Below are 114,683 nucleotides of genomic sequence, written 5' to 3' on the forward strand. Positions count from 1 at the left end.
GCTGACCCAGTCGCTCGCCGCGCTGCATCAAAAAGATTTTGGTGACCTGCTGGGCGCTGACGATGTGCGTTACCACGTGGTGGGCACCGAGGCGCTTGCACCGGGCGAGGTGGAGGTCAAGTTCGGACACGCGGTGTACCTGCCCACGCCGGGCGAACGGACGCTGTACCAGGTCAGCGCGTCGCGCGACGGCGAAGCATGGCAAGCGGTATGCCCGGTGTACCTGAACCAGCGCCTGGCACTGATCGGACAGGATGCCCACAGCGCCAGCTACGAGGTTCCCGGCTGGCCCTTCGGCGCGTCCGGCGCCGTCCTGCTGGTGAACGACGGGCCAGACGCGCCGATCGAAGTGCAGGTGCGGCCCAAAGGTGCCTTTAACTGCGCACCGGGGCCGGGCGGCGTCTACACCATTGCCCGGCCGGGCGCAGTGGACGCCGACGGCACGCCCCTGCAGCTGGAGATCAAGGTCGAGCGCCTCGTGCCAAAGCCGGCGGCTGCAGCGCCGCACAGCAACGTATGGAAGGCGCGCGCCCCGGTGCCGGTGAGCGACCTGACGGCGGTACCTGTCAGCCACCGTCCGGCGGCCCAGACCGACGCCACCTTTGCCCCGCTGGCGCAGCAGCGCGTGCGCCTGGTGGCGCTGGCGTTGCCGCGTCTGTCGCGCTATCGCGACACGGGCGCCGTTGGCCTGGACATCGGGTTCGATACCGGCCTGCAGCTGGCCGGCGAAGACAGCGAACGCGCCATTACCTTCTCGGTCGATGCAGCGGACCAGCTGTGCGTTTCCATGGATGGCGTGCGCCAGGTGGTCACGGCGCCCGCCACCTTCACACCGGCTGGCCGGGGCCAGGTGGTGGTCGCGGCGGTCGTCCCCGCGATGGCGGACCGTTACTGCGCCCTGCTGCAGCTGCCGCATGCGCCCGCGGCCGCGGTCACCGGCGGGGCCCGCCTGGTGTTTGGCCGCAGCACGCCGGTGCTGTCGGCCCTGCGGGTGCTGGACTCGCCGCGCTTTCTGCAGCATGCCGACGGCGTCGGCAGCGCCAGCGCCGACCGCATCGGCCTGTCGCGCAGCGCCTTCAGCTTCGAGGCGGGGGCCGGCGGCTACCTGATCGTGCGCGCCAGCACCAGCCAGGCCCTGTACCACCTTGACGACAAGCTGCACTTCGTTGCCCGGATCGACCACGCCGAGGCCGAACAGCCCTACCTGCTGCCCTTCGGCCATCATCTGGTGGCCGGTCACTATGTACTGCGTTTCGACGCTTGAGAGGCCCATCATGCTCGACTTTCCTTACAGCGGCGTAGCGGCGTTTGCCTTCGGACTGGTCGCCACCCTGGTGCTGGCGGCATGGCTGACACCGGCGCGCTGGTGGCGTCGCCTCAATGCGGGCGCCGTCGCCATTGTCGTACTGGGGACCTGGGGCCTGGGCAGCCTGGCCCTGTGGCTGATGACCCCGGACGCCAAACAGACGCTGGTGGCAGCGGCGCCCGCTCTGCCGCCGGCGGCCGTGCCGGCACGCGGCGAAGTCAGCTTCCGTGTACACGAAGCGCTCAACCTGCGCGCGGCCAGGGGAACCGGCGCGGCGCGGATCGCAGTGGTGCCCGCCGGGAGCCTGGTGACAACCACCGGCGCGCGCGATGGCGACTGGTGGCAGGTGCGCGCCAGCGTCAATGGGCGCACCGTGGAGGGCTGGTCCAGCAGCCTGTGGTTGCGGCGGGCCGACGAAAGGCCGATGTAGCGCTCTTGCGCCCTGATCGCGTCGGACTACTCGCGCACGAAATGGGCGTAGCCATTGAGGACCCCGGATGCCACCGGCACCACGCTGAGCACCCTGCCCTGCCCGTCAATCTGGCGCAGGACGATATCCATCTCCCTGGCCGGCTTGCCCCGCAGTGCCCGCAGCCAGGTGCGCGGCGCGCGCCAGGCCGACCGCGTTGTGTGGCTGAGCACCCACACAACCTCGCCACTGTCGGGCACAAACATGTCGCTCACTTTTTCATTCGGCAGCGAGAGCAGCTTGTGAAAGCGCGGTCCTTGCGCGCCGGCGTTGTATTGCCAGATATCCTGCATCTTGCCGTAGCTGGCCGTCCACAGCAGGCGCGAGCCTCCGGGAAAGGCCATCCCCGTCACGGGCTGGGTGGTAAACAGCACGCGCCTGGCCGAGGCCGACCAGTACATGGCCGCCACGCCGGCGGGGCACTGGGGCGTCTGCACGGTCATGCTGGACGGGTCCACCACTACCTTGCCGCGCAGGTATTCCCCCATCACCATGATGTCACCCGTCCCGGTCACGGGCAGGTAACTGTTGTGACCGACGAAATAGGCCAGTTCCTGCGGCGTGGGGGCAACTTCCGGGGGGTAGGCCGATTCGTCCAGGCCACAGCGCAGCACGGCCGCCGCGTGCGCCTTGGCGATGGTCTGTGCGTCGGGCCGCTCGGCCAGGGGACGGCGCGCGCGGCGCTCGTCCTTGATGGGGGCGCGGCCGGCGTTGGCGGCATCGGCCACAGCCACCGGTTTGCCGTCGGCATAGACCTGCACTTGCTGCGCGCACGCCGCCGGCGCGCACAGCGCCATGAACCAGCCGATCATTCTGCTATCCATGTGCTGCCTCGTCCAGTTGCATGGGATTGAAAAAGATGCCGTTCTTGCACTGCGTGGGCGCTGTGCGCACAAAGCCCAGGCGGCCATACACGGCAACGGCATAGTTGGAGGCATTGACGGTAAACACGCCGCGATTGCCCCGTTCCCGCGCCTGCCGGCGGGCGTGCTCCCACAGTGCGCGCGCTACGCCCTTCCCGTGATGCACTTTGTCCACAAACATGTGGTACACATGGCTGTTGCCGCGCAGCGCGATAAAACCGGCCAGCGCCCCGTCGATCTCGGCCGCGTAATAAACAGTGCCGGCGGCCATGAATCCGCGCAGGCCGGCCTCATCGTTTTCAGCGGTGAAAAACGCGGCCGCATCGGCACTGCCTTCGTGCAGGATGAATTCCAGCGACAGCTCACGCATGAGGCTCGCTGCGGCAGGCAGGTCGGCATCGGTCATTGGTCGAATAAGCATTTAATAAAGATAACATAGGCGCACCTGATCGGTGTGCCAGTTGCGCCAGGGCGGCGCCAACCGTAGACTGGCCACCATGCCCAAAGACAGCTTGTCGCTCCCGCTCCAGGTTACCCTGACAACGCCCCTGCGCCACCGGCGGTTTCGCCAGCTGTGGCTGGCCAACCTCGTGTCCAACCTCGGCACCTGGACCCAGACCTTTGCCGCCGCCTGGCTGATTGCCACCGTGTCCAGCTCGGCGGCAACGAGCAGCCTGGTCCAGACGGCCACCTACGTCCCCGTGTTCCTGTTCGCACTGGCGGCAGGGGTGGTGGCCGACGCCGTGTACCGGCCTAAGTTCCTGTTCCTGTGCACGCTGTTCATGGCACTGTGCGCCTGCGCCATGGCGACCGTGGTCCTGGCCGGGCGCGCCTCGCCCGGGCCGGTACTGGCCCTCACCTTTTGCCTGGGCGCCGGGTCGGCCTTTATGTGGCCGGCATGGACGGCCTCCATGTCCGGCCTGGTCGAGCCGCACGAAGTCGAGTCGGCCGCCACGCTCAACAACCTGAGCTACAACGTGGCCGCCATTCTCGGCCCCGCCCTGGGCGGGGTCCTGTTTTCCCGGGTCGGGCCGGGCGCGCTGTTCATCGCCAATGCCCTGTCATTCCTTGGCCTGCTTGCCGTGTATGGCCTGTGGTGGCGGGAAGGCGGGGCACGCCCGGCACTGGGCCGCCTGATGTTTGCCGCCCGCCTGCGCGAAGGCTTCGCCACGGCGCTCGGCTGCGTGCGCTACCGCCGCATCCTGCTCAATGTATGCAGCGTGTTCTTCGCCTCCATTGCCTTTGCCGCCTTGCTGCCGGTGTTCGTCAAGCAGGTGCTGCGCATGAATTCCAGCGTCTTCGGTCTGCTGATGGGCAGCCTGGGGGTGGGCGCGGTGGCGGGCGCCCTGCTGCTGCCCACTGTACGCCGGCGCCTGGGCAAGACACGCCTGCTGGGCATGGCGCTGCTGGTGTACGGCGCCATGCTGCTGAGCCTGCCGTTCCTGCGCTCCCTGGCAGTGATGGTGCCCCTGGTCATCGCTGCCGGCATGGCATGGTCGGCCACGGTGTCAACCCTCAACGCCGCAGCCCAGCTTGCCTTTCCGGCCGCGATCCGGGCCCGCACGCTCTCCATCTATCTGTTTGTCATGGCCGGCGGCTACACGGCGGGCAGCCTGGTGTGGGGCAGGCTCGCCGACTGGGCCGGGGTGCAGGTGGCGCTGGCCGCGGCCGGGGCATGCATGGTCGCCAATGGGGTCGCGTTGCTAAGTGGAAAGCAAGAAAGCGCCATCTGATCCGTGCTTTGATTCGCGCGCCCCTGCGTTATCCTGTCAGGATTGATCATGAATCCGGCCCGCGATGACGTCTCCCATCCTCCACCAGCATTTCGCTCCCCACTTCGACATCGCGGCCTGGTCGGCGGCGGGCGCGCAGGCCGGCATCCTGACGGAGAACCAGGACAATTTCCTGTTGATCGACACGGCCGGCAGCGCGTCCTTCCTGCGCGAGCAGCGCGTGTGCGCGGCACCGGTCACCAACTGGCCGCAGGGACACATCCGTGTCGCTGTGCTCGACGGCATGGGCGGGCATGGCTTCGGGCGGGAAGCAGCACAAGCCGTGGTCCAGGGTCTGCTCGACATTCCCGCCTGCACCAGCGTTGGCGCCCTGAGCCATCATCTGGACCACTTGCATGGACGGCTGCAGGCTCAATTCGGCAAGTACACATCCCCCAGCCAGCGGCCCGGCACCACCCTGACCCTGCTGGAAATTCCCCCCGGCCAGCCGGCCCTGCTGTACCACGTGGGCGATTCACGGCTATATCAATTGCGCCCGGGAATGGCGCCCCAGCCCCTGACCATCGACCACGTTCCGGCCACGGTCCATGCCATGGATGGCGCCCTGGACGACATGGACTGGTGGCAACAAGTGCACGGGGAACACCGCTCGCAGATTGCCCAGGCGTTCATCCTGGGCCACGCTTTCGGCCATACCGGGCAGATCAACGATCCGCTGTTTGCCCTGGCACCGGGCAATTTACCGGCATTTCTGGCGCATCTGCCGGACCGGCGGGTGCTGGCGCTCGATCCGGACAGTGTCTACCTGCTGGCCTCGGACGGTTTCTGGGCCTGCCCATCGCCCCAGCTGTGGCTGGCACGCTGGCCGGCCCTGCTGGCCCGGCACGGCAGCGCCGCCGCCATGTGCCATGCCTTGTTCGAGGCGATGGAAACCGCACCCCCGCCGGATTTGCATCCCGACAATCTGACCGCCATCGTCCTGCGTCCTTTGCGTGCGCATGAGGTAACGGCGCTGCCCAGCGCGACCGGGGCGCACTGATGCACGCTGCAAAGTGCCACGAAAAAATGAAAACGCGTAAGCTTGTCGCATACGCATAGGTTACCGCCATGAATAAATGCAGCAATCCAGAACATCCCCACTGCACGCAGTGGGTCATGCCGGGCGAGGCGGCCTGTGCCGGCGGCCACGCCCAGGCGGGTCAGGAGCCATCGAGCTTTGAGCTGATCACGGCGCTGCGCCGGGCGCGCCCTGGCGTCGCCCCCAGCTACGCCCCCCCGGTGTACCCGGAGGCCAGCGCCACGCGAGCGGTGGCCGACAGCGCGCACCTGCATATCAGCGGCTTCGATCCGCGCGCCGCCGGCGGACGCCAGTCGATCAAGGTCGAACTGCGCGGCCTGCCGCCCACCTGCGAGCCGCTAGTGACCATGGAAATGCAATCGGCGCTGCTGCCCGAGGGGCGCGCGCGCCACACTTTTTCCCGCACCCTGCGTGGCGACTGGCGTCCCCTGTTCATTGAATTTTCCTCGCGCGACAAGGAACATGGCCAGTACCACATCAATGTGGAATTGACGTGCCAGAGGGATGGACGCGTCAATCACAAATGGGTATGTACGCTGGTGGTACTGGTGCCGCGTGCCGATGCTTCGCTGTCCGAGATTCACCAGACATTCCTGGCCTCGCACAAGAATGTACGCGTGATGGCCGATGACGCCTCGATTGCCCGCGTCAACGCCAGCACGTCCGGCGGGCGACTCGATATCGATGTGCATGCGCGCGACGCTTCGATTGCGCAGCTCAATCTGGACGACAAGCCGGGCAAGGTGGACATGGGTTACTCCACCATTGCCTGGGACGAGGACCTGATCGAGATCGACGTTCCCGCCCACGCCACGCCCCATCCGCACCAGAGCGCCATGGCGTGCCTGGTCAATGCGGCGCCGGACGACGGCCAGCAGCGCCAGGTGCGCCTGTTCGCCATGGCCGAATGCGTGCTTGGCCGCTTCGAACTGTACGACCCGGAAGCGGACGTGCTGCTGACCCACTTTGGTGACGATGGCCAGGACCGCGAGGGCCTGACCCGGCGCCTGTCGGGCCGCCACGCCGTGATCCGGCGTGGCGCCTGCGGCTTTGAAATCGAAGATGTCTCGCGTTATGGCTTGCTGCTGGACGGTGTCTGGCCCGGCAAGAACAAGGCTGTGCCCCTGCGGCAGGGCATGCGCATCGAACTGACGGCCAGCATCAAGGACATCGTGGTGCTGGGTGTGACCGCCATGCTGCCCAACGGCGTGATCATGCACCGCCTGGACCAGGGGGCCAGCGCCGAGAGCTTCTACTTCCTCGAGCCTGGCCGCCATCCTGGCTTCCCGCTGGCGCCCGACAGTGCACTGCAGGCAGCGGCCCTGCCGGTCCTGTTCCACCAGCGTGGCGGCTTCTGGCACCTGGACCCGGTCACCGGACGCGAAACCGCGCTGACCCCGGCCACCCAGATGGACAAGCTGTGCCAGGTACCGGCGCACACGCGCTTTGCCGCCGAAGCCTATCCGGAGTGCTGGATTACGCGCTCGCAGCGCCAGCACCCGCAGGCAGCGTCACTGGTGGCCATGTACACCGCCTGACAAAGCAAGCGGCACCTAAAAAAAATGCCCTCTAGCGAGGGCATTTCAGTTTCGTATCCAGTCGGATTACTGCACCGTCAGGATCACTTTCACGCTGTCGTCAACGGCCGACTTGTCCATGTAGCCAATCGCGCTGACATCAGCGGCAATGGCTTTCTTCACTTCCGCCGCAGTCTTGAACTCCTTTGGCGCCGTGCCCTTGCCGGTAAAAACCAGCTTGGACCAGATGGACTTGACCTGGGCCGCGTCCTTCTGCAGCACCTTGGCATAGAACTCGTTGCGAATTGCCACGCCATCTTCGTATTCCACCGGCTTGAACACGGTCGACTTCCCGAGGAAGAACTGAGCGGCCTGCTCGCTGAACATCCGCGTGGCAGGATTCTTCGGATTGACCACCACCACCAGTTCGGCCGCCATCACGGGCGCGCTGCCCATTGCGAGGCCTGCGGCCACCATCATCAGTGCAAATGTCTTTTTCATGTGGCTCTCCTTAGAATACGAAGTCGATGCCAACGGCAAAAACATTCACCGGGCCTTTGAAGCCTGGCTTCGGATTCACGAAACCGCCATGGCCATCTTCCGGCGTGATGTGGTCAAGCTGTGCCTTGAGCGCGGCCGAATCCTTGAAGTCCCAGCGTACGCCAATGGCGTGCGTATCGTTCATCGCTGCCTGGCCGGCCAGGGCCGCACCGGCTGCCAGCGGCGCCAGGGGACCGGTCGACGGCATCGACGGGAAGGTACGCGGACCATCCTGCTTGGCGCGGGCGTAGGAGTAATACGGCGTGAACTTGCCGGCGCGGTAGCCGAACATGGCGTAGTACGAGGTCGAATCGGCAGCCACGCGCGAATCGGTGCGGCGCACTGCATATTCACTCTGGATCAGGAAGTTATTGTGATCCATCGTGAAGCCGGCCGACGTAAACGTGCCTTTGACGTCGGTGATGTCCAGCTCCTGGGCCACGGAGGTAAAGCCAAAGCGGTTCAGGCTGGCCAGCAGGGTGTTGAACGTGACACTGTTATTGAGCGTGTATTTGCCGAAGGCGCGGCCCACGCGGAACGTGAACGGACCGTTTTCGACCACCAGGTGCAAGGCCGTGGCAGGCTTGAACGATACGGTGGCGTCAGCCGACACGGGCGAATCGACGTTACCCACGGCGACCTGGCCGGTCACGCTGGTGTCGCCGAAGCTTTGCTGGTACAGGAAATCAATGCCATCGAGCGCATCAAAGCTGACCTGGCGATAGACTTCAGCTGGCGGACGAATCATGGTGTTGGCATAGCCGACATTGCGGAAGTCCGAAATCATGTACACCGGCGCGCCAATACGGCCCACGCGAATGCTCAGCGAATCGGTAGCCTTGAACTTGGCAAACGCCCAGGCGACTTCGGCGCCAAAGTAACCGCGCGCGTTTTCGCGGGCCAAGCCCTGTGCGGTGAATGACAGGCTGTCATTGAATTTGGCCGTGGCCTGGATACCAAAAATGGAGTCGACGCTGGAGCGCGGGGATGTGCCGGCGCCCTTGAGCTGTTGTGGACGCGCGTATTCGGCGTCGTTATTGTCGCTCACGGTGACAGCGGCGGTACCGAAACCGCTGACGGTAACTGTTGGACCGTCCGCCGCATGCGAGGTCAGGGCAAAGCCGGCGATCATTGCAGTTACCAGGGTAGAGCGTAGTGGGTGCTTCATTGTTTCTCCTCGATGTATTCAAACGTGCTGCAGGGAGAAGTGTGGGCCTACGGCAACTTTTTAGATAGGAAAACCCGTGATAACCAGCGATTTTGTTGTGACAAGGAAACAGAAGCGGGCGTTGCCACGTGATGGCGTGGTGGATTGTGCAAGCTTGCACATGTCGACTTGTTATGAGCTTGCTAAACTGAAAATAAAGGGAATGCATGGACAGGCGAGCTGAAGTGAAAGCGCGGGCTGCCCGGAGGCCGGGCCGCTACCTCGGCGCGTCGGTAAACGGAGAGTGATCAGTAAAACGCCAGCAATAGGCACAGGTGGACTACGCCCGCCACGGATGGGCGCCCGCGAGAAGGCCGACGCCGGCGCAAAGTGGTCCCTCCCATTCCGAACACAAGGAGACTATGGCCGCTGAGTTTTAAGAAAGACAAACGCAGCACAACACCGAAGCCATCCAAGCTTGGAAGTCAGTGACAACAGACCGGCGTGGCAGGAACGCACGCATTAAAGAGCGCACATGACAAACTCCGCACGTGGCAAAGTCCGACATGGTAAAAAACGCGCGGGGTCAAGAAGCCTCGTGCAACAGGGATATGCCGACAGCTCCGACGGAATTGTCGGCCGGGCCTGCCCTTGGCGGCCATGTAACGCCCGCTAATAAGGCAGCAAGACAAGAAAGATGAGCGCCGCTCCCGTCAGCAATATGGCTTGCAAACCAAAAACAAGTGCCGGAATACGCAGTTCTGGGGGGACATGCATGATCACTCCTCGCATTGTGGCAGGACACATCACTTAGTCTTCTAATCGGTCACGAAGTTCCCACTACAGGAGATTGCGCGCCACCCGGAAGCCGACAATATCATTGCTGAGATTAGCCGCGAACCCATTGCGCAGGGCCGAACGCAGGTAGCGCGGGTTGTAGAGCCACGAGCCACCGCGCAGGATGCGCCTGCCCTGGTCACCGCCCTGCTCCCATGCCGACCCGTCGCCTGGGGCAGCTACATAATTATCGTGCACGACGTCCTGCACCCACTCCCACACGTTGCCGTGCATGTCGTACAAGCCCCATGGATTGGGCGCAAATTCGCCTGCCGGCGTCGTGCCCTTGCGGTAGACGCCTTTTGGACTGCCGTTGTAACTGTAATTGCCGTCGTAATTGGCAAGGCCGGGATTGATCTCGTCGCCAAAGCTGAAGGCCGTCCTGGTACCTGCGCGGCACGCATACTCCCACTCGGCTTCGCTGGGCAGGCGATAGCGCTGACCGGTCTGTTCACTGAGCCAGTCTACATACCGCTGCGCGTCGTGCCAGGTCACACCCACTACCGGATGCAGGTCGGTCTGGCGAAACCCGGGCGCCGCCCAATTCACTTCCCCCTCGCCGCGCCAGCCGGTTGCCAGCACGAATTCGCGCCACTGGCCTACCGTGACGGGAAAGCGCCCCATGGCCACCGGGCGCTCAATGCCTACCCAGTGCTGCGGTACCTCGCGCTCGAGCCAGGACTGCTGGGCCCCGGCTTCCAGCGCCTTCTTGCGTTCATGCTCGGGCGATCCCATCTGGAAGCGGCCGGTGGGAATCAGGACCAGTTCCGGCCCGCTGCCCGAGCCGTCGCGGAAGCGGTCGCGCAGCACGCCCTCGGTATCGGCCACCGGACTGCTTGACGTGGGCAGCAGCGCCTCAAGTTCCGCGACATTGCGCGCCGCCAGTTCCAGGCGCGCGCGTTCCTGTTCGCTGCGATAGGCCGCCGCGGCGCGCGCCTGCATCGCCTTTTTGTTCCGCTCCTCCTTGTCGAGCCGAGCCTTTTCCGCATCCTGCTCGCGCCGCAGCAGCAGCTGGCGGCGCAGCGCCTCCTTGCGTTCCAGCCTGGCCTGCTCGGCCACCACGCGTTCGGCTGCTTCCTGCTCGCGGCGCTGCCTCTCGCGTGCCAGTTGCGCCGCCGCCAGTGCCTCCGACTCGGCCTTGCGGCGTGCAGCCAGCTGCGCCATGCGCTGCTGCTCCTGGGCCCGCGCGGCTGCCTGCTGCGCAGCCAGTTCCGTGGCCGACGGCTCGCGGGCGCTGCGCAATGCCTCCAGCAAGGCTGCGACCGATGCCGGCCGCGCCTGCGCATCCCACGCGAAACCGCCCTGCAGCACCTGCCACTGGCGCGCTGTCAATGCCTCCGGCCGGGGCGGCTCATGGCGTTCGCTGCGCAAGCCGTCAAATGGCATGCGGCCCTCCACCATCTGATAAATCATGACGGCGACCGCATACACATCGAGCGCGCGGCCGGGCTGCCGCTGCAGCGTGCCCGCCTCCGGCGCACGGTAACCGGCGGTGCCGGAATTGGCCGGCGCCTCCAGGCCAATGCTGCTGGCACTGCTGCGCGCACGCGCGGCAATGCCAAAATCGAGCAGCTTGATATCGCCCTTGAGGGTGACGAACACATTGCCCGGTTTGATATCGCGGTGGACCAGCCCGTGCCTGCTCCAGGCATAGTCGAGTGCAGCGGCCACCGGCTCCAGCAGCGCCTGGACCCGTTCGAGCGTGAGCGGGCCTTCCCGCGCCAGCAGACTATCGAGGTCCTCGCCTTCCAGGCATTCCATGATGATGAAGTAGCTGGCCGTGGCCGGGTCCTGGGCCCACTCGTACACGCGCACGATGTGTTCATGCGCCAGGCGCCGCGCCTGGGTGGCCTCTTCCACCAGCAGCTTGGCATGGGTGGCGCTGATTGTCAGCTGCGGCGGCAGGACCTTGAGTGCCACCAGTGCACTGTGGCCCAGCTCCGCGTGGGTGGCCAGGTCGGTGGCCTGCCATACCTGTCCCATGCCGCCGTGGGCGAGCAGACGTTCAAGCCGGTAGCGCCGGTTTTGCGGACCAACCTCCTGTCCCGCCATGAGGCCGATCTCGGTGCCCTGGCGAGGCGCGGCGACTTCACCGGCCGGCGTGGCAGCGGCGACGGGGGGCGCGTACTCCGCATCCAGGATGGCGTTCTTGCGGCTGTCGAATTCGTGCTGGCTAAGCAGCCCGTCCTCGAACAAGGCGCGCAGTGTACGAAGCTTGTCGCGTGCCGTTTGCATCTGTCCGTTCAGAGCGCAATCGCCGCGCCGCACTGGGCGCAGAACCGGTCGTTGGGTCCGGCCACATGGCCGTTGGGGCAGCTGCGCGCAGGCGGCCGGGTGCCTGCCTGCGCGCCCTGGGCCACGCCAATGCCCAGCTCCGACTGGCTTTTGAGCGCCGCCTTGTTGACATCGTTCTGCGTGCCTAGCAGTTCCAGCTGGTGGCGGCGGTCCTTGTCCATTTCGGCGTCGCGCCTGGCCTGCTCGTGCTCCACCTGCGCGCGCGCTTCCTGGAATGCGTGGGCAGGGGTGACACTGTTGGTGGCGGCCACCACGCCCGACAGCGCGGCCAATTGCTCGGCACTCATGCCGGCGTGGACCTGGGTTTTCATGTAGTCCGCCAGCACCGCCGCATTCGGGCCCGAGGCCAGCGCCACCTTGGCCGTGTCGCTCATGGCGCCAATCGACTCGGCACGCGCAATCTCCACCCGCGCCACCTCAAGCTCGTGCGCCATGCGCGCGAAATGCTCGTCGCGCGCATGATCGAGACGGCGCAGCTCCTGCTGCCACGCGGCCTCCTGCTCCTGCTGGCGCAGCTTGTGGCGGCGCTCCTCGGCATCAAGTTCGATCTGGCGCGACTGGCGCGTGTGAATGCCGTCGGCTTCGATCGTGCGCAGCAGCTTTTCGTGCTGAGCGATTGACTCCGCCTGGGCGCCGCTGCGCCGCATGTCATCAATTTTCTGGGTGACTTCCTCGACGGCAGCCCGGCCGCTGGCGTCCTTGAGCGCATCTTCGCGCATCAATTCACGCTGGCGGTCCAGCGCCAGCTGCTCTTCCCATTCGGCGATCCGCTCAAGCTCGCGCTTGCGGGCCAGGTTGGCCAGGGCCAGACCCTGCCAGCGTGCAGTATGCTCCTCGCGCTCGATGTCGTCCTCGCGCGCCTGGGCCGCCTTCTGCTTCTCGTGCAGGCGTGCCAGCTCCGCGCGCTTGCGCGCCTCGTCTTCGACGCTGAGCGCCTGCGTGATCTTGTTGGCGATCTGCTGCTGCAGCAGCTGGTGCGAAAAGCGCTGCTGCGCCAGCGCTCGCGCTTCGTTGGCATTGCGCTGCGCCAGTTCAAGCTCGGTACGCATGTGGATCTGGGCCAGGTGACGCAAATGCGCCCACTGCGCCGATTCATCCTGGCGCGCCGCCCCCTTCTTGGCCAGTTCGTGTTCCAGCTCCGCCACCACTTCGCCGGCACCGCGGTCGATCGCCTGCTGGCGGTTTTTGGAGTCGGCAATGCGGCCATACAACTCGATTTCGCGCGCCCGGATGGCGTGCATGCGTTCCTGCTGCTGCAGCGTCATTTCCGCGCGCTCGACACCTTGCTCATTGTGCATCTCCGCACGGCGATGGCGCACGCGCGCTTCCTGCTCCTCGCGCCAGATGTCCTGCCATTCTTCTTCGTTGTACAGCTGGTCGAGTTGCTTGGCATGTTCGAGCTGCACGTGACGCTCGTCCGCCACCAGATACAGGCTGCCGACGCGGGCGCGGTTGGCGTCAAATTTATCGTGCTGCAGCACCAGCGTCTCGACCTGTACCACCGCCAAGCCGTATTGCGCCAGCCGCATCTTGAGCGAACCTTGCAGGCGCTCGTCGAGCTGGGGCCGCAGGTCGCGGTTGCGCGCCATGTCGCGGATCGGCTGGGACGCGATAAACTCGGCGGCCAGCTGGCGCACCGAAGGCGAGAGCAGTTCGCGCAGGTGCTCGCTGGTGACAGTGCCGGGCATGGTCATGAAGTGGCGCGCAAAGGCACTGACCTGGTCCACCTTGACGCTGACGGTAAAGCGCGCCGACACTTTGAGATGCTCGGCCGTCTCCAGATCATCGAATGCGAAAGGCACCGCAATGGCGGAACTGCGGGTGATCAGGATTTCGGCGTGCTGGTCGCGCAGCAGATGATTCAGGCGCGTGAAGAAGCCTTCAATTTCGTATTCCCCCTGCGGCACTTCGGTTGCCTTGTCCCCTTGCAGGATGTAGGCCCTGGTGGTGGCGGGCACGCGCAACGTCTTGACGAACAGACCTGACAGTTCGCGCACGCCGAAGAAGACCGCCAGCTCATTGTCGGCAGGGATCCAGCGATTGTCACGGAAAATAGGTTCGCTGCGGGCCGCGCCAAGGGTCAGGCCGCACTGGGCGCAATAGCCCGAATCGCCGGCATTTTTATGCTCACAGCGCGGGCACTTGACGCCGCCAAATCCAAACATCTGGAACATACTGAACTCCTGTTAATCAATCAGCACTGCCATATGCCGCCACTCTGCTTTGATTCTAGCAGGGACGGCCCCTCTTCCGATGCACACGCCGGCGCGCGGGCCTAAATGATGCCAATCCGGTCGATCCACGCAACGCTGGCGCCCTTTGCCCGCAGCGCAGCGGCGAACTGCGCACCGGCGCCCTCTTCCCAGGCCAGCGGCAACAGCACCCGGTCGCCCGCCACCGCCTCGCGCAGGATCAGCGCGCACTTCGCGGCCCGTTCTTCCACCGCTTCCACCAAGCCAGCATGCCAGGCGCTGGAACAGCCGCTGGCGATGACGCGCGCGCGCGGCACGAATTCGCGTCCACGCGCCAGGCGATCTGCCATCACCAGTGCCAGCTCAAACGAATTGCCAGTAAAACGCGGCTGGGCGAACCGCACGACAGTGCGCCAACGTCCCACGCCACGGCCATCAAAGTGCCGCGCGCCAGCCAGGACGCGCCGCACCGACTGCAGCGTCACCGCATCAAGCCCGGGCACGGCAATGCTGTCTTCCTCCTCGCCGCCGGCCTGCTCCACTGGATACACGCTGACCTCCACAAAAGTCAGGCTGTCGTTGGCGCCGCCGCTGTGCAGCGGAAACCAGGCGCGGGCCGCGGCCACGCTGGCACCATGATCCGGCTGGCCAGTCAGTGCACCGAGAAATTGCAGGCCCCCGGCGCCGCCGGCAATGGCCCCCTGTGGTGCGAAGTCATGGCCATCCACCCGTCCCAGCTGCCACTGCGCAGACCAGCCGTTGGCATGCACCGGGGCGGGACTGTCCCACACGCCGCGCAGGCGGCGGTCGGCCAGTACAGCTGCCAGCTCCCAGTCGCGTTCACCGGATGCAGGAACCGGATCGATGCTGATCACGACCTGGTCCCGGCTGTCCAGGCGCGGCTCGGTATGGCGCGCCAGGCGCACCACGCGCTGCATGTGCGCGGCCAGCGCGGCGTCGGGGACGGCGCATTTCACGTCAGCGCGCCCAGCGCGCGGGCGGCGCGTGGCAGTGACGGTGGCCACGCGCCCGTCGCCCAGCGTGGTAAGGCATTGCGCCGTGTCTGGGCGGCTCATGGCGTGGCGCGCCGGGTGGCGCAGTGAAGTTCCAGATTGGCCGCGATGCGGTCCGCGTCGTCCAACAGCGCCGCAGGAGAATGCGCCAGTCGCGCCAGCAGCGACCAGGCCTCGTCCAGCGCCAGCGCCGCCTCTTCGCTGGCCTGGGCACGGATTGCCTGGCCGGCGGCATCGAGCTTGCGGCCAGGCCCCACCAGGCCGAGCGCCGGCATGGTATTGATTGTCAGCGCCACATGGTCCAGCCGCTGCAGCAGCAGCTGTTGGCGCTGGAAGTGCCCCTGGCCCTCGGGCAGCGGGAGCTGGCGCAGCGCGCTAGCCAGTGCTGGCAGCTCCAGGAACAGGCGGCGCAGCGCCAGTGCATCGGCCGCCGCAGGCGCCCTGGCCACCCTGTCCGCACCTGGCGCCGGCAGTACGGCCGGTGTTGACGCGCTCTCGCGCAGGAGCCGTGCGTAGTCGACCTTCTCGCCCAGGTCCACGGGAATGCAGTCGTCGACCGTGATCCCGAAGCGCTGGTACAGGAGCCGATTGAGGCCAGCGCGAAAAGCGTCCCATTCCTCCGGCGTGGTGCATGGCGGCAGTTCCAGGTTGCCCTGCGCCAGTTCGCGCTGCACTGCCGTGCCGATCAGGGCAGCGAAATCGTCCTTTGTGACGCGCTCGCCCCCCTCGCTGACCAGATACAAATCAAAACGCTGCTGTGCCACGCGCGGATCGGGCGCATCGATGACGAAGGAAAGCTGCAGGCCCAGTTCAGGGGAGGCGGCAAACGGCGCAAACTCGGTGGTGTAGGGGCCCGGATGAAAACACCACGCCTCACCTGCGGGAAAGCGAGCGCCAGGCGCGATGCGCGACAAAGTGCCCTCGGCATCGCAGCTGACGCCCATGCACGAAGCGGGCACGATGGCGCCCTGCGCCATGCGCAGTGCAAGCGTATCCATTCCCAGCGCGCCGCCATGGCGGGTGGCGGGGACAGGAGCGCGCTTGAACAAGCCAAACATTCAGCGCACCGGTTCGACGGAAAAGCCAGCGCCGTGCTGATGGAAATGCAGCGCCGGCTCGGTGTCGAATGGCCAGCCGGCCTCGCACTCGCCATCGGCGTCGAGCTGCCCCTCCAGGACCACGTTGCCGGCATCATCGTTTACCCGCACGGCGCCACCGCGCAGCAGCTCACGCGCGAACGGCGCGCCCGCGTCGAGCGCCACGATGACGCGCCAGGACTGCTGATCGGGTACAAAATGCAGCGTCCACATGCCGTCATCGGTGGCGATGGCATCCAGCGGCGTGTTCCCGGCCGCGACCCGCAGCATGCCCCGGCTGCCCTGCCACGATGCGGCGCGCTGCTGCGAGAGCGTGCGCAGGCGCCGCAGCGTCAGGGGGGAGGCTTGAAGGGCGGCGCGTTCACCGGCCGTCAGGTGGCGCGTGCCGTCCAGCGCCGCGCGCAGCACATCGTCTGCCAGCACCAGCCGGTCCTTGTCCACCCGGCGTCCGAGCAGGAGCCGCTGCTGCAATCTGTAATCGGTTTGCTCTGTCATCGCTCGTTTTCCTTTTGTGGTACCGCAGCCTGTAGCCGCGCGATCGCCGCGTCGCGCCGTTTGCGCAGGGTTGGCAGTGACACCCCGTCCAGCACCGCCAGCTGCGCCATGGTTGGCAGTTCGCCGGTGGCCGGATCGCGCCAGTCGGCCGGATAGGTCTCGTCGGCCGGCCCCAGCATCTTCAGGTACACCGCCAGGCGCACCGCCATCGATTCGGCGGCCAGCAGCCTGCCGCTCCAGCTGTCGACCTGCTGCGCTGCCCGCGCCAACTGCATGAAGCGGGGGGGCAGTGAAAGGCTGGTGGCGGCAAAGCGCTCGGCATCGCTGCCATCGTCCGGTGCAGGGTCGGGCGCGACGTCTTCCGGCTCCTCCGGCGGATCAGCGGCGACCAGCCGGTCAGGCTCTTCGTTGGCTGGCGCGTCCAGCACCCGCCACAGGTCTTCCATCCACTGACCTGCCTCGCTGGCATCGGACAGCCATTCCTGGTCGCGATTGGACGACAATTCCTCATAGTCCCCAATCTCCGCCATCATTTCAGCAATGCGCTCGGGATTGTCCTTGAGGGCGGCGAATCGCTTGGAGCGCGTGTGCAGTGGGCCGGGACCTGCGCCGAAGTGTTCCAGCGACCCGCTCCAGCCCATCACCCACTCCGGTTTGCACAAGGCGATGGATTTCATCTGGCGCGCCTCGATCGGCATCGCATTGACCTCGCGTCCGAGTATCGCACCGACCTGCTCACGGTGAGCCTCCCAGTCGCCAAAAAGCCGCGCGATGTCGCTGTAGGCCGTATCGAGCATGCGATAGCCATACATCCGGTTAGGGCTGCAAGGGCGGCCGCAGGCAACCTGGTAGTTATCCGAATCCACCTTGTCGCGCAGGACCGCAAACATGTCATTGACCTTCTTGCGCAAGATGGCGTCGCCCCCGGGGGCGTGCCAGAACGGGCCGAGGCGCGCATGTTCGCCGGCCACTGCGGCGCGAAATGCGCTCCAGTCGGGGCGCCGGGCCTGCAGCTCGAAGAGCAGGCTGAGGGCGAGCTCGGACACGCTCTCGCCATAACTATTACCGGCCGCCTGGGCGCGGGAAGACCGTGCGCCGGCGTGCAGCGTCTCGCTCACCAGATCGGTATAGAGCGCCAACTGGTCGGCTTCCTGGTCCGGGTCCAGCAGCAGTGCCGGATCGGAACGGGCGAACGCATCCAAAAAGGCGCGTCCCAAAAGCTTGCGCACTTCTTCCCATCCGTGTTCCTGGTACCGGGTTCCCGGCAGGCGCATACAGTCCTCGACGTTGTGTTTCTGCCTAAAATAATGCCACACAACACAAATTTCCAAGGCGCGCTTGAACACCGTAAACGGCCCCTACTTCCACCGATGCCCCAATATTCCGGCTGTCAATTTCCTCCCGCCAGGGTCAGACCACTTAAACGTCGAATTTGCAACAGTCGGCTCAGCCAACGCGGCGATTCTCCGAATAACATTCGGGCCCCGGTTTAAGCCTGGAAGAAAATTTTGATTGACCACGATCTTGCATGGTCATAACGGATGTGGTCAGACCACGCAGGGTGATCACGATTCGATCTGATCAACAATTTCCTACAACCAGGGTCAGACCACTTTTCCTTGGCTTGTGCAACGATGGATTCGGCTGAAAGGTGTCGAAATCGAATGAAGAGCAAAAAAACTGGCTGACCGCCAAACACAATTCTGATTTTGCGAAATGTTGCCCGACAGGCCCTCTAGTGGTCTGACCACTCGATGGGCGTTGTTGCAACACGCGTTCGCGCCCACGCTCCGCTGATCGTCAACCAGACCTGCTCACTCAATACGTTCAATCGCCAGCGTGGCATAAGGACTCTGGGGAACATTGCCGTAGAGCGTGGCCAGCACGTTCCAGAACAGCGGCGAGATCGCCACCTCGCCGTCGAAACCGTCGAAGTGGTGTGCAAGGCCCAAGGCGTGGCCGAGCTCATGTATCACTGTCTCTTCCGTGATGAAGCAATCACACGGTTCCGCTCCATGGCTGTCATGACCGATATTGATAATCGCAGCCTCGATCAGACCATCCTCGTTCGAAGCAATCGGCTCGCCCTGTTGGATCCCGACCGATACGTTAGCCGCCCTATCTTGATACCGCTCCCCCTTGCCCGGAAGCGTGGCCGTGCCGAAGTTGACCCAGATCGGACTCGCACTCGCAGCCCCGCCCGCGCTCGCGTCGAGCTGCAGGCGACCGGCGCCCATTTTCCCGTTCAGCGTGTTGATCGCGTCCCGCACCGTCTGCGCGCAGCTTTCCCACCTGGGGTCACTGGGGTGCCGGACCCAGATCCGGACCGTGTTGCCGGCCCAGCGAGACGTGGTGGCCGCACCGGCGGCGGCCTTCACGTTGCTTGATTCAAGCTCTCTTCGGATATCCTCATCCGTGTGGCACCAGGCGATCGTCGTCATCTACTCGTATATGAAAGCGCAAAGCAGCATGGTAGCCGCGCCCCCATCCCCCGTCCATCGCGAAATCGCGGCGGCGATTCATTGGCGCCGCGACCCGCTCATCCCCGCTAACACCGATGCCACCACCGGCGCCGCGTGTTCCCCGCCCGTTCCCTCGGAATGGCTCACAAATGCAGCCAGCGCCAGGCGCCGCTTTTCGCCCGGGATGGTGTCCGGCTCGAGCCAGGCGGTAAACCAGACTGTCGCCAATTCACGCTGACGCCCGTCGTCCATGGTCACAATGGCCGGCGATGTCCCGGTTTTGCCCGACAAACCGCGCTTCACCTGCGCCAGGGCAGGCGCCTTGAACGCGGCGGCAGCCGTGCCGTCATCCACCACGCCTTTCATGCCGGCCCGGATCCGGTCCAGCCGCACGCCCAGTTCCGCCCCTGATGCTGCCTGCGCCTCATCGCCGTCAAGGTCGAGCAGCAGGCGTGGCGCAATCACCCTGCCCTCGCCAATGGCACCGGCCACCATTGCCATGTGCAGCGGCGTGGCCTGCATGCGCAATCCTATGGCCATCTGGCGCAGCTCATGGCGCGTGCGGACCGGGTCGATGCGCGCCCGGCCAGGCTGCAGCGCGTCCCACTGCTGCCAGCGAAAGCCTTCTGGCAGCAGCCCGCCGTCAAGGCGCAACTGCCGCTCGAATCCCAGCCGATGCGCCATCGCCACCACCGGCCGCACGCCGTCAAGCGCGCCCGGTTCCAGCGCCCGCAGATCAGGGGCGCCGCCTTCGGCCTGGCCCAGAAGTGTGCGGTCCGACATTTCACCCAACCACGCGAACCAGGTATTGAGGCTGTGGACCAGCGCCTCGGACAAGCCAAGCCGCCCATCGCGCGCCCTGTGGTCCAGGTGTCCATCCCGGTAGTTGGTGATCCTGGCCTGGCGCGGTGCCACGGGATAGGTCGCCGCAGCCGTCTGGAAGTCGAACCCCTTGCGACTGGCCACCCGATTGAGTGCCGGCAGCGCCATCCCTTCCAGAAGAGAGGCCATCTGCTGATCCTCGCGGGCCGCCAGCTCGAGACCGAGCGCAGTGACGATCTTGAAGGTCGAACCCGGGCTGCGATGCACGCCTCCATCGTGCTGAAGGGCCGGAAGGCGCAAGGGACTACGATCGGGATTGGCACGGTCGAAGTCGCGCACTTCGTCCCAGTTGCCGGCGGTGACATCAGCGCCACCGCTGCCGGCGGCAGCGAGGATGTCGCCGCTGCCGGTATCGATAATCACCATGCCGGCGCGGCGCCCGTCCGGAATGGCACGCCCTGCGCTGCAGGCGACGCCGTCCCACTGGCCGCGCCGCATGCCGATGCAATCGAGGGCCTGTTGTGCCGCCTGCTGCATGGGCAGGTCCAGTGTCAGCCTCGCTTCGTGCGGCTTGCCGTTAAAGGCCGGCAGTCGCGCGAGCATGCCCGCCACACTGCTGGTGTGCTCCGCGCGCAGACCCAGGAGCGGTGCCAGGCCCGCCCTGGACGCAGCTGGCGTGGGACTGCCAGCGCGCCACATCAGGGTACCGTGTCGGTCACGCAGCACCACCCCCGCCGGTTCGGCAGCCCGCGCCACTGCGCTGGTGGCGTTCAGAGTCCGCCACCCGAGCTGTCCCCCGGCCACATGAAGATGGCGGTATTGATCGGCAGCGCCACCGGCCAGCGCCCCCATCGCCAGGGGCGCGACCGTCAGTGTGACACTGCGCCGCCCGCGTGCCACGTCCACGCTCACCTGCTGCACCGAGTCCGGCGAACGGCACGCACGTCCCGTGCAAGCCGCGCGCGGAGCCTGTGCGAGGCGGCCGCCATCGACCCGCAGCACGCGGCCCACGAGCAGCATGTCCAGACGCTGTCCCCCGCGTTCCGGCAAATGCACGGTGAGCTGCGCATCGCCATGTGCATCCCCTGGCCAAGCCGCGGCACGCTGCCATGCGGACCACCCTTGCGGCACCTGCGCAAACAGCCGCGCCGCCGCCAGGGGAAGCTGTTCGGCAGTGGGCACCGGTACGCCGCCCACGCTTGCCTGCCAGCGCGCTGCCGCAAAGCCCGGGCGCACCCGCCACGCCAGCAAACGCCGCTCGTTATTGAAAATGCGGACTTGCTCGCGCACATAAGCACCGTCCGCCATCCTGTAAAGACGCTTGAACAGCCGCGCGGCGTCGTCGTTCTCGGCCAGAACGGGCCAACCGTGCAATGCACTGGCGTGGGCGCGCTCGGGCGCCCGCTGCCAGGCCCCCAGGTCGCGCGGCGCCACCTCCACCAAGCCGCTCGAACCGAGGCGAACCAGGCCATGCTCGTGCAGCTGCCGGAACATGGCCTGGTCTTCAAGGCTGGCGCGAGCGGCGAGCGGGACCTGGTGAGCGCCCGCTGGCAGCGAAGTGGCAACCGGCCGCCCGTGCCTGGGCAGTCCGAAAACCTGAGCACGTGGCGATGGCTCGTCCGTTTTCCGAAACGCCTGCACCAACAATTCCCCGCTTGAGGGGCAGTCGCGGCTGGCCCGGCGCTGCACCCGTAGGGCGCCTTCACTTGCGATCAGCCAGCCTTCATTGTTCAAACCTGGACCAGGTCCATCACTGACCCAACGCGCGTTTGCCGGCTCCCAACGGACTGTGAGCGGTGCATCGCCACTCGCCTTGCCGGAAATTTCCAATTGCGGCAGGCCAGCATTCGCCGAGGAAAGTACGGCATTTCGCATTGGCAGCTTTTTCTCTGCCAGGGCGCGCAATGTTTCCCAAGAGTATCCAATCCGCACCGGAACAAGTTCTCCGGCGCCGCCGCGCTGCTCGCACAAGTCGATGCGCACCGGTTCTGCCCCATGCATGCCCGTCACCATGACCAATTCTGCGTCCGCATGAGAAACGATGTGCGCGCCGGGCTCGCGCGGCACATCGATGACGACGCCCGGCACCACCGGCTGCAGTATGTCCAGTGCGACCGCTGTCGTGGTTTCCGCGGCGTCGTTCGACGGCCCCACCGCCGCGCTTAGGTGGCGTGCATGACCTGCCAGCAGCAGCGCACCAGCCAGCGCCGCTGCGCTCGCGGCCAGTCCCGCCCAGGGAATGGGAATGGCGGGGAGGCGCCGGCCAGCGCGGATATTACGCGCGCGCCGCCACCGCGTGCGGCGCGCGTTCAGCGCCGCCACTGCCCTGCCCACCCAGTTTTCCATGCGTCCCCCTGCTTGCCGCTGCCCGGTGCAGCCTGCACAGCCTTAGCGGAGGGCCGCGCAAAAGCGGCGCAGCCCCGGCACCGTCGATGCCCTGGCCTGCGCGAATTTCTCGCTTCGTCTGCCTTATAGCGAAAGACGGGCGCGCTATGGCAGGGCAGACTCGAGCCTGGTGGCGACCGCTCTGTTAGATGCCTCGCTTACAAATTCGTTTTACCTGTTTCATTTGTAAGCACTTGCGTCCATTCCCCTGTGACGGCCCTTCAGTTGCTATATTGAGTCATACGCCTTTAAGGGAGAATCGATATGAAACGCAGCCTTACACTAGCAGCAGCACTGACCCTCGGCGCGGCCGCCTTCATGCCGTTGCCGTCGCTGGCCCAAACTGGCGTTGGCATCACCATCAATTCGGCGCCACCGACCCCACGCTACGAAAGTATTCCAGCACCGCGCGCGGGCTATGTATGGGCGCCGGGCTACTGGAACTGGAACGGCAATCGCCACGTATGGGTCGCAGGGCATTGGGAAGTAGCGCGCCGTGGTTATGAATACCAGCGTTCCGAATGGGTGCGTGACAATGACCGCTGGCGCCTGGACCGGGGCGGGTGGTACCAGGTGCCGGACCGGGACGATGACAGCGTCGGCATCGCACCGCCACGGCCGCGCTACGAGCGTGTGCCCCGGGCGCGTCCCGGCTACGTCTGGGTGCCGGGTTACTGGAACTGGCGCGCCAATCGCCACGAGTGGATTCGCGGCAGCTGGAAGCGTGAACGTCCAGGCTACATGTATGAGGCACCGCGCTGGGTGGAGAACAACGGCCGCTGGCATCTGGAAGAAGGCAGCTGGGTGCGCATGCGTGACCGCGACCGCGACGGCATACCCGACCGGCTGGAACGCCGGGACCTGGACCGGGACGGCGTGCCGGACATGCGTGACCGCGACCGCGATAACGACGGCATCAGAAACCGCAGCGATGCTGACCGCGATGGCGACGGCGTGCGCAACGAGAACGACCGCTATCCTGACGATTCGCGACGCGATTAATCCGGCCGTGCAAGGCAAAGGCGTCACCGCGGTCCGGGTGGCGCTTTTTTTTCGGGTATGCTTTTGCCATGATCGACCCCACCGACCTCTGTTTACTCGCTTTCAAGGCCGAACGCGCGGCCAGCCGCAAGCTCGCCCGGCAAACCGGCATGAGCATGGAAGACGCGTTGCGGGTTACGCTCGACAAGGTCGCAGCACCGTGCGGCATCGATTCACTGTTGGCGACGCGCCGCGCAACGCAAGCACGCGAGCAGCAGCGCCTGAAGGAACGGCAGGACCGCCTGGCCCTTGCGCGCCTGTCACGCTCCTCGCGCCACCACGACACGACCAGCACTTGGCAAGGCTGGTTTGACGGCTCCGCCCACCCCAACCCCGGCCGCTGCGCGATAGGGGCGCTGCTTGTGGGACCGGCCGGCGAACGGATGGAAATCTCGCAAGCGGCAGGCCATGGCAATAGCAGCGAAGCGGAGTACCGGGCCCTGGTGGTCGTGCTGGAGGCTGCTGTGGCGGCCGGTGCGCATAACCTGGCCTTGTATGGCGACAGCCGGGTTGTCATCGACGATGTGAACGGCACTGACGCCAGCGCGGCGCCGTCGCTGCGCGCGCTGCGCCTTGCGGCACGCGACCTGATTGGCCGGATCGACGGCGCCACAGTGCGCTGGCTGCCGCGCCACAAGAACACCGAAGCCGACGCCTTGTCGCAACGAGGCATGGCCGAATGGGTGGGCGCCGCATGCACCGGTGCGTGATGCGTTAAGATAGCCGTCCGTCTACCCTGCCCCATCGGGCCGTACACCATGAGCAGCGTTCCCGCCGCAGCGCCGGCGCAAGCCGGCAATCTCAACTTCGTCCTGGTTTGCATTTTCCTGGACATGCTGGGCGTCGGCCTGATCGTGCCTGTCATGCCCGTGCTGGTGGGCGCATATGTATCCTCGCGCGATGAACAGGCATTATGGTTCGGGATCATCGCGGCCGTGTTTGGGCTGCTGCAGTTCATCTTCATGCCAATGCTCGGTGCCATCAGCGACCGCGTGGGACGGCGTCCCGTGCTGCTCTACTCCATGGCAGGCATGTTCCTCAACTTCGCCATGACGGCATGGGCTCCCAGCCTTGTCTTTATTATTCTCGCGCGCGCCATCGGCGGCATATCCTCGGCCAGCATGTCCGTGGCCTCCGCCTACGCGGCCGACATCTCCACCCAGGAAAACCGCTCAAAGACCTTTGGCAAGGTCGGCGCTGCATTTGGCCTGGGCTTTATCTGCGGCCCCATGCTCGGTGGCCTGCTGGGTGAACAAGACCTCAAGCTGCCGTTCATCGTCGCCGCCGTCCTGTCTGCCATTAATCTCGTTTATGGCTGGCTGTACGTGCCGGAATCACTGCCGGCCGCGCGCCGCCAGCCCTTTGCATTTGTGCGCATCAATCCTTTCGCAGCGCTGATCCGCCTGGCCCAGCGTGCCGAGATCAGGCCCCTGGTCATCGTGTTCACGCTGGCCACGCTGGCCCAGGTAATGCTGCAGACGACCTGGGTGCTGTATACAACCTTCCGCTTCAACTGGAGCACGCTCGATAACGGTATCGCCCTGTTTTGCGTCGGACTGGCCGCATCGGTGGTGCAGGCCGGGCTGCTCGCGCCTTTGATCAGGCATTTCGGCGAGCCGCGCCTGGCCATCCTGGGACTGGCATCCGGCGCCATTACCTATACCCTCTACGGCCTGGCCACCCAGGGGTGGATGATGTACGTCTTCATCCTGTGCAACCTGTTGGCCTTTACTGTCGGTCCGGCACTGCAAGGGATGATTTCAAAATCCACCGCGCCCGAGGAACAAGGCGAGGTAATGGGTTCGCTGCAGTCCATCACCAGCATCGGGCTGGTGGTCATGACACTGCTCGGCACCAGCATCCTTGCGCGGGTGAGCCACTACCCGGCCACCGACTGGCGCATCGGCACCACCTTCTTCCTGTGCGCGGCGATGCAGGCCGTGGCGATCGTGGTCGCGGCCCGCTACTTCCGGACGCACCACGTCAAGATATAATCGACTTCAGAATTTGAGTTCCCAAGTCGCGCGCAGCACTGCCGGCTGGGGCGAGGCCGTGCGACGCTTTTGCAAGCCTGAACCATCGCTGAAAATACTCTCGTTGATGAAGTCCTGCCCCAGCACATTGACGAGCGCTACGCGCACCTGGTTTTTCGCGTCGACCTTCCACAGGCCGTACATTTCCAGGTCGCGCCGCACTGACGTGAATACCGCCTGATTCTCAGCCACCTGCACAAAGCCGCCGGTGCGCAGCGAGTAGCTGGCACCTGTAGTGAGGCGGCCGGCCTTGTAATCGGCACCGATGGTTCCGGAGAACGGCGTCTGCTGGTCAAGGCGGCTGTATGGTCCAGGCACGTCGTCAACGGATGACCAGTTGCGGCTCAAGTTTGCGCGCAGGTCGATGGCAGGCGCTGTCGGCACCAGCAGCTTGACCGGGAATTTGGCTTCAAATTCCACGCCATAGGCTCTGGCGCTGCCGCTGTTGGACGGCATCGATACATAAATGCCGTCGTCGCCCAGGCGGGTCACGTTGCGCGTCGAATCGGTCAGGCGCCGCGCATATGCGCTGATCGACACCAGGGCACCCTTGTCCATGAAATGCTCGTAAGCGATATCCAGTCCGGTAGCCAGTTCCGGACGCAGGTTCGGGTTACCGATGAAGTCCGGTTCAGTCGAACTGTTATTGGCCGACGCAAAGCGGCGCGGGATCAAGCTTTGCGTATTGGGCGCCTTGTAGCTTCGGTTCACGCCAAGGCGCACCTGGTCACCCTTGGTATTGGGGAGCTTGTACAGCACATTGAGCGTCGGGCTGAACACTTCGCTGCTGGTTTTGCTGTCCTCGAAGTCGTTGCCGGAGACTTTGGTCGACACGCTCTCCCAGCGCACGCCCAGGTACACCGACAGGCGCGGCGTGACGTTCCACTCGTCCTGCACGAACGCATTCAGGCGCGTCACGTCGCCGGTGTACTCCTCGTCGCGGTTATCGGGGCGCAGTCCGGGTAGCTGGCCGGACCCGGGCGGCGGCACGTACCAGACACTGTCACGCTGCAGGCGGGCGTCGTCGCGCGTATTGAACCCCACGTCCCAGCCCATGGACAGGGCATGGCCTTCGAAGATCGGAGTCGAATATTTGCCAGTCGTGTTGTAGCCACGATCTGTGCCGCGCGACTTCACGTAGCTGTCAAGGCGCACGTCGCCGTCGCGCGCGGTGTAACCGTCGCGGTAGGAGTCGTTGCGCAGTGCGCCAATCAGTCCACCGACCTTGACGTCAAGCTTGGCGCCACCCTTGATTTTCTTGACCCAGTTCAGATCCGTGCGGAAGAACAGGTTCTCATTCGTCATATCCCACTCAAGGTAGGGATAACGGCCCGGCCCGCCCACCACCGGCGTGACCGTGGTTTGCGAGTCGCGCGCAAAGCGGCCGAAATTGATAAAGGACTGCGACGTCAGCGTGTCGCCATTATCGAACGACCAGTTCAGGCGCGGGCCGATATTGACGCCATCGAAGCGTCCGTTTTCTCGGAACGCCGTGTTACGAAGCAGGATCACATTGCCTGCGTTGTCGGTGCTTTCTTCGGTCGAAGGCGTGTCGCGGGTGAAGAAGTTATGCACGCCGTTGACCGACAGCGAATACGACAGCTTGCCCTTACGGTCCGACATCTGCAGGTTATAGGTCGGCGTAAAGGAGCCATCACCGCCGCCAAGACTCACTTTCAATTCGCGCTGGGCCGCCTTGATCGCCTTCTTCAGAACGATGTTGATGGTGCCGGCGATGGCTTGCGACGAAAACTCGGCATTGCCGCCCCTGATCAGCTCAATGCGTTCGATCGAGTCAGGTGCCAGCGACTCCATCGAAAAGCCAGCTGGCGCGCGTTCGCCATTGAGCAGAACCTGCGTGTATCCATTCCCAAGGCCACGCATGCGTACTTCGCCGCCGCGCCCGGAGGCACCGGTGACGGTCACGCCTGGCAGGCGCTTGAGCACATCGAGGACATTGGTATCGCCATACTTCACGATCTCGTCGCGATTGACGACAATGCGCGACGCAGTGTCATCGCGCCGGGCGTCATACGAATCGGCCGCACCCTTGACCTCCACCTGCTGGATTGGCGTTTGCTGGGCATGGGCCGCGAGCGCCGACGACAGGGCCGCGGCAAAAAGAGAAAGATGAAAGTGAGAGCGCGAAAGCATGTTATTCCTGGTGCATGATAGGTCGAGGTCGCATTGTCCAGTAAAACACCCGCCAGGTAACGTCTGCCAACATTTATTTTTGATATGCATGTTTTTGCTGGAACTTTACGTTCATTTCGCGGCAATACTCCATCAGCTGGAAATTTCCTCACTTCAGGGTCAGACCACTTATCCTGCAAAATGCAACTATTTCCCTATCGTGTCTCGACTACCAAACTTTATTAGAAAGTAGACATACCCCACTTCTCACTATCACGGGACGCGGTCGCAACAAGTGCTCACGAGCATTGCTTTTACCCGTTATAAGTGGTCTGACCACGATGGTAAAGAGTGCACCGCGGATACCAACGTGGCATCGGAAAGCGCAAATTTGTCAGGCGGCCATTGCCAAGAACCAGGGTCAGACCACTTTCGGGACGATTTGAAATTATTTCCCTCTCCTTGTGCGAAAGCCGACTTTTGCTCGGTGCAGAGTCGACGACACTGCGCAAACCATCGGCGCAACACTCGACAGATGCTTTAATCCATTTCTTTTGGCGCGAGTTAGTGGTCTGACCCTGGCTTAAGGAAACGGTATTGGCGATGGGAATGGCAGGGTGCTGCGGGACGGGAAACTGTGGTGGCGGGAGGTAACTGGCCGCTATAATGGGAAATCGTGTCTCTTACAGGCTCCTATCGTGTCGCGCATTAAAGTCTTTCCGCAGTATCTGCTCCCGAAGCAGGGCCTTACCCGCCTGGCCGGCCGCGTAGCCGGCGCCAAGGGCGGCTCGTATACCACCACCCTGATCCGCTGGTTCGTGCAGCAGTATGGTGTCAACATGGAAGAGGCGGCGAATCCCGACATCGCCAGCTATGCCAGTTTTAATGACTTTTTCACGCGTCCCCTGCGCGCCGGTGCCCGCCCCATCGCGCAGGCAGACTTTGTCTCGCCCGTCGATGGCGCAATCAGCCAGCTTGGCGAGATCAAGGATCATCAGATCTTCCAGGCCAAAGGTCATGAATTCACCACCACGGCACTGGTAGGCGGCGATTCCCAGCTGGCGTCGCAGTTCCAGCACGGCAGCTTCGCCAATCTGTACCTCAGCCCCAAGGATTACCATCGACTCCATATGCCGTGCGATGGCCGCCTGACGCGCATGATTTACGTGCCCGGTGCCCTGTTCTCGGTCAATCCGACCACCGCACGCGGTATCCCCGGCCTCTTTGCGCGCAATGAACGGGTGGTGTGCGTGTTCGAGTCGCCCGAACATGGCACTTTCGTCTCGGTGCTGGTGGGCGCTACCATCGTTGGCAGCATGGCCACCGTGTGGCATGGCCTGGTCAACCCGCCCCGCCCCGGCGAGATGCGCGAATGGCGTTACGACGATCAGAACATCGTCATCAAGAAAGGCGAGGAAATGGGCCGTTTCCTGCTCGGCTCAACCATCGTGATGCTGTTCAAGAAGGATACCATCCGCTTTAATCCGCAGTGGCAGGCTGAGCGCCCGGTGCGCCTGGGCGAGGTGATGGGAGAGCGCCCGCGATGATCGATGACGGCGCAGTGCCCGATCCAGTGCTGTCCGCGCCGGCGCCTGCGGTGCCCCATCCTTCGCTCGCGCGCGTTGCGGCCCAGGGCGTGCGCGCGGCGTTTTTGCTGCCGCTGCGCTGGAACGGCGTCGCGGCCAGCCCTGTCATTCTGGCCGTCCTGCTCATTGCCCAGCTGGCGGCCAGCATCGGCATGTCGCGCGTGTATTTCGACACGGATGCGACCTTCAACTGGCGCGCCGTGTCGTCGGGCTGGGGCAGCACGCTGCTGGTCCTGTGGGCGTGCTACACGCTGCGCGAACAGCCGGACGCAGATGCGGCGCCAGCGCGCGCCCGCGGCGCTGCCGACATGTTCGCGGTGTACCTGGCCCAGTCGGTTTTCCTGTCACTTGCCACCGGCGCCTTTTTCGCGGCGCTGATGCACGCGGACGTGGATGCGGAAAAGGTGCCCCAGTGGCTTCGCTGGGGTGTCTATCTGCTGCCGTTTGCATGGTCGACCGTGGCCACACTGGTTCTGCTGATACGCTCGGGAAGCCGTGATATCGGCAGCCGCGTGCAGGCGGTTTACGCGGTGCTGCTCGGCGTGGCGCTGTCGTACTTCGCGCCCTCCGCCTCCTTCTGGAGTGAAGCAGAAGCGGCCCAGGGCGACGCGCCGGAACCGGCACCGCTGCAGTTTGACCAGGAACTGGTGGAGCGGCAGGCCCCATTGCTGGCACAGCGCCTGTCAGCGCTGGCACCGCAGCGCCCTGGCGTCATCGATATGTACACCATCACGTTTGCGCCTTATGAGGGCGAGGAAGTGTTCCGGCGCGAGAGCCGGATGGTCAGCGAGGTGATGGCACAGCGCTTTGATGCGGCCGGACGCCAGCTGCAGCTTCTCAATCACGAGGACGAGCTCTCCAGCGCACCTTGGGCCACCCCGCTCAATCTGCGCCGTGCCATCGCCGGCCTGGCCCGGATCATGGACCGCAGCGAGGATGTCCTCTTCATTCACCTGACCTCGCACGGCGCGGCAAACGGCCAGCTGGCGGCCAGTTTCTGGCCCCTTGACGTGGCGCCCCTGGTGCCGAAAGAGCTCAAACTGTGGCTTGACCAGGCCGGCATCCGCCACCGCGTGCTGTCGGTCTCGGCCTGCTACAGCGGCAGCTGGGTCGCGCCCCTGGCCGGGGACGACACACTCGTCATGACGGCCGCCGATGCCGACAATACCTCGTACGGCTGCGGCAAAAAGTCTGAGCTCACCTTCTTCGGGCGCGCGGTTTTTGATGAGCAGATCCGCACCGAGACGCTGTCGTTTGAACAAGCCCACGCGGCTGCGCGCAAGGTCATCGCCACGCGCGAAAAGGAGGCGGGCAAGGACGACGGCTATTCCAACCCCCAGATCAGGGTTGGCAGGAACATCGGCCCCTATCTGGCGCGCCTGCGCGAGCAGCTCGGCAGTAACTGAAAAAACACGCTTTTGTGGCGCCCGGCGACATGGATGACATGCGGCGGGCGTTTTCGTTTGACGCGCGGCCGTGCGCCATTGATACTTATAATATTGCCTCACTCCAATATCACCATTGTCTGTCCATCATCACAAAGGCCGGCCCATCTTGCATGTCATTTCGTTCTGCCGCTCCCTGCTGCTTTGCGCCGCCCTGCTGTGCGGCGCTTCCGCCGTGCATGCGGTCGACCCGCCCGGCGCCTACACCTTCCGCAGCTATGGGCCCGACCAGGGCCTGATCAATCAGGCCGTCACCGGGCTGGCCCAGGATAACGACGGCTTCATTTTCGCCTCCACCGAAGACGGCTTGTTCCGCTACGACGGCAGCCGCTTCGAGCGATTCGGCACCGACCGCGGCCTGCTGGGCGACAGCATTGTGGGCCTTTATTCGGAACCGGGCGGACGCCTGTGGGTCCTGGCCGCCAAGGGTGCCATGGCATGGGCCGGCACCGCGCCCGATCCCACGGTCAAGGCGATCATCCTGCCTTCGCTGCGGATCGGCTCCATGTCGGCCACGGCCCGCGGCCACCTGGTGGTGGCGACGGCGCATGGTGTCTACGAGGGCCAGCCGGACAAGCTGGCGCCGGTGGCGGGCCTGCCGAAGCTGGACATGGCGGCGGTCTGGATCTCGCTCGATGGCAAGGAGACACTGGTCATGGGCCATGGTGTGCTCTACAAGCGCAGCGGCAGCGGCCCATGGACAGAGCGCACACTGCGCCCGGGACTGAAGAATGAGCTGGTCCACACGGTCATGAAGGACAAGCAGGGCCGCATCTGGATTCGCGGCCTGCGCTTTTTGCGCCGCCTGGCGTCGTTCGAGGGAGCGGAGGAAGATCTGAGTGCCCAGCTGCCCGGCTCCTCCGTCCTCAAGGGTCAGCTGGTGCTGGACCCGCAGGGAAAGGTATGGACCCCGACCAACATGGGACTGGCGCGTTTTGACGAAGCAGGCGTGTGGACGCTGGCCGACGACGACGGCCTGCCCACCCAGTCGGCCAATGCCATGCTGTTCGACCGCGAAGGGAACTTGTGGATTTCGTCGGAAGGCGTGCATCGCCTGCAGGGACGCCTGGCCTGGAGCGCACACACGCGCGCGCAAAAGCTGCCCTCCGATACCGTATGGAGTGTGGCACGCAGTGCCGATGGCACCATGTGGGTGGGCACCAACCGGGGCCTGGCGCGCGGCACCGGCGCGGGCTGGACGGTGGTACCAGGCACCGAACAGCGCACCATCTATACCTTCGCGCAAGACAGGGATGGCGTCATGTGGGCAGGCGGGAACAACCCGCGCGCTGCCCGCAACGCGGTGCTGATGCGCAGCGGCGACGCCTTCCGTTCCATCCCGCTCGACCACCTCGATGGCCCCAGCACCATCAATACCATGGACTTCGGTCCCGATGGCGCGCTCTACCTGGGGATGCAGGCGCACGGCCTGCACAAGCTGGTGCGCGACGGCGCCGCTTTCAAGGGCGAGAAGATCACGCTCCCCAACGGCGAGGAAAAAGAGCAGATCAACCAGGTCCTGCACGACGCGCGCGGGCGCTTGTGGGTGGCCGGCATGGGCGGCCTGGCTTTTTATAATGGTAAAACCTGGCGCCGCTTCGGCATGGCCGACGGTCTGCGCGATACCCACGTGGAGGCGCTGGCTGTGGACCAGTCGGGCGACCTGCTGGTGAGCTACTGGAATGTCCATGGGCTGACGCGCTTCACCACCAATGAACATGGTGTGCTCAAGGCGACCCAGGTCGACCAGCCGGCAGAACTGGTGGCCGACAATATCTACTCGCTCGGCTACGCAGCCGATGGTGCCTTGTGGCTGGGCACCGCACAGGGCGTCAAGCGCCTGAAGGACGGCCGCATGCAGCAGTTCGGGCGCGGCGAAGGCCTGCCCAGCGAGGACGCGGCAGCGAACGCCTTCTGGCCCGACCCCAATGGCGACGTCTGGTTCGGCATGGCCAGTGGCCTGGCGCACTATCACGCAGCCGCCGCTGTCGGTGCACCTCCCCTGCCAACGACCGAGGTGCTGCGGGTGGAAGATGGCGCCGGCAAGACCCTTACCGATCCGGTGCCACAGGTGGGCTGGGCCAACCGCGCACTGACCTTCCGCTTTGCGGCGCTGAGCTTTACCAATGAATCGCGGGTGCATCCGCAGGTGCGCCTGGTCGGTTTTGAGGATGCGTGGCGCGACACCGACATCCGCGAGGCGCGCTATACGGGCCTGCCGCCCGGCCCCTACCGGTTCGAGGTGCGCGCTTCCATCGGCGGCCAGGATTACGGGCCGGTGAGCATGCGCGAGGTGGTGATCATGACGCCGTGGTGGCGTACGTGGTGGGCAATGGCGGGAGCGGCCGTGGTGGCGGTGGCAATGCTGCTGCTGATCCTGCGCTGGCGCACCGGCTACCTGCGGCGCCGCAACGTGGAACTGGAAAACCTGGTGCGGGCCCGCACCGATGCGCTGGAACAGGCCAACGAGGCGCTGCACGTGGCCAGCATGGTCGATCCGCTCACGGGCCTGAAGAACCGCCGTTTCCTGGGCCTGACCATGCCCGATGAACTGGCGCGGGTGAACCGCCAGTATCGCGAGCACGATCACAGCCGCGCAGCCGTGAACAAGACGCTGCTCATTTTCATGGTGGACCTTGACCACTTCAAGGCGGTCAACGATACCTACGGCCACGCGGCCGGTGACCTGGTGCTGCAGCAGGCCAGCAGCGCATTGCGGCGCGCCTGCCGCGATGCCGACTTCGTGGTGCGCTGGGGCGGCGAGGAATTCCTGATCGTGGCCCGTAATTCGGACCGCGACTATGCCGAGCTACTGGCGCGGAACCTGCGCGAAGCGGTGCGCGAGCTGCGCATCGATATCGGCAACGGAATCGTGCTGCAAAAGACCTGTTCGATCGGTTTTTCCGCCTATCCAGTGCTGGAATCGGACCCCGCCGCCTACGCCTGGGAAGACGCGGTCAAGATGGCCGACCAGTGTCTGTACGTGGCCAAGCATTCCGGGCGCGACGCGTGGGTCGGTGTGGTACTGCCGCCGGACGCCCCCGACCCCGGCCCGCGCATCGGGCGCGAGCTGGGCGCGCTGGTCAGCGAAGGCAAGGTACCGGCCCTGCATTCGCTGGGCAGCGATCGCTCGCTGCGCTGGACCGTGTCTTAAACGGTGCGGGCGCGCCTGCGCGCCTCCTCGCAGCACATCTCTTCCATCATGTCCAGGAAGGCGCGGGTCTTGGCAGGCATCAGGCGCCGCCCCGGGAATACCGCCCATCCCGTCACCTGGGGCAGCGACCATTCGGGCAGCACCTGGACCAGGTCGCCCCTTGCCAGGTGCTCGGCCGCGAACAGGTCGGAACTGGCCGCGATGCCGGTGCCGGCGCACGCGATCCGGGCCAGCAGATCGGGCGAATTGGCCGCCAGCCGCGCCGGCAGTTCACGCTGCCACACTGTCTTGCCGCGCGTGAGGATCCATGGCTGCGAGCCGCCGCTGCGGCTGGCCAGGCACAGGCAGTCGTGTTCGAGCAGGTCGTCGGGGTGGGCCGGCATGCCGCGCCGCGCAATGTACGATGGCGCCGCATACAGGTTGATGCGCTCGAGCGCGACCCGGCGCGCATGCAGGGTTGAATCCTGCGGCAGGTCGCCCATGCGGATGGCGATGTCAAAATTTTCGCTTACCAGGTCGACCCGCCGCGGCGACAAGTCCAGCTCCAGAACAATGGCCGGGTAGCGGTCGATGAAAGCGGCGATCATGGTGGTGAGGCCAAGGTTGGCAAAGTCGCCGGGCATGGAAATGCGCAGCCGCCCGCTGGGCGCCACCTGCCGGTGCTGCACCAGCGCGCCGGCCGCCTCCACCTCTTCTGCCACCTTGCGCGCGTGTTCGAGCAGGCTGGCCCCGAACTCGGTAAGCATCAATTTGCGCGTGGTGCGCTGGAGCAGGCGCTCGCCCAGTTTCGCTTCCAGCTGCGCGATGCGGCGCGAGACGGTGGACTTGGGCAGGTCAACGCGCAGCGCGGCGGCGCTGAAGCTGCCGCTTTCCACAATGCGCGCAAAGAGCAGCAAATCGTTCGGTTCGACATCCATGATTATCCCACCAGCAGAACAATGTTATCCATTTTAGCGACTTCCGCATCGTTTTTGGAACGCGTAAAGTGTACCTCATCGCAGCCCAACCCGACAACGAGGACCACATCATGAATATCCTGCAGATTAATTCCAGCGCCCGCAGCAACGGTTCCGAATCAACCCGCCTGGCCGATGCCATCGTCGCCAGACTGCAGGCAGCCCACGGCGGCGGACAGCTGGTGCGGCGCGATCTGGCGCGTGACCCGCATCCACCCATTGACGAAGCGACCCTTGGCGCCCTGTTCACCCCGGCGGCCCAGCGCAGCGCCGAGCAGGCTGCGCGCGTGGCTCTGGACGATGCGCTGATCGCGCAGGTGCAGGCGGCCGACGTGATCGTCATCGGCGCGCCGATGTACAACTTTGGGATCACCGTGCAGCTCAAGAGCTGGTTCGATGCCATCGCGCGCGCCGGTGTGACGTTCCAGTACACCGCCACCGGACCGGTCGGCCTGGTCACCGGCAAGAAGGTGTATGTGGCGGTCGCCCGTGGCGGCTTTCATCAGGGCGGCAACGACACCCAGGTCCAGCATATGAAAACCTTCCTCGGCTTTATTGGCCTCACCGACGTCACGTTTGTGTATGCCGAGGGGCTGGGCATGGGTCCGGAAGCGGTGGCCAGGGCGCAGGCGCAGGCGGATGCCGACGTCAATGCGGTGGTAGCATAAGACAAGAGGAGCAAGCCATGATCAAGCAAGTAGAGTCAGACCAGGTGGCACGTGGCCGCGGCGTCGAACGCCTGGTCAACGGACAGTTCGTCACGGACGGCGCCGGCGTCAAGATCAAGCGGGTGCTGACCGGCCAGCTGCAGCGCCGCCTTGATCCTTTTCTCATGCTCGATGCCTTTGGCAGCGACAAGCCGGGCGACTACATCGCCGGCTTTCCCGAGCATCCGCACCGCGGCTTTGAAACCATCTCCTACATGCTGGCCGGGAGCATGCGCCATCGCGACAGCGCCGGCCACGAAGGCTTGATCACCGACGGCGGCGTGCAGTGGATGACAGCCGGGCGCGGCGTGGCCCATTCCGAAATGCCGGAGCAGACCGACGGCGTGATGGAAGGCTTTCAGCTCTGGCTCAACCTGCCGGCCCGGGACAAGATGACCGAGCCCTGGTATGCCGACATTCCGGACGCCGCCATCGCCCGTTTTGCGACGGCTGACGGGGCAACCGTGAAGGTGATTGCCGGGGAGAGCCATGGAGTGGCCGGTGCGGTCCGGCGCGAGACCACCTGCCCGCTGTACCTGGACATTGAGCTTGCGGCCAACGCCAGCTTTGCCCAGCTCCTCCCCGCCGCCCACAACGCCTTCATGTATGTCTATCGGGGGCAGGTCGTGGTGGACGAGCAGAGCGTACCGCAGGGACGCATGGCGATCCTGGCCAATGACGACCAGGCCGATGGCGTGCGCATGGTGGCGGCCCAGCCCAGCCGCCTGATCCTGATCGCCGGGCGGCCCCTGAACGAGCCTATCGCCCAGCATGGGCCGTTTGTGATGAACACGCAGCAGCAGCTGGTCGAGGCGGTGCGCGATTACCAGGCCGGCCGCTTCTGAGGCGGCGGGAAATTGCGCTACACTGCCGGGCATGTTCCCAATTCTTACAGACGCCTGGCGCTGGCTGAACCGGGTCTGCGGTTTCGACACCGTGGACTCCTTCCCCCCTGGCCACCCCTACGCCCGCACCCACTGGAATGGGGCCTATTTCGACATTGCGTCCGACCTTACGCCGGAACAGATCGAGCACTCGATCTGCGAACGCATTTCCAATACACCTTCCATTTTCGTCTACATCGGCAACCCGACGCCGGCCATGCAGCGCGCCCTGCTGTCCCTGATCGAGGCGCGCATGCGGCGCTCAGGTGGCGTTCCGGCCGAGCTGCTGGCCATGCTGATCAACGCCTATCGCAGCCCGTACACGCTCGATGCGGTGCCGGGCCTGCGCGCGGCCATCGTGCAATCCGATGGCGATGCGCAGCAAGTGCTCAACTTCCTGGGCGCCATGCCGGCTGCCTTTAACGTCATCGAGGCTTGAAATTGCCTGGCACGTAGCGCTGGCGCAGCTGCATGAAGGGACGCTCCACGCAGGTGTACAGCAGCCAGCCTGCAAACACACTGGCCGCCATGGCGATGCAGGCCGCCGTGGCCGAATCGGGTGGGTAACCCAGGCCGGAGAGCGGTTCGGCCAGCAGAATGCACAGCTGCTTGTGGCCCAGGTAAATCGCGTAGGACCACAGGGCAACGCTGGCCGCGCCAGGCACTTTGACGCTGCGCAGCAGGCTGCGGCGGCTGAGCGCTGCGAGGATCAGCAGCGAAAAGCCCAGTGCCAGCATCGGAAATCCCACCACCGTCACGGGCAGCGCGCGCCGGTCATCGAGAAACAGCCAGAAGGCGATTGCACATACCGCCACCCCTCCCGCCAGCAGCGCATTGCCATTGGACGTGAGACTGCGCCACTGACGCGGGTGGAAATTGCGCAGCAGCGCCAATGCCACGCCGGCCACCAGTTCATCAAAGCGGCAGAAGGTGGAATAGTAGATGTACTTGAAGTAGTTGAACTGCGGGCGCGTACTGGCCTCGACCAGTTCCGTCCACAAGGCGTAGCGGATCACCATCCCGGCGATGAAGGCCAGCGCAATCAAGGTCCAGCCCCAGCGCAGCGAGCGGCGCATGGCTGCCAGCCCGAGTGCCAAAGCAGGCAGCAACAGATAGAACTGTTCTTCGATGCACAGCGACCAGGCATGCGAAAACGCGGTGCCCGGTTCCAGGTTGATATTCTGGGTAAAGGTCAGGAAGCGCCACAGTGGCAGCAGCGTGGCGTCGCCGCGAAACCAGGGCCACAGGTAGTACAGCGCCAGCACGACGTAAAAATTCGGCAGCGTGCGCAGCAGGCGGCGGGCATAGAAACGGGGCAGCGAAAACTGCTCGCGGCTGCGCAAGGCGCTGAAAATCTGGTTGCCAATCAGGTAGCCCGAGAGGGCAAAGAACAGGTCCACGCCCACCCAGCCGATGTCACCCACCCAGCCGAAGGTCGATTCGTGGCTGACAAACAGCACGTAGTGGTGCAGGACCACGAAAATAATGGCGAGCGCGCGCAGCGTATCGAGGCCGTGATTGCGCGGGCTTGGCAGGAGAGTTTTCATGAAGCGGCGATGATGCCATGGCACTTCAGCCGGCGCCAGTGTTTCCCGATAAAATAGCGGCTGCCACCCATCCCCGAGGATTTTCATGACCCAAGAGCGCCCGCTGCAATTCAAGTCGATCAACTACACCGGCCTGCGGCCTGGTCCACGCCTGATCATCACCGGCGCCGTCCACGGCAACGAGACTTGCGGCACCAAGGGCATTGAACGCGTCATGGCGCAGATCGACTGCGGCGAAATCGTCATCAGGTCGGGCAGCGTGACGTTTGTCCCGGTTACCAATCCCCTCGCCTACCAGCTCAAGCAGCGCTCCGGTGAACGCAACCTCAATCGCAACCTGTTCCCGAGGGATGATCCCCAGGATTTCGAGGACCAGATCGCGAACTGGCTGTGCCCCCTGCTGGCAGCGCACGATGTGCTGCTGGACCTGCACTCGTTTAACGCGCAAAGCCAGCCATTCTGCATGGTCGGACCGCGCAATAATGAAGGCACGCTCCAGCCTTTTCGCCACGCGCAGCAGGAGCGCGCACTGGCGCGGCGGCTGGGCGTGCGGCGCTTCGTGGACGGCTGGCTTGCTACCTACGGCCAGGGCGTGCAGCGCCGCATGAAGGGCAGTGAAGCGGCGCAGCTGGAAATGGTGCTGCGCTATGGCGTGGGCACCACCGAATATATGCGCAGCCAGGGTGGCTATGCGCTCACGCTGGAATGCGGCCAGCATGCCGATCCGGCCGCACCCGATGTGGCGTACCGCGCGATCATGAATACGCTTGCCTTCCTGAAGGTGATTGACGCACCGCAGCCCGAACCGATCGCCCTCGAGGACATGGAGTACCTGAGCATGGTGGCCGTGCATGACAAGCTCGCCGCCGGCGACCAGTTCAGCCGGACATGGTCAAGCTTTGAAGACGTGGCCACGGGCGACATCATCGGCCACCGCGCCGATGGCACGCCCGTCACGGCGGAATTCGATGGCAAAATCCTGTTCCCGGACGTGAACGCGGCCCCCAACAATGAGTGGTACTACATGACGCGCGCGGGCCAGGATTTCGAGCGCCACACCGAGTAGTTACCCAATCCCGTAGCGAAAAGGGTCATCGTCGCGCAGGATCAGCAGCGTGCGGGCGCTGACCCAGGCCCGGCCCCGGATGGTCGGGCGGATCTTGTCGCCTTCGCGCCGGTAGCGCCCTTCGAACACGCTGCCAATGATGCTCTCCTGCTGCCACGGCGTGTCTTCCTGCAGCTTGCCGTCTGCCGCCAGGCACGCCAGCTTGGCACTGGTGCCTGTGCCACACGGCGAGCGGTCGTAGGCCTTGCCGGGACAAAGCACGAAATTGCGCGCATCATGCCCGTTCGGCGAAGGAGCAAACAGTTCGATGTGGTCGATCACTGCCCCGCCGTCACCACTGATGCCATGCGCCTCCAGCGCCGCGCGCACCGCCGACGTGTAGCGCGTGAGTGCTTCCACGTTCTTTACGTCCAGCGTCTGTCCATGCTCGCCGACCAGGAAAAACCAGTTACCGCCCCAGGCAACGTCGCCGGTGACGGGACCGATGCCGTCCACCTGCACCGTCACTTCGCGCGCGCTGCGGTAGGCCGGCACGTTATCGACGGCCACGCTGCCATCATGATACAGCTGGACCTCGACCACACCCACAGGTGTATCAATTCGATGCCTGCCCGGCGCCATGCGGCCCATCGCGGCCAGCGAGACCACCACGCCCATCATGCCGTGACCGCACATGCCGAGGTAGCCGACATTATTGAAGAAGATGACGCCGGCGGCGCAATCGGGGGCATGCGGCTCGCACAGCAAGGCGCCCACCAGCACGTCGGAGCCGCGCGGCTCGCACACGACGGCCGAGCGGATATGGTCAAAACGGCTGCGAAAACGGGCCAGGCGCTCGTCCAGTGGCCCTCTCCCCAGGTCAGGGCCGCCGTCCACGATCAGCCTTGTGGGCTCGCCGCCGGTATGGGAATCGATGATTGAGATGTTCATGACGTCAGCTTACCCGCTTGCGCCACGCCTGTCTTGGAGTGCGATCGGGCCGGCCCGTACAAATCGGCACAGGGTCAGCCAGGCGTGAGCAGCTTGAGACCGAAGATACCGGCCACGATCAGCGCGATGCACAGCAGCCGCAGTGCGCCGGCAGGCTCGCCAAGCAGCAGCATGCCAGCGATGGCCGTGCCGACGGTGCCGATGCCGGTCCATACCGCGTAGGCGGTGCCCAGGGGGAGTTGGCGCAGCGCGATTCCCAGCAAACCAACGCTGGCGGCCATCGAGACGATCGTGAATACGGAAGGCCACAGCCTGGTGAAACCGTGCGTGTATTTCAGGCCAACGGCCCATGCAACTTCCAGCAGCCCTGCGGCGAACAGATACATCCAGGCCATGTCGGCTCCTTTATTTGGTCAAAAAGTATAGCACCTGTACACTCTCGTTTTCTATCCATTACAGGAGTTAGCATGGCCATGACGGCAAAAGTGCTGATCGGTCTGATCGCCTTGATGCATGTGTACTTCCTTTTGCTGGAAACAGTATTGTTCAAAACGCGGGGGCGCCGTGTATTTGGCATTACCGCGGCCAATGCGGACATCCTGGCACCGGCCATGTCCAACCAGGGCTGCTACAACGGCTTCCTGGCGGTGGCGCTGATCATCGGACTGCTGCACCCGGACGCCAATGTGGCGCACAACTTCATCCTGTACGGACTGGGATGCGTGGCGGTGGCCGGCGTGTGGGGTGCCATGACGGTCAAGAGCATCATCCTGTTCTTCCAGACTGTCCCGGCCCTGCTGGCCCTTATGCTCTACAACATCGCGGCCATGTAAACACAAACGGTGCCGGCGCGAGCAGCGCTTCTGAACGTATCGTAGAATGAATCCACGATACTTCAGGAGCATGCATGACTTCACTTTTCGATCCGATTCGCGTCGGCGACCTCACTCTTCCCAACCGCATCATCATGGCGCCGCTCACGCGCGCGCGCGCCGTTGGCGGCGGCCGGGTGCCCAATGAACTGATGGCCCAGTACTACGTGCAGCGCGCCTCGGCCGGCATGATCCTGAGCGAAGCGACCGCTGTCACGCCAATGGGGGTGGGCTACGCCGACACGCCGGGAATCTGGTCCGGCGAACAGGTGCGGGGCTGGAGGCGCGTGACCGACGCCGTGCATGCGGCCGGCGGCACCATCTTGCTGCAGCTGTGGCACGTGGGCCGCATTTCCGACCCTGATTTTCTCGATGGCGCCCTGCCGGTGGCACCGAGCGCCATTGCGGCCAAAGGTCACGTCAGCCTGTTGCGTCCCATGCGTGATTATCCCGTGCCACGCGCGCTGGAACTCGATGAAATCGCCGGCGTGGTCGAGGCGTATCGCAAGGGCGCGGAGAACGCCAGGGAAGCGGGCTTCGACGGCGTGGAGATCCATGGCGCCAATGGCTACCTACTCGACCAGTTCCTGCAAGATGGCAGCAACAAGCGCAGTGACGCCTATGGCGGCCCGGTCGAAAACCGCGCGCGCCTGATGCTGGAAGTGACCGACGCCTGCATCGGCGTGTGGGGTGCGGGCCGCGTGGGCATGCACCTGGCGCCGCGTCGCGATGCTCACGACATGGGCGACTCCGATCCCAGGGCGACGTTCGGCTACGTTGCGCGCGAACTGGGCAAGCGCGGTATCGCCTTTATCTGCGCACGCGAGGGCATGGGCGACGACCGCCTGGGGCCATATCTGAAGCAGGAGTTCGGCGGCGTATACATCGCCAATGAGAAGCTCACCAAGGAAAGCGCGGAGCAGTTGCTGCAGGCGGGCGAAGCGGATGCGGTCGCCTTCGGCAAATGGTTCATCGCCAATCCCGATCTGCCGCGCCGGCTTGCCATCAACGCGCCCCTGAACGAAGCGCGGCCCGAGCGCTTCTATGGCCCGGATGCCGACGGGTACACGGACTATCCCGCGCTGTAGCCCTGGACCACATCCGATTTCTGGCAATGTTTGATCGTCAGAAATTGATTTTGCCCCGTCCAAGTGGTCTGACCCTGGCGTGGGGAAATTGATTTTGCCTCGTTTAAGTGGTCTGACCCTGGCGTAGGGAAATTGATTTTGCCCCGTTTAAGTGGTCTGACCCTGGCGTGGGGAAATTGTTTCTTGCGAGGGCGAGCTAGCTTGCGGTGCGGGCCAGATACTGCGCGTAGACGTCGTACATGCCGCCAAAGCCTTGCGCCATCGATGCATGGCCGGCCTTGAAGGTGTCGATCTCTGCCTGGCTGGCATTGAACGGCACCGATGTCAGGCGCATGACGGTCTGGCCGCCCTGCTCTTCCAGCGTGACGGTGTTGAGCACTTCCAGCGGCCAGTCCGGCACCATCGGGTAGCGAATGTAGTTGCCTGCATCGTCGGCAAAGCCGTTGTGAAAGACGATGCGCTCGACCGGTACCAGCTCCTGGTAGGTGAATTTGCCGTACATGTCCAGCCCCGGCCCAAAACCCATCCGGTAGTGAAAAACGCCTCCCGCGCGCGGCTCGTGCCTGATCACGCTGATGGTGCAGCCCTGCGGGCCCCACCATTGCTGCAGGTGTTCGGTCTGCGTCATGGTCGCGTAGACCCGCGCGCGCGGGGCGTCAAAGGTGCGGGTGATGGAAAACTCGACTGCGCTGTCAGCCTTGTTCATGCTCGCTCTCTCCGTTTGGTCTGATCCCCAACACTGGCGCAACCCACGCCCGCTGTCAAGACTTTGCGCGCCGCTCGCTGTAGCGGTCAACCAGATAGTCGCCGCGCTCGCGCACCAGCAGCGTGAATTTCATCAGCTCTTCCATCACGTCGACGACCCGGTCGTAATATGCCGACGGTTTCATGCGCCCCGCTTCGTCAAACTCTTCGTACGCCTTCGGTACCGATGACTGGTTGGGAATGGTCACCATGCGCATCCAGCGGCCCAGCAGGCGCAGGGTATTGACGGTATTGAATGATTGCGATCCGCCCGACACCTGCATCACGGCCAGCGTGCGCCCCTGGGTGGGCCGCATGGCCCCCACTTCCAGCGGAATCCAGTCAATCTGGTTCTTCATCACCGATGTGATGGCACCATGACGCTCGGGGCAGGACCAGACCTGCCCTTCCGACCATTGCGACAGCGCGCGCAGCTCGGCTACCTTGGGATGCGTGGCCGGCACGGTATCGGTGACGGGCAGTTCGCGCGGGTCAAAGGTGCGCACTTCAGCACCCATGCGAGTCAGGATGCGGCCTGCCTCTTCGGCCAGGAAGCGGCTGAACGAGCGCTCGCGCAGCGAACCATACAGGATAAGGATGCGCGGTGGATGGTCAAAGCGGACGGCCGGCTCCAGGCGGGCCAGCTCCGGGATCTGGAAATGGGCGTCCGACAGGTTCGGCGTCGTGTTGTCCATCAGCCTACCCGCTTGCCGCCGGCGTCGATCACGGCTTCGCCATCTTCTTTGGTGAACGCACCTTGGTGCGCCCCCGGCAGCAGGTCAAGCACCAGTTCCGACGGGCGGCACAGCCGCACGCCCAGTGGCGTGACCACGAACGGGCGATTGATGAGGATGGGATTGGCCACCATGGCGTCGAGCAGTGCGTCATCGCTCACGCCCGCCTTATCCAGGCCCAGCTCCGAAAACAGCGCTTCCTTGCTGCGCGCCGCTTCGCGCACGCTCAGGCCGGCGGCGGCAATCAGCGACGCCAGCACCTCGCGCGACGGTGGATGGGACAGGTATTCCACGACCACGGGTTCCTCGCCCGTGTTGCGGATAAGCCCCAGCGTATTGCGCGAGGTGCCGCAAGCCGGATTGTGATAAATGGTGATAGACATAACGCTTTCCTTCATGGTTGACCAGCGCCGCCCCGGCACCACCCAGGGCGACCGGTTCCCGCATGCTTTTCGTTAATTCGATAATAGTCGAAACGTCAAAATGGAGCAAGTCATTTTGCTTGTCGTGCCTGGCGCTCCCGCTATAGAATGCAGACGCAGATTTCCGTGGCACAAGTAATGCTGCGACTGCGCATCACTTTCGGAGTCCACATGAGTCACTATGAGCTGCGCGCAGCTTCCCTGCCCCGCCCCGGCCAGCGCCTGGCGCTCGGATTGCTGCAGCTCTTCGGCTGGCGCGTGCGCTACAAGCCGCTGCCCGGCCCGCACGGCGTGGCGATCGTCTATCCGCATACTTCCAACTGGGACTTCGTCATCGGCCTGCTCGGCAAATGGGCGCTCGGCCTGCCCTTTCGCTGGCTCGGCAAGGAGTCCTTGTTTGCAGGTCCCTGGGCCGGCATCATGCGCGCGTGGGGCGGCGTGGCGGTGGAGCGCAGCGCGGCCACCGGCGCGACCCAGCGCCTGGCAGAAAAAATGCACGCGTCAGACTGGTTCTGGCTGGCCCTGGCGCCGGAGGGCACGCGCAGCTACAAGCCGCACTGGCGCAGTGGCTTCTATCACCTGGCGCTGGCGGCCCGCGTGCCGGTGGTGCTGGTCTATTTTGATTACGGGCGCAAGGAACTGGGCGTGGTCGACGTGGTCCGGCTGACCGGCGACCAGCAAGCCGACATGGCCTCCATCGCCGCGGCCTACCAGGGCCGCACAGGCTTCCATCCGGAGCTGGCCTGCCCGGTCACCCTGGCCACCCCGCGCGCCGACAGTCCCGAGCAGCAGCGTTGAGGCGCGTGCCGTCAGAATTTCACGCCGGCGGCCAGGACCAGCAGGTCCTTGTCGCGCAGATTGCTGTAACGTCCGTCCCAGATCGGCAGGTAGCTTAGTTCGGCGATGTAGCGCTCGCGATAATCCATGCGCAGGGAAAGGTTCATGCTCTTGCGCCCTTCGCTGAGCAGGAAGTCGTGCGCCCACCCTTTCACGTCGTGGGTGAAGGCGGCAAAGGCATGCAGGTTCAGCCCGGGCCGCAACTGGCGCAGGCGGGCGTCGACGCGCAGCCGGTAGCCGTAGGCGCTGGGCGACACATAGCCATCAAAGCTGCACTGACGCGCAACCTCGCGCGAATTGGGCACGCACACGCCATGGATCGGCCCTGTCCCGAACTGGTCGGGCCGCCCGTAGCGCCGCACGGCGGGATCGGGCAGCGCCATGACATGCTTGCCGATGATATCCACGGCCGTGCTGACAGTGGCTGCGCCGGCCGTAGCCAGCGTGCGCTGCCACCCAAGCTGCAGCTGCACGGTGCGCCCGCGGTCATAACCGCGAAAGTAGGCACCGGGCGCGGTGGCCGTGGCGTCGGGCCGGATCAGCGATGGCGCACTGGTGCTGAGAAAGGCCGGCAGCACATCCCCGGGCGGCAGCTGCAAGGCCTGGTTCGGCCGGTAGGCCAGCTCCCCGCTCCAGCGCGTGCGGGCCAGCTGGTACGCCGCGCTGACCGCATACACCTTGACGTCGTCGGGATGCTCGGTGAAGAACGCCAGGTTCAGTCCATCCGGGTCGCCGGGAATGAAGCCAGGGCCAGTGCGCGTGGACTTGCGCACACCGGGAATCGGGGTGCGGTTGATGTAGCGCGCCGCGTACAGGCCCAGCTCCAGCGCCGGCGTCTTCCAGCTGATGGCGCCACCGTACTGCGGCCCGTCATTGGCACTCGGACTGGGAATGCGCTTGAGGAAGGCGCCCGCGGCCAGCCGCTCGCGGTCGGACAGGGCCATCGGCCCGGCAAAGGCCCGGTCGCAGCCCTGCGCCAGGTAATCGGTGGTGGTCCAGAAGGTGCCGCACATGTCCAGGGCCGAGGGCCGGAAGACGCTGCCGTAAAACGCTTCCACCGCCACTGTCCGCGTCACGCCGGCGCGCACGAACAGCATGGGCGCTGGCACGCGCAGCTGCTGGGGCGCGGCGCCGGCCCGCCGCAGCGCCGGCAGGTCGGCCCCGTTGATGGCACCGAGGCCGCCGCCGAACACGGCCTGTTCGCCCCATGGGAGCGACTGCTGGCCCGCCCGCACCATCCAGGCCCGCGCGCCGCCCGGCGCCGCATACTGGACAAAGGCGTCGCCCAGCGCCACGCCGGAAAAGCGCGACAGCCGTGCGGCGCCCGCGTCGCCAAGCGGGCGGCCCCCGATGTAATTGTTGGGATTGTTGCCCCAGGCCCGTGGCTGGTCTGCCAGTGCGAAGTCGTGCCAGGCCTTCAGGCGCACCAGCGCCGACCATGGGCCACGCGCCACTGACACGTCGGCAAACGCATGCACGGCGCGGGTGGTGGCATCGCCCCGGGCGAAATTAAGGTTGGCGTCGTCGGTGTTCTGGCCACTGTTGGCGTCACCCACCAAGCCGACTTGCGCCGCATTGAAGGACACCAGCAGCGAGGGATCGGCCGCTTCGGTGCGCACGGCGGCGCCGAACATGAGGCGGCCGCTGGCCTTGACAAGCATCGCCTGGGCCTGGCAACAGCCGGCCACCGGCAAGACCAGGGACAACACGGCCAGTTGCTGGCGAACAGGATGCGGGAACATACAGGCCTTCTCTCTTGTCTAACCGGTGTGATGCTAGTCGTCACTTTTCCGGCAGTCAATGCGGCCCGCATAAACCACTATTTACATCAGGGCGCGGGCTGGCCGTACAGTGCCTCGGCGCGCTGGAACAGGATCCACGAGGTGGCAATGTATTTGTCGCCACTGCGGGCAATGTGCCCTTTATGGGTGTGGGTAAAGCCGGCGGGGGCGATGATGAGCCTGCCCTGGCGCGCTTCGATCTTGCGCTTCTGGTAGAAGAACTCGGTTTCGCCCCCTTCTGCCACATCGTTCAGATAAAACTGGAACAGCAGTGCGCGGTGCAGGCTCTCGCAGCTGGGGTTCTGCGGATAAATCTCTGAATGCCAGTGATGGTAGCCGCCGCTGCTTTGCAGGTATTTCTGGACATTGATCAAGCCTGCGCGGTAAATGGTGCGCATCAGCTCACCGATGTAGGGAGTGCCGCATTCGTCAAAATTGTCGATCGACAGCTGCACCGGCTGGCCGGTCGCCGGATGCACCACCATGGGCGACATGGCCCCCACCAACAGCATGCGGTACTTGTTCATGTACGCGATCAGGCATTTCTCGACCGCTCCCATGAGCATATTCGATAAGTCATGCCATTCCTGGTGCTGGCTGATGGTCAGGTCGTAGCTGTCTTTCTTGCTGGTGTCCACGCCCTGCCCGGTCTTGCCGCGCACGACCTTGTTGCTGGCGTTAAAACGTTCAATCACTTGCGCGCACTGCGCCGGCGTCAGTGCGTTGTCGTAAATTTCAAGAAAGTCGTCCACCACCCGCTCCCATACGTGACTCTGAAGGCCGCTATATTACACACACCGCCGGCCGGCTTGCTGCATTTCACGCCGGCCTGATGCAACTGGCGCCACCGCGCAGCCGTTCGTCGCATGGTTTTCCACCGCCCCGGCATTGTCCTTACAGTAGCGCATCCCAACCACTTTCAGGAGTCCACGATGAAAACAATGCTTGCAGCCTTCGCCTTCTTGACCACCCAGCTGTGCAGCGCAGCCGAGCTGACGGTCCAGATCGATGATGTCAAGTCCGCAGACGGCATGCTGATGCTTGCCCTGTACGACGCCCAGAGTTTCCTGAAAAAGCCGGTCAAGGCGGCGCGCGCAGCGGCAGTGCCGGGCGGGACCACGGTCGTGTTCAAGGATTTGCCGGAAGGAGAGTATGCATTTGCCCTGTTCCACGACGCGAACGGGAACGGCAAGATGGACAAGAATCCGATCGGCATTCCCACCGAGGACTATGCCTTCAGCAATAATGCCCTGGGCACGATGGGGCCGCCGGGCTTTGACAAGGCCCGGATTGTCGTCACCGCAGCCGGCACCAGCACCCGGGTATCGCTGAAATAAGGAGGGGACCATGGACCGCCGTGCATTCCTGCATTCCACCAGCGCCCTGGCTGCGCTGTCTCTGGTACCGCGGGCAGCCATGGGCGACGCCCTGGCCTTGCGCCGCTTCCACGCCGCCCTGGAAGGCGACCCCGCCCTTGCCGTGTTCGCCAACACCACGGGCGACCAGTCGGGCAGCGCGCAAGTGCATGGCAAGCTGCCGGGCGACTTGCGCGGCGTGTTTTACCGCAACGGGCCGGGCCGCTTCGAACTCGGCGGCGAACGCTACCATCACTGGTTCGATGGCGATGGCTTTGCCCAGCGCTGGGAAATTGCAGACGGCCAGGTCAAGCATCGCGGCAAGTTCGTGCTCACTCAAAAGTTTGTCGACGAAACTGCAGCCGGGCAGTTTCTCTATCCCACCTTTGGCACCCATATAGCGCGCCGCGGCATCAAGGGCAACGACACCGTCAATGCCGCCAATACCAATTTGCTGCCCTTCAACGGCCGCGTGTATGCCCTGTGGGAAGGCGGATCGGCCACCGAGCTCGATCCCGTCACGCTGGCCACGGTCGGCATCAAGACCTGGTCGCCGGACATGAAGTCCATGCCTTTTTCGGCCCACCCCAAGGTGGAACCGGGTGGCGCCATGTGGAACTTTGGCACCATGCCGGGGTCTGACAAGCTCGTGATCTATCGCATCAGCGCCAGAGGCGTGCTGGAGGACACGCGCATCCTCTCCGTGCCTCAGCTGGCCATGGTGCACGATTTCGTCATCAGCGCCCGCCACCTGATCTTCCTGATTCCGCCCTATGACATGGTGCGCGGCGCGGGAAAGAGCTTTGCCGACATGCATCAGTGGGCCGGCGCGGCACGCCCGTTGCGCGCAGTCGTCGTGGACAAAGCGACGCTCGCCATACGCAAGACCTTCGAGCTGCCGCCCCATATGGTTTTTCACTTCGGAAATGCCTGGGACGATGGCGACTGTACTCGCCTGGACCTGGTCTTGCACCAGGGCGACGCCCTGCGCGATGTCAGCCGCATGATGCGCGGCGAGCAGCCCGCCCCCGGGCAGCAGCAGGGCTTTGCTGCCCAGCTGACGCTGGACCATCGCAGCGGCACGGCACGCATGGTGCACCTGTTGGCCAACTGTGAATTTCCGCGCGTGATGCCGCAGGTCGTCGGTACGCGCCACCGCAAGCTGGCATTGCTGAGCAGTTCCCGTCCGGATGGCGCTCGCCGCCTCGATACCGTCAACCTGATCGACACCAGCACTGGCCGGCGCGACAGCCATCGCTTCGGTCCGGGCTGGCAGGTGGAAGAGCACGTCCTGGTGGCGCGCCGCCACGGCCGCGGCGAAACCGACGCTTATCTGGTCGGCGTGGCCCAGGATACCCGGCGCGGGCACACGGTGCTGACCGTGTTTGACGCCAGACGCGTCAGCGATGGCCCGCTGGCACTTGCCAGACTGCCCTACCGTGCGCCACACTGCTTCCATGGAAATTTTCTCCCTGCATAATGCACGCTGAGACTGCCCCGCGCCGCCGCACTGCAAGCCATCCGCTGGACTTGCTGCCCCTGTTCCGGCGCTGGCCGCCGTCGCTGCTGCGCGATCTGATCTATACGGGCCTGTGGAATGCGCTGCTGGCCTTCCTGATCGTGCTGGCCAGCCGCTTTCTCAATGCTCGGCCCACCAGCTTCTGGCAGGACCTCTATCCGGCGCTGATCATCTCCAACATTGTCGGCTACCTGGTCCACGCCTGCCTGGTGGCGGGCGACCGCCTGCTCAATGGCTGGCCGCTGCGGGCGGGGCCGCTGGCAGTGCTGCTGTATTTTGTCGGCGTGGTCGGCATGTGCGCCATGATCGGCATTTCGCTGGGCACTGCCCTGATCAAGGGCGTCAGTCCCCTGCACTACCTGGCCAACCCCTCCAGCATGGCATCGCTGATGCGTTTTGCCGCGGTGGTGGCAGTGATCATGTTTATCATCTTCGTGGCCGGCGAACGGCGCATCGCGCGCGAAACGCTGGCCGCGCAGCAGCGCGAACAGATGGCCAATGCGGCCAAACTGATCGCCGAAGCGCGCCTGCGGGCGCTGCAGGCACAGATCGAGCCGCACTTCCTGTACAACACGCTGGCCAATGTGGTGGGCATGATCGACACGGAACCGGCGCAGGCGCGGCGCATGCTGGAGCGCTTCATCGACTACCTGCGGGCCTCACTCGCTGCCAGCCGGGCCGACAGCGCCACCCTTGGCTCGGAGCTGGACCTGGCTGCCGCTTACCTCGATGTCCTGGCCGTGCGCATGGGGCCGCGCCTGCGCTACCAGTTCGATGTCGGCGCCGGCCTGCGCTCGCTGCCGATGGCGCCCATGCTGCTGCAGCCGGTGATCGAAAACGCCGTCGCCCATGGACTTGAACCGATGGTCGAGGGCGGCCAGATCGTGGTCCGGGCCGAGCGCCGTGACGCCACGCTTGTCATCGAAGTGGCCGACAGCGGCGCCGGTCTGCACGATATCCCACCCAAGGCCGGCGGCGGCGTGGGACTTGGCAATCTGCGCGCGCGCCTGCGCAGTATGTACGGCAGCGGCGCTCAGGTACAATTGCTTGAAAACGCCACGCGCGGGATCACGGTCCGCATCGTCCTGCCGCTGCACGACGCCAACCTGCCTGCTGCCTGAGCCATCGCCACGCCATGCACCTTCGACCATTCACCCTGCCGTGCCTCCTGCCGTGCCTCCTGCTGCTCGCCGGCTGCGCCAGCACGCCGCCTGTCGGCCTGGAGCTCCAGGCGCGCCAGCTGATGCAGCGCGAACGCGTGCACGGGCTGGCGATGGCCATCATCGACCATGGCCGCATCACCAGCGTGCACGCCTGGGGCCAGCGTGACGTGGCACGTGGCCTGCCCTTGCAGACCGATACCATCATGTACGGCGCCTCGCTGACCAAGACTGCCTTTGCCTACATGGTGCTGCAGCTGGTTGACGAAGGGCTGCTCGACCTGGATGCCTCGATTGCCACGCTGCTGCCAAAGCCACTGCCGGCCTACCGCGCCAAGGACCACGATTACACCGACCTGGCCGGCGACGAGCGCTGGCGCGCCATCACGCCGCGCATGCTGCTCAATCACGCCAGCGGCTTTGCCAACTTCCGCTTCCTTGAACCGGACGGCAGGCTGCGCCTGCATTTTGCGCCCGGAACCCGCTATGCCTACTCCGGCGAAGGCATCCAGCTGCTGCAGGTGGTGCTCGAACAAGGGCTGGGCCTTGACGTTGGCAAGGAGATGCAGAGGCGGGTCTTCGACCGTTTCGGCATGCGCCGTACCAGCATGACGTGGCGGCCCGACTTTGCCGCCAACCTGGCGCACGGCTACACGGTGGACGGCAAACTGGAAGAGCACGACAAACGCAGCCGGGTACGGGCCGCCGGCTCCATGGACACCACCATTGCCGACCAGGCACGCCTGTGGGCGGGCATGGTACGCGGCGACGGCTTGTCGGCCCGCGCCCGCGCCGAGCTGGTGCGCGCGCAGCTGCCCATCACGTCGGCGCGCCAGTTCCCCACGCTGGCGCCGGGCGCCGGGATCTATCACCGGACGGTCGGCCTGGCGGCGGGCCTGGGCGTGGTGGTCTACCGCGACGCGCAGGGAAGCGCCTGGTTCAAGGGTGGGCATAACGACAGCACCGGCAATCTGGCAATTTGCCAGGAGTGGCGGCGGCGCTGCCTGGTCATGCTGGCCAACGACGTGCGCGCAGAGCGCATTTACCCGGAACTGGCGCGCCTGGTCCTGGGCGACACCAGGCAACCCTGGGCCTGGGAATACGGCCCGGCCACCCTGGCCAGGACGCCATGACCGTGCGCGCCGTCATTGCGGACGACGAAGCGCACCTGCTGGACTACCTGGCCGCGCGCCTGGCCGTGGTGTGGCCGGAACTGCGCATCGTCGGCAAGGCCGCCAATGGGCTGGACGCCCTGCGCATGATCGACGAACAGGCGCCTGATCTGGCCTTCCTCGATATCCAGATGCCGGGACTGACCGGCGTGGACCTGGCCGCCCGCCTGGCGCAGGACGGCCGTGCGCCGCACATCGTCTTCGTGACCGCGCACAATGAATACGCCGTGCAGGCATTTGAGCATGACGCCGCCGACTATCTGCTCAAGCCCGTGACCGACGAACGCCTGGCCAGGACCGTGGCGCGGCTGAAGACGGCGCTGTCGCAGCAGGCGCCGGCGCTGCCGGCCGATGCCTTGCGCTCCCTGCTGCAGCAACTGGCGCCGGCAGCGACGCCGCCGCCACCGCTGCAATGGATCCGCGCCGCCCACGGCGACGAAACGCGCCTGATCGCCATCGATGAAGTGATGTATTTCGAGAGCCAGGACAAATACACCTGCGTCTTTTTACAGGATGAAGAGTGCCTGATCCGCACTCCGCTGAGCAAACTGCGCGAGCAGCTTGACGAAGCGCGCTTCTGGCAGATTCACCGCAGCGTGATCGTCGCCGCCCGCCATATCGCCGGCACCCACACCGATTTCCGGGGCCGCCTCATGGTCAGGCTCAAGGGGCGCAGCGAACTGCTTACCGTCAGCCGCAATTACGTGGACCTGTTCCGCCAGATGTAGGCCGCAACGGCAACGCAGCGTCAGATGTGAATGTCGTCGTCGCTGCGCGCCAGCGTCTCGACCGCCTTGGCGGCGCTGAGGAACACCTGTCCATTAAGCCGGGCCGCCAGCTCGCTGCCGACAATGCGGTCCATGACCGGCCCCTTGACTTCGGCCAGGTGCATGCCGATCCCGCGCTGCCTGAGTGCCTCGTTCAATTCCAGCAGACCATACATGGCCGAGGTATCGATGGAGCTGACGGAAGTCATGACCAGCACCAGGTGGCGCGCCTGGGGATGCGCGGCGAGCTTGTCTTCGATGTGGACGTTGACCGCTTCGACGTTACCGAAAAAAAGATTGGCGTCGATGCGCAGCATCAGCAGTGAAGGAATGGTTTCGGCCGCGTAGCGCTCGACATTGCGGAAGTGCTCGGACCCCGGAATGCGTCCCAGCACCGCGATGTGCGGGCGGCTGGCGCGCCAGATCAGGTTCCCCATCGACAGGACCACGCCCAGCACCACGCCGGACTCGATGCCAAGCACAATCACACCGGCACAGGTGGCCACCAGCGCCAGCGCGTCGCTGCGGTCAAAGCGCCACGAGGTACGCAGCGTGGCCAGCTCCAGCATCCCCAGTACGGCCACGATGATGGTGGCGGCCAGCGTCGGCAGCGGCAGCAGCGCCAGCCAGCCGGTGGGCGCCACCAGGGCCACGGCCAGCAGGCCCGCGGTGATGATGCTCGCCAGCGGCGTATTGGCGCCGGCGGCAAAATTGACGGCCGAACGCGATATGCTGCCGGTCACCGGCATGCCGCCCGTCAGTGCGCTGCCCAGATTGGCCGCGCCCAGCCCGATCAGCTCGAAATTGGCGTGCAGCTTTTCCTGGCGCCGCAAGGCCAGCGTCTGGGCCGCCGACATGCTGACCAAAAAAATGACAAAGCCGATCAGCAGCGCCGGCTGCACCAGGCTTTTCCAGTGCGCCTGCGACAGCGCCAGGTTCAGGCTCGGCAAGCCGGCAGGCACCTCGCCCGTCACCCGCACCCCCGCGCCGGCCAGGTCAAAGAGAACCGTGATGATAATGCTCGCCACCACCACCAGCATGGGCGCCAGGCGCGCGCCCACGTCCGCGGCAGCGGCAGCCATGCCCAGCCTGCGCAGGAGCGGCGCCAGGTGCGTGCGCGCCAGCAGCAGGACGATCAGCGAACCCAGTCCCAGCATGGCGCTGGGCAGATGCGGCGCCTGCAAGCCGCTGCCACCGAGCAGCGCCTCCACCTGCCCCCACGCGATCAGCAGCGCCGCGCCGATGGTAAAGCCGCTCATGACGGGCCGCGAAAAGAAATTGGCGACAAAGCCGACCCGCAGCACGCCGCACACCAGCAGAAGCACGCCGCACATGAGCGCCAGCTGCGCGGCCAGCACCATGTACAGGCCAGTGCCCGGCTGCGCCAGTGGCGTCAGCGCGGCGGCGGTCATGAGCGAAGTGATGGCCATGGGACCGACCGACTGCGTCATGCTGGTGCCGAACAGCGCGTACAGCAAGGGCGGCACGATGCTGGCGTACAGGCCGACCACGGGTGGCAACCCGGCCACCAGGGCATAGGCCATGCCCTGCGGGAGAACCATCATGGCGACGATGATGCCGGCGCCGATGTCCCCGGCCAGCATCTGCCGGCGGTAGTGCCTTAACCAGTGGAGCATGCGATTGTGAGTAAGATGGCGGGAAAGGCGTAAGCCTATCACGCCCGCCCGGGCCGAGGAAGGCGCCGCGTTTACTGCAGGGCCAGTTCGACGCAATTGCGCCCGGCACGCTTGGCCCGGGCCAGTGCCGCCTCGACCCGCACCAGCAAGGCATCCGGCGAGTCCGATTCGGCCGCCTGCCCCGCCCCGAGGCTGATGCTGACCCGGTCGCAGCCTGGGATGTCGGTGGTGGCGATGGCCTGGCGGATTTTCTCGGCAATCTTGAGCGCGTCGATGGCGCTCGTGTGGGACGCGATGATCTGGAATTCGCCGCCCGCGGAGCGCACCAGCGTGTCGCTGCTGCGCAGGGCCTGCTGCACGCCATCGGCCACCGCGCGCACGGCGGCGTCGCCCACCGGATGCCCGAACTGGTCATTGACCGCCTTGAGGCGGTCGATATCGAAAACAATGAGCGACATGGGCAGCTTGTAGCGCCGGGCGCGCCGCATTTCGAGCTCCAGCAAGTATTCGCCGTGGCGGCGGTTGGCCACCCCGGTCAGGGCATCGGTGGTCCCCAGATGCGTCAGGCGCTCTTGCAGCTGTTCGTTCTCGCGGCTCATTTCAGCCATGCGCAGGCCAAACCCGGCCTGGCGCGTCATGTCCATGAGGGCGGTCAGGTCGTCGCCGGAAAGCTGGCGCGCGTGGCCGAACATGAGGCACAGCGCGCCACGCTGGACACCGGCGCGGCTCACCGGCAACGGCAGGCCGACCACCATGTTCACGCCGCTGTCAGCGAGCGACAGCGCCAGTTCCGGCTCGCCCGCCTTGGCCGGCACATCGAGCAGGGTCAGTTCACCACCGCAGGCGGCCAGCAGGCCGGGGAAGGCATGGCGCAGGGGCGACTGCATGAGCCGGTCGGGGCGCGCCAGGATGCGCGTGAGATTGAGGCCAATGGTCGAATGCTGGGCTTCAAGCTGCAGCTCGCCGGGTTCGCGCATGTAGAACAGCGACACATGCACAACCCCCGGCAGGCTGCCCAGCGCCACGCAGATGCGGTCGGCCATCTTTTCAAAGTCGTCCACCTCGGCGATGGCGTGCTGCACCAGCGACGAGCTTGCCATCAGGCGGCGCAGCTGGGCCGCGTCGCTGTCTGCCGCGGCCTGCCCTGCCAGGCGCGCCGCCACGGCCGTGCCCAGGTCCTGGTCGAGCAGGGGCGTGATGGCATAGTCGACCGGCCCGGCCGCCAGCAGGTCCGGCAGCCAGCCGGCACCGGTGAAAGGACACAGTACCAGGGTGGCCGCGTCCCCACGCTGGCCGATCAGCTGCAGCAGGGCCGCGCTGTCGAAGTTGCGGTCAAAACGTTCCAGGTCAATGATGAGCAGGTCAATATCCTGCTGGCCCAGCAGCAAGGTAGCTTGCTCGCAGCCATCTGCCAGGAACAGCCGGCCGAACTGCTCGCCGCAGACCGCCTGGAAATCAACACGCCGCTGCGCCACTGGGTTCAGGAACAATCCGACTTTGGTGCGCGGGTCCGGCTCGTGCTGCGACATGGATTCTCCCTTTTATTTCCAAGATTCATTCTCTTAAGCTTAGTTTGCCATAAAGCCGGGGCGGCACGAAACCGAAAGCCGATTTTGTGTGTGCTTCCGCACGGTCTTGGCCGCTCGTGGCGCGAATACTGCTTATTCACGGATGGAGGAATCTATGAGCAAGGGAAATCAGTCTGGGGGCAATACGTCCGGTGGCAACAAGTCGGTGGAAGCGGTCGCCAATCAACAGCGCGCCATCCAGGCACAGCAGGACGCCAAAGACAAGCAGGGACTCAAGCCGGACAGCGACGAAGCGGTGCAGACCACGTCCAGGGCCGAGCCGGCCCCGCCGCTGCCGGACCAGCATCTGGACAAGCCGGGCAACGAAAACGACATGGAACTCAAGCCCCGGTTCATGGCCGAAGGCTACAAGGGCAGCGGCAAGCTCGACGGCCAGGTGGCCATCGTCACCGGCGGCGACTCCGGCATCGGGCGCGCCGTGGCGGTGCTGTTTGCGCGCGAAGGCGCCGACGTGGCCGTGCTGTACCTGAACGAGCACGAAGATGCGGCCGAGACGCGCCGCTGCGTGGAAGCGGAAGGCCGGCGCTGCCTCACCCTGCCCGGCGACGTCAAGGACATGGCTTACTGCCAGCAGGCGGTCGACAAGGTGGTGGCCGAATTCGGCCGCCTTGATGTGCTGGTCAATAACGCCGCCTTCCAGGAACATGCCTACTCGCTCATGGACCTGACCGAAGAGCGCTTTGATGAAACCATGCGCACCAATATCTACGGTTACTTCCACATGGCCAAGGCAGCCCTGCCCCATCTCAAGCGCGGCGCGGCCATTATCAATACCGGGTCGGTCACCGGCCTGCGCGGCTCGGGCCACCTGCTCGACTATTCGGCCACCAAGGGCGCGATCCACGCCTTTACCATGTCGCTGGCCTCGAATCTGATTGACCAGGGCATCCGCGTCAATGCCGTCGCGCCCGGCCCGGTGTGGACCCCGCTCAATCCGGCCGACCAGCCGTCCGAGAAGATCAGCTCCTTTGGCAAGGATACCGACATGAAGCGTCCGGCCCAGCCCGAAGAACTGTCGCCTGCCTATGTGTTCCTGGCCTCGGGCGTGTGCTCGAGCTACATCACCGGCATGGTATTGCCCGTGACCGGCAACGTCGGCAGCTAAGAAAGGACTGGAATATGGCACGCAGTTTATGGAAAGGCGCAATCAGCTTTGGGCTGGTGCATATTCCGGTCGAAATGCATTCGGCGGTGCGAACCAATTCGCTCGACCTGACCATGCTCGACAAGCGCGACTTCTCGCCCATTGGCTTCAAGCGCTACAACAAGAGCAATAACAAGGAGGTGGTCTGGGACGACATCGTCAAGGGCTACGAGTACAGCGCCGGCGAATACGTGGTGCTGTCGGACGAGGACCTGCGCCGGGCCAACGTGGAAGCAACCCAGACCATCGACATCCTGGCCTTTGTCGACGCCGAACAGGTGCCGCTGCTGTATTACGACCAGCCGTATTACCTGGCCCCCGGCAAGGGCGGCGACAAGGTCTACGCCCTGCTGCGCGAGACGCTGCGCAGCGCGGGCAAGATCGGCATCGCCAACGTGGTCATCCGCGTCAAGCAGCACTTGTGCGCGCTGGTGTGCGTGGGCGACGTGATCGTCATGAACACCCTGCGCTATGACGACGAGATCCGCTCCACCGACGACCTCAAGATCCCCACCTCCACGGCAAAGAACGCTGCCATCTCCGACAAGGAATTGAAGATGGCCATGGCCCTGGTGGAAGGGATGAGCGAGGAATGGAAGCCCGAGCAGTATCACGACACCTACCGCGAAGACATCCTGGCGCTGATCGAGAAAAAGGTCGCTGCCAACCAGACCAAGACCATCACCATGCCCGACAAGGACAGCAAGCCGGCCAGTTCGAGCAACGTCATCGACCTGGTATCGCTGCTGCAGCAAAGCCTGGGCGGCAAGAAGCCGGCCGCCAAGCGTGGCGCGGCCAGCGACGATGATGAGGAAGATGACAAGCCCGCTCCCAAGCGCAAGTCGAGCGCCAAGGCAGCCAATGATGAGGGCGACCCCGACGCGGCGCCGCCTGCCAAACGCAAACCGGCGGCTAAGGCCGCTCCCGCAGCAAAAAGCAAGGCAGCTCCGGCCAAGGCAGCGCCACGGCGCAAGACTGCCTGAGGAGATTTATGGAAGAATTTTTTGCGTATCTCGAATGGCCTGCCATGGCGATCAGCCTGGCGGCGGCCTACTACCTCGGTTCAAAAAAGGCGGGCAAGCGCGTCGTCGCGTTCTGGCTGCTCATACTCGGTAACGTGATGTGGATCGCCTGGGGCTGGGGCGAGCAAGCCTGGGCCCTGATTGCCCTCAATGTCGGCCTCATGGCCCTGAATGTCCGCGGCATCCGCAAGAACGAAGACTAAAAACTCCCATGAAAACAAGGGCTTGAATGATGGCAAGGTCGTAAGTAAACGTGCCGGCGCCCCGTTTGGTCGTATCATGGCTCACCCCTTCGATGCGAGTGTCGCGGAATCGGGCTTGACAAGGCTAGCTATGACCCACGTCCGTCTCGGGACCTTCATCCACGAAAACATGGAGGCTATCCTGCAGGCATGGGAAGACTTCGCCCGCACCATCGAGCCACCGGCACTGACCATGGACGACGCAGAGCTGCGCGACCATGCGCGCCAGATGCTGCATGTGATCGCCAAGGACCTGAGCACGCCACAGTCCGACCATGAGAGTGTGGAAAAGTCCAAGGGCAAGGCCAAGCGCGCCCACCCTGACTCGGCGGCGGAAATTCATGCCGAGGCACGCCTGCTGTCCGGCTTTACGGTCGTCCAGCTGGTCTCTGAATACCGCGCCCTGCGCGCCAGCGTACTGACCCTGTGGGGCAAACTGCCCCAGGATACGCGCGATACCGACATGGATGATGTGACGCGCTTTAACGAAGCGGTGGACCAGGCACTGGCTGAATCGGTGGCCCGCTATGCGCAGATGGTCAAGCAAACCCAGAACATGTTCCTCGCCATCCTGGGGCACGACCTGCGCAATCCCCTGGGCACCATCGTCACTGCCACCGGCTTTTTGATGCAGGCGGTCGATATTCCGGCCAAGTACGTGCTGGTGGCCACGCGCATGTTCAACAGTGCGCAGCGCATGAGCCGCCTGATCAACGACCTGATCGACTTTACCCGCACCCATCTGGGCCCCGGCATCCCGGTCAAGCTCAAGCAGGCCAACCTGTCGCGCGTGTGCCAGGAAGTGGTGGACGAATTGCGCACCTATCATCCGGAGCGGCGCATCGACCTGTCGATGCAGGATCATCTCGATGCCATCTTCGACGAGAGCCGCATCGCACAAGTGCTGTCCAACCTCATTGGCAACGCCATTCAGTACGGTTCCGGTGACAAGCCGGTCATTGTCGTGATGAGCAAGCTGGAAAACGACGTCAGGATCACTGTCAACAACCGCGGCAAGGCGATCGAGCAGAACAAGCTGGCCGCGGTGTTCGACCCTTTCGTACGCATCGCCGCCACCCACTCCCCCGGTTTCACCGAGAGGACCAGCCTTGGCATCGGCCTGTTCATCGCCCGCCAGATCGTGCATGCCCACGGCGGCGAGCTGACGGTGTCGTCCGACAAGGCGTCCGGCACCACCTTCACCCTGGTCATTCCCCTGGTGCCGGCAGCGTTTTCCGAGCCGCGGGAATACGAGGAATAAGCGAGGAATAAGCGAGGAATAAGCGAGGAATAAGCGCCTGGCTACTCCGGCTTGAAGTCCATTTTCTTCATGGCCGCGGTCAGCGTCTTGGCCGCCTTGGCATAACCGGACCAGGGTTCGTTGCCGCGGTCAAGCCGGGTGTGGGCGTTCTTCACATTCCACTGGTCGCCCGCCTTGAGGTTGGGCAGTTCATCCCATGCCACCGGCACCGAAATGCCCAGTCCCGGCCGCACCCGGGCCGACCAGGCGCATGCCGTGGTGGCGCCCTGCCCGTTACGCAGGTAGTCGATGAAGATTTTCCCCACCCGGTTTTTCGGGCCGCTCTTGAAGGCAAAGCGGTCCGGCAGCTGCGACGCCAGGTGCCGCACGATGGCCTGCGAAAAATCCTTCACCGTGTCCCAGTCCAGCCCTCCCTTGAGCGGCACCACCACGTGCAGGCCCTTGCCGCCGCTGGTCTTGAGGAACGAGGGCAGGCCCAGCTGGTCGAGGAAGGCGTGCATCAGCTGGGCCGCCTCGCGCATGGCGCCGAACTCCACGCCTTCGCCCGGGTCCAGGTCGAACACCATGCGATTGGGCGCCTCGTAGGATTTGCCGGTCGCGTTCTGGGTATGGAACTCCACCACATTCCACTGCGCGGCCGACAGAATCCCTTTTTCACTGCCCACTTCCAGCATGGGCGGATGCTCCGGGTCCAGTTCCGGCGCCATCTGCTTCATGCCGGGCAGCTTGGCCACATCGGCGTGCTTCTGGAAAAACAGTTCGCCTCCCACACCCGCCGGCGCGCGAACCAGCGATACGGGGCGTCCCTTCAGGTGCTCCATCATCAGGCTGCCCACCAGCGCGTAGTAGCGCACCAGGTCAAGCTTGGTGGCGCCGCTTTGCTCATCAATCAGGCGCTCGCCATTGGTGATCTTGAAGTCGGCCGGAAGCTTGCCTTGCGGCGCCGCCGGTTCCTGCTTTGTCTTTTTCTTGCCCGCTGTCGTCGATGTCGTCGATGTCGTCGCTGCCACGATTTCCTCCACATGTGTGGCCTTCTCGCGGCCGATGTTGTTAGCCGGCTTGTCTTCGCGCAGTCCCTGGAACACGGCGTGGCGCACCGAGCCTGACGAAGTCCACTCGGCGAAGCTCACTTCCGCAATCAGCCGTGGCTTGACCCAGTGATGCTTGCGCCCGGCTACCGCCTTGGGCGGGAACGGGCTGACGTCGGTGGCCAGCGCATCGAGCTTTTTCTTCAGCTCGCGCAGCGTCGCTTCATTAAAGCCCGTGCCCACGTTGCCGGCGTACTGCAGCACGCCATTGTCGTCGTGCGCGCCCAGCAGCAGCGAGCCGATACCGGCGCGTGATCCCTGCGGGTCGGTAAAGCCGGCAATGACGAATTCCTGCCGCAACCCGCATTTGAGCTTGATCCATTCGGGCGAGCGGCGCTGCACATAGCGCGAATCGCGCTTTTTGCCGATCACGCCTTCCAGCCCCAGTTTGCAGGCCGCCAGCACCAGTTCTTCCGGGTCCGATCCGAATTCCTCGCTAAAGCGCAAGGCGGGCGAAGCGGATTTTTTCAGCACCTGGCCCAGCATGGCGCGGCGCGCTTCGAGCGGAACCTCGCGCATGTCGTAGCCATTGAGGTAAGGCGCGTCGAACATGAAAAACAGGATGTCGGCCGTGTTGGAGCCATCAAAGGCCATCTGCAGCAGGCCGAAATTGGGCTTGCCCTGCTCGTCGTGGACCACGATTTCACCGTCATACCAGCCGTCCGGCAGCTTCGCCTTGAGCATGGCGGCGTGCAGGGTGGGCAGCTTGTGCGACCAGTTATGGCCATTGCGGGTAAACAGCTTGATGTCCTTGCCCTCGACCCGGGCCAGCATGCGGTAGCCGTCGAACTTGATTTCAAAAATCCAGTCGCTCGGATCATGGGGTGGCTTGTCGACCAGCGTTGCCAGTTCCGGCGACAGGCTGTCCGGCAGCGCAGCCTTGACTGCTTCGGCGGGCACGGTAGCCTTGCCGGCCCTGGCTGGCCGCGCTGGCTTTGCGGCCCCTTTTGCCGCGGCAGTTTTCCGGGCGGGGACCTGCTCGGCCAGGACGTCCTCCGCCGGTGCCGCCGCTTTCCTGGCGCCGGCCTTTTTCGCTGCCGGCTTTTTCTTCGCACCAGGCATGGGCAAGGCTTTCACGCTGTCGGGCAGCTCGTCGACGACGGAAAACTCCGCTGCCGGACGGGCCAGATCATCCTTTTCCTTGATCAGCAGCCACGGCTCCTGCTTTTCGCCCTTGCCCTTCATGCGGATCAGGACCCACTTCCCCTGCATCTTGTGGCCATGCATCTCGAACTTGAGATTGCCGGCCTCGTAACCCTGGTGCGGATCATCGAGCGGCGACCAGGTACCCTTGTCCCAAATGATCACCTTGCCCGCGCCGTACTGCTTTTCAGGGATGGTGCCCTCGAAACTGGAATAGGAGATGGGATGGTCTTCCACATGCACGGCCATGCGCTTGTCCTTGGGGTCATAACTGGGACCCTTGGGCACGGCCCAGCTTTTCATGGTGCCGTCGAGTTCAAGCCGAAAGTCGTAATGCAGCCGGCTGGCCCAGTGCTTCTGGATGACAAAGGTCAGCGCATCCTTGCCTTGTTCGCCTCCTTCTGCCGGTTCGGACGTAATGGCAAAGTTGCGTTTGGACTTGTAAACCTTGAGGGGATCGGGCATGGCAGCTACCTGGAAGAAGTTGACTTCCAGTCTATGTGCGGCGCCGGTGCCACTCTGTACGGCAGCTAACGCATGCCTGCTTGCATCACCCTGTCAGTCGGCGCCCAGCTTCTCGCGCGTGCTGTCCGGTACCGGGTAGCCGGGATGGAGCGCGCGCAGTTTTTTCCATTCCGATGCTGCTTCAGCCTGTTTGCCTGCTGCCAGCAGGGCCTCGATGCGCGCCAGCATCACACTGGCGGCTTCCTGTTCGGGCGGAGGCGCAGCGACCGCCTCTGCGTGAACTGGCACGGCGCGATCGGTGGCGATGTGCGGGAACACTGGTGCCCGATGCGGCGCGCCTTTGGCCTCGCCATCCTGCTGGTAGCTCGCTGGCGGTGCCTGGACCTCGCCAAAGCCCCGCGCCGACAGGGTGGCGCGGTATCGGGAAGCGGTCGCTTCCCGAGCCGCCTCGTTGGGCGGCGGCGGCGGCGCGATGATGGATTCAGCCAGCGGAGCCGGCGCCATGGCAGCGGGCGGCGCAGGGGCGACGGAGGGAGCCGGGGCCGGCGGTGGTGGGCGCTGCGCGCTGCGCGCAGGCACCTTGTCGGCACGGGACACGACCGCTCGGGATGGGCCACTCGCGGACGGTGCGACGGCGGCCGGTGCCGGTGCTGCATCGCGCCTGCCGTCGGGAGCGGGCGCGACCGCGACCGCTGGCGCGGGCGGCGCTGCCCTCTCCTGCGGCATGGCAGCTTCCAGCGTGGGCGCCGCCTCATGAACGTTGACGCCGGTGTCGGACTCAAAGCTCTGGCGCGCGATCAGACCTGCCAGCACCGTGGCGGCAATCCCGGCCGGCACCTGCCAGCGCCAGCCCAGGCGCGCGGGATGGCGCGCCGCCGGCGCTGGCGGCGCCTCATCATTGGCCGCCCGTGGCCGCTCCTGCTCTACCGCAGCCCGGGCCCGGGCCAGGATGGCGGCATCGAGCGCGGGGGGCGGCGCCGGCTGCGCAAGTGCCTGCAACTGGCGCGCCAGCGCGTCTTCCCCGTGCAGGAATGCCTCGAACTGCTCGTCGTCGCTCATTTCATCCTTCATTGCACAGGCTCCCTTCGCGCAGCTTGCGCATGGCATAGCGCAGCCGGCTCTTGACCGTTTCAACGGGCGCCACCACCACCAAGGAAATTTCTTCCAGGCTCATACCGGAGAACTGTTGCAGCACGAGGGCCTCCTTCTGCTCGGGCGGCAGGCCGTTGATGGCACCATGCAAGCGGCTGGCCTGCTGCTTGTGGACCAGGGCCGCCTCGGGCGTGGCGCCATCGTGCGCTGCATCGGCCAGGCCGTCAAACGTGTCGCGCCCATCGGTTCCCGTCCCCAGCTCGGCGGCCAGCACATCCTGGTGCTGGCGCACAAGGTCCAGCAGGCGATTGCGGGCGATCTGGTAGAGATAAGTACGGAAAGTGGCGTCCGGCCGGTAGCGCCCGCGTGCATGATGCAGGCTGGCCCAGCTGTCCTGCACAATTTCGTCGACCCAGTCTGCACGGGGTGAGCGCCATGAAACAAAGCGGTACAAGCCGAGCCTGTGCCTGCCGTACAGCTCCTCGAACGCCCGCAGGTCGCCCTCGCGATAACGCATCATCAATTCTTCATCGGGCGTGGCAGTCGGCATGGCTGCTCATTGTAGGCACCGATCTCCCGGCGCGCAATCGATGGCTGCTGTCGGGCATCTTTACAGTCGAGATAGCCACAGCCGGACTCGACAGAAATATTGCCCGGAAATCAACGACTTAAGTTTTAGGCATGAAATTTGCTTCACGTTTATCGCAGCTCAACATTAACATTAACTTATCACTTCGAAAACTACCATGACCCTGAAAAAAATCGCCGCCATCTTTGCCCTTGCCCTGTCCGCTTCCGCCGCCAGCGCTGCCGACTTCTCCTTCACCGGCAACTTCACTTACGATAACGACGTGCAGTCGTTCTCGTTTGTTGTTGGCGCTGATTCGGATGTGAGCCTGCGCAGCTGGTCGTACGCCGGTGGCGTCAATGCAGCCGGCCAGAGCATCGCACGCGGTGGCTTTGATCCCATCCTGGCACTGTTCGATTCCAACGGCAACAAGATCGCCGAACAAGACGATGCCAACTGCCCCAACGTGGCTGCCGATGCCGTGACCGGCGAATGCTACGACACGTTTTACACCAAGAACCTGGCTGCCGGAACCTACACCGTGACGATCATGCAGTTCGATAACTTTGCCCGCAATTCGCTGGCCGAAGGCTTCCTGTATGACGGCGTGCAGCACCGCCAGTTCCGTGACGGCTTCGTCGACGCCGCCGATGACAAGCGCACCAACCTGTGGGCCTTCGACATCCTGAACGTCAATGCAGCATCGCTCCCACCAGGCGAAGTACCTGAGCCAGCGTCGCTGGCACTGCTGGGCCTGGGCCTGGCAGGCGTGGCAGCTGCCCGCCGCCGCAAAGCTGCCTGATTCCCCGGGTTCACGTGACAAGGCCGCGCTCACTGGTCAGTGGCGCGGCCTTTTGTCCTTCGGGAGTCCGCACGCTGCGCTGAAGGCAACTTCAGCGCAGCTGCACGGACGTAACTGGTGAGATGGTGTTCAGGGCAGGCAAACCGCTTCCTGCAGCGCACCGAGGAAACCCGCGATCTCGCGCAGCGCCTGTGACTGGCAGGCACACTCGTTGCGAGCGCCCGGCTCCAGCAGCGGCACCGCATCCATGCGCTTGACGGTGGCCGTGACACCACAGGCTGCCAGACGCGCGCCGTATTGTTCAGCCTCATCGCGCAGAGGATCGTCCTCGGCCGACAAAATCAGGGCCGGCGGCAGGTTGCGCAGCCGGCTCGACTGCAGCGGCGACGCATACGGATGGCTGCGGTCGGCCGCGTTGGGCAAATAGCCCCGGTAGCTGGCGGCGCAGGTCTCGGCCACGCATGCCTCGCTGGCACCCACGGGAATTTCGCGCATGGAACAGGTGGACAGACCGGGATCGAGCATGGGCATGATCAAGATCTGGCCGTCCAGCGCCGGCCGCCCCCGGTCGCGCGCCATCAGCGCAGCCACAGCAGCGAGGTTGGCGCCCGCTTCAATGCCGGCCACGACCAGGTGCTTGCCGCTCCAGCCCAGCTTTACCCTGTTTTTGCGGGCCCAGCCAAGAACCGCATGAGCGTCTTCGGCTGCAGCGGGAAATGGCCGTTCGCAAGCGAGCGTGTAGCGCGATGCCAGTACCAGATGCTCGCCCGCGCAACCGGCCAGGTGACGCAGGAAGTGGTCGGCCTCATCGAGATCACCACCCACAAAGCCACCACTGTGAAAAAATACAATCAGGCTGTCACGGCGCGGCGTAGCCGGCCCGGCCGCGTACAGCCGCGCCTCAAGCGGGCCGGCGGCACCACCGGCCTGCAGCTGCCGGATATTGATGGCGGCAGTCGCCAGCGTCATCGGGATGCGGGCCCGACGCCGAACAAGCCGTCAAACAGCGCATGTGCAAGTGCATCAAATCCGCCGCTGCCAGCCACTGACGCCTGGGAAAATTGCTCGGTATGGATGGTGCCGGCGGTCATGAGCGCCGCCAGAATGACGGTAATGACAACAATAAATCCGTTTTGTATGCGCATGCTGCAGCCCTCCCACCTTCCGATAAGCGCCTTCTTTTGATGGCGTACAAGCATTGTAAAGATGATCTACAATCTGATAAAGATGGCAAGCGCGAATTGATTGTTCACTGAACTGAACAATAGAGGGAGAAATGAACAAACTGCAAGCAATGGAAGTATTCGTTCAGGTGGTCGATGCGGGCGGCTTCACGCGCGCGGCGGAAAACATGCAGCTGCCGAAGGCGACCGTGTCCACCCTTGTCCAGACACTCGAACAAACGTTGCAAACCCGGCTGCTGCACCGCACCACGCGCCAGGTGAGCGTGACCTCCGATGGCGCCGCCTATTACGAACGCTGCCTGCGCATCTTGGCCGACGTACGCGATGCAGAAGAGTCGCTGTCCAACAATCGCGCCTCGCCCAGCGGCCGCCTGCGGGTCGATGTGGCCACTTCCATGGCCAACGACATCATCATCCCGGCCTTGCCCGGTTTTTTTGAGCGCTACCCGGACATCCGGCTCGATCTTGGCTGCAGCGACAGGCCGGTGGACCTGATCGAGGAAGGCGTCGATTGCGCCGTCCGCGGCGGCCAGCTGGGCGACTCGGCGCTCATTGCGCGGCGCATCGGCGTACTCCACTTTGTCACAGCGGCCACGCCCGCCTACCTGGACCGGCATGGCCGCCCGCAGCATCCACATGACCTGGCGCAGCACCGCTGCATCAATTATTTTTCTTCGCGCACCGGCAAGATCATGGACTGGGATTTCATGCGCGGCGACGAAACACTCTATGTGCCGGTGCCGGCCTGCCTGGCCGTGAATGATTCGACTGTGCACTTGACGGCGGGCCTGCGTGGTCTTGGCATCATCCAGATGCCGCACTACCTGATGGCGCCATTGGAAGCGAGCGGCCAGATGGAAGTGGTGCTGCGCGACTGGACCAGCGAGCCGCTGCCGATCAACGTCGTGTATCCGCAAAACCGCCACCTGTCGGCCAAGGTGCGTGTCTTCGTCGAGTGGGTGGCCGACCTGTTCCTGACCGATGCGCGCCTGCGCTACCCGCCGGACTAGAATAGGGTTTTCTCATCCCGGGGCACGCCATGCACAAGATTGTCTTTCTCGACCGCGACAGCCTGGAGGCGCAGCTGCGTTGCCCCGCCTTTGAACATGAGTGGACCGAATACGGTGCCACCAAAGCGGGCCAGGTGGCCGAGCGCCTGCGCGATGCCACCATTGCCATCACCAACAAGGTGGCGCTGCGCGAAGCGGACATTGCCGCCCTGCCGCAGCTGAAGATGGTGGCCATTGCCGCCACCGGCACCGACAACGTGGACCTGGCAGCGTGCCGGGCGCGCGGCATAGTCGTTGCCAATATCCGCGACTACGCCCTGGTCACGGTGCCGGAACATGTGTTCACCCTGATCCTGGCCCTGCGCCGCCGTCTGCTGGACTATGCGCGCGATGTCGCGGCCGGGCGCTGGCAGCAATCGAGCCGTTTCTGCCTGCTCGACCATCCCATCAGCGACCTGGCCGGCAGCCGGCTGGGCATCATCGGCTACGGCACCCTGGGGCGGCGCGTGGCGGCCATCGGTCGCGCCTTTGGCATGCAGGTGTGCGCTAGCTCGCGCACGCCGGTGGCCGAGCCGGACGTGATCGACCTGCCCCTGCCCGAACTGCTCGCCACCTGCGACGTCGTCAGCCTGCACCTGCCCCTGACGGCGCAAACGCGCGGCATGATCGGCGCCGCGCAGCTGGCACGCATGAAGCGCAGCGCGCTGTTGATCAACACGGCGCGCGGCGGCCTGGTGGACGAAGCGGCCCTGGCCGATGCGCTGCGCGAGGGCAGCATCGGCGGCGCCGGCTTTGACGTGCTGAGCCAGGAACCGCCCGTCGATGGCAATCCCCTGCTCGACCCTGGCCTGCCCAACTTCATCCTGACGCCGCACGTGGCCTGGGCCAGCGCCGGTGCCATGCAAACCCTGGCTGACATGCTGATGGATAACATCGAAGCCTTCGCGCGCGGGCAGCCGATCAATGCGCTGTAACGCGCCCTTTACAAACGGGCGGCGCCCCACTACAATGCTGCTTCTTCGCGCAGGGCATGCCCGGCGCTGAAGGTAGCAAGGAAGTTCATCACCGGAAACGCCGCAATTTGGCACTTCCGGAAGTGCAACAGAGCTGCTACAATGCATGCTTCGCGGCTGTAGCTCAGCTGGATAGAGTACTTGGCTACGAACCAAGGGGTCGTGGGTTCAATTCCTGCCAGCCGCACCAAAATTCGTAAGATGAAAGGCCTGACGAGAAATTGTCAGGCCTTTTTTCTATTTGCGCGCCAATCTCCGGCAGTGCCGCAATAGTCTGTGCATGCCCCTTTGCGGATGCAGAAACTGCTGCTATAATCTTGTCTTTCGCGGCTGTAGCTCAGCTGGATAGAGTACTTGGCTACGAACCAAGGGGTCGTGGGTTCAATTCCTGCCAGCCGCACCAATATTCGTAAGATAAAAAGGCCTGAAGAGCGATCTTCAGGCCTTTTTTCTTTGCGCCCCTCCCCGGGCACGCCTGCGGTCAGGTACGCGCTTTCTTGACGACGGTCCGGTTGCTGAGGATTTCTTCAATCTGCTCGAAGCGCACCGGCTTGACCATGTGGTGATCGAAGCCTGCCTCGAAGGCAAGCTGGCGATCCTTCTCCTGGCCCCAGCCGGTAACGGCAATGAGCATGGTCATGGCGCCGCACGACAGGCGCCGGATCCCGCGTGCCAGATCATAGCCCGACATTTGCGGCAACCCGATGTCGAGGAAGGCATAGTCAGGGCAAAAGCGCGCGGCGGCGGTGAGCGCGTCCGGCCCATTATGGGTGATGACGACGCTGTGTCCCATGGCCGAGAGCAGCGCGCCGATGCTGTTGACGAAGTCCACGTTGTCGTCGGCGAGCAGGATGCGATAGGTTTCCGAGGTCATGAAAGTGGCCGGCGTCGACTTGGCCGGCAATTCCGGCTCCACCACGATCGGCAGCCTGACAATGAATTCGCTGCCGCGGTTGATGCCGGGACTGTCCGCCTCGATGGTACCGCCATGCAGCTCCACCAGCCGGCGCGCCAGCGACAGGCCCACGCCCAGGCCCGCATTGGTGCGTTCAAGCGTGGAATCGACCTGCACGAACATCTCGAACACCTGGTGCAGCATGTCGCGTGCGATACCGATGCCGTTATCGGCCACGGTAATGATCAGATTGCGGTCTTCAACCCGGGCCGACAGACTCACGCGCCCGCCGCGATTGGTGTACTTGGCTGCGTTGTTGAGCAGGTTGGACAGAATCTGCGCCAGGCGCGTCGCGTCGCCATGCAAGAACACGGGCCGGTCCGGCAGGTCGATAACCAGCTCGTGGCCATGCAGTTCGATATACGAGCGCACCACTTCCAGCGCATCGTTGACCACCGCCTTCAGTTCGACCCGGCCCATCTTGATGGCGAACTTGCCGGTATTGATGCGCGAGACGTCGAGCAGATCGTCGACCAGGCGCACCATCTGGCGCAGCTGGCGTTCCATGATATCGGTGGCGCGCTGGGTGGCCTGGGCGTCGCCGCTGCGAATGCGCAGGATATCGAGGCCGGTGCGGATCGGCGCCAGCGGATTGCGCAGCTCATGGGCCAGGGTGGCGAGGAATTCATCCTTGCGGCGGTCGGCCACGAGCAGCGCCTCCTCGGCCCGGTGGCGCACCTGCATCTCATGTTCCAGCGTGAGATTGGCCTCCTGCAGCGCGTGCGAGCGGCGCCCGATCTCGGCCAGCATGTCGTTGAAGGCTGCCACCAGCACCCCGATTTCGCCGCGGTTGTTGCCCTGTACGCGCAGGCTGAAGTCGCGCCGCTGCATCACTTCACGCGCCACGCCGGTCACGGCCAGCAGCGGATCGGTGATGCTCTTTTGCAGGCGCGAGGCGACAAAGGCGGCAATCACGAGAGAACCCAGCAGCACCACGCCCAGGATGCCTGCGTAGCTGAGCATGCGGTCAATCAGACCGTAGCGTGCACGCAGGTAGACCGTGCCGAGCACCTCGCCATTGTCGACAATATTGTGGTACACGGTCAGTTCGCCATTGGCGATGCTGTAGCCGGGCACGCCGGGACGGGCCGGATACGTCGCATCGCCGGCGCCCTGGGCATAGGCGGCAAAGCGGCTGCCGCCGGCGGTGTAGATGGCGCTGGCCAAAATTTGCGGACGCACCCGCAGCACGGCCAGGTTCTGCTGGGCGGTGCGGGCATCGTTGAACGCGAGGGCCGGCGCGGTGACACTGGCGATAATGTCGGCCTGGGTCATCAGGTCGTCCACCCAATACTGCTTGAAGGTGCGCAGGTCGTAGAGCAGCATGGCGATGGAGGCGGCCAGCAGGGCCACCAGCGTGGTCGACACCGCCATCAGAATCAGCTTGCTGCGCACGGATCCGCTGTCGCGTTGCATCACGGTGTTCCCTTGTGCACGTGGCTGGCAACGGTGAGCAGCCGGGAGCTGAGCTTGACGCTATGCTTGTCGGCCGCTTCAAGTGAAATGTCAAAGCGCACGCGCGCATCGACGATCTTGAAATTGATCACACTGCCCTGGCGCAGGCCGTTTTCCGCCTCCGTCACCACCAGCATGGGCGCCGGCTGCGCGGCCTTGATGACGCTGCGCACCCGCGCGCTGTCGCTGCCGCCCACGAACAGCAGATGCACGCCGGCCGGCGCTTCCTGCTCGCGGAAGGCCTTGACGGCGATGGGGCGGCCCTGCACGGTGCGGCCGACAACAATCCGGCTCAGCTCGGCGGCGACGCCTTCGGCATCGACCACGCCGATGACAACGGGCGCGGCCGCATCAGCAAAGGCGGTTGCGGGAAATTCTGTGTAACCGAGAAACTTGTAGAGAAAGGCAGCCTTGACCTTGCGTTCCGGCGCCGTTCCCGCCGGCGCGGCCAGGACCGCGCTGCCGAGCAGGCTCGCGGCAGCGGCCAGCAACACCAGCCGGCGGCGACCCTGGCGCGGCAGTGATGACGTAGGGGCGCTGGCACCATGACTCAAACGACGGCACTCCAGGATGACGTGCGTTTGACCGGTAGCGCGGGTGGCGACGGCCGTAAAGAGAGGCGGATTTTATACATGCTTGCTATCGTAGAACATTTTCTCTCACGCACAAAGGCGCACACGCTTGCCGTGCACCGGGCCGCATCTTATTTGCGAATATTCAACAACTGTACAACGAACTGGTGTTTTGTGCTGCCCTGCTCCGGCAAGCGGCGCGCCCCGGCCGCAATGGCGCGCCAAACGGGTCGAGGGATCAGCTAGGTGCCGAACTCGGCAGCAGCTTTGGCTGCCCACAAGGCTTCGTTGTAGCTGCCGTACGGCATATCGTAGCTGTCAATACTGCCGTCCTCGGCGACGAAGCTGGTCCACCAGCCATCGGGCGCAGCGCAAATGGCGATATCGCCCGGGCCGCACACCGATTCAATTGCCTCGCCTGCTTCCAGAAAAACGATATTGACCCGCCGGTGCCTGAGTGTCGTGGCCATGATTTCCTCCCGCGCTGCAGCGTTATATCCCTAATCATATACCTGACATCACAAAGATAAATTAGCAATAGCAATTGCAGTCAGGCATGATGCTTCTGTCTCCTCTATTCTCCCTCACCGGAATAATAGATTCAGCCCGCTCCTGTAGCGGGCTTTTTTTTGGCTGTGCAGCGCGCGCGGAGGCCAGACACCGGTTCGGGCGATCGCTCCTCATCGCGCGTCAACATGCCAAGCAGACGCATCTCACCCTGCATTTGGTGTACGATTGTCATCTTCTTTATTCTTCCGCAACTTCTTTAATGAAACAGGCAACGCATGTCCGCAATAAGTAAGCCTGCCGGCCCCGCTGCCGGCGTGGACTGGCGTACCAGCGATTTTGGCGACGACGCCGGCTGGCCGCATACCCTCAGACTGAGCATGGATATCCTGCTCGGCAGCCCCTTTCCCATGCTGCTGGTATGGGGCGAGCGCCGTATTGTTGCCTATAACAGCGCCTATGCCGAACTGGCAGGTCCCCACCACCCGCCCGCGCCCGGTGGCCGCGTCCCATCGGTCAGCCCGGCGCCGATGGCTGTGGCTGCCGAAGGCTTTCGCCGCGCCGCCGGCGGCGAAGCGCTGCAGCTGCCGCGCCAGCGCCTGACCTTCCTGCGCGCCAATGGCCCGCAACAGCTTGACTGCGACCTGCACCTGACCCCGCTGACCGACGACAGCGGCGCGGTGGCCGGGGTCCTGTGCGCGGTCGCACCCTGCGCGGAACGCCAGCTGGCCCCGCCTCCGGTCGGCCTGCGTGTGCTGGTGGTGGAAGACAATCTCGATTCGCAATACCTGGTATGCGAAATGATCAAGGCCTTCGGCCATGAGGCCGACGGCGTGGCCCATGCCGAGGGCGCGCTCGACATGCTGGCAAAGCACTCCTACAACGTGCTGTTTTCGGACGTGAGCCTGCCCGGCATGTCGGGCGTGGACCTGGCGCGCCAGGCGCTGCGCAACAGTCCGGACATGAAAGTGATCTTCGCCTCCGGCTATGGCGAAGCCATGCTGCGACACGTGGAATTTCCGTTCCAGTCCCTGCAAAAGCCGTACGAAATTGAACAGCTACAGAGCTCGCTCGATCGCATTGCCGCCCATGGCCAGGGATAAGCCCGCCGCCAAGCGTGTGAGGCCATGCCGTGGGCGTGGGCTAAAATTCGCCTCAAGCCTGCGCGCCGCACGGGCACCGCTGTTTCGCCTGACGTCATCCCAAGGCTGCACATGATGATCCCAACTGAACCCATTGGTAGCATCCCGCGTCCGCCCGAGCTGTCTGCTGCAGCCAACCAGGACACCGCCGCCGGCGCCCAGCTCGACGCCATGTACGAGGCAGCCGTGCGCGATACCGTGGCCCGGTTCGAAGCCACCGGCTCGCCGGTGATCACCGATGGCGAACAGCGCAAGTATCATAATTTCTGGACCTACTGCGTGCACGGGGCGCCCAACACGGCGCCGGACGGCTTCCAGATTCCCTTCGCCGCCGGCCACATGCGCCGCATGCCGCGCCTGACCAGCGGACCGTTCCGCTACCAGCGCTATGCCGACGAATACCTGGTCATGGCCCAGCGCTTCACGACGCTGCCGATCAAGCAGGCCGTCATTTCGCCGTCGGCGCTCTCGCTCATGTATCCCACCGAGGGCTTGCCGGATTATCCGCGCGAACAGTTTCTCACCGACCTGCTGGCCGAACACGAGCGCGAAGTGCGGCGCTGCCTCGATCAGGGCGCGAGCAAGGTGCAGATCGATTTCACCGAAGGGCGCCTGGCCATGCGGCTGGACCCGAGCGGTCGCCTGCTCAACAGCTTTATCGAACTGAACAACCTGGCGCTGTCGCGCTTCAGCCCGCGCGAGCAGGCCCGCATCGGCGTGCATACCTGCCCCGGCGGCGACCGTGATTCCACCCACAGTGCCGATGTCGATTATGCGGAGCTGCTGCCCAGCCTGTTTGAACTCAAGGCCGGCAATTTCTATATCGCGCTGGCCGGCGAGCGCGATCCGGTACGGGTGCTGCAGATCATCGCGCAATATGCCAAGCCGTGGCAGCGCATCTTCGTGGGCGTCATCAATCCGATCGACCCGCGCATTGAAACGGCGCAGGAAGTGTGCGAGCGGGTGCTGCAGGCAGCGCGGTATATTCCGCCGGCGCAGCTGGGCACGACCGACGACTGCGGCTTTTCGCCCTTCTGCGACGATGACTCGACCACCCGCGAGACGGCCTTTGCCAAGATCCGCGCCCGCGTCGAAGGTACCGCCATGGCCGCGCGCATCCTGGAACAAGCCTCATGAGCGACGACCTCGACGAACTCGAACTGATGCGCTCCGCGGCCCTGCGCAATGCCAACAGCGTGCTGGTGGCGCGCCAGCGCGCCCAGCAGGAGCTGATGGAGGCGCGCGATGAGCTGCGCCGCGCCAACACCCGCATGGAGGCCATGCTCGAGAGCCTGACCGACGGCTTTTGCGCGGTCGACCACGACTGGCGCATCACCTACATCAACGGGCGGGCGCTGGAACTGCTCACGGCGCGCCACCGCACCAGTGCCGACTTGATGGGCAACGCGATCTGGGATGTGTTCCCCGAACTGCGCGGCGGCCGCATGGAAACGGAGTGCCAGCGCGCCGTGGCGGAGCAGCAGACCGTCAGTTTCGAGTTTTACTATCCGCCCCTGCGCTGCTGGTTCGACCTGCGCGCCTATCCGTCCGCGGAAGGCCTGACCATGTATTTTCAGGACATCACGCGGCGCAAGGAAGACGAACAGGCGCTGGTGGACGGCAACAACCGCCTGCAGGTGGCGCTGTCGGCAGGCCGCCTGGGCGACTGGCGCTGGGATGCCGCCACCGACCGTGTGACGCTCGGCGCGCGCGCCGCCGAAATCTTCCGCCTGCCGCCGGAAACGGCCCTGCCCTGGAACGATCTGCGCGAGCGCCTGCATCGCAGCGACCGCGACGCCGTGCGCGCCGACTTCCTGCATTCGTTTACCGAGCGCGCGGACCTCAATATCGAGTGCCGCATCGACGTCCCGGACGGCACGCCGGTCTGGATCGGCGTGGTGGGCCGCGCCGATTATGACCGCGACGGCGCCGTATCGGGCATGACCGGGGTGGTCCAGGACATCAGCACGCGCAAAAGTGCGGAAGACACGCTGCGCGAAAGCGAAGAAGTGTTGCGTGCCCTGGCCAATTCCATCCCCCAGCTGGCCTGGATGGCGCAGTCCGACGGCGCCATTGTGTGGTTCAACAAGCGCTGGTACGAATACACGGGCACTCGGCCCGAGCAGGTGGTGGGCTGGGGCTGGCAGAGCACGCATGACCCGGACGTGCTGCCGCAGATGCTGCAGCGCTGGCACGAATCGCTGCGCACCGGCGACCCGTTCGAGATGGAGTATCCGATCCGCGGCGCCGATGGCGAGTATCGCTGGTTCCTCACCCGGGTCAATGCAGTGCGCGACCGCCTCGGGCACGTGGTACGCTGGTTCGGCACCAATACCGACGTTGACCAGGTCAAGCGCGTGCAGCAGGCCCTGCGCGAAGAATCGAATGTGCTCGAACTGCTCAATACCACCGGCAACGCCCTGGCCTCCCAGCGCGATTTGCGGTCGCTGCTGCAAACCGTCACCGATGCCGCCACCGGCGTCAGCGGCGCGCGCTTCGGCGCCCTGTTCTATCACGGCAAGGACGCCGATGGCGACCTGTTTACGCTGTACACCTTAAGTGGCGCGGCGCCGCCGGAGTTCACCCGCTTTGGCTACCCGGGCGCCACCGCGCTGTTCGGCCCCAGCCTGCGCGGCGAGGGCGTGGTGCGCTCGGACGACATCAACCTTGACCCGCGCTACGCTCAGGCCGAACCCTTCTTTCTCGCTGCCGACGGCCAGCCCGCCGTGCGCAGCTATCTGGCGGTACCGGTGGTGGCGCGCTCGGGCGAAGTGCTGGGCAGCCTGTTTTTTGGCCACCCGGAGGCCGGCATCTTCACCGGCCGCACCGAGCGCATCGTGGGCGGCATCGCGGCCCAGGCGGCGGTGGCAATCGACAACACGCGTCTGTACGAAGCGGCCCAGCGCGCTGCCGAAGAGCGCAAGGTACTGCTCGAGAGCGAGCGTTCAGCGCGCGCCGAGGCCGAGCGCACCAGCCAGATGAAGGATGAATTCCTGGCCACGCTGTCACACGAATTACGCACCCCCCTGTCGGCCATCCTGGGCTGGGCCCAGGTGCTGCGGCGCGGCAGCCGCGACCAGGCGGACTTGCAAAAAGGCTTGCAGACCATCGAGCGCAATGCCCGCGCACAGGCACAGCTGATCGAAGACTTGCTCGACATGAGCCGCATCACATCGGGCAAGGTCATGCTCGACATGCAGACGGTATCGCCATCGACCTTCATTGATGCGGCCATCGAAACGGTGCGGCCGGCGGCCGACGCCAAGAATATCCGCCTTGAAAAAATCTACGACCCGGCGGTCGATACCATTGCCGGCGACCCGGCGCGCCTGCAGCAGGTGATCTGGAACCTGCTCTCGAACGCCATCAAGTTCACGCCGCGCGATGGGCTGGTGCGCGTGATGACGGCTGCCATTGCCGGCCAGGTGGCCATTACGGTGCAAGATAGCGGCGTGGGCATCAAGCCGGAATTCAAGGCGCACGTGTTCGAGCGCTTCCGCCAGGGCGATGCCTCCACCACGCGCAAGCATGGCGGGCTTGGTCTGGGCCTGTCCATCGTCAAGCACCTGATCGAGCAGCACGGCGGCACGGTGCGGGTCGACAGTGAGGGCGAGGAACAGGGCGCCAGCTTTACCATCGAGCTGCCCGCCACCAGCCGCCAGATGCTGCCGGTGCGCGCCGACCGCACGCCCTCGTTGCCGCCGTCGCCGCAGGCGTCCGACCTGCAGCTGCGCGACCTGAAGGACCTCGACGTGCTGGTGGTGGATGACGAAGCCGATGCGCGCGAGCTGATCAATCGCATCCTGTCGGACTGCCATGCGTCCGTGCGCACGGCAGCCAGTGCCGAACAGGCCCTGGCAGCGATCCGGGAAAAAATGCCGCAAGTGATAGTGAGCGACCTGGGCATGCCCGATGTGGACGGCTTTGAACTGATGGCGCGCATCCGGGCGCTGGGCACGGCCTACGCGCGCCTGCCGGCAGTGGCCCTGACTGCCTTTGCGCGCTCCGAAGACCGGCTGCGCGCGCTGGAAGCGGGCTTTCGGACCCACATCTCCAAACCGGTGGAGCCCAGCGAACTGATAGCAACGGTGGCAGCGATGGCTGGGAAGTCATAGATTTATTCTAACGAATGGCCCTCCTACCAACAAACGCGGCGCTGTCCTACAAGAAATGTTCCTGCTGCTGCTACACTACGTGAATTGAAATTGAGTCGGGCCGCACCAGTTGCGTGCCTCCTTCAGCCAGACCGAGAATGACGCATGCCAAGCCGAGAAGACATCCTTAACGCTAAGATCCTGGTGGTCGACGACTCTTCCGACAATGTGGAATTGATGGAAGAGATCCTGCGCGAAGAGGGTTATACCTGCGTCAGTTCCACCATGCTGCCGGAACAGGTATGCCCGCTCCATCGCCAGCACTGTTACGACCTGATTCTGCTTGACTTGCAGATGCCGGGCCTGAACGGCTTCCAGGTGATGAAGGGGCTCAAGGAAATCGAACACGGCGGTTACCTGCCCGTGCTGGCCCTGACCGCCCAGCCCAGCTTCAAGATTGCCGCGCTCGAAGCCGGTGCGCGCGACTTCATCAGCAAGCCTTTCGACCTGCTCGAAGTGCACAAACGCATACACAACATGCTCGAAGTGCGGCTCCTGTACAAGGAACTGGCGCAGTACAGCAAGACCCAGCAGGCCCTCGCGCTGCACGATGCGCTCACCGGCCTGCCCAACCGGCGCCTGCTGGAAGACCGCATCGAGACCACGCTGCAGCACGCGAGCCGCAATCATCACAAGGCCGCCATCATGTACCTGGACCTGGACGGGTTCAAGGCCATCAATGACACTTATGGCCACTCGTACGGTGACGAAGTGCTCAAGATCGTCTCGCAGCGCCTGGTCGCGGCATCGCGCAAGGAAGATACCGTGGCACGCCTGGGCGGCGACGAATTCATGGTCGTGCTGACGGAAGTGCACAGCCTGGCCGATGCACAAGGGCCGGCCGCCAAGCTGGTCGAAGCGGTGTCGGAACCGTTCTTCATCAATGACCTGACACTGCGCCTGTCAACCAGTATCGGCATCAGCATCTACCCTGACGACGCGGAAACGGTGGAGTCGCTCATCAGCATTGCCGACTATGCGCTCTACGAAGCCAAGCGCGGCGGCAAGAATCGCTTTTGCGCCACGTCGGCCCAGCCTGCGCCGCCCCCGGCTGTCGAAAAAAAAGTTAACCTCCAGCCACACTAGCTAATCTGATAGCTGGCAGGATAAGAGAATCGATCATGGGGTGGGATGTTGCTGCCCGGCCGGGTCGTTCTCGCTGTCGATGCCGGCAATCGTGAACCCATGCCGGTTCAAGCCGTACACCACCAGTCCCACCCGTTCAAAGCTGCCGCGTGCCGAGTCGCCGATGCGCAGCGCAACCAGCGTGGCCTGCTGCGCGCGCAGTGCAACTACCATCTCCTCAAGCGTGTGCACGCAGGTGCTGCCCACCAGGAAAAAATCTTTTTCTATGGAAACCACGGCCGCAGGCGCGGCCGATGCTGGTGCGTGCATGGATGCCTTTCATGAAGAACACCATTGTAGCAGCGCCGCACGTCTGGTCCTGACAGCAAAAAACCCGGCCGTATGTCCGGCCGGGTGAGCGAGAATGCCACCTCGATTCAGGCGTCCTCGGCCTTGGCCGTATTGGCCCGGATCCGCTTGGCGTTTTGATGGTCGGTCGAGGCATCGACCATGTCCGGCGGTACTTCGATCCGGGTAATGCCCGAGTCAACCGAAATGGGATCGCTGGCCGGGAAGGTCATCTCGACCGCGTCGTCGAGCAGCGTTTCCTTGGCTTGCTCTTCCGGCGTATCGCACTCTTCCAGCGCCAGGGTGCGAATGGCGGTGGCCCACTTGACGAATTTGAGCTCGGCCAGTTCGCCAATGGTATTGATGCCAAACGCTTGCTGCAGCGCCTTGGCATCCTTGGGGCTGACGCCCTTCATTGCCGACAATGGCGCGTTGCAGATGTCGCGAAAGCTCTGGTTCGCGAATGCGCTGTCGAGCACGGTATTGATGTTCATGATATTCCCTTTCTGAGTGCCGCCTTGGCGATGTTTCTGTCTGGCTTGACTATCCCATAACAGGCATTTTTCGTATGTGCGCCAGCGTACCTTAGCCACGGTGGAATCCGCATGCGCCGTTTTGACAGGGCCGATTTTCCGTTGTTATGATGGGTGGAAATGGCCTCCATGCACGATTCAAAAGATGTTTTCTACAGGAAAATGTCACGCTGTCTGATATCCTGACGGCTGAATAAAAGTCGCCTTGAATTTTCTCTAGCTGCGCAGGAAAGCCGTGCCAAAAATTGTAAAACCGAAAATCCTGGTGGTGAACGACGATGCGGCAAGCTTGCTCGCATTGACCAGCCTGCTCGACCAATGGGCGGAAGCGTCGGGATACGACGTCATTGCGGCCCGTTCTGGGCAGCAGGCGCTGCGCCAGGTGCTGCTGCATGACTTCGCCGTCATTTTGCTCGACGTGAACATGCCAGGCATGGATGGCTTTGAAACGGCGGAAGCGATCCACCAGCGCGCCCGCTCGGCCGATATTCCCATCATCTTTGTGACCGCCTTCCTGGCCGATGAGATCGACCGGCTCAAGGCTTACCAGCGCGGCGCTGCCGATTTCCTGTTCACCCCCGTCATTCCACAGATTCTGCATGCCAAGGTGCAGGTATTCGTGGCGCTGGCCACCAAGAATGAGGAACTGAAACTCCAGGCCGCCAAGCTGAGCCAGCGCACGACCGAACTGACCGCCACCAACAAGCGCCTCACGCTTGAAATGGAAGAGCGCCAGGCGGCTGAACGCAAGAGCCACGCCAAGGATGAATTCCTGGCCATGCTGGGCCACGAACTGCGCAACCCGCTCAGCGCCATCAGCAGCGCTGCCGCCCTGATTGGCCTGCAGGGTGCGCCGGCCGAGACGGTCGCGCGTGCCAAGCAGATCATCCAGCGCCAGAGCCAGCACTTGTCGCGCATCGTCGACGACCTGCTCGACTTGTCGCGCGCTATGTCTGGCAAGATATTGCTGGCGCGCCAGCCCACTGAATTGTCGGGTCTGGTATCAGCCTGCCTCGACACCTTCAAGGCCACGGGCCGCACCTTGCAGTACACCTTGAACATGGACGCGCCGCCGGCCTGGGTCGATGGCGATCCGACCCGGCTGGAGCAGATTGCGACCAACCTGATTGACAACGCCCTCAAGTACACCCCGCCCGGGGGCGCCATCAGCATCGATGTCAGCGAACACGGCGACGATGTCATCCTCAGCGTGCGCGACACCGGCGTGGGCATTGCCGAAGATTTGCTGCCCCACGTCTTTGACGTGTTTGTCCAGGCCACCACCACGCTCGACCGCTCGCTGGGCGGCCTGGGCATTGGCCTGGCCCTGGTGCGCCGCCTGGTGGAACTGCACGGTGGCACCGTCAGCGCCACCAGCGATGGCGCCGGGGCCGGCAGCACGTTTTCCATCCGCCTTCCGCGCGCCACGGCCACGGCCGCGCCCCAGAAGAACCTGGTCGCCCTGCCCGATACCGGCAAGCCCAGCGTCCTGCTCATTGAAGACAATGATGATGGCCGCGAAATGATGGCCACCATGCTGACCGCGTGCGGCTTTCCCATCGAGCATGCTGCCGACGGCCTGCAGGGCGTGCAAAAAGCCCTGGATCACCACCCCGACGTGGCCCTGGTGGACATTGGCTTGCCCGGCATTGACGGCTACGAAGTGGCGCGCCGCCTGCGCCAGGACGACAGCACCCGCAACATCAAGCTCATCGCGCTCACCGGCTATGGCCTGGCAGAGGACCAGCGCCGGGTGATGGAAGCGGGCTTTGACCTGCACCTGGTCAAGCCGGTGGACATCAATGCCCTGCTCGAAGCCATTGCCCAGTGCGCAGGGCTGCCGACCGCATAGCTCCGGCAGCGGCAATGCCAGGCCTTGCGCGGTAGCACTGATGTCCATCGCGCCGGCAGTGCCAGGCTGATTTTTCTCTGCGGGAACCGGCGCGTTCCCCAGTCGCGTCCCAGGCGCGTGCGTGACGCTCGTAAGACCGGCAATCTTGTCGCGAGTTCCCGTGGCGCGCACGATCAAGGCGACACCGGCGCGGAAGCTGTTGTATGATTTGGGAAACATTCATAGAGTTGACATGAGTACACCGGCACCCGAACAATTTGACGCGGAAATTGAACGCCGCGTGGCGGAACGTACTGCCGACCTTTCCGAACTGCTCGGCCATATGGTGACGTGCTGGGACGACGAACGCCGCCAGCTCGCGCGCAAGCTGCATGACAGTCTCGGCTCGTCCATGACGGCATTGACCATGCACCTGTCCCTGCTCACCCAGCAAATGCCGCAGGAAAAAGTTCTGCAAAACCGCACGGCCCAGATGAAGACGCTGTTGATGAACATCATCAACACCAACCGCGACATGCAGCTCGCCATCTGGAACGACAAGCTTGAGTTCCTCGGGGTAAAAGCGGCGCTGACCGAGCTGGTCAGCGAATTTGGGGCCGAACACAACATCGTTGCCCGTGTCAGCCTGCCTGAAGAAGATGCCGGCTATCCCCGCGAACATGGCGTGGCCTTGCTGCGCACGGTGGAGGAAGGGCTGCGCAATGTGCTGGCCCATGCCCAGGCAAGCGAGGTTGATGTGGTGCTGGACGACAATGATGAAGAAATCATGCTCACCGTGCGCGACAACGGCGTGGGCCCGGGCAACTACGACCGCAAGGCGCGTGACTGCCATGGCCTGCGCCTGCTGCGCGAACGCGCCCAGTACCTGGGCGGCAGCCTGTCGGTCAGCCCCCTGCCCGGCCGTGGGACCGCGCTGGCCATCATCTTGCCGCGCGAACAGCAGGAAGCGCCCGCAGACACGCCCGGCTGATCGCCGGCGCCTCCCGCTCAGTGCAGCTTGACCAGCGGCTTGCTGCGCCGGATCAGAAAGCGTGCAATGGCCAGCACGGCGGTCCGCACAGGGCCGAGCACGGCGGCGTGATGCATCAGGTGCAGGCTGGCATACATCATGCGCGCAAAAAAGCCATCGACAAAGAAGCTGATGCCTTTCAGTGAACCCATCAGGCTGCCGACCGAACTGCGGTGGCCAAACGACACCAGCGAACCATAATCGACGTAGTCATAAGCCTGCTCCGGCGCCGGCTTGCCGCGGGCCAGGCGCACGAAACGGGTGAGCAGGTAATCGGCTTGCTGGTGCGCGGCCTGGGCCCGCGGCGGCACCGCTTCGCCATCCTTGTCGATGCAGGCGGCGCAATCGCCAAAGGCAAAGATATTGGCCATGCCCTTGACGCGCAGCTGCCCGTCGACCTCGATCTGACCGCCCTTGTTCACCGGCAGGCCCAGCTCGGCAAGAAAAGGCGGCGCCTTGATGCCTGCCGCCCACACGCACAGGCTGGACGGATAGACATTGCCCTCCTTGTCGGTGACCTGGTGCGGCTCGATCTGCGTCACGCGGCATGCGGTGACCACGGTCACGCCGCGCTCTTCGAGCAGTTTGTGGGCCGCCGCCGACACCCGCTCTGGCAGCGGCGCCAGGATGCGCGGCGCCCCTTCGAGCAGCGTCAGGCGCACGTCGCGCGCAGGATTGAGATGCTGGAAGCCATACGAGGTGTAGACACTGCTCGCTTCGCGCAGTTCGGCCGCCAATTCCACGCCCGTGGCGCCGGCACCGATGATGACGACATTGACCACCGCTTGTTCGCCCTCGGCCCGCCGGCTTTCGGCACGCGCCAGTTGCTTGAGCAGGCCCAGGCGGAAACGTTCTGCGTCTTCCGGCGCATTGAGAGAAATCGAATACTCGCGCGCCCCGGGGACGCCGAAGTGATTGGACGTGGAGCCCACCGCGATGACAAGCGAGGCATAGCCTAACTGGCGCTCGGGCAGCACCTGCTCGCCTCCGGCGTCCAGCACGGCGCTGACGGTAATGCGCTTTCCTGCCGCATCCAGTGCGCTCAGGGCGCCGTAGACAAAGGAAAAGCCATTGTCGTGGGCCAGCATCTGATACGACAGGCCTTCCTGGTGCAGGTCCAGGGTGCCGGCGGCCACCTCGTGCAGCGATGGTTTCCAGATGTGCGTGAGCCGGCTGTCCACCAGCGTCACCTTGCCCGGCCCCAGCCTGCGACCAAGCTTGCAGGCCAGCTCCAGGCCGCCTGCTCCTCCTCCCACAATCACGATATTGCCTTGCACTGGCCTTCTCCTGTTTACATAGTCACAACAAGTCTACTATGTGCACAGGCCGGACGTGCGCACACGGCGCGCGCCCGGGGCTGGTCACGGCGACGCCGCCGGCTTAATGCTTGCCGTTACCTTTGCCGCCCTTGTCCTTGTGATCCTTGCCCTTGTGACCCTTGTCCTTGTGATCCTTGTCTTTGTGATCCTTGCCCTGGTGCCCATCGTCATGCTGGCCCCGTGCGCCGTCATAACTGGTACCGGCCCGGTCGGACAGGCGGAAATTGCGGTCGTCGTCATGGTCGGGGTGCTTGTTCTTGCCGTGGCCGTGCACCTTCTGATAGCGCGGCACATACGTGTTGTTGTACCAGCTGTCCTGCACGAAGTACACCGGGCGGCCACAGGCATCGTAGCGGTCGCAATGCTTGCTCCACTTTTTGGCGTGGCCCGGCGGCACCCGCAGGTACAGCGTCGCGATCGTGCGGTAATTGGCCGGGCGGGATACCCACATCGGTTCCTTGTAGATGAGCTGGGGCGTGCCGAAATTGAGCAGGTCGATACGGCCGTAGTAATTGGTCTGGCCCAGCTGGATGTCGATGTTCTGTGCGCTGGCGGCGATGCTGCCCGTGGCCAGGCACAGCGCCAGTAGATATTTTTTCATGGTAGTCCTCTCGGCCGGGATGGTCCCGTTTAGTCGTGAAACTAGTTTAACAGAGGCAACAGGTTCTACCGTTCGCCAACGCACGCAGCAATCTCTGCTTACACTTTACATGTTCCTGAACAGGGACATGAAGGGCTGGCTGACCGTGAGCGACTCGGGCCGCGTTTTCAGCCGGATCATGCCGCGCCCCGTGTCGTCGCGCGTCACCGCGGCCACGGCGCGCAGGTTGACGATGGTGGATCGGTGGATTTGCTTGAACATGGTCGGGTCGAGCACGTCGAGCAGTTCGCGGATGGGTTTGCGCAGCAGCGCTTCGCCCGCCTGCGTCATCACCACCGTGTACTTGGTGTCGGACTGGAAGTAGGCCACGTCTTCCACCATGATCAGGCGCGTCTCGGCGCCGGCACTGGCGGTCAGCCACACCAGCGGCGGCTCCTTGCTGGTATTCGGGATGGCCTGCCCCAGGCGCGCCACCAGCTCGGCCAGGGCATTGGCGTCGTGCAGGCCGCTGGCCATGCGCGAGCGCACCCGCTGCACCGTGGCGGCCAGCCGTTCACGCGCCACCGGCTTGAGCAGGTAGTCGACCGCGCCCCGGTCAAAGGCATCGAGCGCATACTGGTCGTAGGCGGTGACGAACACGGCCTGGGTACGCGGGCTGGCCTGGGGCAGCGCAGCAGCCACTTCCAGGCCCGTCAGGCCCGGCATGCGGATGTCGAGGAAGGTCACTTCCGGCTGGTGCTCGGCAATTGCTTCCAGGGCGCTGCCGCCGTCGTCGCAGGCCGCGACAATCTGCAGTTCCGGCCACACCTCGCCCAGCAGCTGCACCAGCGCGTCGCGCAGCAGGGTCTCGTCTTCGGCAATGACGCACTTAGTCATGGCGGCCTCCCTTGATGGCCGTATTCGGCACGGTGATGGTGGCGGCCACGCCGCTGGGAAAATTGGCCACGATGGCAAATGCGGCGCTGCTGCCGTAGGCCAGGCGCAGGCGCTCGCGCACATTGCGCAGGCCGATGCCGGTGCCGCCTCCTTCGGCAGAGAAGCCGCGCCCGTCGTCGGCCACCGTCACCGCCACCACGCCGTCAAAGGCGCGTGCCAGGATCCACACCGTGCCCCCGCCCGGTTTCGGCTCCAGGCCGTGCTTGATCGCGTTTTCCACCAGCGTTTGCAGCATCATGGCCGGGAACAGGACCTGGCGCAGTTCGGCCGGCACTTCCACCTGCAGCTGCAGGCGGCTGCCCATGCGGATCTTGAGAATGTCGAGGTAAGCCTGGGCGCGTTCGAGCTCTTCGCCGATGGTCGAGAGCGAATCTTCCGTGCGTGGCAGGGAATGGCGCAGGTACAGGATCAGGTTGCCCAGCATCTCGTCGGCACGGGCCGGGTCGCTGCGCGTGAGCAGCTGGGCGCTGGCCAGGGTGTTGTACAGGAAGTGCGGCTCGACCTGGGCGTGCAGCAGGTTGAGCTTGGCCACGGTCAGCTCCTTTTCCGTCTCGCTCTGGATCACGTCAGCCTGTTCGCGGCGGCGCGTGTCGTTGACGCGCCGGGTGACGGAGCGCACGATCGCCTCGGCGTTTTCCAGGTTGGTGCCGAAGTCGACGATGAAAAAGTCGGTCCAGGCGGCGCGCTCCGGTTCACAGATGAGCGTGACGCTGCCGCTGTCGCTGTTGGGCGTCACCGTCACCAGGACCAGGTTGCGGCGGGTGCGCAGCGATTCGCCATAGCGCCAGGGCGAGCCGTCGCCGTTGTAGGGATCGAAACGCTTGATCTTGGCGCGGATCAGGAGGCTGTCGCGGGCGCTTTCCACCTCTTCCAGGCCGGGCAGTTCGCGCACGGCCGCGTCCACCAGGTCGAAAGACAGGCCCGCCTCCAGCGGGATTTCGATCTGGCGCCGCTGGCGGTTCGACAGCGCCGCGTTGGTGACGTGGCCGGTAATGAGGCGCACGCGCCGTACGTGGGAAAACGCAGTGACGAGCACGGCAGCGCCAATCACCAGGCCGGCAAAGGCAGCCAGGCCGCCCGCATCCCAGCCCGTGTGGTACATGAACACGTCATTGAGGGTGGCCCCCAGCAGCATGACGACAAGGACCCAGGCGAGGGTGATACGAAGGAGGAAAAATAAACTAGTGAGCATGATGGTTCCAGGTCAGTGAGCATGGAAAAAGCATAGCAATTGCTCTGGTTGACTGACGGCATTATCCGACAGAACCCCGGATAGGCCGACAAAACCGGAAAAATGGGCCGGCGCACACGCGCACTGGCCCCGTGCGGGTGCGCCGCAACAGTTCTCCCGTCGCCATTAGACGTATATCAAGGATGGCCCGGGTAGGCATTTCGTGCGGCAATTTCACACGTAGTATTCATTTGCGGCAGGAAAGATTTCACAAGGCAACCACCCCACTCACCCGACAGGAGCTTCCCCATGTTCAAGCATCAATCCCAGCAGATGACCGCCAAACTCGTGTGCGCCACGCTGCTGGCACTGGCCAGCGCCGGCGCCAGCGCGGCGTCGGCCACGGCCAGCGCCAGCGGCACCGTGGTGGCACCGATTGCCATCAGTGCCGCTACCAACCTGGCCTTTGGCAGCTTTGCCCCCGGTGCCGGCGGCACCGTCACCGTCAGCACCAGCGGCGTGCGCGCCGCCTCCGGCGTGGTGCTGATGGGCGCGGCCGCCGCCAGTGCCGCCCGCTTTAACATCACCGGCGAGGCCGGCACCACCTATTCGATCACCCACAGCGGCAGCACGGCGCTGTCGAACGGCGCCGAGACCATGGTCCTGACCAAGTTCTCCGACCTCACCGGCGCCAACGGCACCTCCGGCAATGCCACCAGCGGCGTGCTGGACGGCGCCGGCGAACAGTCGCTGTATGTGGGCGGCACGCTGGCCGTGTCGGCGTCGCAGGCCGCCGGCGTCTATACCGGCACCGTCGTTGCAACTGTTGAATACAACTAGGCGCGGCGCGCCGGCACGCGCACTGGCCGTGCTGGCCGCGCTGGCCCTGCTGCCGCCTCCGGTGGCAGCAGGGCCCAATGTGCCGCCCAAACACATCACCACCAGCGCCAACCTCAGTTTCGGACGCTTCGCCGCCGCCGGCGGCGGCACCATCAGCGTCAACGTCAATGGCGGGCGCACCCGCACCGGGAGCGTGGTGCTGCTGCTCTCGAGCGCCAGCGCCGCGCGCTTCAACATTGGCAGCAACAGTCCCGGTAACGAAAACCGCGCCTATATCCTGACCCTGCCTCCCAACGGCGTGGTGGCCCTGGCCTCGGGCAGCAACCGGATGGCAGTCAACAATTTCCTTGCCAGCGGCCCGGCCGGGGGCACCCTGCCTTCCGGCACCCAGAGCGTCAGCGTGGGCGCCACCCTGCAGGTCGCCCCGAACCAGCCGCGCGGCAACTACACCGGCATCTTCCAGGTCACGCTGGAATATCAATAGACACTTGCACGAGGACTTCCCATGAACCGTTTTTCGCGCCTTGCCCTGCTGGCGATGCTGGCCCTGCCGCTGCCATCGCTGGCCGAGCTGATGCTCAACCCCACCCGTGTGGTCCTGGCCGGCAACCAGCGCGCCACGCAGATCGAACTGATCAACAACAGCAGCGAGCCGGCCACCTACCGGATCGGCATCGTCAACCGCCGCATGACCGAAACCGGTGAATTCGTCAGCATCGATACGCCAGGCCCGGACGAGCTGTTCGCCGGCCCCATGCTGGCCTACTCGCCGCGCCAGGTCACGCTGGCCCCGGGCACGGCCCAGGTGGTGCGCCTGATGGTGCGCAAGCCCGATGGCCTGGCCGAGGGCGAATACCGTTCGCACCTGCACTTTGAAAAGCTGGCCGCGCCAGGCGACCTGGCCAGCAGCGTGGAGCCGGACGGAGCCGGCCAGCAGCGTATAGGTGTGGTGCTCAAGACCCTGATCGGCGCCTCCATCCCCGTCATCGTGCGCCACGGCGCCACCTCGGCCCGGGTGGCGCTGACGCAGCTGGCGCTGCAGCAGGCAGGACCCGGCCAGGCGCCGCAGCTGGCCTTCTTGATCGAGCGCCAGGGCAATCAGTCGGTGTATGGCGACCTGGCGGCCTACCTTGTCGCGCCCGGCGGCGGCGAGCAGCTGCTGGCACGCGCCAGCGGCGTGGCGGTCTACACCCCCAACAGCGTGCGCAAGGCCGGGCTCATTTTGCAGCTGTCTCCGGGTGCACGGCTGGACCGCGGCAGGCTGCGCCTGGCCTATCACGAGCGCCCGGACGCCGGCGGCAAGCTCATTGCCGAAGCCTCGCTGGCCCTCCCCTGACGGCCAGCCTGACATTCACCCTGCCAACCCTGCACCGTGAACGCCTGGCGAGCGCTGCTTGCCCCGCTCGCGCTGGTGGCAGCGGTGGCGCCGGCCACGGCGCAGGAAGCGCCCGACCTGCTGCTGGAAGTGCGCCTTGGCCGCCACCTGCTGTCCGATGGGATGGGCGCCTACCAGCAAGGGGACGACGTGCTGCTGCCGCTGGGCGAAGTGGCGCGCCTGCTCACGCTGGCCATTCGCTCCAGCGCTGCCGATGGCCAGGCCAGCGGCTATATCCTGCACGAAGAACGCGGCTTTCACCTGGACCTGGCGGCCCGCGTGGTGGTGCAGGGAACGCGCCGCCAGAGCTTTGACGCGGCCCTGGTACGGCGCACGGCCGACGAACTGTATGTGCCCAGCCGCCTGCTCGCCACCTGGCTCCCGGTCGATTTCGCCCTCGACCTGTCGACCCTGGTCCTGACCGTGAGCGCGCGCGAAAAGCTGCCCCTGCAGGCGCGCCTGGAGCGCGAAGAGCGCCCGCAGGCACGCAGCACGGGCAGCATTGCCGGTGCCGGCTTTCCCCTGGCCCCGGCCCCTTACCGCGCACTGTCGCTGCCATTCATCGACCAGACGCTGGACGTGGCGCTGCGCGGGCGCGAGAGCGGCCCGGCCCACAGCGTCACCAGCACCAGCTACCTCACGGCCGACCTGCTCGGCACCCAGGCTTCGCTGTTCGTGCGCAGCGGCCAGGGCGCGCGCCTGAACCTGGCGCGGCACGACCCGGGCGCCGGCCTGCTCGGCCCCTTGCGGGCGCGCACCGCGCAGGTGGGCAGCATGGCCGTGCCGGGGGCGGCCAACATCAGCCTGGGCAGCACGCCCGGGAACGGCGTGCTGGTGTCGAACCGCCTGCCCGGCCTGCCCGCCCGCTTCGACCGCCACAACCTGCAGGGCGACCTGCCGCCCGGCTGGGACGTGGAACTGTATTTCAATGACGCGCTGGTGGGCTTCCAGCAGGCACGCGCGGACGGGCGCTACAGTTTTGACGGCCAGCCACTCATCTATGGCGCCAACGAATTCCGCCTGGTTTTTCACGGGCCGCTGGGCCAGGTCCGGATCGAGCGCCACACCTTCCTGCTCGAGCACTCCATGCTCGCGCCGGGCCAGTTCGACTACAGTGTGAGTGCCCAGCGCGACGAACAGGGCAGCGCCACGCGCATGGGCGCGCAGGTCGACTACGGGCTGCACCGGCGCCTGGCCGCCAGCGGCACGCTGATGCGCATGCCCCATGGCGGCCGCTCGCACACCTACGCCCAGCTTGGCCTGCACGCCTACCTTGACAGCGTGATCGTCAGCGCGGCGCTGGCGCGCGACCTCGGCCAGGGCCACCTGGGCCAGCTGGCGCTCAAGACCCGGATCGGCAACCTGGCCGTGGGCGCCAGCCATGCGCGCCTGCGGCGCTTTGAGAGCGAGCTGTATCCGGCCATGGCCGATCCGGTCGTGGCCCGCAGCGAGATGAGGATAGACGGCCAGCTCGGCATGCTGCCGCTGGCCGTGCACGCGCGGCGCGATGGCCTGGCGTCCGGTGCGCGCCACCAGGACGTGCATGCCCGCATCTCCGCCTACCGCTACAGCACCGCCGTCAGCGGCGCACTGCGCTGGCAGTCGCTGGCCGGCGTACGCCAGGCCGACGCGCTGCTGCAGGCGACGCGCCGGGTGGCCGGGATCGGCCTGAGCGGCCAGCTGCAATACCTGCTCAAGCCCGAGCCGCGCGTGAGCACCCTGGCGCTCTCGGCCGACAGGCACCTGGCCGAGGGCTACCTGGCCAGCGCAGGCATCATGCGCAGCTTTGTCGATCCCCACACCACCTTCAGCGCCGGCCTGACCAAGAGCATGGGCCGCTTCGGCATGGGGCTCACGGCGTCCTACACCAGCGGCGCGCGCTACAGCGTGGGCCTGCAGCTGTTTGCCGCCATCGGCCCTGCGCCGCAGGGGCGCTGGCTCATCGATGCGGCGCCACTGGCCGGCAGCGGCCATGCGCGGGCCCGCGTGTTTCTGGACCGTGACAGTGATGGCATCATGGGCAAGGAAGATACGCCGATCGCGGGCGCCGGCTTCCTGGTCAATGGCGGCACCCACCTGGTGCGCACCGGTGCCGATGGCGCGGCCTGGCTTGGCCGGCTGCCGCCCCACCAGTACACCGATATTGCCATCGACCCGGCCACCCTGGAAGACCCCCAGTGGCAGCCCAGGGCCAGGGGCGTGCGCATCGTGCCGCGCCCGGGCAGCACGCACACCGTCGACTTTGCGGTGGGCCTGACCGGCGAGATTGACGGCAGCGCCTACCTGGCGCCCAGGCCAGGCCCGGCAGGCATCGACCCAGGCACCCGGCGCGCGGCCGGCGACCTGGAAGTGGAGCTGCTCGACGCCGCGCAGCGCGTGGTGGCCAGCGTGCGCACCGGCGCCGACGGCTACTACATCCTGCCTGCCATTGCACCGGGACGCTACCAGCTGCGCATTTCGCCGGCCCAGCTGGCGCGCCTGAAACTGGCCGCGCCGCCCCCGCATGCCATCTATATCGACCAGCAGGCCAACTTCGTCAACGGCAAGGACTTCGTGCTGGTGCCGGAATAAGGACGGCGCAAGGGCGGCGCCGCCGCCGTGCAAAAAGCGCTAGCATGCCACTTTTGACAGGAGCCTCCCATGACCCCCCATCGACTGCTGGCATTAGCGCTCATGCTGGGCGTGCTCACGCTCGGCGGCTGCCGCGACAAGCACGAACCGGTCAAGCCCACCGTCAGCGCCGGACAGGGTAAACTGGCGGCCTGACTTACCGCCACCAAGGTTTTCCATGTCGTTTGCTTCCCTGGGTCTGATCGACCCGCTCGTGCGCACCCTCGATGCGCTTGGATACGCCACGCCCACGCCGGTCCAGGCCCAGGCCATTCCGGCCGTGCTGGCCCGGCGCGACGTCATGGCGGCCGCCCAGACCGGCACCGGCAAGACAGCCGGATTTGCCGTGCCGCTGCTGCACAGGCTGACCATGGAAGGCCCGCAGGTGGCCAGCAACTGCGTGCGCGTGCTGGTGCTGGTGCCCACGCGCGAACTGGCAGAACAGGTGCACGACAGCTTCAAGGCATACGGCGGCGCCCTGCCCCTGCGCACCCACGTGGCCTACGGGGGCGTGAGCATCAACCCGCAGATGATGAAGCTGCGCAAGGGTCTTGATGTGCTGGTGGCCACGCCCGGGCGCCTCCTGGACCTGCACCGCCAGAACGCGGTCAGGTTCGAGCAGCTGCAAACGCTGGTGCTCGACGAGGCGGACCGCATGCTCGACCTGGGCTTTGCGCGCGAACTCGATGCCGTATTTTCCGCCCTGCCTGCCAAGCGCCAGACCCTGCTCTTTTCAGCCACCTTCTCCGACGAGATCCGCGCCATGGCCGGGCGCCTGCTCACCGACCCGCTCAGCATTGAAGTCAGTCCGCGCAACAGCACGGTGCAAAAGATCCGCCAGTGGGTGGTCCCGGTGGACAAGAAGCGCAAGGCCGAACTATTCATGCATCTGCTGCAAAAAAAACGCTGGGGCCAGGTGCTGGTATTCGTCAAGACACGCAAGGGCGTGGAAGTGCTGGTCGATGCGCTGGCCGCGCACGGCGTGGCGGCCGATTCCATCCACGGCGACAAGCCGCAACCAGCCCGCCTGCGCGCCCTCGAACGCTTCAAGGCCGGCCAGTGCAAGATTTTGGTGGCGACCGACGTGGCGGCGCGCGGGCTCGATATTGACGACCTGCCGCAGGTGGTCAATTTCGACCTGCCCATCGTGGCCGAAGACTACATCCACCGCACCGGGCGCACCGGGCGCGCAGGCAACGCCGGCGAAGCGGTGTCGCTGGTGTGCGCCGACGAAGTGGGCCTGCTTGCTGCCATCGAAGTGCTCACGCGCCAGAGCCTGGAGCGCATCGAGGAAGCCGGCTTCGAGCCGGAGCACCGGGTACCGGCCACCAACAGCGCCGGCCACATCGTCAAAAAGCCCAAAAAGCCAAAAAAGCCCAGGGTCAAGGACGAGGTATCGACCATCGACGTGCGCTTCGCGCGGCGCTAGGCGCTGGCCAGGCCGCGCCGCCAGACTATTCCAGCGGCAGGCGCAGATGCACGGTGTCCTGGTCGGGGCGGCGCTGCACGCTGAAGCCGAGCTTGCGCGCCAGGTGCGCCATGCCGGAATTGGCCGGCAGCGTTTCGCCCACGATGTTGCGGGTGCCGCGATGGCGGCAGTAGGCAATCAGTTTTTCCATCAGCATGGTGCCCAGGCCCTTGCCCTTGAGGTCCGAGCGCACCGTCACGGCAAACTCGGCGTCCACGTTGTCGGGATCGGCCACCACCCTGGCCACGGCCAGCGTTTCCGGCATGCCGCCAGGGCCGCAGCGCGAGGCAATGAAGGCCATCTCGCGGTCATAGTCAATCTGCGTGAAGCGCGCCAGCTGCGAAGGCTGCAGTTCGATCACGCGCGTGAACATGCGGTTGCGCACATCTTCCTCGCTCAGGGCCGCCGCAAACGCCAGGTGCGCCGCGCCGTCTTCCGGCCGGATGGGGCGCAAGGTGATGGTCTCGCCCTGCCACGCCACTTCCTGCTCCAGTTCGCGCGGATAGGGCCGGATGGCCAGGCGGTCGTGGGTGCTGCCCGACTTGTCGGCCAGTGCCACCGCTACGCGCGCGTCGAGCACAATGGCGCCTTCGCTGTCGGCCAGCAGAGGGTTGATATCGAGTTCGATCAGTTCCGGCAGGTCGGCCACCATCTGCGACACCTGCATGAGGATGGTGACAATGGCGTCCAGGTCTGCGGGCGGACGGTTGCGGTAGCCGGCCAGCAGGCGCGCCACCCGGGTGCGGGAAATCATGTCGCGCGCCAGCACCACGTTCAAGGGCGGCAGCGCCACCGCGTGGTCGGCCGTGACTTCCACCGCCACGCCGCCCTGGCCAAACAGGATCACGGGGCCGAAGACGGGATCGGTGGTCACGCCGATGATCAGCTCCTGGGCCAGTGGCCGGCGCGCCATGTGCTGCACTGAAAAGCCCTTGACCCGGGCGTCCGGACGCAATTCGGCCACGCGCTGCAGCATGCGCGCCGCGGCGCTGCGCACGGCTGCCTCGCTGTCGAGATCGAGCGCCACGCCGCCCACATCGGACTTGTGGGTGATTTCGGGCGAGAGCACCTTGAGCACCACCGGAAAGCCGATGCTGCGCGCAGCCTCGACTGCCTCCTCGACCCCGGCGGCGGTGCCCGTGGCCACCACCGGAATGCCGTATGCTGCCAGCAGCGCCTTGGCCTCCGGCTCGGTGAGCAGGGAGCGGCCTTGCGCCAGCACCTGCTGCACCAGGGAGGCGGCAGCGCCGCGGTCAGCCGTCCGGCCGCCGCACGCTGCCGGCGGCACCTGCATGAGCAGTTCCTGGTTGCGCCGGAACTGCACGATCTGGCGATGGGCATTGACCGCTTCTTCCGGTGTGCCAAAGGTGGGGATTCCGGCATCGGCAAACAGGGCGCGCGCCCGTGCCACGGCCCCGGCGCCCAGCCAGCACGCCAGCACATTGCGCGACGAGGCGCCGATCATGGGCGCCAGCGCTGCGGCAATGGCTTCGCTGGGGACAATGGCGGTGGGCGCATGGATGAACAGGATGGACTGGGCCTGGGGATCGGCCAGCAGGATTTCCAGCGTCTGCACATAGCGCTCCACAGGGGCGTCGCCAATGATGTCGACCGGGTTGCCGCGCGACCAGGTGCGCGGCAGCACCTGGTCCAGGCGGGCCATGGTCGCGGGCGATAGCTGCGCCATGCTGCCGCCGCCCGCCACCAGGGCGTCGGTCGCCATGACGCCCGGTCCGCCGCCATTGGTCATGATGGCCACCTGTTCGCCGAACAGGGGGCGCGCCCTGCCCAGCGTTTCCACCGCCGCAAACAGGTCTTCGGTGGTGAGCACGCGCAGCATGCCGGCGCGGCGGAAGGCGGCGTCGTAGACATCGTCGGCCCCGGCCAGCGCGCCGGTGTGCGAGGCGGCGGCGCGCGCCCCTTCGGCCACCCGCCCGGACTTGAGTACCAGCGTCGGCTTGCTGCGCGCGGCGGCGCGCGCGGCGGACATGAACTTGCGCGCGTGGCGCACATCTTCCATGTACAGGAGGATGGCGCCGGTATGCGGGTCGCTGGCAAGATAGTCGAGCAGGTCGCCAAAATCGACGTCGGCGCTGTCGCCCAGCGACACAAAGTGCGAAAAGCCGATGCCGTGCGCGCGCGCCCAGTCAAGCACACCGGTCACCAGGGCCCCGGACTGCGAGACAAACGCAATCTTGCCGGGCTGCGCCCCGGTGTGGGCGAAACTGGCATTGAGACCTATGCGCGGCACCAGCAAGCCCACACAGTTCGGACCGAGCAGGCGCAGCACAAAGGGCCGGGCCGCAGCGAGCATGTCCTGCCTGTGCTCGCGCGACAGGCCGGCCGTGAGCACGACGGCCGCGCGTGTGCCCAGTTCGCCCAGCTGGCGCACGATGGTGGCCACCGTGGCCGGCGGGGTGCAGATGACGGCCAAATCCGGTGCGGCCGGCAGGCTGCGCACGCCGTGCCAGACGCGCAAGCCGGCCAGTTCGTCATACTTGGGATTGACGGGGTAGACGGCCCCTGTGAAGCCGCCCTCCATGATGTTGCGCAGCACGGTGGCCCCCACGCTGCCGGGCCGGCTCGATGCGCCCACGATGGCCACCGATGCCGGTGCCAGCAGATAGTTCAGGTTTCTGACGCTCATCGTTGTCCTTTTGCCGCGTTGCAATCCGGCCACTTTCCAGCCGAGCGATCAAATTCGTGAAGCAGCGCATATAGTACCGGCTTGAACCCGGTTAGAATTGCCCATATGAACCATTCCAGAAAAGTAGCAGTCGTTTCCGGCGCGCTCAGCGTGCTGTGGGTGGCCGCGACGGCAGCCATTGCCGCCAGCCAGCGGCGCCTGGTCTTCAATCCCACCATCAAGCGCGAAGTGCTCAACCCGCGCAGCACGGGCCACCGCACCCGGCCCATCGTACTACGCACCCAGGACGGCATCAAGCTGTCCGGCTGGCTCATGACGCCCCAGGTGGTGGGACCGCATCCGGCCGTGATTTACTTTGGCGGGCGCTCGGAAGAAGTGTCCTGGGTGGTGCGCGACGCCGGCAAGCTGTTTCCCGGCATGGCGGTGCTGGCCGTGAACTATCGCGGCTACGGGCAGTCACAGGGAGATCCGGCCGAGCTGCACATGGTGGAAGACGGCCGCATGCTGTACGACTGGCTGGCCGAACGCCACCACGTGGACGCTGCCCGCATTGCCGTGGTGGGGCGCAGCCTGGGCTCCGGCGTGGCGGTACAGGTGGCCATGGAGCGTCCGGCCCACTCGGTGGTGCTGATCACGCCTTACGATTCCATCCTGGCCATTGCCAAGCGCCGCTTCCGCGCGGTGCCGGTGGAATACGTGCTGCGCCACCGCTTTGAATCGGTCAAGTATGCGCCCTCGCTCAAGGCGCCCACCTACGTCCTGCGCGCGGCCAGCGACGACGTGGTGCCCCACTCTCATACCGACCAGCTGGTGTCCAAGCTGGGACGGCTGCACCTGGACGAGACGGTGCCCGAGTCGGACCACATGAATATTCCCTACCTGCCCGCGACCCAGGAACGGATCGCCGCTTTCCTCACCTACCAGTTCAGTCAACCCCTCCCAGCGTCAGCATCAGCAGCCGTCCCTGCGACTGCGGTTGAAGGTTTAGCGTCAGCAATACTCGTCCCGCCGGGTCCTGCGCCAGCGACGTGACGGCCGCGCCGCCCGGCCCGGCACCGTCATGGCCTGGCAGGATGTTCGACAGGTCGGTCCAGCGCGCGCCGCCATCGCGCGACACTGCCAGGTAGGGCTTGCCGCTGACGTGGTCGGCCCCGGCCGCCACCAGCACCTGCGGCCGCTTGCGCAGCGCCAGCACGCTGCTGATCGTGGGAAAGGCTGCCGACTGGGGCGGATGCAAGATCACGAAGTGAAAGTTTTCCCCATGGTCAGTACTGCGCAGCAAGCCCCCGGCCACCCCGGCAAAGACGGTGCCGGGCGAACCGGCGCGCTGCAACAGCTTGAGCCGGTGCTGTCCCAGGGGCGGCAGGGCTACCGGCAGGGCCTGGCTTGATGCGAGGCTGCCATCGCCGCCCAGGCGGTAAGCCTTCAGGTAAGACGCATCCTGGGCACAGGCCCCGCCCACCAGCAGGCGCCGCCCGGACACGGTGAAGCTGGCATGGCTGCAGCCGTGCTGCGCCAGCTCGCCCAGCAGCGCGCGCCAGCTGCGGCCATCATCGGCACTGGCCAGCACATTGATGCCGCCACCGGCATTCGACAGCAGCGCCCCGCCCGCCAGCGCCAGCTGCGTCATCCACAAGCGGGTGCACGTGGTGTCGCGGCACATGCGTAAGGCCTCGTCGCGGGGCGCGAACCATTCGTAGGGGCGTTCGAGCTTGCACAGGGAACGCTCGTCCACCCCGCCTGTCAGTGGCTGGAACAGGTAGATGCTGCCTGCCAGCCGGGCCAGCACGGGCGTGCGCAGGGGCGCGCCTGACCGCGCCGGTCCCAGGATGCAATCGCCCAGGTCCACGCTGCGCCACACGGTTGCCCGGTTCAGGACGGTGCCGCCGCGCAGGATTGCCGATCCGCTGGTGGCCGAATTGGCCAGTGCCAGGTAGGTGTGGCGGGCATCGAAGGCAATGCTGCCCATGCCGCGCTCATGGCTGAGCAGTACGTCAACCCGTCCATGGGGATGGGGAAGCGCGGGCGCCGGCGGCGCCGCAGGCACCGTGCAGGCCGTCAGCAAAACGGCCGCGAGCACGATGGCGGGAAGGGCGGTACGGGTCACGGTGGTCTCCTGGCACTGGCTGTCCCACCACCTTATTCCTTTGCAGCAAATCTATTTTGATCAGCAACAGGCGCCCCTCCCGAGCAGACCGGCTGTAGGTAGGGGCGGTACGCCGCGGCCCGACTTTTCCTTGCAACAAGCGTAGTATGAAGCGTGTGACATCACAAAAAATTGGCAATTCAGGCCGGTAACGGCCGAGGAGTACGACCATGGTTGACGAAGAACTGGCGGGCAGGCTGCGCCGCGTGCAGGATGCCGGACCGGCGCTGATGGGCGCTTTCAATGCCCTCACCCGCTCCCACGCCTATTTCCAGAATGCGGGCGACCTGAAAACCGTCTCGGTGTCCGATGTCCTCGACAATGGCAGCATTGAAGCGACCTTCCAGGGCGTGCGCATTGCCTTTGTCCTGGTGCCGGTGCTTGGCGCCAACCGCCGCCCGCGCGGGCGGGTGATTGTCATGCACTGCCACTGCGTGTATGGCTTGCCGAAACAAGACCTGCTCGGCGCCTTCACCTATGGGGAAGATGGCGTCACCGACCTCGATCCCGACAGTGCCGAGCACTGGCTGCACATGCAAAGCGACGGCGCATCCATTGTCCTGCGCTTCCTCGATGCCGCGCTGGTGGCCAACAAGACCGTGTGAGCGCCTGCCCGGCCATGGCCGGGGCGCCGTTTGCCTGAAACATACAGCTGACCGCCGCTGATGGCGCGGGCGCTTGACGTAGCTCAAGCCCTGGGTCAAAACCTGCCCCCAAGTCATGCTTTCAAATAACTTCTCATGAGCAGTACCGTATTTCATCCGGTAACCAACTCATGAGGACACAGACGGGCATGAAAACTCCACTCATCGCAATCACCCTGGCCGCGGCCTGTTCGGGCAACGCCCACGCGCAGTCCGTTACCCTGTACGGCGCCGTCGATGCCGGCCTGATCAAGCGCACGGGGAGCGCCACGGCCATTGGCAAGCGCGACGCCAATACGCTGGGAGTCAAGGGCAGCGAAGAGCTCGGTGCCGGGCTCAAGGCGCTGTTTCACCTGGAGATGCGCTATGAACCGGATACGGGCACCCAGGAAAGCGTCGTGCGTCCCATGTTCCAGGGCCAGAGCCGGGTAGGCCTGGCGGGCCCCTTCGGCACCTTGCGCATCGGGCGCGGCGTCACCGCCTATATGGAGGCAATGACCGCCTTCGAGCCTTTCCACGGCATTCCCTCGCCGGCCGGCTTCTATACCGATGTTGCCGTGGCCGGCTACACCACCCAGCCCCTGGACGCGGGCGGCAACTCCTTCAACCGCATTTCCAATGCCGTGTGGTACAACACGCCCGAATGGGGCGGCTTCCAGGTCAATGTCACGCTGGCCTCGCGCGAGGCCAACAACGGGCCGGCCATCGTCGGCCGCGGCACCACGGCCATCCCCCAGTACGGCCCCGGCGCCCAGGCCTCGGCCAACCCCTACTCCGTGTCGGCCACCTACAAGCGCGGCCCGCTCGGGGCAATGGTGGGTGTGGAACGCAACGGCATCGAGTCGGACGTCTGGTCGCTGGCCGCCTTCTACAAACCGGTAACGCCCCTCAAGCTCATGGCCATCTATGGCCGGCAAGACCGCGCCCATACCATGGCCGCCAACGCCGGCACCCGCGCCTGGGTGCTGGGCGCGAACTATGTCGTGGGCGGGGGGACTTTCCTGGTGGGCTATGGCCGCAAGGAGCCCGACGGTGCGGTGGCCACGCGCCAGACGTCGATTGGCTATGAGTATCCGCTGTCAAAGCGTACCTTTCTGTATGCCGACGCTTCCCGCAAGCGCGCCGCGTCCGCGGTCAACCACGTCGACCTGGGGATCCGCGCCACGTTCTGACTATCGGAAAAGGCTGATATCTTGTCAGAAATCTTTACAGTTATTGACTGAAAGGCATTGCAAGTTTCATTAAATCATTGATTCCAATGGGAATTATTGTTTTGGCACAGTAATTGCTACTACTGCCACATTAATTCACTTTTAGAAATGACCATAATGAAACATGCAATCCTGGCTGCGGCCGCCCTCCTTGCCTTTGCCGGTCCTGCCCAGGCAGGCGTGATCTCGGACACCGGCGCCGGCGCTTACTGGGGCGGCAACGACCACAGGTATGGCGACGTCATTGGTGGCGCCATGTTCGACATCACGGGTGCCACCGTGACGCTCGATGGCAGCATGCTTACCATCCGCATCGCGACCGCATTTGCCGGCCATGCCGGTACCGCAACCTATGCCGGTCCGAAGGGCATCGGCTATGGCGACGTGTTCCTCGGCGCCAGCTGGAACCCGGCCGGCACCGACGCGCATCACACCGGCGACAAGGCTGCCAACGGCACCAAATGGGCATACGGCCTGAACCTCGACGACCGGTGGAACAATCAAGGTGGCAGTTTCAGTCTGTATGAATTGAACGGCGCCACCAATGCCTACAACATCCTCAACAGCGAAAGCTTCATGAAGTGCACGCTGGGATCGCAATGCTACTACCGCAATGGCCAGGCCACCGCTGTCAAGACCACGTCATCGACCGTGCGCCAGACCGGCCATACCGGCACCTGGACCGTGACGCGCGACCAGGGATTGCTGTTTAACATCGACGTGCGCGGCACCGCACTGGCCGGCTACGGCGACATGGCGCTGCACTGGGGCCAGACCTGCCAGAATGATGTCATCGAAGGCATCACCGATGTGCCGGAACCGGCAAGCCCGGTCCTGATTGGCCTGGCCCTGGCGGCCCTGGCGCTGCGCCGCAGGGCGCGCGCATAAGCGCCGGCGCCCCGGCCTGCCCGGGGCTGTCCGGGGTTGCCCAAACAGGGCTGCGGCATGCTATAACACTGCCATGCCCCAGCCCATTCTCGTCATCTACGCCCATCCCGCGCCGCACCTGTCGCGCGTGAACCGCCAGCTGGCCGACGCCGCGCGCGCCATCGACGGCGTGACCGTGCACGACCTGTACGACACCTACCCGGACTTCTATATTGACGCCGCGGCCGAACAGGCGCGCCTGGCCGAGGCCGGGACCGTGGTCTTCCTGCACCCGATCCAGTGGTACAGCATGCCCTCGCTGCTCAAGGAATGGGTGGACGCGGTGCTGCAGTCCGGCTGGGCCCACGGCCCCGGTGGCACGGCCCTGGCCGGCAAAACCTACTGGCTGGTGGCCAGTACCGGCAGCCCGCAATCGGCCTATGCGCCAGGCGCCCTCCATGCCCGGCCGTTTGATGACTACCTGCCCCAGTTCCGCCAGACCGCCGCCCTGTGCGGCATGCACTGGGAGCCACCCCTGATCCTGCACGGCGCCCACCAGGCCAGCGACGCTGCACTGGCGCGACACATCGACACCTTCAGCGCCCGCCTGCGCGCGCTCGCCGCCACCCCCACCAGAGGCTGACATGGAACACGGCATCCTCGGAAATGCACTGATCTACCTGGCAGCGGCAGTGGTGGCCGTGCCGCTGGCCAAACGGCTCGGCCTGGGCGCGGTCCTGGGCTACCTGCTGGCCGGCATCGCCATCGGTCCCTGGGGCCTGGCCTTGATTGGCGAAGTCGAGACCATTCTCCACTTTGCCGAATTCGGGGTCGTATTGCTGCTGTTCGTCATCGGCCTGGAGCTCGAACCGCGCCGTCTGTGGGCCATGCGCCGTCCCATCTTTGGCTCCGGCACCGGCCAGGTCGTGGGAGTGGCCGCCGTGCTCATGGCCGTTGCCCTGATGCTGGGCATGACGTGGAAAGTGGCCCTGATTGCCGCCCTCGGCCTGTCGCTGTCGTCCACCGCAATCGCCCTGGCCACGCTCGAGGAACGCAATCTCAAGGCCACGCCCACCGGCACCTCGGCCTTTTCCATCCTGCTGTTCCAGGACATTGCCGCCATCCCCATGATTGCCATCATTCCGCTGCTGGGCGTGGCCGCCGCCAGTGACAGTGGCGGCGGCTGGATCGATGGCGCCCGCATCGCAGGCGCGATTGCCGCCATCGTCATCGGGGGCCGCTATCTGGTGCGCCCTGCCCTGCGTGCCATCGCCCGCAGCGGCCTGCGCGAAATCTTCACCGCCTTTGCTTTGCTGCTGGTGATCGGCATCGCGCTCCTGATGCAGTGGGTCGGCCTGTCGATGGCCTTAGGCGCGTTCATGGCCGGCGTGCTGCTGGCCGACTCCGAATATCGGCACGCGCTCGAATCGGACCTCGAACCGTTCAAGGGCCTGCTGCTCGGCCTGTTCTTCATTGCCGTGGGCATGTCGGTCGATTTCGGCGTCCTGCTGGCGCAGCCGTGGCTGATCCTGGGACTGGTGGCGGGCTTTCTGGCGATGAAGATCGCGGTATTGTATGGCCTGGCAATGGCAATCGGCATCCCGCCCAGCCAGCGCAGCCTGTTCGCCTTCCTGCTGTCGCAGGGCGGTGAATTTGCCTTCGTGGTATTCGGCGCCGCCCAGACGGCCGGGGTCCTGGGTGCGGACGCCGCCGCGATCCTGATCGTGGTGGTGGCCCTGTCCATGGTCACCACGCCGCTGCTGCTGATCGGCTACGACAAGCTGGTGGCGCCGCGCTACCGGGTGGCCGGCACGCGCCCGGCCGATGCCATCGACGCCAACGATGGCCATGTCATCATCGCCGGCTTCGGGCGTTTTGGCCAGATCGTGGGCCGCCTGCTGGCCCTCAATCACATCAAGCTGACCGTGCTCGATCACGATCCCGACCAGATCGACCTGGTACGCAAATTCGGCTCCAAGGTGTTCTACGGCGACGCCACCCGGGTCGAACTGCTGCATGCCGCCGGCGCCCACGGCGCCCGGGCGCTGGTCGTGGCCATCGACGACATGGCCGACAGCCTGGCGCTGGTGGACGCAGTACGCGAAGCCTTCCCCGGCCTGCCCATCATGGCGCGGGCGCGCAACGTGACCCATTACTACGACCTCATGGACCGCGGCGTCACGATCATTCACCGCGAAACGTTCGAGTCGGCGCTCATGATGGGGCGCGATGTGCTGCGCCAGCTGGGCTTTGGCGCCTACCGCGCGCGCCAGGCCACGCAAAAATTCAGGGCGCTCAATATCGCCAACTTGCACAAGGTCTACCCCTACTACAAGGACCAGGAGCAGTATGTCTCGATGGCCAGGCAGGCGCGCGACGAGCTCGAAGCCATGTTCGCGCTCGACAGCGAAGCGGCCAGCCCCGACGGTGACGAACACTGGAAGTAGGGTCGCACACGTTATTGCTATCAGATAGCAATATTGGTTGCACCATGCTGGCAGGAGCGCTATGCTGGACACATCCGGCGCACGCCGTGCCGGCCTATCAGGGGGAACCACCATGCACAAGAAGACCGCTTCACCTGCTTCCGCCAACGCCGTTCCCGAACCGATGATGGACATGAACATGACGCCGCTGATCGATGTCATGCTGGTCCTGATTATCATGCTCATCATTACCATCCCACGCCAGCATCATGCCACCAGCCTGCCGCTGCAAGGTGCCGCCAGCAACGCCGTCAAGCCCGTCACCGTCACCCTCGAGATCGACTTTGACGGCACCATCAGCGTGGACGGCACCGTCATGACCACGCGCGCCGAGCTGGCGGCAAGGCTGGGGCAGATGGCCCGCTCGGCCACGCCATCGGAGCTGCACCTGCGCGCCAACAAACTGGCCTCGTACAAATATGTGGCAGGCGCCATGGCCCTGGCCCAGCGCGCAGGCGTCAAGCACATTGGCCTGGTCGGCAATGAACAGCTGATGTAGTCTCGCGCGGCGCACCCGCCTGCCGCCACCGGCGGGCGGCTATTTTCCGGAGTATGCCTCGGCCCGGACCATCAAGCAGTGTGCGCTTTCCGATCCGATCGGGAGCAGCCGCCTGGGACTGGCCCAGCTGCGCCAGCGCCCAGTGGCCTGGGACTCGCCGGCCGATCTGCGCCCCTATCGCATCGGCGTGGTCCACGGCTACATCAATTCCGAGGCGCTCGATGCGGCCATTGCGGCCGGCGAGCAGGTAAGCGACGCCGCCAGGGACGACGCCCAGAACCTCAGAAAGCTGCTGGGCGGGCGGATCGACATGGCGGTCATTGACGCCGCCGTATTCGCGCACCTGGTCAGCACCGACCCGCAGCTCAGGCCCCATCGGCACCGGCTGGTGTTCGGCCAGCGCCTCCTGGAGACCAAAAAGCTGTATGTCTGCTTCCGGCAGGATGCGCAGGGACGCCAGCTGCGCGACCTGTTCAACGAGGGACGCAGGAAGGCGCGCCCCTGAACCGGTCCCGCCCTAGCGCACCACGGCCAGCGCCTTGCGCCGCCCCCCTTCAAAACCATACAGCGTGAGGGTGCCATCGCGGATGTCGCCGTGGCGGTCAAAGGCGATCGTGCCGGTGATGCCGGGATAGCTGCCCCTGGCCAGGAATGGCAGGTACCTGGCCGGCGCCGCCGAGCCGGCCTTGACCATGGCATCGGCCACGGCCATCACGGCTTCATAGCCGTAGGGTGCATAGATCTGGATATCGATCCCGAAGCGCGTTTTATACGCGGCCCGGAAGCGCTCAAGTGCAGGCTTGCCCGCCTCCTGCACCCGCCGGCTTCGGCACAGACCACCTGGCCGTCGGCCAGCGCGCCCCGCGCCAGCTTGCCCAGTTCGTCGGAACAGATGCCGTCGCCGCCCACCAGCCTGACCTTGCCCAGCCCGAGCTGCTGCATCTGGCGCAGCATCGGCCCGGCCACGGCGCTCATCCCGCCGAAGAAGATCACGTCCGGCCGCGCCGCCCGGGCGCGCGTGAGGATGGCATTGAAATCGATCGCCTTGTCGGTCGTGAACTCCTTGCCAACGACAGTGCCGCCGGCGCCCAGCGCGCCTTTTGCAAATTCCGCCGCCAGGCCCTGCCCGTAGGCAGTGCGGTCGTCGATGATGACGATGCGTTTGGCGGCCATGCTGCGCACCGCATACTGGCCCAGTGCGCGCCCCAGCTGCTTGTCATTGCTCACCACGCGAAAGGCAGTATTGAAGCCCTGCTGCGTGTACGCTGGGTTGGTAGCGGAAGGCGAAATCTGGGGGATGCCGGCTTCGTGGTAGATGCGCGAAGCGGGAATGGTGGTGCCGGATGTCTGGTGTCCGATCACTGCGTTGACCCGGGCATCGGCCAGCTTTTGCGCCGCACTGGTGGCCTGGCGCGGGTCGGCCTGGTCGTCCTGCGGGACCAGCTCGAAGCGCACTTTCTTGCCGCCAATGACAGTGCCGCGCGCGTTGAGCGCTTCGATCGCCATGCGCGCACCGTTTTCCTGGTCCTTGCCAAAATAGGATACGGGGCCCGACACGTCGGCCACATGTCCGATCCTTACCACCTCCCGGGCGGCGGCGGTACTGGTGCAAAGCGCCAGCGAGGCGGCGAAGATGGCGAGGCGGTAGCCCATGGTGTATTCCTGTTGCATGATAAAAGAGTGACTATATAAAAGAGCGACTATAGGCCAGGGCCGGCCCGCCACGAAGGATCGATTCGGCATAAGGTAATGCCACAAGGCTATATCGCTCATTGCCGCGCGCTCTCTTTTGCTATACGGTAGCGTCTTCCTCGTCCAGCCCTGCCACGCCCGTATGCGCGACCCCGCCAAAGCCCGCCGTCCCGGCCCCGGTCTCATCGTCACCCTCACCTGCCTTCTGGCCCTGCTCTATTTTGGCCGCGATGTCCTGCAGCCGCTGGCGCTGGCGGCGATCCTGAGCCTGGCCATCGCACCCTTTGTGCGCGCGCTGCGCCGCCTCGGCATGCGCCGCGTGCCTGCGACCGTGGGCGCGGTGCTGGTGGCGGGCACCTGCCTGGTGGGCGTGGGCACGGTGCTGGGCTTTCAGCTGGTGGCGGTGGCGGGCGACCTGCCCAAGTACCGCGCCGCCATCCGCGGCAAGATCGCCCAGGTGCGGGAACTGACCGAACGCCCGTTCGCCCGCATCGAGGCCGAACTGAGCGCCGTGGCCACGCCGGGCCGGGCCGCCGCGCCGCCCAAGACGGGCGCCGACCGCCTTGCCGCCAGCCAGGTGCAGCCCATCCCCGTGGAGGTGCGCGCCCCGCGCGTGACCACGCGCGATGCGCTGGCGCGGGTATTCGGCATGATCTGGGGGCCGGTGGGCCAGGCCGGCCTGGTGCTGGTGCTGCTGGTATTCATCCTGCTTGAACACGAGTCGCTCATGGACCGCCTGATACGCGTGGCGGGCCAGAACGAAACGCGGCGCACCATCAAGGCGCTGGCCGACGCCACCCGCGGGGTGTCGCGTTTTTTCTTTACCCAGTTCGTCGTCAACACTGCCTTTGGCCTGCTGCTTGGACTGATGCTGTTCGCCGCCGGCGTGCCGCATGCCATCCTGTGGGGCGCGCTGGCCGGCCTGCTGCGCTTTGTGCCATACGTGGGCGTGATGGTGGCCGGCGCCATGATCGCCCTGTTCATCGCCGCCATCGACCCGGGCTGGCAGCTGGCCGTGTACTGCATCGGCCTGTTTTTGGTGCTGGAACTGATCGTGGCCCACGTGGTGGAGCCGAAGGTGTATGGCCACAGCGCCGGCCTGTCGCCGCTGGCGGTGATTGTCTCGGCCCTGTTCTGGGGCGCCATGTGGGGCCCGGTGGGGCTGCTGCTGTCCACGCCCCTGACCCTGTGCCTGGTGGTGGCGGGGCGCCATTTGCGCGGCCTGGGCATTGTCACCACGCTGCTGGGCGACGCGCCCAGTGTCACTGCCTCGCAAAGGCTGTACCAGCGCCTGCTGATCGGCGACACCGATGCCATCATCCAGGATGGCCGCAGCTATCTGCGCAATTACAGCTTTGCGCGCTACTGCGACCATATCCTGCTGCCAGGCCTGGCGCTGGCGGCGGCCGACAACCGCAGCGGCCATATCGACAAGGCACAGGAAATGAGCATTCGCGCCGCCATTGCCCTCATTGCCGCCACCCTCACGCCGGTGTCCGGCGCCCCGGCGCGGCGCGGCCGGCGTCACGTCTCGCTGCTTGACACCAGTGTGGGCGCCCACCTGCGCCAGATGCGCGAGGAACGCCTGGGCCGCTGGCAGGGTTCGCTCGACGTGCCATCGCGCTCGATCGTGCTGTGCGCGGGCCTGGGCACGGAGCGCGACGACCTGCTGTCGGAACTGCTGGTGCGATCCTTGCGCGAAGTGGGCGTGGACGCGCGCAGCATCTCGCTGGCCGAAGGCGCCGAAAATCCCGGCCTGGACAAGGCCTTCCTGGTGTCGACCGCATTCATGATCTATCCGGGCGCCGACAGCATCGGCGCATGGCTGGAAGCTGCCGCCAGCCTGCGCGAAGGCCTGCCGGACGCCCACCTGGTCTCGATCCGCCTGCCGTTTGACGAACTCGATGCGGGCGCGGACGCGGTCGAGGAACGCATGGACATGATCCTGCGCTCGTTTGAAGAAGGTCTTGCCTTTGTCGCGCCGGAGAATCCGGCCGCGTCCTGACCGGCCTAGAACGCGATCTTGCGCGTGAGGATCTGCCAGAACATGACCCAGTCCCCGGCAAAGCTGTACAGGGGATACTGGAACGTGGCCGGCCGGTTGTGCTCATAAAAGAAGTGGCCCACCCACGCAAAGCCATAGCCAGCCAGGGGCGCGAGCAGCAGCAGGCGCAGATTGCGCGACGCCAGCGCCAGCACCACGATGGCCAGCACCAGCAGGCAGCCCGCGACATGCAGGCGGCGGCAGGTGCGGTTGGCATGCTGACCCAGGTAAAACGGATAAAAGTCGCGAAACGAAGTGTAGCGGCCGGCCCGGGGAACGGTCGCCGGTTCGGGAGCGCGCTTGGGAAGATGTGCCGCCATGTCGGTTATTCCTTTAGTCAATCTGAGCTGAAGCTTACTCCGATTCGCAGCGCCGCACTACTGTCCCGGCGCCGGCCGGCAGGCGCAACCGGGGCGCCGCTTGCCGGCCCGGCCATGACGCACGTTTGTGGCCGCACAAATATTACGCAATGCCAAAAGTGCAAGATGTGACCTCAACTACAACGGAGTTCACATGAACCTATCTTCGCTGACAGCCCTGTTGGGCCTTGCTGCCGCCTTGCTTGTCCCCGCAGCCCAGGGCGCCTCCGCCGCGCCCGCCCGCCCCGCCCACACGGGACTGCACATGATCATCGCCCCGGGCATGTCGCTGACCATGGACGGCAGCCGCGTCCTGGCCAAGGTGACCAGGCGCGGCATGACCACCTATCATTACGAGCACGGCCGCCTGGTGCGGGCCCGCCATCCGGACGGCAGGCTCACCCGCTACCACTACGCCGACGGCCGGCTGGAGCGCATAGCGCTGCCCGACGGCACCGTGCAAACGCCGCTCTATGTGGACGGCGCCCTGGCCATGATCCAAAGTTCCAGCGGCAAGAAGCTCGGGCTCACGCCGGGGGCGCGCGGGGTGGACAAGGTGGCCCTGTCGCCGCGCGGGACTGGCGGCAGCGACGGGGTGCAGGCCATGCGCGCGGTGTCGCCGCGGCCGGGCGCCACCTCGCTCAACCGCACCTTGATTGCCATCGACGACTGGGAGTCGCTCAAGACCGAGTGGGAATGCACGCTGCAGCCGGAAGGCGACACCGTCTGCATCGGCCGCCCCGACCAGTCGCCGCCTTCGGGCGACTTTGGCGACGACGGCCGTGGCTGGCTGCCGGGTGACACCGGCCCCGGCGATGGCGGCCTGAGCAACACCCCGGGCGACGATGGCGGCGGCGGCGCCGCGCCGGACGGCGGCGACATTCCGCCCAACCTCAATACCCAGCCCAGCTGCATTGCCGCGGCCAAGAATACCTGGGAAATCATGCGCGACCGGATTTGCCCGATGGTGCATGACCAGACCCTGTGCCTGCGCCAGAACTGGCAACTGTTCCTGGAATTGCGGCAAAACTGCATTGCCGCCTTTCCCCTGCCCTGATGGTCATCTACCGGGGCCGACCATGGACATCAATGAATCCGGAAATTTCGAACGCATCTGGTTCTTCACCTTTGGCGTACAGCGCCTCAATGGCGTGGCCGACGCCGTGGGCAAATGGATGATGAGCGGCGCGAGCGCGGCCGGCAATGCCAAACACATCCGCTTTGACGAATGCGAAGCCGCCGCCCGCCGCTTTTTTGGCGACCGCCCGCACCTGGCCGCGGTGGCGCCGAGCTACCTGCGCGCGCTGGGCGAGGCGCGCCGGCTGACACATCACCTCGCCAGCTTCCTGGAGCGGCGCGCCGACGGCGACATCGGCGCCCTGCTGGCCGACGCCATCGACGCCCTCAACGGCTTTGCGGCCGTGCTCGACCAGCTGCCCGAATACCCGACAGCGTCGGCCGAGGCCGCAGCCCTGCGCCACGCGGCAGTGCGCTGCGCCTCGCTGCGCCCGGACTCCCAGCCTTCCTGACCTGCCCTAAACCTGCCGGCGTGCGCTCGCCGGCTGCACCCGCAGCTGGCCCTGGGCATCGAGCGTGCAGGTGGCAAAGTCGTGCGCCAGAAAGAGATTGCCGGGATAATGCGCACGGGCCTCCGCTTCCAGCTCTGCCATGCCGGCCTCGCTGTCGTAACGGGCGCTGAAATGGGTCAATACCAGGTTGGGCAAGCCCGCGCGGGTGGCAAACTCGGCCACCCGCTGGACCGAGCTGTGGGTCGGGCCCGGTCCCACCTTTTGCAGCATGGCTTCGGTGTACGTGGCTTCATGCACCAGCACGCCGGCACCATGGCAGGCTTGCATCAACAGTTCGGGCGTGTCATTGTCGCCCCCGATCACGGCCACCGCCTGTTGGCGCTCGGCGTGGCGCCAGTCGCCGGCGGCCAGCACGCTGCCATCGTCCAGCGTGACATCCTCGCCCTGCTGCAGCTTGCCCCACAGGGGGCCCGGCGCCACGCCGCGCGCGCGCAGCCCTGCCCCGTCCAGCTTCCACTGCTGCTGGCGCGCCTCAAAGCGAAAGCCCACGCTGGGCGCCCGGTGCGACAAATGGTGGCGCGTGATGCGCAAGCCTTCAGCGTCGTGGATGGTGGCCGTGGTGGCCACATCCACATGCACCAGCGGAAAGGTCAAAAACAGCTCGGTGTGCACGATGGTCGCCTCCACCCAGGCCCGCACCGCGGCCGGCGCGGCCAGGATCAGTGGGCGGGTGCGCCCGGTCATGGCGGCGCTGGCCAGCAGCCCGGGCAGGCCATAGCTATGGTCGCCGTGGATGTGGGTGATGCAGATGCCGGCCAGGTCATGCACCGTCAGCGCGATGTGCTGCAGGCGGTGCTGGGTGGCCTCGCCGCAGTCGATCAGCCACCAGTCGCGGCCGGCGCCGGGCTGCAGCGCCAGTGCCGTCACGTTGCGCCTTCTGGTGGGTACGCCGGACGAGGTGCCAAGAAAGGTCAGGGTCATCATGATACGATTATCGCATCAATATCCTGCCAACTGTATCGGATTGGCCGCCCATTCATACGGTGCGCGGCAGGCGCCGCACCGGCACGTACCAGACCAGGTAGACCGTCACGCCAATGCCAACCAGCGCCAGCAGCACCTTGACGGACGGGTACGGCACCCGCACCATGCCGACAATCAGCGAGGCCCACATGAGGCCGAGCGTGACGATCTTGGCGCGCACTGGAATGCCGCGCCCGGCCTCATAATCGCGCAGGTACTTGCCCAGCGGCCGGCTATTGAGCAGCCACTGGTGCATGCGGGTGGAGCCACGCGCAAAACAGGCCGACGCCAGCAGCAAGAAGGGCGTGGTGGGCAGCAGCGGCAGGAATACGCCGATGACGCCGAGCGCGACGAACAGCCAACCCAGTACGATATAGGCAATTTTCATGACGCCATTATGAACCAGGCTGTGCCCTGCCGCGCAGCACGGCTGATTTACTGTCCGGGCGGCTTGCCCAGGCCGGCGCCGCCGGCATCGTCAATCGGCTGGCCGGTGGACTTGACCGCGCCCTCGGGCGGCGGATCGTTGTAGTCGCCGCCGCGCACGGCGCCCGGCTTGCCCACGACCTTGTCCTGGTCCTGATTGGCGGCCGGGTCGGCCGGATGGGTCGGGATAGGGGGCTGTTCGCTCTTGCTCATGGCATTCTCCTGTGGTGGCCGCGCCGGTTGGCGCCTGTTGCAAACAATTCTAGCCATGCAAGGAAAATACGCCCACGAGATTGCCTGAGGCAAGTTTATGCCCCGGACGGTGCCGCCTCGGCCGTGAGTGCCAGCAAGATGTCTTCGACCCCGACCGGCTTGCAGAAATGGGCGTCGAAGCCGGCGCGCAAGGCGCGTTCCGTCACTTCCTGGCCCGCGGCGCCGGACACGGCAATGAGCCGGGCGCCACCGGCATTGGGATGCAGGCGCAGCAGTCCGGCCAGGGTAAAGCCGTCCATGCAAGGCAGGGTCAGGCCGGACACGACGGCATCAACCCGCTTGCCGTCGACCAGGCGCAAGGCCGCTTCGGCGTCGGAAACGCTCACCGCGCGATGGCCGAAATGATTGAGCAGGGAGGTAAACAGCTGCCGGATGTCATGGTTGCGCTCGACAACAAGGATGTCGAGCGGACGGGTGACAAGTTCGGGCAAATGCAACGCCAGGGCGTCGCCAACCATGTGGGTCATAGATCTCGGCGCAATGCGCCCCTCAGCAAGATGAACTTCGCTGGCGGGGGCATGGCCAGGGGAAAGGAGAGAATAAATGATTTTTGGCGCGGGGCAAAGCGCGGCATGGCATTTCCGTCGTATTGCACGCCGGCCGCGAATCGAAAACAACAGCCCTGGCCAGAATGACACCAGGCACTGGCTGTAGAGCATCAAACGAACGCCGGATTTATGCCAAAAGTATATGATCAACTGACCAGCTCACCATTGAGTGAACCAGCAAGACACTGCGGAGGCCGGCATGGCGTATTCCGATGTCAGTTCTTTCACCTTTATCGCCAGCGCCAGCGGCATCATCCTGACCTGGCCGCCCCCTTGCGAGGCGGCCACCGGCATCCGGGCAGCCGATGCCACCGGCCACCCGGTCCGCGCCCTGTTCGAACCGCACGATACCGCACCCGATATGCAGGCAGCGACAGAAGGCACCGTCGCCGCCCGCGTGGCCGTGGCCGGCAAGGCGCCGCTGCGGGTCGCGCTCGAGGCCTGCGTCCACCCGCTTGCGCCCGCCCCGATCACGGTCTACGTGGCCACGCCCCTGTCCGAACACGGCGAGGAAGACGCCTTTGCCGCCATTGTCGAACGCCTGCCCTGCATTTTTTACGTGATCGATCCTGCCGGCACGCTGCAGTACTGGAACGCGCGCCTGGCAAGCGCCCTGCAGCGCGATGCCTGCACCCTGTTCGGGGCGCCCGTGTTCGAATTTTTTGACAAGGACGAGCGGGCCGGCGTGGCGGCCAGCATGGCGCGCGCCCTGAACTGCGGTGAGGCCACCCACAGCGCCACCCTGGTGGGCCGGCGCGGTGCCCGCACCCCCTTCCTGTTTCACTGCGCGCGCCTGGAACTGGGCGGCCAGCCGCGCATTGTCGGCACCGGGGTCGACCTGTCGGAACGCACGCGCGAAAGCGTGCGCCTGCATGTGTACGAGCGCGCCATGCATGCCTCGGTCAATGCCATCATCATCACCCGCTGCGAACAAGGCGACCACCTGATTGACTACGTCAACCCGGCGTTTGAACGGCTGACCGGCTATCCGGCGGCCGAAGTGGTCAACCGCAATCCCCGCTTCATGCGCGCCGGCACGCTCGACAGCGACGAGCGGCGCCGCATCCGCGACGCCCTGGCCGCCGGCACCAGCGTCCACAGCGTGCTGCGCAACCGGCGCCGCGATGGCGCCATTTTCTGGAATGACCTGCGCATCGGGCCGGTGCTGGGCAGCGACGGCAAACCGACCCACTTCATTGCCATCATTGACGACATCACCGAGAGCAAAACCTACGAAGAACGCCTGCGCCACCTGGCCACCCATGATTCCATGACGGGCCTGGCCAACCGCGCCATGCTGCATGACCGCCTGGACGTGGCGGTCGGGCGGGCCCGCCGCAGCGGCGCCTGCGTGGCGCTGGCCTATGTGGACCTGGACAACTTCAAGTACATCAACGATACCTTCGGCCACCAGGGCGGCGATATCGTGCTCAAGGCCATCGCCACGCGCCTGGGCAGCGCCGTGCGCGAAGGCGACACCGTGGCCCGGGTGGGCGGCGACGAGTTCGTGGTCGTCATCAACGATTGCGCCAGCAGCGAGCACGTGGCCGAATTCGTCCAGCGCATGCGGCGCGACCTGAGCGAGCCGCTGCAGCTGCCGGCCGGTCATGTCCATCCCACGGTCAGCATCGGCGTGAGCCTGTTCCCCAACGATGCCGATACCTGCGCGGCCCTGCTGCGCGCCGCCGACGCGGCCATGTACGTGGCCAAGGCCGGCGGCAAGAACCGCTACCAGTTCTATTCCGCCGAGATCGACGAAGCGGCCCACCGCTACCTGGACATGGAGGCCCACCTGCGGCGCGGCATCGCCGCGGGCGAACTGACGCTGCGTTTCCAGCCCAAGGTGGACCTGGCCAGCGGCCAGATGGTGGGCGCCGAAGCGCTGGTGCGCTGGAACCACCCGGCCAGGGGTGAAATGCAGCCGGACAGCTTCATCACCTTTGCCGAGGAATGCGGCCTGATCGTGCAGCTGGGTGAATGGGTGCTGCGCGAATCGTGCAGCACGCTGCGCGATATCCGGGCCGCCGGCTACACCGACTTTACCCTGTCGGTGAACCTGTCGGCGCGCCAGCTCAACCAGAATGGGTTTGCCGACACCGTGGCGTCCATCCTTGGCGAGAGCCTGCTCGGCCAGGGCAAGCTGGAGCTGGAAGTGACCGAGAGCCAGCTCATGCACAACCCGGAGGAAGCCGCACGCACGCTTGCCCACCTCAAGGCGCTGGGCGTAAAGCTGTCCATTGACGACTTCGGCACCGGCTATTCGAGCCTGAGCTACCTGCAGAAATTCCCGCTCGACTACATCAAGATCGACCGCTCCTTCCTGGCCGGCATCCGTACCAGCCATGACAGCGCCGTCATCGCCCAGGCCATCATCGCACTGGGCCACAGCCTGCACATGCGGGTCATAGCGGAAGGCGTGGAAACGGAAGGCCAGCTCGACTTCCTGCGCCGCCACCACTGCGACCAGATCCAGGGCTTTTATTTCAGCCCGCCCGTTGCCAGGCACACGCTCATGGATTACCTGGCCTGCAAGCGCAGCCTGAGCCAGTGTATGGACGCGCATCCAGCCCACTAAAATTAATAGACAGAAACTTCAACAATTGCAATACTTGGCCGATCTTTCACGGCCCTGTTTGCACATGACACGCTTTGCTGCTCTTCCCTCCCTTCCCGCCATGGCCCTGCTTGGTGCCGGCCTCCTGTCCGGGGCCGCCCATGCTGCCGCACCGGCCTACGCCCGCTTCCCTGCCATCCGCGGCGACCTTGTCGTGTTCACCGCCGAGGGCGACCTGTGGAAGGCCGGCGTCGGCGGCGGCATGGCCCAGCGCCTCACCACCCACGCCGCCGCCGAAACCCACGCCGCACTGTCGCACGACGGCAAGTGGATTGCCTTCGTCGCTTCCTACGAGGGCGAGCAGGAAGCCTACCTGATGCCGGTGGCAGGCGGCCTGCCGCGCCGGCTCACTTTCGAGGGCGGCGGCGTGACCGTGGTGGGCTGGACCCGCAGCGGCGACGTGTTGATCAGCGCCCAGAACCCGCGCGGCACCCGCGCCGACCGCATGATCGCCGCCATCGATCCGGCCACGCTGGCGCGCCGCGTCTTTCCGGTGGCCGACGCCAGCGACGCGGTCCTCGACGACAGCGGCAAGACGCTCTACTTCACGCGCATGGGACTGGCCCTGACCGGCGACAACGTCAAGCTGTATCGCGGCGGCGCCCATGCACAGCTGTGGCGCTTCGACCTCGATGCCAAGAGCGAGGCCGCGCCTGTCTTCGCGGGCAACCCGGCCAACAACCGGCGCCCCATGTGGTGGCAGGGACGCCTGTATTTCATCAGCGACCGCGATGGCGCCGACAAGCTGTGGTCGGCCCGCCCCGACGGCAGCGATGCGCGCGTCCACACCAGCAACCGGGAATGGGACGTGCGCCACGCGGCGCTGGGCGACGGCAAGATCGCCTACCAGCTCGGTGCAGACATCCACCTGCTGGACCTGGCCACCGGCGCCAGTGCCGCCCTGCCGCTGTCGCTGCTGTCGGACTTTGACCAGCAGCGCAAGCGCCTGGTGCGCGCCCCGCTCGAGAACCTGACCAATGTGCAGCTGGCCGGGCGCACAGAGCGCGTGGTGATCACGGCCCGCGGCGGCGTGAGCATTGCCGGCACCGGCAGCCAGCGCCGGGTGGAAGTGGCCATTCCAGACGGCGCCCGCGCCCGCAACGCCACCTTCAGCCACGATGAAAAATCCGTGTTTGCCATCGTCGACGCGTCCGGCGAAAACGAGATCTGGCGCTTTGCCGCCGACGGTTCGGGCCCGGGCGAACAGCTCACCAGCGATGGCGCCAGCCACCGCGTGCGCCTGTTTCCATCGCCCGACGGGCGCCATATCGCGCACACCGACAAGCGTGGCCGCACCTGGCTGCTAGACCTCGCCACCAAAGCCAACAGCGTCATCGACGACGCAGCCAAGGCCGGCGTGGACGCGCCGGACCAGGTCCTGTGGTCACCCGACAGCAAGCACCTCGCCTTCCTGCGCGTCGGCTCCCAGGAGGGCCGCGCCCAGATCGGCATGTACAGCATGCAGGCCAGGCAGCTGGTGTTCGTGACGAGCGACCGCTACGTGGCCGCCTCGCCCGCGTTTTCGCCGGACGGACGCTGGCTGTACTTTCTGTCGCCGCGCCACTTCAACCTGTCCAACGGCGGGCCGTGGGGTGACCGCAACATGGGCCCGATGTTTGACCGCCGCAACGGCATCTACGCGCTCGCCCTGCAGCCCGGTAACCGTTTCCCGTTCAAGCCGGACGATGAACTGAGCGCACCGGCGCCCGACCCTGCCGCCGCCGGCGAGCAGCCGCCCGCTCCCACCAAGCCCATCACCCAGAGCGCGCCGGTCAAGCCACAGCTGCCGGCCATTGCCTACCCCGGCCTGCCCTACCGCCTGTATGAAGTGCCGCTCGCGGCGGGCAACTACCGCCACCTCCAGGTGGACGACAAGCGCCTGTATTTCCTGGAAGCGGACGGCGCCGACGGCAAGGCCACCCTCAAGACGCTGGCCATTGCCCGCACCAGGCCGGAGCCGGAACTGTTTGTCGCGGGCGTGCGCCAGTTCGCCCTGTCGGACGACCGCAAGCGCATCTTTTACCGCACCTTCTCGGCCAATGGTCCGGGCGAGATGATGATTGTCGACGCCGGCGCAAAGCTGCCGGCGGACACGAGCCGCGCCAAGGTGCAGGTCGACGACTGGAGCGTGACGGTCAGCCCGCGCCTGGAATGGCGCCAGATGTACAACGATGCCTGGCGCATGCACCGCGACTTCCTGTACGACGCCAACATGCGCGGCCTGGACTGGCCAAAGGTGCGCGCCAAATACGCGCCGCTGGTCGAGCGCGTGACCGACCGCGCCGAACTCAATGACATTCTGGGCATGATGGTGAGCGA

Annotated in this window: 100 protein-coding genes, 2 tRNA genes and 1 pseudogene (2 of these 103 only partly in view); 57 read left to right on the top strand and 46 right to left on the bottom strand. The window is 65.3% G+C overall.

The genetic code is table 11. From position 1 onward, the window contains the following. Positions 1-1,264, top strand: partial view of a hypothetical protein gene (locus tag KY495_RS24170; RefSeq protein WP_229518420.1) — the 3' portion only. Its footprint begins 248 nt before the window's first position; 1,264 of the gene's 1,512 nt are visible here — the last part of the coding sequence; the start codon falls outside the window, past its left edge; its stop codon occupies positions 1,262-1,264. Positions 1,265-1,274: 10 nt separating this feature from the next. Continuing rightward, positions 1,275-1,736 (top strand): SH3 domain-containing protein, encoded by a 462-nt coding sequence (locus tag KY495_RS22240; protein WP_219881451.1) that lies wholly within the window; start codon positions 1,275-1,277, stop codon positions 1,734-1,736. 26 nt (positions 1,737-1,762) lie between these two features. Here the strand turns inward: KY495_RS22240 and KY495_RS22245 are convergent, their stop codons facing one another. Both KY495_RS22245 and KY495_RS22250 read right to left on the bottom strand, forming a co-directional pair. Continuing rightward, positions 1,763-2,599 carry a hypothetical protein gene (locus tag KY495_RS22245; protein ID WP_219881452.1) on the bottom strand — a complete coding sequence of 279 codons (837 nt, stop codon included), beginning with the start codon at positions 2,597-2,599 and terminating at the stop codon, positions 1,763-1,765. Beyond that, the gene (locus tag KY495_RS22250) at positions 2,592-3,059 is read right to left on the bottom strand and encodes a GNAT family N-acetyltransferase (RefSeq protein ID WP_219881453.1); all 468 of its coding nucleotides are present in this window, start codon (positions 3,057-3,059) and stop codon (positions 2,592-2,594) included. Before KY495_RS22250 ends, KY495_RS22245 begins: the two co-directional genes overlap by 8 nt. A gap of 76 nt (positions 3,060-3,135) precedes the next feature. On the opposite strand from KY495_RS22250, the gene KY495_RS22255 reads away from it, so the two are divergent. From KY495_RS22255 to KY495_RS22265, 3 genes are all read left to right on the top strand, one after another. Continuing rightward, the gene (locus tag KY495_RS22255; protein WP_219881454.1) at positions 3,136-4,371 is read left to right on the top strand and encodes an MFS transporter; all 1,236 of its coding nucleotides are present in this window, start codon (positions 3,136-3,138) and stop codon (positions 4,369-4,371) included. 64 nt (positions 4,372-4,435) lie between these two features. Further along, positions 4,436-5,410, top strand: a complete 975-nt coding sequence (locus tag KY495_RS22260) for a PP2C family serine/threonine-protein phosphatase (RefSeq protein WP_219881455.1) — start codon at positions 4,436-4,438, stop codon at positions 5,408-5,410. 68 nt (positions 5,411-5,478) lie between these two features. Further along, positions 5,479-6,987: an FHA domain-containing protein gene (locus KY495_RS22265; RefSeq protein ID WP_229518421.1), complete on the top strand. Its 1,509-nt coding sequence runs from the start codon at positions 5,479-5,481 to the stop codon at positions 6,985-6,987. Between the two features lie 66 nt (positions 6,988-7,053). On the opposite strand, the gene KY495_RS22270 is transcribed toward KY495_RS22265, so the two are convergent. The 10 genes from KY495_RS22270 to KY495_RS22315 all read right to left on the bottom strand — a co-directional run bounded on the left by KY495_RS22270 (position 7,054) and on the right by KY495_RS22315 (position 22,212). Continuing rightward, a complete protein-coding gene (locus KY495_RS22270) occupies positions 7,054-7,467 on the bottom strand; it encodes a hypothetical protein (RefSeq protein ID WP_229518422.1) in 414 nt (137 codons plus the stop codon). Between the two features lie 10 nt (positions 7,468-7,477). Continuing rightward, positions 7,478-8,674, bottom strand: a complete 1,197-nt coding sequence (locus KY495_RS22275; RefSeq protein WP_219881456.1) for a hypothetical protein — start codon at positions 8,672-8,674, stop codon at positions 7,478-7,480. An 819-nt stretch (positions 8,675-9,493) separates the two neighbouring features. Beyond that, positions 9,494-11,725 (bottom strand): bifunctional serine/threonine-protein kinase/formylglycine-generating enzyme family protein, encoded by a 2,232-nt coding sequence (locus tag KY495_RS22280; RefSeq protein WP_219881457.1) that lies wholly within the window; start codon positions 11,723-11,725, stop codon positions 9,494-9,496. A gap of 8 nt (positions 11,726-11,733) precedes the next feature. Beyond that, entirely contained in the window at positions 11,734-13,959 is a 2,226-nt protein-coding gene (locus tag KY495_RS22285) for an SPFH domain-containing protein (protein WP_219881458.1), read from the bottom strand. Between the two features lie 101 nt (positions 13,960-14,060). After that, a complete protein-coding gene (locus KY495_RS22290; RefSeq protein ID WP_219881459.1) occupies positions 14,061-15,053 on the bottom strand; it encodes a hypothetical protein in 993 nt (330 codons plus the stop codon). Continuing rightward, positions 15,050-16,048, bottom strand: coding sequence for a hypothetical protein (locus KY495_RS22295; protein WP_219881460.1), 999 nt, complete (start codon positions 16,046-16,048; stop codon positions 15,050-15,052). The genes KY495_RS22290 and KY495_RS22295 overlap by 4 nt, the downstream gene beginning before the upstream one ends. After that, on the bottom strand, positions 16,049-16,582 hold the full coding sequence (locus tag KY495_RS22300; protein ID WP_219881461.1) for a hypothetical protein: 534 nt from the start codon (positions 16,580-16,582) through the stop codon (positions 16,049-16,051). Continuing rightward, positions 16,579-17,856 carry a hypothetical protein gene (locus KY495_RS22305; RefSeq protein ID WP_219881462.1) on the bottom strand — a complete coding sequence of 426 codons (1,278 nt, stop codon included), beginning with the start codon at positions 17,854-17,856 and terminating at the stop codon, positions 16,579-16,581. The genes KY495_RS22300 and KY495_RS22305 overlap by 4 nt, the downstream gene beginning before the upstream one ends. A gap of 540 nt (positions 17,857-18,396) precedes the next feature. Further along, positions 18,397-19,023 (bottom strand): hypothetical protein, encoded by a 627-nt coding sequence (locus tag KY495_RS22310; RefSeq protein WP_219881463.1) that lies wholly within the window; start codon positions 19,021-19,023, stop codon positions 18,397-18,399. A gap of 78 nt (positions 19,024-19,101) precedes the next feature. Beyond that, positions 19,102-22,212: a penicillin-binding transpeptidase domain-containing protein gene (locus KY495_RS22315; RefSeq protein WP_219881464.1), complete on the bottom strand. Its 3,111-nt coding sequence runs from the start codon at positions 22,210-22,212 to the stop codon at positions 19,102-19,104. 303 nt (positions 22,213-22,515) lie between these two features. Here KY495_RS22315 and KY495_RS22320 point away from each other — a divergent pair, with 303 nt between their 5' ends. The 3 genes from KY495_RS22320 (at position 22,516) to KY495_RS22330 (ending at position 25,286) form a co-directional block, all read left to right on the top strand. After that, a complete protein-coding gene (locus KY495_RS22320; RefSeq protein WP_219881465.1) occupies positions 22,516-23,253 on the top strand; it encodes a YXWGXW repeat-containing protein in 738 nt (245 codons plus the stop codon). 68 nt (positions 23,254-23,321) lie between these two features. Beyond that, on the top strand, positions 23,322-24,002 hold the full coding sequence (locus tag KY495_RS22325) for a ribonuclease HI family protein (protein ID WP_219881466.1): 681 nt from the start codon (positions 23,322-23,324) through the stop codon (positions 24,000-24,002). A 48-nt stretch (positions 24,003-24,050) separates the two neighbouring features. Then, a complete protein-coding gene (locus KY495_RS22330; protein WP_219881467.1) occupies positions 24,051-25,286 on the top strand; it encodes an MFS transporter in 1,236 nt (411 codons plus the stop codon). A gap of 6 nt (positions 25,287-25,292) precedes the next feature. Here the strand turns inward: KY495_RS22330 and KY495_RS22335 are convergent, their stop codons facing one another. Continuing rightward, the gene (locus KY495_RS22335; protein WP_219881468.1) at positions 25,293-27,479 is read right to left on the bottom strand and encodes a TonB-dependent siderophore receptor; all 2,187 of its coding nucleotides are present in this window, start codon (positions 27,477-27,479) and stop codon (positions 25,293-25,295) included. Positions 27,480-28,156: 677 nt separating this feature from the next. Between KY495_RS22335 and asd the strand changes: the two genes are divergently transcribed. From asd to KY495_RS22350, 3 genes are all read left to right on the top strand, one after another. Beyond that, entirely contained in the window at positions 28,157-29,005 is an 849-nt protein-coding gene (asd, locus tag KY495_RS22340; RefSeq protein WP_374040970.1) for an archaetidylserine decarboxylase, read from the top strand. Beyond that, positions 29,002-30,450 carry a C13 family peptidase gene (locus KY495_RS22345; RefSeq protein ID WP_219881469.1) on the top strand — a complete coding sequence of 483 codons (1,449 nt, stop codon included), beginning with the start codon at positions 29,002-29,004 and terminating at the stop codon, positions 30,448-30,450. The genes asd and KY495_RS22345 overlap by 4 nt, the downstream gene beginning before the upstream one ends. A gap of 148 nt (positions 30,451-30,598) precedes the next feature. After that, positions 30,599-33,643, top strand: coding sequence for a ligand-binding sensor domain-containing diguanylate cyclase (locus KY495_RS22350; protein WP_219881470.1), 3,045 nt, complete (start codon positions 30,599-30,601; stop codon positions 33,641-33,643). On the opposite strand, the gene KY495_RS22355 is transcribed toward KY495_RS22350, so the two are convergent. Beyond that, a complete protein-coding gene (locus KY495_RS22355; RefSeq protein WP_219881471.1) occupies positions 33,640-34,560 on the bottom strand; it encodes a LysR family transcriptional regulator in 921 nt (306 codons plus the stop codon). The genes KY495_RS22350 and KY495_RS22355 overlap by 4 nt on opposite strands. A gap of 110 nt (positions 34,561-34,670) precedes the next feature. On the opposite strand from KY495_RS22355, the gene KY495_RS22360 reads away from it, so the two are divergent. Genes KY495_RS22360 through KY495_RS22370 form a run of 3 tightly spaced genes read left to right on the top strand, consistent with a single transcriptional unit; the run spans position 34,671 to position 36,629 of the window. Further along, positions 34,671-35,267: an FMN-dependent NADH-azoreductase gene (locus KY495_RS22360; protein ID WP_219881472.1), complete on the top strand. Its 597-nt coding sequence runs from the start codon at positions 34,671-34,673 to the stop codon at positions 35,265-35,267. Between the two features lie 20 nt (positions 35,268-35,287). Further along, on the top strand, positions 35,288-36,151 hold the full coding sequence (locus tag KY495_RS22365; RefSeq protein WP_374041017.1) for a pirin family protein: 864 nt from the start codon (positions 35,288-35,290) through the stop codon (positions 36,149-36,151). Between the two features lie 31 nt (positions 36,152-36,182). After that, positions 36,183-36,629: a hypothetical protein gene (locus KY495_RS22370; RefSeq protein WP_219881474.1), complete on the top strand. Its 447-nt coding sequence runs from the start codon at positions 36,183-36,185 to the stop codon at positions 36,627-36,629. Here the strand turns inward: KY495_RS22370 and KY495_RS22375 are convergent. Beyond that, positions 36,616-37,737: an acyltransferase gene (locus KY495_RS22375; RefSeq protein WP_219881475.1), complete on the bottom strand. Its 1,122-nt coding sequence runs from the start codon at positions 37,735-37,737 to the stop codon at positions 36,616-36,618. The two genes, KY495_RS22370 and KY495_RS22375, sit on opposite strands and share 14 nt — an antisense overlap. Positions 37,738-37,822: 85 nt before the next feature. Here KY495_RS22375 and KY495_RS22380 point away from each other — a divergent pair, with 85 nt between their 5' ends. Continuing rightward, on the top strand, positions 37,823-38,803 hold the full coding sequence (locus KY495_RS22380) for a succinylglutamate desuccinylase/aspartoacylase family protein (protein WP_219881476.1): 981 nt from the start codon (positions 37,823-37,825) through the stop codon (positions 38,801-38,803). On the opposite strand, the gene KY495_RS22385 is transcribed toward KY495_RS22380, so the two are convergent. Both KY495_RS22385 and sugE read right to left on the bottom strand, forming a co-directional pair. Next, positions 38,804-39,733 (bottom strand): 4-hydroxyproline epimerase, encoded by a 930-nt coding sequence (locus tag KY495_RS22385; RefSeq protein WP_219881477.1) that lies wholly within the window; start codon positions 39,731-39,733, stop codon positions 38,804-38,806. It abuts the gene before it with no gap. A gap of 74 nt (positions 39,734-39,807) precedes the next feature. Then, positions 39,808-40,128, bottom strand: coding sequence for a quaternary ammonium compound efflux SMR transporter SugE (sugE, locus tag KY495_RS22390; RefSeq protein ID WP_219881478.1), 321 nt, complete (start codon positions 40,126-40,128; stop codon positions 39,808-39,810). A gap of 72 nt (positions 40,129-40,200) precedes the next feature. On the opposite strand from sugE, the gene KY495_RS22395 reads away from it, so the two are divergent. Then, complete coding sequence (locus KY495_RS22395) at positions 40,201-40,566, top strand: DUF1304 domain-containing protein (protein ID WP_219881479.1); 366 nt, start codon at positions 40,201-40,203, stop codon at positions 40,564-40,566. A 74-nt stretch (positions 40,567-40,640) separates the two neighbouring features. After that, on the top strand, positions 40,641-41,693 hold the full coding sequence (locus KY495_RS22400) for an alkene reductase (protein ID WP_219881480.1): 1,053 nt from the start codon (positions 40,641-40,643) through the stop codon (positions 41,691-41,693). Positions 41,694-41,889: 196 nt separating this feature from the next. Here the strand turns inward: KY495_RS22400 and KY495_RS22405 are convergent, their stop codons facing one another. From KY495_RS22405 to arsC, 3 genes are read right to left on the bottom strand one after another with little or no spacing between them, the layout of a single operon-like run. Further along, the gene (locus tag KY495_RS22405; RefSeq protein ID WP_219881481.1) at positions 41,890-42,399 is read right to left on the bottom strand and encodes an SRPBCC domain-containing protein; all 510 of its coding nucleotides are present in this window, start codon (positions 42,397-42,399) and stop codon (positions 41,890-41,892) included. Between the two features lie 55 nt (positions 42,400-42,454). Then, positions 42,455-43,132: an arsenical resistance protein ArsH gene (arsH, locus tag KY495_RS22410; RefSeq protein WP_219881482.1), complete on the bottom strand. Its 678-nt coding sequence runs from the start codon at positions 43,130-43,132 to the stop codon at positions 42,455-42,457. Beyond that, positions 43,132-43,554 carry an arsenate reductase (glutaredoxin) gene (gene arsC, locus KY495_RS22415; RefSeq protein WP_219881483.1) on the bottom strand — a complete coding sequence of 141 codons (423 nt, stop codon included), beginning with the start codon at positions 43,552-43,554 and terminating at the stop codon, positions 43,132-43,134. Before arsC ends, arsH begins: the two co-directional genes overlap by 1 nt. 210 nt (positions 43,555-43,764) lie before the next feature. On the opposite strand from arsC, the gene KY495_RS22420 reads away from it, so the two are divergent. Continuing rightward, on the top strand, positions 43,765-44,391 hold the full coding sequence (locus tag KY495_RS22420) for a 1-acyl-sn-glycerol-3-phosphate acyltransferase (RefSeq protein ID WP_219881484.1): 627 nt from the start codon (positions 43,765-43,767) through the stop codon (positions 44,389-44,391). Between the two features lie 11 nt (positions 44,392-44,402). Here KY495_RS22420 and KY495_RS22425 read toward each other — a convergent pair whose 3' ends face one another. Beyond that, positions 44,403-46,172 (bottom strand): DUF1302 domain-containing protein, encoded by a 1,770-nt coding sequence (locus KY495_RS22425; protein ID WP_219881485.1) that lies wholly within the window; start codon positions 46,170-46,172, stop codon positions 44,403-44,405. An 86-nt stretch (positions 46,173-46,258) separates the two neighbouring features. Further along, on the bottom strand, positions 46,259-46,963 hold the full coding sequence (locus KY495_RS22430; protein WP_219881486.1) for a 2OG-Fe(II) oxygenase: 705 nt from the start codon (positions 46,961-46,963) through the stop codon (positions 46,259-46,261). Between the two features lie 180 nt (positions 46,964-47,143). On the opposite strand from KY495_RS22430, the gene KY495_RS22435 reads away from it, so the two are divergent. Genes KY495_RS22435 through KY495_RS22455 form a run of 5 tightly spaced genes read left to right on the top strand, consistent with a single transcriptional unit; the run spans position 47,144 to position 52,145 of the window. Further along, positions 47,144-47,548, top strand: a complete 405-nt coding sequence (locus KY495_RS22435) for a DUF2141 domain-containing protein (protein WP_219881487.1) — start codon at positions 47,144-47,146, stop codon at positions 47,546-47,548. Between the two features lie 10 nt (positions 47,549-47,558). Then, entirely contained in the window at positions 47,559-49,046 is a 1,488-nt protein-coding gene (locus KY495_RS22440) for a carotenoid oxygenase family protein (RefSeq protein WP_219881488.1), read from the top strand. Further along, positions 49,046-50,206, top strand: coding sequence for a sensor histidine kinase (locus KY495_RS22445; RefSeq protein WP_219881489.1), 1,161 nt, complete (start codon positions 49,046-49,048; stop codon positions 50,204-50,206). The genes KY495_RS22440 and KY495_RS22445 overlap by 1 nt, the downstream gene beginning before the upstream one ends. A 14-nt stretch (positions 50,207-50,220) precedes the next feature. Then, positions 50,221-51,378 carry a serine hydrolase gene (locus tag KY495_RS22450; protein ID WP_219881490.1) on the top strand — a complete coding sequence of 386 codons (1,158 nt, stop codon included), beginning with the start codon at positions 50,221-50,223 and terminating at the stop codon, positions 51,376-51,378. Further along, complete coding sequence (locus tag KY495_RS22455) at positions 51,375-52,145, top strand: LytTR family DNA-binding domain-containing protein (RefSeq protein WP_219881491.1); 771 nt, start codon at positions 51,375-51,377, stop codon at positions 52,143-52,145. Before KY495_RS22450 ends, KY495_RS22455 begins: the two co-directional genes overlap by 4 nt. Positions 52,146-52,165: 20 nt before the next feature. On the opposite strand, the gene KY495_RS22460 is transcribed toward KY495_RS22455, so the two are convergent. Together KY495_RS22460 and KY495_RS22465 are read right to left on the bottom strand one after the other, a co-directional pair. After that, positions 52,166-53,821: a SulP family inorganic anion transporter gene (locus KY495_RS22460; RefSeq protein ID WP_219881492.1), complete on the bottom strand. Its 1,656-nt coding sequence runs from the start codon at positions 53,819-53,821 to the stop codon at positions 52,166-52,168. A gap of 71 nt (positions 53,822-53,892) precedes the next feature. Further along, positions 53,893-55,350, bottom strand: a complete 1,458-nt coding sequence (locus tag KY495_RS22465) for a GGDEF domain-containing protein (protein ID WP_219881493.1) — start codon at positions 55,348-55,350, stop codon at positions 53,893-53,895. 154 nt (positions 55,351-55,504) lie between these two features. On the opposite strand from KY495_RS22465, the gene KY495_RS22470 reads away from it, so the two are divergent. From KY495_RS22470 to KY495_RS22485, 4 genes are all read left to right on the top strand, one after another. Then, the gene (locus tag KY495_RS22470) at positions 55,505-56,515 is read left to right on the top strand and encodes an SDR family oxidoreductase (RefSeq protein WP_229518423.1); all 1,011 of its coding nucleotides are present in this window, start codon (positions 55,505-55,507) and stop codon (positions 56,513-56,515) included. Between the two features lie 14 nt (positions 56,516-56,529). After that, positions 56,530-57,537, top strand: coding sequence for a Ku protein (locus tag KY495_RS22475; protein ID WP_219881495.1), 1,008 nt, complete (start codon positions 56,530-56,532; stop codon positions 57,535-57,537). Between the two features lie 8 nt (positions 57,538-57,545). After that, positions 57,546-57,779 (top strand): hypothetical protein, encoded by a 234-nt coding sequence (locus tag KY495_RS22480; RefSeq protein WP_219881496.1) that lies wholly within the window; start codon positions 57,546-57,548, stop codon positions 57,777-57,779. Positions 57,780-57,909: 130 nt separating this feature from the next. Continuing rightward, positions 57,910-59,079, top strand: a complete 1,170-nt coding sequence (locus tag KY495_RS22485; RefSeq protein ID WP_219881497.1) for a sensor histidine kinase — start codon at positions 57,910-57,912, stop codon at positions 59,077-59,079. A 41-nt stretch (positions 59,080-59,120) separates the two neighbouring features. Here KY495_RS22485 and ligD read toward each other — a convergent pair whose 3' ends face one another. The 3 genes from ligD to KY495_RS22500 form a co-directional block, all read right to left on the bottom strand. Continuing rightward, positions 59,121-61,775, bottom strand: a complete 2,655-nt coding sequence (gene ligD, locus KY495_RS22490; protein WP_219881498.1) for a DNA ligase D — start codon at positions 61,773-61,775, stop codon at positions 59,121-59,123. Positions 61,776-61,868: 93 nt separating this feature from the next. Continuing rightward, on the bottom strand, positions 61,869-62,834 hold the full coding sequence (locus KY495_RS22495) for a hypothetical protein (RefSeq protein WP_219881499.1): 966 nt from the start codon (positions 62,832-62,834) through the stop codon (positions 61,869-61,871). A gap of 1 nt (position 62,835) precedes the next feature. After that, positions 62,836-63,417 carry a sigma-70 family RNA polymerase sigma factor gene (locus KY495_RS22500; protein WP_229518424.1) on the bottom strand — a complete coding sequence of 194 codons (582 nt, stop codon included), beginning with the start codon at positions 63,415-63,417 and terminating at the stop codon, positions 62,836-62,838. 196 nt (positions 63,418-63,613) lie between these two features. Between KY495_RS22500 and KY495_RS24175 the strand changes: the two genes are divergently transcribed. Further along, positions 63,614-64,237 carry a DVUA0089 family protein gene (locus KY495_RS24175; RefSeq protein WP_229518425.1) on the top strand — a complete coding sequence of 208 codons (624 nt, stop codon included), beginning with the start codon at positions 63,614-63,616 and terminating at the stop codon, positions 64,235-64,237. Positions 64,238-64,366: 129 nt separating this feature from the next. Here KY495_RS24175 and KY495_RS22510 read toward each other — a convergent pair whose 3' ends face one another. Together KY495_RS22510 and KY495_RS22515 are read right to left on the bottom strand one after the other, a co-directional pair. Further along, complete coding sequence (locus KY495_RS22510; RefSeq protein WP_219881500.1) at positions 64,367-65,206, bottom strand: alpha/beta hydrolase; 840 nt, start codon at positions 65,204-65,206, stop codon at positions 64,367-64,369. Continuing rightward, positions 65,203-65,382: a hypothetical protein gene (locus KY495_RS22515; protein WP_219881501.1), complete on the bottom strand. Its 180-nt coding sequence runs from the start codon at positions 65,380-65,382 to the stop codon at positions 65,203-65,205. The genes KY495_RS22510 and KY495_RS22515 overlap by 4 nt, the downstream gene beginning before the upstream one ends. Before the next feature lie 131 nt (positions 65,383-65,513). Here KY495_RS22515 and KY495_RS22520 point away from each other — a divergent pair, with 131 nt between their 5' ends. The 4 genes from KY495_RS22520 (at position 65,514) to KY495_RS22535 (ending at position 67,847) form a co-directional block, all read left to right on the top strand. Beyond that, the gene (locus tag KY495_RS22520; protein ID WP_219881502.1) at positions 65,514-66,431 is read left to right on the top strand and encodes a LysR family transcriptional regulator; all 918 of its coding nucleotides are present in this window, start codon (positions 65,514-65,516) and stop codon (positions 66,429-66,431) included. A gap of 29 nt (positions 66,432-66,460) precedes the next feature. Then, positions 66,461-67,405 carry a D-2-hydroxyacid dehydrogenase gene (locus KY495_RS22525; protein ID WP_219881503.1) on the top strand — a complete coding sequence of 315 codons (945 nt, stop codon included), beginning with the start codon at positions 66,461-66,463 and terminating at the stop codon, positions 67,403-67,405. A gap of 152 nt (positions 67,406-67,557) precedes the next feature. After that, positions 67,558-67,634: transfer RNA gene (locus KY495_RS22530), tRNA-Arg, on the top strand. 136 nt (positions 67,635-67,770) lie between these two features. Next, positions 67,771-67,847 (top strand) — tRNA-Arg (locus KY495_RS22535). A 78-nt stretch (positions 67,848-67,925) separates the two neighbouring features. Here KY495_RS22535 and KY495_RS22540 read toward each other — a convergent pair. The 3 genes from KY495_RS22540 to KY495_RS22550 all read right to left on the bottom strand — a co-directional run bounded on the left by KY495_RS22540 (position 67,926) and on the right by KY495_RS22550 (position 70,896). Continuing rightward, the gene (locus KY495_RS22540; protein ID WP_219881504.1) at positions 67,926-69,815 is read right to left on the bottom strand and encodes an ATP-binding protein; all 1,890 of its coding nucleotides are present in this window, start codon (positions 69,813-69,815) and stop codon (positions 67,926-67,928) included. Continuing rightward, positions 69,815-70,408 carry a YfiR family protein gene (locus KY495_RS22545; protein WP_219881505.1) on the bottom strand — a complete coding sequence of 198 codons (594 nt, stop codon included), beginning with the start codon at positions 70,406-70,408 and terminating at the stop codon, positions 69,815-69,817. The genes KY495_RS22540 and KY495_RS22545 overlap by 1 nt, the downstream gene beginning before the upstream one ends. Positions 70,409-70,668: 260 nt before the next feature. Beyond that, positions 70,669-70,896 carry a hypothetical protein gene (locus tag KY495_RS22550; RefSeq protein WP_219881506.1) on the bottom strand — a complete coding sequence of 76 codons (228 nt, stop codon included), beginning with the start codon at positions 70,894-70,896 and terminating at the stop codon, positions 70,669-70,671. A gap of 315 nt (positions 70,897-71,211) precedes the next feature. Here KY495_RS22550 and KY495_RS22555 point away from each other — a divergent pair, with 315 nt between their 5' ends. The 4 genes from KY495_RS22555 (at position 71,212) to KY495_RS22570 (ending at position 77,315) form a co-directional block, all read left to right on the top strand. Beyond that, complete coding sequence (locus KY495_RS22555) at positions 71,212-72,036, top strand: response regulator (protein ID WP_219881507.1); 825 nt, start codon at positions 71,212-71,214, stop codon at positions 72,034-72,036. A gap of 111 nt (positions 72,037-72,147) precedes the next feature. Then, the gene (locus KY495_RS22560; protein ID WP_219881508.1) at positions 72,148-73,212 is read left to right on the top strand and encodes a 5-methyltetrahydropteroyltriglutamate--homocysteine methyltransferase; all 1,065 of its coding nucleotides are present in this window, start codon (positions 72,148-72,150) and stop codon (positions 73,210-73,212) included. Then, positions 73,209-76,190 carry an ATP-binding protein gene (locus KY495_RS22565; RefSeq protein ID WP_229518426.1) on the top strand — a complete coding sequence of 994 codons (2,982 nt, stop codon included), beginning with the start codon at positions 73,209-73,211 and terminating at the stop codon, positions 76,188-76,190. Before KY495_RS22560 ends, KY495_RS22565 begins: the two co-directional genes overlap by 4 nt. 144 nt (positions 76,191-76,334) lie before the next feature. After that, positions 76,335-77,315, top strand: coding sequence for a diguanylate cyclase domain-containing protein (locus KY495_RS22570; protein WP_219881509.1), 981 nt, complete (start codon positions 76,335-76,337; stop codon positions 77,313-77,315). Between the two features lie 33 nt (positions 77,316-77,348). Here the strand turns inward: KY495_RS22570 and KY495_RS22575 are convergent, their stop codons facing one another. Then, complete coding sequence (locus KY495_RS22575; RefSeq protein ID WP_219881510.1) at positions 77,349-77,624, bottom strand: hypothetical protein; 276 nt, start codon at positions 77,622-77,624, stop codon at positions 77,349-77,351. A 107-nt stretch (positions 77,625-77,731) separates the two neighbouring features. Then, positions 77,732-78,136 carry a hypothetical protein gene (locus KY495_RS22580; RefSeq protein WP_219881511.1) on the bottom strand — a complete coding sequence of 135 codons (405 nt, stop codon included), beginning with the start codon at positions 78,134-78,136 and terminating at the stop codon, positions 77,732-77,734. A gap of 274 nt (positions 78,137-78,410) precedes the next feature. Here KY495_RS22580 and KY495_RS22585 point away from each other — a divergent pair, with 274 nt between their 5' ends. Beyond that, positions 78,411-80,027: a response regulator gene (locus tag KY495_RS22585; RefSeq protein WP_219881512.1), complete on the top strand. Its 1,617-nt coding sequence runs from the start codon at positions 78,411-78,413 to the stop codon at positions 80,025-80,027. A 232-nt stretch (positions 80,028-80,259) separates the two neighbouring features. After that, positions 80,260-80,997, top strand: a complete 738-nt coding sequence (locus tag KY495_RS22590) for a sensor histidine kinase (RefSeq protein WP_219881513.1) — start codon at positions 80,260-80,262, stop codon at positions 80,995-80,997. A 17-nt stretch (positions 80,998-81,014) separates the two neighbouring features. Here the strand turns inward: KY495_RS22590 and KY495_RS22595 are convergent, their stop codons facing one another. The 4 genes from KY495_RS22595 to KY495_RS22610 all read right to left on the bottom strand — a co-directional run bounded on the left by KY495_RS22595 (position 81,015) and on the right by KY495_RS22610 (position 85,084). Then, positions 81,015-82,313 (bottom strand): NAD(P)/FAD-dependent oxidoreductase, encoded by a 1,299-nt coding sequence (locus tag KY495_RS22595; protein ID WP_219881514.1) that lies wholly within the window; start codon positions 82,311-82,313, stop codon positions 81,015-81,017. 103 nt (positions 82,314-82,416) lie between these two features. Then, positions 82,417-82,956 (bottom strand): hypothetical protein, encoded by a 540-nt coding sequence (locus KY495_RS22600; RefSeq protein WP_219881515.1) that lies wholly within the window; start codon positions 82,954-82,956, stop codon positions 82,417-82,419. A gap of 105 nt (positions 82,957-83,061) precedes the next feature. Beyond that, positions 83,062-83,832: a LytTR family DNA-binding domain-containing protein gene (locus tag KY495_RS22605; protein WP_219881516.1), complete on the bottom strand. Its 771-nt coding sequence runs from the start codon at positions 83,830-83,832 to the stop codon at positions 83,062-83,064. Then, the gene (locus KY495_RS22610; RefSeq protein ID WP_219881517.1) at positions 83,825-85,084 is read right to left on the bottom strand and encodes a sensor histidine kinase; all 1,260 of its coding nucleotides are present in this window, start codon (positions 85,082-85,084) and stop codon (positions 83,825-83,827) included. The genes KY495_RS22605 and KY495_RS22610 overlap by 8 nt, the downstream gene beginning before the upstream one ends. A gap of 288 nt (positions 85,085-85,372) precedes the next feature. Between KY495_RS22610 and KY495_RS22615 the strand changes: the two genes are divergently transcribed. The 6 genes from KY495_RS22615 (at position 85,373) to KY495_RS22635 (ending at position 91,317) form a co-directional block, all read left to right on the top strand. Beyond that, positions 85,373-85,903: a DUF4402 domain-containing protein gene (locus KY495_RS22615; protein ID WP_219881518.1), complete on the top strand. Its 531-nt coding sequence runs from the start codon at positions 85,373-85,375 to the stop codon at positions 85,901-85,903. Next, complete coding sequence (locus KY495_RS22620) at positions 85,890-86,387, top strand: DUF4402 domain-containing protein (RefSeq protein WP_219881519.1); 498 nt, start codon at positions 85,890-85,892, stop codon at positions 86,385-86,387. Before KY495_RS22615 ends, KY495_RS22620 begins: the two co-directional genes overlap by 14 nt. Before the next feature lie 21 nt (positions 86,388-86,408). Beyond that, on the top strand, positions 86,409-87,239 hold the full coding sequence (locus KY495_RS22625; RefSeq protein ID WP_219881520.1) for a molecular chaperone: 831 nt from the start codon (positions 86,409-86,411) through the stop codon (positions 87,237-87,239). A gap of 36 nt (positions 87,240-87,275) precedes the next feature. Continuing rightward, positions 87,276-89,849, top strand: coding sequence for a collagen binding domain-containing protein (locus tag KY495_RS22630; RefSeq protein ID WP_219881521.1), 2,574 nt, complete (start codon positions 87,276-87,278; stop codon positions 89,847-89,849). A gap of 69 nt (positions 89,850-89,918) precedes the next feature. Beyond that, complete coding sequence (locus KY495_RS24255; protein ID WP_267876162.1) at positions 89,919-90,044, top strand: hypothetical protein; 126 nt, start codon at positions 89,919-89,921, stop codon at positions 90,042-90,044. Between the two features lie 22 nt (positions 90,045-90,066). Next, positions 90,067-91,317: a DEAD/DEAH box helicase gene (locus KY495_RS22635; protein WP_219881522.1), complete on the top strand. Its 1,251-nt coding sequence runs from the start codon at positions 90,067-90,069 to the stop codon at positions 91,315-91,317. A gap of 25 nt (positions 91,318-91,342) precedes the next feature. Here KY495_RS22635 and KY495_RS22640 read toward each other — a convergent pair whose 3' ends face one another. Continuing rightward, a complete protein-coding gene (locus KY495_RS22640) occupies positions 91,343-94,003 on the bottom strand; it encodes a bifunctional acetate--CoA ligase family protein/GNAT family N-acetyltransferase (protein WP_219881523.1) in 2,661 nt (886 codons plus the stop codon). A gap of 105 nt (positions 94,004-94,108) precedes the next feature. Between KY495_RS22640 and KY495_RS22645 the strand changes: the two genes are divergently transcribed. After that, positions 94,109-95,035, top strand: a complete 927-nt coding sequence (locus KY495_RS22645) for an alpha/beta hydrolase (protein WP_219881524.1) — start codon at positions 94,109-94,111, stop codon at positions 95,033-95,035. On the opposite strand, the gene KY495_RS22650 is transcribed toward KY495_RS22645, so the two are convergent. Beyond that, the gene (locus tag KY495_RS22650; RefSeq protein ID WP_219881525.1) at positions 94,929-96,110 is read right to left on the bottom strand and encodes a sialidase family protein; all 1,182 of its coding nucleotides are present in this window, start codon (positions 96,108-96,110) and stop codon (positions 94,929-94,931) included. The genes KY495_RS22645 and KY495_RS22650 overlap by 107 nt on opposite strands. A 209-nt stretch (positions 96,111-96,319) precedes the next feature. On the opposite strand from KY495_RS22650, the gene KY495_RS22655 reads away from it, so the two are divergent. From KY495_RS22655 to KY495_RS22685, 7 genes are all read left to right on the top strand, one after another. After that, positions 96,320-96,754 carry a hypothetical protein gene (locus tag KY495_RS22655; protein WP_219881526.1) on the top strand — a complete coding sequence of 145 codons (435 nt, stop codon included), beginning with the start codon at positions 96,320-96,322 and terminating at the stop codon, positions 96,752-96,754. A 188-nt stretch (positions 96,755-96,942) separates the two neighbouring features. Continuing rightward, the gene (locus tag KY495_RS22660; protein WP_219881527.1) at positions 96,943-97,965 is read left to right on the top strand and encodes a porin; all 1,023 of its coding nucleotides are present in this window, start codon (positions 96,943-96,945) and stop codon (positions 97,963-97,965) included. Positions 97,966-98,121: 156 nt separating this feature from the next. Further along, positions 98,122-98,892 carry a PEP-CTERM sorting domain-containing protein gene (locus KY495_RS22665; protein ID WP_219881528.1) on the top strand — a complete coding sequence of 257 codons (771 nt, stop codon included), beginning with the start codon at positions 98,122-98,124 and terminating at the stop codon, positions 98,890-98,892. A 73-nt stretch (positions 98,893-98,965) separates the two neighbouring features. Then, on the top strand, positions 98,966-99,514 hold the full coding sequence (locus tag KY495_RS22670; RefSeq protein ID WP_219881529.1) for an NAD(P)H-dependent oxidoreductase: 549 nt from the start codon (positions 98,966-98,968) through the stop codon (positions 99,512-99,514). A gap of 1 nt (position 99,515) precedes the next feature. Further along, on the top strand, positions 99,516-101,318 hold the full coding sequence (gene kefC / locus KY495_RS22675; RefSeq protein ID WP_219881530.1) for a glutathione-regulated potassium-efflux system protein KefC: 1,803 nt from the start codon (positions 99,516-99,518) through the stop codon (positions 101,316-101,318). Positions 101,319-101,430: 112 nt separating this feature from the next. Then, positions 101,431-101,856, top strand: coding sequence for a biopolymer transporter ExbD (locus tag KY495_RS22680; protein ID WP_219881531.1), 426 nt, complete (start codon positions 101,431-101,433; stop codon positions 101,854-101,856). Positions 101,857-101,998: 142 nt separating this feature from the next. Continuing rightward, a complete protein-coding gene (locus KY495_RS22685; RefSeq protein ID WP_374040971.1) occupies positions 101,999-102,361 on the top strand; it encodes a substrate-binding periplasmic protein in 363 nt (120 codons plus the stop codon). A gap of 12 nt (positions 102,362-102,373) precedes the next feature. Here KY495_RS22685 and KY495_RS22690 read toward each other — a convergent pair. Next, positions 102,374-103,509, bottom strand: a pseudogene (locus KY495_RS22690) (branched-chain amino acid ABC transporter substrate-binding protein). 181 nt (positions 103,510-103,690) lie between these two features. Between KY495_RS22690 and KY495_RS22695 the strand changes: the two are divergent. Then, positions 103,691-105,553, top strand: coding sequence for an AI-2E family transporter (locus KY495_RS22695; protein WP_219881532.1), 1,863 nt, complete (start codon positions 103,691-103,693; stop codon positions 105,551-105,553). A 5-nt stretch (positions 105,554-105,558) separates the two neighbouring features. Here KY495_RS22695 and KY495_RS22700 read toward each other — a convergent pair whose 3' ends face one another. Beyond that, positions 105,559-105,912 carry a DUF962 domain-containing protein gene (locus KY495_RS22700; protein WP_219881533.1) on the bottom strand — a complete coding sequence of 118 codons (354 nt, stop codon included), beginning with the start codon at positions 105,910-105,912 and terminating at the stop codon, positions 105,559-105,561. Positions 105,913-106,105: 193 nt separating this feature from the next. Here KY495_RS22700 and KY495_RS22705 point away from each other — a divergent pair, with 193 nt between their 5' ends. Both KY495_RS22705 and KY495_RS22710 read left to right on the top strand, forming a co-directional pair. Then, entirely contained in the window at positions 106,106-107,008 is a 903-nt protein-coding gene (locus KY495_RS22705) for an RHS repeat domain-containing protein (protein ID WP_219881534.1), read from the top strand. A 22-nt stretch (positions 107,009-107,030) separates the two neighbouring features. Further along, positions 107,031-107,480, top strand: coding sequence for a hypothetical protein (locus tag KY495_RS22710; RefSeq protein WP_219881535.1), 450 nt, complete (start codon positions 107,031-107,033; stop codon positions 107,478-107,480). Positions 107,481-107,486: 6 nt separating this feature from the next. Here KY495_RS22710 and KY495_RS22715 read toward each other — a convergent pair whose 3' ends face one another. The 4 genes from KY495_RS22715 to KY495_RS22730 all read right to left on the bottom strand — a co-directional run bounded on the left by KY495_RS22715 (position 107,487) and on the right by KY495_RS22730 (position 109,669). Continuing rightward, positions 107,487-108,464, bottom strand: coding sequence for a ribonuclease Z (locus KY495_RS22715; RefSeq protein ID WP_219881536.1), 978 nt, complete (start codon positions 108,462-108,464; stop codon positions 107,487-107,489). A gap of 52 nt (positions 108,465-108,516) precedes the next feature. Further along, positions 108,517-108,891 carry a YbaN family protein gene (locus KY495_RS22720; protein ID WP_219881537.1) on the bottom strand — a complete coding sequence of 125 codons (375 nt, stop codon included), beginning with the start codon at positions 108,889-108,891 and terminating at the stop codon, positions 108,517-108,519. A 47-nt stretch (positions 108,892-108,938) separates the two neighbouring features. Next, positions 108,939-109,142 (bottom strand): hypothetical protein, encoded by a 204-nt coding sequence (locus KY495_RS22725; protein WP_219881538.1) that lies wholly within the window; start codon positions 109,140-109,142, stop codon positions 108,939-108,941. Between the two features lie 95 nt (positions 109,143-109,237). Then, positions 109,238-109,669: a response regulator gene (locus KY495_RS22730; RefSeq protein WP_219881539.1), complete on the bottom strand. Its 432-nt coding sequence runs from the start codon at positions 109,667-109,669 to the stop codon at positions 109,238-109,240. 280 nt (positions 109,670-109,949) lie between these two features. On the opposite strand from KY495_RS22730, the gene KY495_RS22735 reads away from it, so the two are divergent. Next, positions 109,950-112,325 (top strand): EAL domain-containing protein, encoded by a 2,376-nt coding sequence (locus KY495_RS22735; RefSeq protein WP_219881540.1) that lies wholly within the window; start codon positions 109,950-109,952, stop codon positions 112,323-112,325. Positions 112,326-112,389: 64 nt separating this feature from the next. After that, positions 112,390-114,683: the 5' portion of a S41 family peptidase gene (locus KY495_RS22740; protein WP_219881541.1), read on the top strand. It continues 1,024 nt past the right edge of the window; 2,294 of the gene's 3,318 nt are visible here — the first part of the coding sequence; its start codon is at positions 112,390-112,392; its stop codon lies beyond the right edge, outside the window.

Source organism: Massilia sp. PAMC28688, assembly GCF_019443445.1.
In the GTDB taxonomy this organism is placed as follows: Bacteria; Pseudomonadota; Gammaproteobacteria; order Burkholderiales; family Burkholderiaceae_D; genus Telluria_A.

Coding starts and splice junctions, on each gene's coding strand:
- KY495_RS22305 (WP_219881462.1), bottom strand. CDS start 17,856: ATGCGCCTGCCGGGAACCCGGTACCAGGAACACGGATGGGAAGAAGTG.
- KY495_RS22725 (WP_219881538.1), bottom strand. CDS start 109,142: ATGAGCAAGAGCGAACAGCCCCCTATCCCGACCCATCCGGCCGACCCG.
- KY495_RS22345 (WP_219881469.1), top strand. CDS start 29,002: ATGATCGATGACGGCGCAGTGCCCGATCCAGTGCTGTCCGCGCCGGCG.
- KY495_RS22565 (WP_229518426.1), top strand. CDS start 73,209: ATGAGCGACGACCTCGACGAACTCGAACTGATGCGCTCCGCGGCCCTG.
- KY495_RS22315 (WP_219881464.1), bottom strand. CDS start 22,212: ATGGAAAACTGGGTGGGCAGGGCAGTGGCGGCGCTGAACGCGCGCCGC.
- KY495_RS24255 (WP_267876162.1), top strand. CDS start 89,919: ATGACCCCCCATCGACTGCTGGCATTAGCGCTCATGCTGGGCGTGCTC.
- KY495_RS22330 (WP_219881467.1), top strand. CDS start 24,051: ATGAGCAGCGTTCCCGCCGCAGCGCCGGCGCAAGCCGGCAATCTCAAC.
- ligD (WP_219881498.1), bottom strand. CDS start 61,775: ATGCCCGATCCCCTCAAGGTTTACAAGTCCAAACGCAACTTTGCCATT.
- KY495_RS22695 (WP_219881532.1), top strand. CDS start 103,691: ATGCGCGACCCCGCCAAAGCCCGCCGTCCCGGCCCCGGTCTCATCGTC.
- KY495_RS22355 (WP_219881471.1), bottom strand. CDS start 34,560: ATGGATGTCGAACCGAACGATTTGCTGCTCTTTGCGCGCATTGTGGAA.
- KY495_RS22400 (WP_219881480.1), top strand. CDS start 40,641: ATGACTTCACTTTTCGATCCGATTCGCGTCGGCGACCTCACTCTTCCC.
- KY495_RS22370 (WP_219881474.1), top strand. CDS start 36,183: ATGTTCCCAATTCTTACAGACGCCTGGCGCTGGCTGAACCGGGTCTGC.
- KY495_RS22260 (WP_219881455.1), top strand. CDS start 4,436: ATGACGTCTCCCATCCTCCACCAGCATTTCGCTCCCCACTTCGACATC.
- KY495_RS22615 (WP_219881518.1), top strand. CDS start 85,373: ATGTTCAAGCATCAATCCCAGCAGATGACCGCCAAACTCGTGTGCGCC.
- KY495_RS22720 (WP_219881537.1), bottom strand. CDS start 108,891: ATGAAAATTGCCTATATCGTACTGGGTTGGCTGTTCGTCGCGCTCGGC.
- KY495_RS22730 (WP_219881539.1), bottom strand. CDS start 109,669: ATGACCCACATGGTTGGCGACGCCCTGGCGTTGCATTTGCCCGAACTT.
- KY495_RS22575 (WP_219881510.1), bottom strand. CDS start 77,624: ATGCACGCACCAGCATCGGCCGCGCCTGCGGCCGTGGTTTCCATAGAA.
- KY495_RS22375 (WP_219881475.1), bottom strand. CDS start 37,737: ATGAAAACTCTCCTGCCAAGCCCGCGCAATCACGGCCTCGATACGCTG.
- KY495_RS22250 (WP_219881453.1), bottom strand. CDS start 3,059: ATGCTTATTCGACCAATGACCGATGCCGACCTGCCTGCCGCAGCGAGC.
- KY495_RS22540 (WP_219881504.1), bottom strand. CDS start 69,815: ATGCAACGCGACAGCGGATCCGTGCGCAGCAAGCTGATTCTGATGGCG.
- KY495_RS22500 (WP_229518424.1), bottom strand. CDS start 63,417: ATGCCGACTGCCACGCCCGATGAAGAATTGATGATGCGTTATCGCGAG.
- KY495_RS22635 (WP_219881522.1), top strand. CDS start 90,067: ATGTCGTTTGCTTCCCTGGGTCTGATCGACCCGCTCGTGCGCACCCTC.
- KY495_RS22455 (WP_219881491.1), top strand. CDS start 51,375: ATGACCGTGCGCGCCGTCATTGCGGACGACGAAGCGCACCTGCTGGAC.
- KY495_RS22240 (WP_219881451.1), top strand. CDS start 1,275: ATGCTCGACTTTCCTTACAGCGGCGTAGCGGCGTTTGCCTTCGGACTG.
- KY495_RS22290 (WP_219881459.1), bottom strand. CDS start 15,053: ATGAGCCGCCCAGACACGGCGCAATGCCTTACCACGCTGGGCGACGGG.
- KY495_RS22360 (WP_219881472.1), top strand. CDS start 34,671: ATGAATATCCTGCAGATTAATTCCAGCGCCCGCAGCAACGGTTCCGAA.
- KY495_RS22270 (WP_229518422.1), bottom strand. CDS start 7,467: ATGAAAAAGACATTTGCACTGATGATGGTGGCCGCAGGCCTCGCAATG.
- KY495_RS22445 (WP_219881489.1), top strand. CDS start 49,046: ATGCACGCTGAGACTGCCCCGCGCCGCCGCACTGCAAGCCATCCGCTG.
- KY495_RS22480 (WP_219881496.1), top strand. CDS start 57,546: ATGGAAGAATTTTTTGCGTATCTCGAATGGCCTGCCATGGCGATCAGC.
- KY495_RS22325 (WP_219881466.1), top strand. CDS start 23,322: ATGATCGACCCCACCGACCTCTGTTTACTCGCTTTCAAGGCCGAACGC.
- KY495_RS22610 (WP_219881517.1), bottom strand. CDS start 85,084: ATGCTCACTAGTTTATTTTTCCTCCTTCGTATCACCCTCGCCTGGGTC.
- KY495_RS22550 (WP_219881506.1), bottom strand. CDS start 70,896: ATGGCCACGACACTCAGGCACCGGCGGGTCAATATCGTTTTTCTGGAA.
- KY495_RS22705 (WP_219881534.1), top strand. CDS start 106,106: ATGAACCTATCTTCGCTGACAGCCCTGTTGGGCCTTGCTGCCGCCTTG.
- KY495_RS22715 (WP_219881536.1), bottom strand. CDS start 108,464: ATGATGACCCTGACCTTTCTTGGCACCTCGTCCGGCGTACCCACCAGA.
- KY495_RS22420 (WP_219881484.1), top strand. CDS start 43,765: ATGAGTCACTATGAGCTGCGCGCAGCTTCCCTGCCCCGCCCCGGCCAG.
- KY495_RS22710 (WP_219881535.1), top strand. CDS start 107,031: ATGGACATCAATGAATCCGGAAATTTCGAACGCATCTGGTTCTTCACC.
- KY495_RS22560 (WP_219881508.1), top strand. CDS start 72,148: ATGATGATCCCAACTGAACCCATTGGTAGCATCCCGCGTCCGCCCGAG.
- KY495_RS22320 (WP_219881465.1), top strand. CDS start 22,516: ATGAAACGCAGCCTTACACTAGCAGCAGCACTGACCCTCGGCGCGGCC.
- KY495_RS22515 (WP_219881501.1), bottom strand. CDS start 65,382: ATGCGCATACAAAACGGATTTATTGTTGTCATTACCGTCATTCTGGCG.
- KY495_RS22280 (WP_219881457.1), bottom strand. CDS start 11,725: ATGCAAACGGCACGCGACAAGCTTCGTACACTGCGCGCCTTGTTCGAG.
- KY495_RS22275 (WP_219881456.1), bottom strand. CDS start 8,674: ATGAAGCACCCACTACGCTCTACCCTGGTAACTGCAATGATCGCCGGC.
- KY495_RS22405 (WP_219881481.1), bottom strand. CDS start 42,399: ATGAACAAGGCTGACAGCGCAGTCGAGTTTTCCATCACCCGCACCTTT.
- KY495_RS22665 (WP_219881528.1), top strand. CDS start 98,122: ATGAAACATGCAATCCTGGCTGCGGCCGCCCTCCTTGCCTTTGCCGGT.
- KY495_RS22470 (WP_229518423.1), top strand. CDS start 55,505: ATGAGCAAGGGAAATCAGTCTGGGGGCAATACGTCCGGTGGCAACAAG.
- KY495_RS22580 (WP_219881511.1), bottom strand. CDS start 78,136: ATGAACATCAATACCGTGCTCGACAGCGCATTCGCGAACCAGAGCTTT.
- KY495_RS22520 (WP_219881502.1), top strand. CDS start 65,514: ATGAACAAACTGCAAGCAATGGAAGTATTCGTTCAGGTGGTCGATGCG.
- KY495_RS22590 (WP_219881513.1), top strand. CDS start 80,260: ATGAGTACACCGGCACCCGAACAATTTGACGCGGAAATTGAACGCCGC.
- KY495_RS22485 (WP_219881497.1), top strand. CDS start 57,910: ATGACCCACGTCCGTCTCGGGACCTTCATCCACGAAAACATGGAGGCT.
- KY495_RS22735 (WP_219881540.1), top strand. CDS start 109,950: ATGGCGTATTCCGATGTCAGTTCTTTCACCTTTATCGCCAGCGCCAGC.
- KY495_RS22605 (WP_219881516.1), bottom strand. CDS start 83,832: ATGACTAAGTGCGTCATTGCCGAAGACGAGACCCTGCTGCGCGACGCG.
- KY495_RS22495 (WP_219881499.1), bottom strand. CDS start 62,834: ATGAGCGACGACGAGCAGTTCGAGGCATTCCTGCACGGGGAAGACGCG.
- KY495_RS22640 (WP_219881523.1), bottom strand. CDS start 94,003: ATGAGCGTCAGAAACCTGAACTATCTGCTGGCACCGGCATCGGTGGCC.
- KY495_RS22265 (WP_229518421.1), top strand. CDS start 5,479: ATGAATAAATGCAGCAATCCAGAACATCCCCACTGCACGCAGTGGGTC.
- KY495_RS22395 (WP_219881479.1), top strand. CDS start 40,201: ATGGCCATGACGGCAAAAGTGCTGATCGGTCTGATCGCCTTGATGCAT.
- KY495_RS22440 (WP_219881488.1), top strand. CDS start 47,559: ATGGACCGCCGTGCATTCCTGCATTCCACCAGCGCCCTGGCTGCGCTG.
- KY495_RS22660 (WP_219881527.1), top strand. CDS start 96,943: ATGAAAACTCCACTCATCGCAATCACCCTGGCCGCGGCCTGTTCGGGC.
- KY495_RS22435 (WP_219881487.1), top strand. CDS start 47,144: ATGAAAACAATGCTTGCAGCCTTCGCCTTCTTGACCACCCAGCTGTGC.
- KY495_RS22335 (WP_219881468.1), bottom strand. CDS start 27,479: ATGCTTTCGCGCTCTCACTTTCATCTTTCTCTTTTTGCCGCGGCCCTG.
- KY495_RS22475 (WP_219881495.1), top strand. CDS start 56,530: ATGGCACGCAGTTTATGGAAAGGCGCAATCAGCTTTGGGCTGGTGCAT.
- KY495_RS22570 (WP_219881509.1), top strand. CDS start 76,335: ATGCCAAGCCGAGAAGACATCCTTAACGCTAAGATCCTGGTGGTCGAC.
- KY495_RS22680 (WP_219881531.1), top strand. CDS start 101,431: ATGCACAAGAAGACCGCTTCACCTGCTTCCGCCAACGCCGTTCCCGAA.
- KY495_RS22670 (WP_219881529.1), top strand. CDS start 98,966: ATGCCCCAGCCCATTCTCGTCATCTACGCCCATCCCGCGCCGCACCTG.
- arsH (WP_219881482.1), bottom strand. CDS start 43,132: ATGGACAACACGACGCCGAACCTGTCGGACGCCCATTTCCAGATCCCG.
- KY495_RS22245 (WP_219881452.1), bottom strand. CDS start 2,599: ATGGATAGCAGAATGATCGGCTGGTTCATGGCGCTGTGCGCGCCGGCG.
- KY495_RS22600 (WP_219881515.1), bottom strand. CDS start 82,956: ATGAAAAAATATCTACTGGCGCTGTGCCTGGCCACGGGCAGCATCGCC.
- KY495_RS22300 (WP_219881461.1), bottom strand. CDS start 16,582: ATGACAGAGCAAACCGATTACAGATTGCAGCAGCGGCTCCTGCTCGGA.
- KY495_RS22645 (WP_219881524.1), top strand. CDS start 94,109: ATGAACCATTCCAGAAAAGTAGCAGTCGTTTCCGGCGCGCTCAGCGTG.
- KY495_RS22285 (WP_219881458.1), bottom strand. CDS start 13,959: ATGTTCCAGATGTTTGGATTTGGCGGCGTCAAGTGCCCGCGCTGTGAG.
- KY495_RS22380 (WP_219881476.1), top strand. CDS start 37,823: ATGACCCAAGAGCGCCCGCTGCAATTCAAGTCGATCAACTACACCGGC.
- kefC (WP_219881530.1), top strand. CDS start 99,516: ATGGAACACGGCATCCTCGGAAATGCACTGATCTACCTGGCAGCGGCA.
- KY495_RS22525 (WP_219881503.1), top strand. CDS start 66,461: ATGCACAAGATTGTCTTTCTCGACCGCGACAGCCTGGAGGCGCAGCTG.
- sugE (WP_219881478.1), bottom strand. CDS start 40,128: ATGGCCTGGATGTATCTGTTCGCCGCAGGGCTGCTGGAAGTTGCATGG.
- KY495_RS24175 (WP_229518425.1), top strand. CDS start 63,614: ATGACCCTGAAAAAAATCGCCGCCATCTTTGCCCTTGCCCTGTCCGCT.
- KY495_RS22510 (WP_219881500.1), bottom strand. CDS start 65,206: ATGACGCTGGCGACTGCCGCCATCAATATCCGGCAGCTGCAGGCCGGT.
- KY495_RS22465 (WP_219881493.1), bottom strand. CDS start 55,350: ATGTCGCAGCACGAGCCGGACCCGCGCACCAAAGTCGGATTGTTCCTG.
- KY495_RS22460 (WP_219881492.1), bottom strand. CDS start 53,821: ATGCTCCACTGGTTAAGGCACTACCGCCGGCAGATGCTGGCCGGGGAC.
- KY495_RS22450 (WP_219881490.1), top strand. CDS start 50,221: ATGCACCTTCGACCATTCACCCTGCCGTGCCTCCTGCCGTGCCTCCTG.
- KY495_RS22255 (WP_219881454.1), top strand. CDS start 3,136: ATGCCCAAAGACAGCTTGTCGCTCCCGCTCCAGGTTACCCTGACAACG.
- arsC (WP_219881483.1), bottom strand. CDS start 43,554: ATGTCTATCACCATTTATCACAATCCGGCTTGCGGCACCTCGCGCAAT.
- KY495_RS22310 (WP_219881463.1), bottom strand. CDS start 19,023: ATGACGACGATCGCCTGGTGCCACACGGATGAGGATATCCGAAGAGAG.
- KY495_RS22425 (WP_219881485.1), bottom strand. CDS start 46,172: ATGTTCCCGCATCCTGTTCGCCAGCAACTGGCCGTGTTGTCCCTGGTC.
- KY495_RS22625 (WP_219881520.1), top strand. CDS start 86,409: ATGAACCGTTTTTCGCGCCTTGCCCTGCTGGCGATGCTGGCCCTGCCG.
- KY495_RS22555 (WP_219881507.1), top strand. CDS start 71,212: ATGTCCGCAATAAGTAAGCCTGCCGGCCCCGCTGCCGGCGTGGACTGG.
- KY495_RS22700 (WP_219881533.1), bottom strand. CDS start 105,912: ATGGCGGCACATCTTCCCAAGCGCGCTCCCGAACCGGCGACCGTTCCC.
- KY495_RS22295 (WP_219881460.1), bottom strand. CDS start 16,048: ATGTTTGGCTTGTTCAAGCGCGCTCCTGTCCCCGCCACCCGCCATGGC.
- KY495_RS22655 (WP_219881526.1), top strand. CDS start 96,320: ATGGTTGACGAAGAACTGGCGGGCAGGCTGCGCCGCGTGCAGGATGCC.
- KY495_RS22385 (WP_219881477.1), bottom strand. CDS start 39,733: ATGAACATCTCAATCATCGATTCCCATACCGGCGGCGAGCCCACAAGG.